Here is a 115,024-nt window from a genome sequence, read left to right as displayed (position 1 = left end):
GCAGGTGAGAGGTCAGTCGAGCGGACGGTTGATCGCCGAACCTTGTGTTCCGCTCAATCCCGATTCCGCTCCCTGATGCCTCGCGTTCAGACGCCTCGAGAAGGACGCTCATCCGTGCGGCGGTTGCTGCTGATCCTCTTCGTCGTGCGCGTCCAACGTGTCCGGTGGCGAGGCGGCCTGCGCCTCCCTGGCATTGTCAGGTTCTGGGCGACGAACGTTGCGAATGGCCGGATGTCACCCTTGCTGCTTGCTGCTTGCTGCTTGCTGCTTGCTGCGTCGAGCGCCGTCATGTGGCGTCTCGGTCCTCGAGGCGCAGCAGGGTCCAAGGAAACCCACCCGAGGCCAGCATCGCGTTCATGATGAATCGCCCGAGACGTCCATTGCCGTCTACGTACGGGTGAATGAAGACGAACGCGAAGTGGCCGAGGACCGCGCGCACTGCGGCCGATCTCTCATCGCGCAAGAGCTCGAAGAGCACGGGCATCATCTCGCGGACGGCTTCACGCGGACGGCTTCACGCGGCGGCGGGATGTGCTGGGCGTTCCAGAAATCATACGGATGATTATGCGAGTTATCATCCGATTGAATCTCGCTTGCCGTGCTGGCGCTGTTCGCATAGGCTTCGCTCATCAAAAAGAAAATTGGAGAAGGATCCCCCATGAGTTCGATCGGGTTCGTGTTCGTGTTCGTGCTCGGCGCTGGGCGCGAGTATCAACCGCTGACCTTTGCCGAGGCGATCCCGAGGATCGCCCAACTCTTTAAGTTCGAGGGATGACCATGGAAATCGACCACAGTGTCGAAGCGACGAAGGCACGCATGCAAGTGCGCCGAGACGCACTCCTGTCCGCGTTGCCAGATGATTTCAAAGCCCGTGAAGACGGCTTGCCTGCGCGCATTCGCGGCGAGAACGCAAGCCTGCAAACGAAGCTCGGACGGATCTACGCTTTGGTCGACGAATACTCGGCGCTGCGGGCGCCGTACGTGGCCTGCCGCGAAGGATGTGCTGACTGCTGTCGCATGAACGTCCAGATCAGCAGCATTGAGGCGGCGCGCATCGAACGGGCGACCGGTCGAAAAGCTCGAGCTCTGACCCGTAGCTTGCGCTATGACGATGGCAAGTTCGCAGGTGTCGCATGCCCGTTCCTCAAAGAGGACGCCTGCTCAATTTATGAGCAACGACCTTTCGTCTGTCGTAACCATGCCTCCCTCGACGTGGATGCACACTGGTGCGATCCGCAGCGCATGGCAACAGTCAAGCTGCCCCTCGTCGAACTCGGCGGCGTCAAGCAGGCGATGCTGGAGGTGATGGTGCAGAGCAAACAGCCGGTACTTGCCGATATCCGAGACTTTTTCCCCATAACGTGAAAGCCTCCCGCGCCCGCAAACTGCACCGCGACCACTTCGCCTTCATGCGCGCGGTGGTGCAGGGAGTGGACCTGCGCGCGAGCTGGGAGCGCTACCTGCGCCTCGAAGGCGAAAGCGTCGACCTGCGGCGCGTGCGCGGCACGATCGCCTGGATCCGCGCCGAGTTCGCCGCCGCCGCGCGACGCGAGGCCAGGCTCGGCACCGCGCGCCTGGTCCTCATTGACGCGCAGCAGCTGGGGGAGGGCGCGGCCGTGCCGACGCTGGCCGAGTTCGCAGCCGAGCGAGGCCTGGAGGAATTCTCCGAATCCGAGCAGACCGAAGCGTACGAGCAGGAGTTTGGCGCCGCCGCGCGCTTGGGCTCGCGTCGTGCACGGCTCATTGCGCGCCAGCTCGAGGCGTTGCGCTGGCTCGAGAGCGTGGCGGCCGACGAGCCGCGCGCCGGCGACGGCGTGCATTCCTGGCTCATGCCGTCGCTGGCCGACCGGATCGAGGCCGCGGGCATGCCCACCCTGTTCACCCTGATCGAGCGCGTCAACGGCATCGGCGCGCGCTGGTGGACCGGCGTGCAGGGCGTAGGCGCCCTCAAGGCCGAGCGCATCGTCGAGTGGCTGCGGCTGCACGAGGGCTCGATCGGGCTGTGCATCGGCGCGCAGGCGCTCAAGGCCCGCACGCAACTCGCGCCGGCGGAGCTCGCGCGCGTGGTGCCGCTCGCGACGGCGCTGGTTCCTCTGGAAAAATTCGTCGTACCGAGCGAGCTCAGCGGCAGGGAAGGGCGGTTCCGGGCCGCGCGCGAGCAATGCCTGCTGGAAGCCGACAACGACTATGGCGCGATCGCCGCTTGGCTGAACTCGAAAGGACGTCTCGGGGGTGCCGATGACGTCAGGGCGGGAGCGAAGGGAGGTGAACCGGAAAGCGCCACCCAGCGCTCCTACCGCAAGGAGGCCGAGCGCCTGCTGTTGTGGGCGATCTTGGAGCGCGGCAAGGCGTTGTCCTCGCTCACCGTCGAGGATGCGATGGCTTTCGCGAGCTTCCTGCAGGCGCCGCCGGAGGCGTGGTGCGGCCCGCGGCATCGCCAGCGCTGGTCGCCCCTATGGCGGCCGCTGGAAGGACCGCTCTCTGCCGTGGCCCTGCGCCAGTCGTTGACCATCGTGCGCAGCCTCTACGCCTTTCTCGTTGCGCAGCACTACGTCACGGGCAACCCGTTCGCCGCGGTTTCATCCCCGCGCTCGCCGGCGCGGCCGCTTGGTTCCAATCGCTCGCTGTCGGTCGAGCAGTGGGAGCAGTTCGAAGCGTTCGTGCGCAGCGATGCTAGTTCAGAGCGCGCCAGCCGCGAGCGCACCGCGCGGGCGGTGCGCTGGCTCTATGCGACGGGCCTGCGCACGGCCGAGATCTGCGCTGCGCGCTGCGCGCACCTCGAGCAGTTCGTATATACGGACGCGGAAGGCAGCGAAGGCCGGGGGTGGCTCCTCAATGTGATCGGCAAGGGCGACAAATACCGGCAGGTACCGATTCCGGATCACCTGGTCGCGGAGCTCGGGAAGGCGCTAGTTGGCTGCGGGAATGCGCGCGAGCCAGACGCGCCGGAGAACGCAGAGGTCGCCATCCTGGCGAGTTTCGAAGAGCCGGGGGCAGCCGCGCTTCAGCCTTGGACGGCCTCCGGGCTCTACAAGGCCATGAAGGCGGCGTTCGCGCGATGCGCCGAGCAACTGCCGAGCCAAGATGGCGCGGCGGCCGAGCGCCTGCGGCGTGCAAGCACGCATTGGCTGCGGCATACGCATGGCACGCATGCGCTCAATGGGCGGCCGGGGCATGCGCCCGTGCCGATCCAGGTCATCCAGAACAACCTGGGGCATGCCTCGATCGGCACGACCTCGGGGTATCTGACAACCGAGAAGCAGGAGCGGCTGCGGGCGATGCAGGGGTTTTGGGCGGGCGCCGACGGGTGAGCGAACTACCGTGTCCGTCGACAAGAGAGTATGCGCTCACACGGCAAGGAAAGCCGACGTCGACAGTTATGAATGGGATGTTTTTGGCTTCTGACGGATTCCGTGCGCGGGGATCGCGCCTGCGGGGGCCCTCGGCGTGTAGCCAACGCGAAAGGGGAGGGCGGCGCGCGCCGAATGCGATCACGGCGGCCGGCAGGCCCAGGGTCCGTGCAACTCTTCGCCGGGCCTTCCGGAAGGCATCCGCCATTGATTGCCGCCCCATGTCCGGCTGAGGCGGGAAAGTTGGCGCGCGCAAGGATCGGCGTCGCTAGCGGAAACCGCTCATACGAGTACCTCAGCGTCGCCGGAGACTCGGCGGCATGTGCATCTGAACGAGCGCTATACCTTTCGTGACTGCCGGGCCTGCCATCGATCTGGACCCGCCATCCAGGCTGGAGTGGCAGCAATCAACTTCGGCGCCGAGCGTCGGATATCTTGGTCGTCTGGTCTGTCCCACGGTTTCGAAGGCGCACGAACTGCGCGCCCCGCAGGGGCTTGCGTGCCGCTTCCCCTTACACTCTGATTCGCTCATGGGAATCAAATCCAAAAACCTCCCCCGCCCCGTGATCGGCGCGACCGCGACGGCCATAGAGGGTCGCTTCCCCGAGGTCAATGTCCTGCCTCGCATCCAACTCATCCTCGCTGACTCGCTCCAATGGATGACCGAGCGCGATGAGAATTCCGTGCATGCGATCGTGACGGACCCACCATATGGTCTGAAAGAGTACGAGCCGACAGACCACTTGAAACTGCGGTCCGGCAAGGGCGGCGTATGGAGAATTCCCCCGTCGTTTGATGGGGCGCGGCGCGCGCCGTTACCTCGCTTCACGGTGCTCACGCCGGCCGAGAGGGAAGCGCTCACAACCTTCTTCAAGGCCTTCGCACATCAAGCGCGTCGCATTCTCGTGCCTGGGGGCCATCTCATCATTGCCTCCAACCCACTGGTCTCGAGCACGACGTTCGCAGCCCTCGAGTCGTCGGGACTCGAAAAACGCGGAGAACTGATTCGTCTTGTCGCAACACTGCGAGGCGGCGATCGACCAAAGGGGGCGGAGGACGAGTTTCCCGACGTGAGTGTCATGCCCCGGTCAGGATGGGAACCGTGGGGCCTGTTCCGCAAGCCAATCTCGGAAAGCACGGTCGCGGCGAACCTGCGCAAGTGGGGCACTGGCGGGTTCATGCGCACCGCTGGTGACGAGCCCTTCTGGGACGTTTTCGAGTGTGCGCCGGCCAGGCCGCACGAGCGTGAACTCGCGCCCCACCCGTCGATCAAGCCGCAAAAGCTGATGCGACACATCGTGCGCGCAGCGCTTCCGATGGGGAACGGGGTCATTTACGACCCGTTCTCCGGCAGCGGTTCTACCCTCGCTGCCGCCGCCAGCGTCGGATATTCGGCCATCGGAACCGAACGTGATCCGACCTACTTCGCGATGGCGTCGAGAGCGATTCCCCAGTTGGCAAACCTCGTCGTGCGATGAGCGCAGATGAGATATTTCAGGAGATGGTCGCTGCGGTAACGCAGACGAATCCCCGGAAGCGACGCCAGTTCCTGCCTGGGCTTCTCGTCGCATTCATCGACCTCATCAATCAGGTTCGTGCGCAAGGCCGTCTTTACAATAGCCTGGACGCTTTTCTCCAAGACTTCCCTCGTCAAGAGCGAACGCATGACGGCGGAAAGGCGAACACGCTGATCGTTGCCACGGGACCCGATACGACCCTCAGTATTCGCCCAGCCTACTCGCGCTTCGAGAAGTGGGCCCGCGGAGAGCACAGCAGGTTCGATTACCCTAGTATGGCGCCTCACGCTACTCAGGCCTGGGGCGACTATGAGCATTGGCTCGCCGGGTTGGTCGGCATGCCAAACAAGCAGCTGAGCTTGTTGGAGCAACGCGTTCGGGCGTTCACCCTGGATCACTTCGCGTCCCACGAGGTCGATGCCAGCACACTGAAGCGTGAGCCTCCGCGGTTTCGCCTCTTCCTGGAGAAGTACGACTTCACGAAGGGCGGGGATCGCTCAGGAGCCGCCTATCAGGGTACGGTCTTCGCGTGGGTGCGCGCCGACTCGCCTCACCTGCAGGTCCAGGTACATAAGGTTCGGACTGGAAGCAAGCGTATCGGCAAGGTAGGCGACGTCGACGCGCGCGATGGTGAGATTCTCGTCCTTGCTGCCGAGGTGAAGCAGTTCAAGGTGAAAACAGAAGACGTTTCCGATTTCACCGAGTTTGCCAATCTCGTGACTCGCCATCGAGCGCTCGGACTAGTGGTCGCCTTGTCGTTCGAAGACGAGGCCAGAAAGGCGCTCGTTGATCTGGGTCTTGAGCCAGTGACCAAGCAGGATCTGATAGATCGCGTCCGCTTGTGGGATGCATTGAAACAGCGGAATGCGGTTCAGGCGCTTCTTTTCTACGTCACCCAGGTCGAACAAAACAAGCCTCTGATCGATTCAGTTCAGGGTTTCTTTGCCGAGCTGGAGAAGTCGTTGGACGAGTCCGGCGACGCTGCTGCCGACCACCAAGGTGGACCATTGAGCGGCTAGCACAAATCGCCGACATGGCCAGCACCGCCTTTCATCATGGCCCTCTGGTTGTTCCTCCAGCGGTGGTTCGCAGATCCGCTCATGCTGGAACCAGTTGGTGAGAACCGACTCCTTGGACCGATGACACAACAAGAGAATCACCTCGACAGCACTCAAGCCCTCGTTTCTGGAGACGCCATAAAGGCGAAGTTCCAAGTTCATGTCTCGACCGAGATTCTCCTGTTTGGCGAGGGCGCTGGTTCCGGCGTTCAAGCGATTCCCCAGCTTTTCCAAGGCCTGTCTTGACGACGTGCAGACCGCCTTGGTCGGCGCGTGAATTCACGGAGTTCTAGATGACCTCGATGTTTCCGTGAAGCTCTTGCCGATGGGAAAGCTTGGGCCGTCTGGCCACGCGTACCGACTTTTGGTCACGATGCGCACCATGGCAGACTCGGAGGTTTCCTTCGGGACGCCGTCGTGACGGCCATATATTCCATTTGTCCGATTGCCCCTATATCTTCGAATCTCAAGCGGAAATGACCAAGTCCATCGAGGCAGTTCTTGCCGAAGCCGAAGAGTTGATTTCTCGGCACAGATACAACGACGCGTTCGACAACCTGGTCAGCCTGTTCCAGCAGTGCAGCCAGGTTGACATCCAGCGGCTGCACGATCCCATCAAGGAAATCATCGGCAGATTCATGCCGAAGAAGCGCCGCTTGCTTAGCGAGGAACTTGACGGCCGCTTGCGGCGCAGTGGCAAGGTCGCCGGCACGGACACGGAGTCTGACACGTCCAGTCACCCCGCACACCCAATCCGTCTGCAGCATTTCGTCGCTTCCTTGGACAGCAGATTCGCTGAACTAAGTGAGTGGCACATCTTTCAATGGTCGACGTATTACCGCGACGAGCTGAAAGTGATCGCCGCCGGCACGGTGGAATTACTGCTTAGCAATAACGATCCCGAAGCCGCCTTTGATGCGGTCGGCTGGGCAATTCAAACGCATTCGAGTGAGATCTTCAGCAAGGGTTTCGACCGGGTCATGTCCCAAGGTCGAGCCACGCAGGAAGCGGCCGTGGCGAAGGCCCTGGGCGGCCTGCGCTCCTTCCTTGCTTTGCCGGTCGAGATCTACGCCGAAGATTCGTCGCGCATCACCGAACCAAAGGGCTGCCGTGCGTTGCGAAGGGTGACTTCCCGGATGCTTCGGGGCATTCTCGCCGGCTTCCTCGCCTCGCGGCTCGGTGAACTCGACGCGCAGGAGCTGCTGGCACGTACTGCCAAGTCCTGGGTCCACGTGTTGCCATTGCTGGAAGAGGCCGACCTCCGTCTGTTGTCCCAAAGCATCGACCTGGGGGCCATCGCATCTATCCTGGGACGCCCGCTCGAACTGCTCGTGCAGGAGCTGGATCACGCCTCCGCCAAAAGCAGTGTCGATGCGGTGGTGGTGACCGCATCCCAGGTCAATATCGATGACGTCTCGATCGACCTGATGCTGAGGCCACCGGCGGACTCCAGCGACACCAGGCCCTTGGAAATTGCCGTCCTGGCCGGCAGCGGTTTGTTGCGGCACCAGATCGAGCGCAGGGCCAAGCTGGGATACATCGCCTGCATGACGCCCAAGCCGGTGCAGGAGTACTGGAAGGGCACGTTTCCAACGAAGGACGTCCGCGACATTGTCGTGCCGATGCCCTCTGAGGGCGGCAGTTCCGTCGGCTTCCTGCTTTCCCGTCTGCGGCTGCGGTTCTACGAGAACACGGTGGTGGTCCAACCAAGCGTTCCGCTCAAGACCAACATTGCGGAACGGTTCCCGTTGGAGAACCCCGGCCAGATGTCGTTCTTCCGTGTGGAGCGGCCGAGCGTCCGGGCGCTGCAAACGACCTTGTCCACCCGCATAGGGGTACTGCTGTGGTGCAGTGTTCGCCGTAGCGGCAAGACTACGGGCGTGAGCGAGCTCGCCAGTGGTATCGAGCATCGGAACGCGGTGTTCCAGCGTTGTGAGATGACCGGCGGCGATAAGGCCAGCCGCATGCTCTACGAGGAGGTCTGCGACGCGCTCGATCGCGCTGCACCGCTGCCCCGCGACTTCCTGCGCAGCATCGTCTCACGCGCCGCGCCAATGGGCGTGGAGGAGAACCGCGGCTCTATCCTCATCGTGGACGAATATGACCGCCTGTTTGGCAGACTGAAGGTGATGGGGCGCCGCAGCGAGGATGCCCGGACCCTGGTGGTACAGCCACTGCTCGATCAACTGGTTGAGTTCGCGACGGAAAACCTACTGATCCTGCTAGGCCAGCAGCCCAACGCGCATTTCATTTTCATGGACCAGAACCAATTGAGCGCCTATGTCCAGCAGGAGCCCTATCCGCTCTTCAGCCACGAGACGGGGTCACCCGAGAGCGAGTTTCTTGAGCTGGTGCGCCGTACTTTCCAGGGGACGTTGACCTTCGATACGTCGTTCGTGGATGCTGTTTTTGAGGAGACCGGCGGCCACCCGTTCCTCGCGGTCAACCTGCTCCGCGACATCGTTGACTGGTTGATCAAGCGCAAGACGATCCCGAGTTCCACCCGACTGACGCGGGCTGTGTACCGCGAGTACGCGGCTGAGGGACTGATGGTCGCTGCGATCGGCAGGAGCACGCACTACAAGTTCTTCCGTGGGGCGGCGAGCGAGGCACTTTCCGAGGCCAGCATCGAGCAATCGCCATGGCTGCATGTGGCCTACAAACTGCTGCGGCACCTGGCCGTGAACAGCGATGCCACCGGCGCCATGAGTTTCGAGAGTGCAGAAGCCTACGTCGATTCCACGCTGGCGAATTCAGCGCTCGGCACTTATACCGGCAACTCTTTTCTGGCCAGTGCGGCGGAGAGCAACTTCGTCGAACTGGTAGATGACCAAGTCCGGGCGAGAATCCCGCTGCTCGCGCGCATTTCTGCGGCTGTCGGTGTCGCCCACTAGTCCCTGTTTGATCATGCTCAGCCCCGACACCATTGCCGATTCACTCCTGCGGTTTCACAGGCAGCAGACCCAAAAGATCGAAGTCTTTTGGATTGAGGCGACGAGTTCGCGCCAACAGCTGGTCGCTGACTTGGCCACGCGCCTTGCCGGGCATCCGATCATGGTCGCGGCAGTCGCCCCGAATCGCTTTCATGACGCCAACGGTGTATCGGACGACTTGAGCCAGACCATCCAGGAAAACCAGACATGGTGCACTCCCCGGGCTAGGGAACTGGTCGCCGAGCATCTAAGGTTCAGCCTGGTGCTCGTTTCAAAGCGACCGTTGGAAATTCCGCAGTTGTCTTCGCCGGTACCGCTACCGGACTGGTTTCCACAATGGCCGGGCGAGATTCTGGTTGCGAACGTGCAGAGTGTGTTTGCCGCGATCACCTTGTCGTTGGGTTCTCCGGACATTCCGCAAGCTGCCATCAACAGTGCCCTATTCGAACTGGAGCAGGCCCTATGTCACCGCCTGCAGGCCGTCGCGAGCTTAACGCCTACCGCAGCCGATGCCCTCATGGCCCTAGTCGGGACCGGGGCGGCGCCTACCAATGTCACGGACCTTATTGCCAGTTCCAGCAGGGGGCTACAGGCACGCAGTGGCTCCGAGTTTCGTCCTGGCGGCGGCATGGACAGTGGGTTCATCGTTTCGCATTTCGCGCGCGTGTGGCGCGACTGCCAGCCGACGAACCGTCACTCACTGGCCAGCCACGCCTCCGCGGCGATGGGCCTGGGCCCTGCCAGTGGTGTCGATGCACAGTACGGCCTGACATCGCTGTTGTCCCGGGGTAAAGAGAAGTTCACGGCGACGCCAGCGCACATCACGTTTTCCCGGAACCTGATGGTGACGGTGTCGGATGTGGTGCAGTTCGTCAACGGAATCCATCATGCAGACGAATTCCCCCAGTTTCCCGCTGTGCTGACCATTACCTTCGCCAAGAATCTAGTCGCTTCTTGCCGAGCTGCGGCGTCAGCGCTTGGGCGGCTTCGATGACGCCGTAGATCGCGGCGTCGCTCAGATCAGCGGCCGTCCGGAATATTGGGGATGCGGAATACTTAACTTTCGCCCAGATACTGCTGAATCCGTCACTTCGAGGAGTCACGCGCATGAGCAACGCCAGCACAGCTCAGGTGATGGTCACTGGAGGCCCCTCGATCTCCGTACCATGGTTCGCCGGCATAAACGCGCAATTGGGAGTTCCTGCTCAACGGCGTTCCCTCGCGATCGGGCATCGATGGCGTCACGTTGAACCCTGGCGACGCCATTGGCTTTTCGTTCGCGTCACGCTAGTGGCCGAGATCCAGGACTTCCACCGCTTCGACAATCCCCAGGGCAGATCGCTCCTCTTCAGTTATCTCTTGAACAGATCACCCGCGGCTGGAGCCTGTTCGCCTTTCCGGGCGAGAGGGCCTCGAGGCCGCGCTTGCTCAAACATGGCGGCGGCCGTCAGTTCATTGAGCCGAGGTGGACGAACGCCATGGCCTGCTTCGCGAACGGGTGCAGCTCCCCATCTGTCACGCTCGAGCGCGGAATCTTGCCCTGGGTGTCATGGTGGAACAGGCTGGCGAACTCGTTGAAGGACCGCAGGTTTTTGACTTGCGGCTTGAGCTGCTCGAGCGGGCTTCCGGCGGGTGCGCCCTCGATAAGTCCAATGATGACCCCCATCGTCACGCCTTCCCGGATGAGCGTAATAGTCCGACGTAGGCCGTTCTTGTTTAACTTGGCGAGGCCAGACAGCATGTGACCTGAAGAAATGGCGCACCAATAGGTGTCCATCAACAGGAGTGCATGTACATCATGAAGAGTGAGGCGGAGCCGAGACGGCGGCATCACGATCGAGCGTTCAAGGCCAAGCTCGTCGAGCAGAGCATGCAACCCGGGGCGTCGGCATCGGCCGTTGCGCGGGAGCATGGCATCAATGCCAACTTGTTGTTCACCTGGCGGCGCGAGCACGCGCGCGCAGGGACCGTGGCCAGGTCTGCGGAATCCGCGGTGTTGTTGCCTGTGCGGCTTGCTGGCCCCGCTGAGGAGATGCTCGCAGAGCAAGGCGCGCAGGAGTCGTCCGGGTTGGCGCCGGCGACGAATCGCTCGTCGCGTCCAGGCGTCATCGAACTGGAGCTCGCCGGAGCCCACCTTCGCCTGCGCGGTACTGTCGACGAAGCCAGTCTGTGCAGCGTCTTGCGCGCGCTGCGCCAATCGGCATGATCGGCCCACGCGCGGGCACCCGGATCTGGCTGGCCGCGGGGGTCACCGACATGCGCTGCGGCATGGACTCGCTCGCCGTCAAAGTGCAGACCGTGCTCACTGAAGATCCTTACGGTGGTCACGTCTTCGTCTTCCGCGGCCGCCGCGGGGATCTGGTCAAGCTGCTGTGGAGCGATGGAGACGGCATGTACCTGCTGGCCCGGCGGCTGGAGCGCGGCCGCTTCGTCTGGCCGCAGGCCGAATCCGGTTCGATCGCGCTGAGCGCGGCACAGCTGTCGATGCTGCTGGAGGGCATCGATTGGCGCCGCCCCGAACGGACCTGGCGGCCACGCGCCGCGGCATAGCCGACACATCGACGTTGACAGGGCAACTCCCGTTGGTGGTGCCGGGTGTGCCTGGCACAGTCATGCTGTGACTCCCGAAGAACTGCTCGCCAGCAACGCCGCCCTCAGCGGCGAGGTGCTGCGTTCGCAGGAGGCGTTGAAGATCGCGCTGCTCACCATCGACAAGCTGAAGGTTGAGCTGGCCTATCTGCGGCGCATGAAGTACGGCCGCTCCAGCGAGCAGCTCGAGCACGCTCAACTCGAACTGGTGGGTGGGCAGGCATCGCCGCCCGTGCCGTTCGAAACTGCTCCGGCGATCGACACCGAGAACGCCGCGGACGGTGCGCAAGGTACGGCCAACATCAGCTCGCTGCAGGACGCTCGCGACAAGCGCAAGGCCCGCCAGCAAGCCGCCGCGCGTGGACTGCCCGATCATCTGCCGCGGCGCACCGTGATGCACATGCCCAGCGAAGCCGGCGGTTGCAAGTGCGAAACCTGCGGCAGTGGGCTGCGCGAGATTGGCCAGGACGTCTCGGAGGTTCTCGATTACGAACCCGGCACCTTCCACGTGGTGCGGCATGTTCGCCCCAAGCTGGCCTGTGGCGGCTGCCGTACGATCTCGCAGGCGCCAGCCGCGAGCCGCCCCATTGCACGCGGCCTGGCCGGCAGCGGCCTGCTCGCCCACATGCTGACGAGCAAGTTCGCCGACCACACACCCCTGTATCGGCTGTGCCAGATCTATGCCCGCGAGGGTGTGGAGCTGTCGCGCTCCACGCTGACGGATTGGGTTGGCCAGGCCGCACGTTTGATGACGCCTCTGGCCGACGCGGTGGGCCGGTATGTTCTACGCGCCGGGAAGATTCACGGCGACGACACGCCCATCCGGGTGCTCGGCGGCAAGGGCAGCCAGGCGCGCACCGGGCGGCTGTGGGTCTACGTGCGCGATGATCGACCTAGTGGCGAGCCGGCCGCTCCTGCGGTTTGGTTCCAGTACTCGGCTAACCGCAAGGGCGAACATCCCGTGCGCCATCTGGAGAGCTTCCGGGGCATCCTGCAAGCGGACGCCTTCGCCGGCTATCACCCACTCTACGAGAACGGCCAGGTCATCGAGGCTGCATGCTGGAGCCACGCGCGCCGTAAGGTGTGGGACATCCACGAACGCCAGCACAAGCTGGCCGGCACCTTGGCGCACCAGGCGCTGCTGCGCATCGGCAAGCTCTTCAAGGTGGAGGCCGAGATCAATGGCAAGCCCCCTGAGGAGCGCCTGCGGGTGCGGCAGGCGCGTACGCGCCCGATGCTCGACGATCTGAAGCTCTGGCTGAACACCGCCTTGGCGCAGCTCTCGGCGAAAGCGCCCATGGCGCTGGCCATCGGCTACACGCTTGGCAACTGGACGGCACTCACGCGCTTCCTGGATGACGGGCGGATCGAGGCACATAACAATGCCGCCGAGCGTGCGTTGCGAGGCGTCGCGATCGGAAGAAAAAATTATTTGCATCTGGGATCGGACACTGGCGGTCACAGCGCAGCGGTGATTTACACCTTGATCGGCACGGCAAAGCTCAGCGGGATCGACCCTCAGGCGTATCTGCGTCACGTGCTCGATCGCATCGCCGACCACCCAGTCAACCGTATCGACGAGTTGCTGCCCTGGATCGTGGCGCCGCAGCTCCAGCAGGCGCGCCCCGCCCGGCACGAGGACCTCGCTCAAGCCGCCTGAGTCCGGCGCGCCGGGCAAAATGACGCCCATGCTGAGCATCTCGCGGATCGAAGACTTGCCCATGGCCACCAGCGCCGAGCTGTACCACCTCAGCTGGGTGATCGAGCAACTGCTGGCCGACCCGCGGCGCATCGTCCAGGCGCGCAGCCAATTGCATCTCGGCCAGCAGGTCCACTACCTGGACTGGGGTGATGGCAAGTGGCGCAAGGTCAGGGTCGTGTCCATGAAGAACGATCGAGTGACGGTACTCGACGAGGCCAGCGCCAAGCAGTTCAGCTTGCCGTACGCGGCCATCATGACCACGGATCCGACCGCGACGCCGAAGGGAGAGCAAGGCGCGGCTCCAACCCAATCAAAGCCCAGCCCACCGCCAGAGGTCTCGCGGCGCGAAAACGTCCATGTCGGCCAGCGCGTGAGCTTCGTCGACCAGAACCTGCAGCGACACGTTGGACAGGTCACGCGCATCAACCAGCGCACGGCCACCGTCCATGCCGACGGGCGCGCTTGGCGGGTCGCCTTCGCGCTGCTCCAGCCCGTCATCAACGTCCCCGTCTGACGCTCAGCAGACCCGGTCCGTCGGCAGCGACAACGGCACTGATCGGACTATTACGGATGAGCCCCGGGAAGCGCCGATGCAAATTTCCCTCGACAAGGACCCGCAGCGCCTGAGCCACATGCAGGAGGTCGTCGGGTGCGGCGCCCGACAGGTAGTTCCACGTCGTCCTGTAGCGCTTGTAGTAGTCCGACTCGCACATCATCGAAAAGTCGGCTGGCGCCAGCTCAGAGAACTCACCCACGCGGCGAATCTGCAGTGAAAGGACCTCGGGCACCTTCTCCTCAGCCATGACCTTCTCAAGCTCGTAGAGGAAAAATGCGTCGTGCGCCAGGACGATGACCTGCGCGCACTTCTTGGCCACTTCACAGAGCGCCGCGATGGTCTGCGAGCGGCGGTTGCTGTCGAGCGAAGCGAAGACGTCATCCATCACCACGATGCTGCCGGCGCAGCTCTTCTCGTGCAGGGCCTTCGCGAGGAAGAACGCCAGCGCCAAGCTGCGCTTGTCGCCGTCAGAGAGGACTGTGCTGAAGGACGGAGCATTCGCCGCAGCCTTTCCTGCGGCCACGTGCTTCTCGCGAACCAGCACGCCGTACTCCGTGCGAGGCGTAGGGCCGCCCACGTAGCTGTAGTTCAGCTTGCTGACCTTGAAGGGCGTGCGCAAGTGAGTTAGCCACTTGTTGATGTCGCCCTCGTACTCCGTCAGCATCGACGACATCAGCTTGTCCAGTTCTTCCCGCGCGGTCGCCTTGGCCTTCTCCTGATTGTTCCGCTGATCATCGGCTTGCTTTCGTTCGTCGACGATGGCGACCACATCGGCGCCGTGACGGGCCTTCTGCGCCCGCACTCGAGCCAAGCTCGCTTCCAGCTGAGTCTTGTTCTCGGCCTGCAGGCCCTTCTTGAAATCAGCAATCTTCGTGTTTGCAGCCTCGACCGCGGCGTTGTACTCGCCGAGCACCTGAAGGATGGTGTCGCGGGCGTTGATGGCCTGCTTGAGGATGCCCGTGTCCAAGGGCTCCAGCGGCTGCTTGGCCTTGGCGTCGGCCGCCGTCTCGAGGCAATCGCGGATTCTCTGAGCGAAGACCTTCAATTCGGCGGTGTCGGGCGCAGGGCAGTCGAGCTGCAGCTGCTCGACCCATGCCTGCGCACGGTCGCCGTTCGCCTGGAACTCGCTGGCCCAGGAGTCGATGGTGCTGTCGCTGAGCGAACGACGGGCCAGGCCCGGGAGCGCCTGGATGCGGCTGTTGTGCTCGTTGTACGCCGCGTTGAAGAACGTGCCGTAGGCCTCGATGATGTCCAGGCCCTTCGTCGGTTGGCCGCAGAAAGGGCAGTTGTCGTTCTTGAGGAAACGCTGACCATCGCCAATCCACCGCTCTGAATCCGAGCCGCCGTGGCTCTGCACGTGTGCCTTGACCAACGCACCTGCGTTTTCATGCATCTGTTTGAACGAGCTCTTGAGGACGGCTTCGAAATCGTTGAACTCGACCTTGGGCAAGGTCAGCAGCTTCAACGCAGCGCGCTGACTAAGCGTCGTCGCCGAGTTCGCGTTTGCGATTCGCGTCTCGTAGTCGGCAATCTTCTCTTCGGCCTGCGGTTCTTCGGGCAGCGCCAGGAAGGCCGTCACCGACATCGCGCCCCGGTAGCCCTGGAGCTTGCCCTCCGCCACGCTGCGAGCTTTTGTCGCCGCCGTCATGGCCTCGTGAGCGTCATCAACCTCCTTCTTCTTCGCCACGGCAGCGGTGCCCAAGGCGAAGTCGAGGAGGGACTGGTGATGGTCGGCCTGGACTTCGCCGCCGGCGTACACGTTGCGTTCAATGAACGCCTGGTCGAAGACCATCAAGCTCGGCATCGCGGCGTCCCAAACGCCACCGTCGAACGTGACGTTGGTCCCGCCCGTGGGCAGCTTGAAGCGGAACTGGGCACGTGCCGCACCTGTACCACCAATCGTCGCCCGCGCAGCCATGGCCTGGGCGTCAGCAGCAGCGCAAGCACGCATCACCGCCGACAGTGTCGACTTGCCCCGCCCATTGTCGGCGTAGATGAGCGTCGCCTGCTTGAGTTCGACCGCGTTGGCGAGCGGGTTCGCGAACAGACCCACGCCGTCCAGCTTTAGGATTTTTTCCAGCACGATGTTTCCTCCTGCCATACGTAGAAAGGATTCTCCCAAAGCCGGGGACCGTGCTGGACGACAGCAGCCACGACGGCAATGAGGCGGGCGATGAGATGCGCGATGCCCAGCTCGAGGCTGCCGGGGATCGGGTGCTGCGATATCGCGGCGTCCCCGACATTGACCGAGTGCAAGCGGACTTTGCACCGCCTCCGGCGCCCGACCACCAGGGGAGGATCGATCCCACGTGGTGAATGCAATTGGCGGGCGATCGAGACCGCCGCTGGCCCCGGTGTGGTCGTTCGCGAGGACTTTCCTGCTACACCTCACGACAGTCTTGTCGACTGAAGACTGCGGTCTGCTCGACACATGCTCCTGTTTTCTGTGGATAACATTGTGGGTTGAGCGAGGACGGCACCGATCGGAGCCATAGCCGGCGCGGCTTGGCACTACGGTGCTCAAATTTCGAGCTTTCGGAGGCCATGGGAGGCAAGATCCCCACGCACCCGGTCAAGCCGGATAGCCGAGCTTCTTCATCGCACCGCTGAGCGTCTGCTTCCTTTTCCAGTACGCCGCCCACGGATTGATGGTCTGAAACGACAGGTGCTCTCGCGCGGTCGCGATCGTCCAATGCGCGCCGCTCTTGAGCTCCGCAAGGTCCTCCCACGTCACCGGCATCGACACGCCCAGGCCCGGCCGCGCACGCGCAGAGAAAGCCGCTGCCGTTGTCGCGCCGTACCCGTTGCGCAGGTAGTCGACAAAGAGCTTGCCTTTGCGATTCGCGGGCCCGCTCTTCGTCACGAAGCGCGACGGGATCGCGCGCGCGAGGTGCTGCACCACGGCTTGCGAGAAGCCCTTGACCGTGTCGTAGTCGAGCCGCGGCGCGATCGGCACGACGACATGCAGGCCCTTGCCGCCGCTCGTCTTCAGCCAGGCCTCGAGTCCGAGCTCGTTCAGCAGCACGCGCACCAGCACCGCGGCATCCTGCACGTGCTGCCACGATGTACCTTCGCCGGGATCAAGATCGAAAATGATGCGATCGGGGTTGTCGATCGCCCTCGCTGTCGAATTCCACGTGTGGAACTCGATCACGTTCATCTGCGCAGCGCTGGCCAGGGCGTGCGCAGTCGGGACCTCCAGCATGCCGGCATGTCCTGGCCACAGCGCCGGGTCCATTTCTCGGATGCCGGGAATGCTGATCTTCTCATCGTGCTTCTGGAAAAAGAGCTCCCCGGCAATGCCCGAAGGCCCACGTACAAGCGCGCAAGGGCGCCCTTGCAGATGCGGAAGCATCCAGTCTGCGACCGATTCGTAGTAGCGCACGAGATCCAGCTTCGTGAGCCCGGTACTCGGATCGATGACGCGATCACCGTGGCTCACCTTGATGCCGCCGACGGCGGCCTTCGCGGTCCGTATCGGCCCGGCGCCGATCTGCTTCGCTATTTCGCGCACGATCGCGGCCGCGGGCTTGTCCGCTCGCAGCGCGACGTATGAGGGATGCCGGATCTGGCCATCCGGCGTCCATTCCGAGAAGGCCACCTCGGCAACCAACATAGGCTGGACCCATCGCTCACTGCCTGGCGAGCGCTTCGACCACCTGCCGGGCTTGGCCGCACCTGCGGCAAAGGGCGGTCTGTCGATCTCGATTTTCGAAAGCCGCTGCTTGAGCGCCGCGGCCTCTTTGGCGCCCCATCCAGTCCCGACGCTGCCGACCGACACGAGCGCGCCGGCAGCGTCGTGCACGCCGAGCAGCAGGCTTCCGACTTGAGCGGGGCCGCCGGTCCGGTCCGTGTATCCAGCGATGACGAATTCCTGCCGTAGCTGGCATTTGAGCTTGAGCCAGGTCTCCGTGCGCCGTGATGCATAGGGCGCGTCGGCGCGCTTTGCCATCACGCCTTCGAGACCCATCCTGCATGCCGAGCTCAGGATCGATGCCGGATCTGCCTCGAACGCTTGGGACAAGCGCAGGCGGTCGGTGCCACGCTCCGCGAGCAGTTTGCCGAGCAGTTGGCGGCGATCGCGCAGGGGCACGTCCCGCAGGTCATAGCCCTCGAAGTAGGGCGCATCGAAGAGGAAATAGATGATGCGCTCTGCGCCGGTTCCTCGATCGAAGGCATTCTGCAGCGCGTTGAATTTCGGCACGCCACGTTCGTCGAGCACGACGATCTCACCATCCAGCCACGCCGACTCGACGCCGAGCTGTTCCGCCTCACGCTTCAGGTCCGGCATCTTGGCCGTCCAATCGTGTCCTCCACGGGTCAGGAGCTTCGCCTTGCCGTTCTCGATGCGGGTCATCAGGCGATAGCCGTCGAACTTGATTTCGTAGATCCATTGGCCCGCAGTCGGCACCCCGGTGGCCAGCGTCGCGAGCTGCGGGTCCAGCTTGAGGGGGGAGGGCGCTTTCACGGCGCCGGCGCCGACCATGTCGCCGGCGGACTGCCGTGCCCCGCTCTTGCGCCGCCCCGCCGACGATGCGCCGCCGGCGGCCGCTGCAGGCGCCAACGGCTTCGCGATGACGCTGTCAGGCAGAGCACTGATGACGTCGTACTCCGCCCTCGGCCTGGCGAACGAGTCGCGCTTCTTGAACAAGATCCAAGGCTCTTGCCGCTCGCCGCCTTTGGCGATCTTCACGAGCTCCCACAGGCCTGCGAGCTTCTGGCCGTGCAGATGAAAAAGAAGCTTGCCCTTTTGCATGCCCTCGTGAGGATCGCCGACAGGCTCCCAGGTGCCGTTGTCCCAGACGATGACGCTGCCCGCACCGTACTGCTTCGGCGGAATCGTCCCCTCGAATGACCCATAGGACAGCGGATGGTCCTCGACATGGATTGCCATGCGCTTTTCGGTCGGATCGAAGCTCGGTCCTTTCGGCACGGCCCATGAGAGCAGCACGCCATCGAGTTCCAGGCGGAAGTCGTAGTGCAGGCGTGTTGCGGCGTGCTTCTGAATCACGAAAGACAGCGCCCTCGAACGCACGGTGGCACGGCGGCCGCGCGGCTCTGTTGTCAATCCGAAGTCGCGCTTCGACCAGTATTTCTCCAGGGGGTCGGCTTGCTTCGCCGGCATGACGGCAGCGCCTGTAGATCCGCGCTATCGCCGCGCCTTGGCCAACTGCGCGGGGTCTGCGCCTCGCCACGGTGCGCGCTTCGCTGACTTGCGCGGCCCAAACTGGAGGAGCGACATTGGGGATGCCGCTTCGCCTGGTCGTGCCGGCTCTTCCGAGATCTTCTGCATGCCCTCGGAAAATTCGAGACACCCGCGTTCGAACTCGGCGATCGCGCAAAGGTACTCCTGGCGTGCGGCTTTGTGCTTCATGGGTCGCCCAGTGTGCGCGCTTTTGACAGCGCGCGCATCAGGTGCCGCCATCCGGCGAAGACAAGCCGGATCACCATGGCGGCCGCCTATGGCTTCTTCCTGCGCGTGCCGGAGCTCTTCGCCGCCGCAGATGCGCTTGGCGCGAACCTTCGCTGCCGGCGCTGCAGCACCAGGCCGCCTGAGCGAATACAGCACCCGTAGGCAGCGGAACTCGCGGCCCTGCACCTTCCTGCGCTCGCGCACAAGCTGGCCCGTGAACCCGGTCTGTGGCCGGAAGCGCGGGATTGTGAGGCGACACGACAAACTGCCCCCCCGCCGAACCTTGTCTTCTACTGTGACTCAGGTTCGAAATGCGCACCTCGACTGCCCGAATACCGATCGGAGGTCACGGTCTGAGACGAGCCGATGATCGGACCCATCGGAACGGGGGGCCAGACTGCCGCGGCGTCTCAGACCACTTCGACCGGCCTGGGCACCACGTGCTCATAGCGTTTCATCTTCACAGCCTCGATGCCGAGCCACCTGGCGACCTGCTCGGGAGGGCTGCCACGGCGCAATTGCCTGATCGCGAAGGTGTGGCGCAACCGGAAAGAGCCGCCTTCCTGCGAATCGACGCCGGCTTCCTCGAGAACGCGCCGGGCGCATTCGTATTGCGATGGCTTCTGCCACTGCTTGCCCGTTCGCGTAGAAGGAAACAGGAAGGCCCCGGCAATGGCCAGTTCGGAACGCACAACAAGCCAATGCCGAAGCAGCTCAGCAGCCCATGGGGCCACCGGCGCTTCCCGCGCCGGCGAATTGCCGTCCCCCGGCACGTGGAGCTTCCAGGGCCGCTCGCGCACCCGCCCGCCTTGCGAGACAGGCGAGTCCAGGGTCAGGGCGCGCACGTCCCCGGGGGTGAGGCCGACACCCAGTTGCAAGGCCACCGAGACCCGATTGCGCACCTCTTGCCAGGTGAGTGCCGCCCGGGCATCGCGGCGCGAGCCGGGCCGAGGCCGGGCTTCGGAGAGGAATGCGATGAGCTGCCTGGCTTCCGCCGTCGAGAGGTACTCGGGCAGAGGATCGGCCTGCGCCGAATCCGCATACCGCACCATCGGGTTGGAGGCGATCCAATCGGCGGCCGACGGATTGGGCGCGGCATCGATCTGTGCTGCGTGGTGGCGCAGAACCCGATCAATGAGACGCATCAGCCGCAGGGCATAACGCGGCGTGAGCGATAGATCGGAGGTCTTGCGCCCGAAGCGAGCGGCCTGGAAGGCATGCAAATCAGCCAGACCAAGGGATGACAAGGTCACGACCGGCGACTGAGCCAGGCACCAGGCCGAGAAAGCGGCCCACATGTCCTGATAGACCGAGATCGAGCCATCGCGCCGCAGCAATCCCGAGTCGCGCTGATCACGCAGCCAATGCTCGAAGGCCTGCGCAAAGGCGAGTACGTGTCCGGTGGGTGGCAGTTCCTCGAACAGCGAGAGAGATGGATTCATAAGCATGGGCGAGGAGGATAAAACAAGCTAACGGAGAACACGAGTAGAAAGGCAGCATTTCTCCGGCGGAGACAGGGTGGCGTTGCGTGCGGGGTTGTTGGTGCCGATTTGGCATTGGCTTCCAGTTAGTTTGTTTTTTCGTTGATTGGCCTGTCTCAAACTGGGGCACCGGCTTTGGCACTCTGCGCGGAAGCCGCTCGCCTGAGCGCAGAGGGTGTGCGCGACCGCGACTCCGTGGTTCCTAGGCGGCCACATGCGTTGTGCGGTCTGACGTCCGGAGACTCACGCGTTCGGCTTCCGGCCCAGCAACTGCTGTCACTGGTGTTCCAGGGTGGAGCTACGGCCCCTCGCGTCAACTCAGCCGGTTCATCCAATGCTCAAACGCAGGGACTCGTGACGGATGTCGAACGTGTGATTGCCATGCCACTTTGCTGCGTTCTCTCTGATCTTCTTTGGGTTGGGTATCCAGGAATGCCAGTCGATGCTCGTGCCGCAATTGAATGCGATGAGTCGGTGTTTGGCGATGACGGTTACTGGAATCCGTTAGAGTTGCACTCTCCAATTCGATGAGGTAAACGATCGTGACTCAGACCTACGAGCAGATTCAAAAGCAGATCGAAGCGCTGCAGCGCCAGGCAGACAGCATCCGCGAACAGGAAGTCGCGGGCGTTATTTCTCGCATCAAGGTCGCTATTGCGCACTACGGCCTCACGGCCGAGCAACTCGGATATGGTTCAAAGGCTAAGTCCATACGCGCGACGCCCAAGTCCTTTAAGTCAAAAGATTTGAAAGTTGGCTATTCCGATGGCCTGGGCAACTCCTGGAGCGGCCGTGGTCCGCGTCCGCGCTGGTTGCGTGATGCCCTGGCGTCAGGAAAGACGCTCGAAGAACTGGCGGCCGGGGGTTTGCCGAATTCGACCTCGAAGGTGCAACCATCGCGCGTGAAGTCCGCGACGAAAAAGCGCAAGTCCAAGGTCAGCTACAGGGATGATGCGGGTCACTTCTGGTCTGGATTCGGTCCACGACCCAAGTGGCTCACCGAGGCACTCGCGAAGGGACGCACATTGGAGGAACTCGCGGCCTGATCGTTCGCGCGCGTTTTCGGCATCCGAGCCAAGCGTCGCTTCGCTGTGGGGTCTTGAGCCCTGCATGCATGCCTTGAACGCTTGGCATACCGCGCACCGCATATCGGCTCGATCTTCGGGCACGCCTCAGGATTCGATCCCTGGTGCTCACGAGGCAGCCGAGGTTCATCGACATCGAAACGGCATCGCCGCCGGACGGGCGGTGAGCGGCCGGTCGCATGCGCCACAGAATTCATTGGGTGTCTCGGCCCATTCAAGGACGAAGCTTGTCATGTCAGCACGCGCGTTGGGGAGAGCGCTCGCATCCGAACTTCATAGAGCAGCACTCAAGAGGAGAGGCTTCAAGAAGTTCAGGAACACCTTTAGCCGAGAGCACGACGAGTATGTTGAAATGCTGCGGCTTCAGGGAAGCGGCTGGAACTCCGGCGCTGCCCCATGGATGTTCTACGTGAACATCAGCGTGCGCTTCAAGAATCTGCCCGGCTCTTTGGCCTCGCAAGGTTCCAAATACGACGCGGACGGCCGGATCGAGAGAATTGTCCAGGAGGCTCCGGCCCGTTTCGAACTCACCGGGCAGAATTTCAACGAAGTGGTGGCGCTGCTGGCCAGCCTCAGCGAAAAGGCCAGCGCACTCTTGCCGGAACTGCTGGTCCCTGTTCGGGAGCGTGCAAGTCGTGGGCTGTATTCGTCGATTCCTGTGCCAGGGACAGGAATCGTCGGCGAGGCATGAACTGCGCCATCGATGCGCCAGATAAGCGCCATTTGTTCGGAGATCGAAGTTGGCAGTCGCTCGCTTCGATGTGCTTCCGGAAGCAGGTGGACATCTGGCCGGCGACGAGCGATCGCCACAGCCGCACCGTCGCCCCCGCGTGATCTACGCTGGTCAGGGCGCATGCCGCCCAGGTGAGCCCATATCTCTCGTGCCAGTGGCAAGCCCCCCATCCCACACAGCTGGCCTTAGCCATCGAAGACTGCTGACACAGCCATCTCCCCACCCAGCCAATTCCTTCACGCTTCGGAACGCTCGTTGCGCCGCGACATCACTGAGCGCACACCCCGGCAGTAGGATCGGCCAACGCTTTCAACGAACACCTGAAAGGGGAACCATGGACAGTGCGGACATGAGTACATTGCCACATAGCCTGGAGGCCATTCCTGCACGGGAGAGAGTTCCGTCCGACACACGGACATTCTCGGAAATCGTGGCCGACTTCTTCCGCAAGAACGGTCAGGCGAGCGAGGCCGAGGCTCCGGCGAGGGCCGGCTCCTCGCACGTGGATGCGGTCCGCGAGGCTCCAACTGGGAAGCCCGACGTGACCAATGCTGTGCTCCTGAAGCACTGGAACGCCATCAAGGCCGACGGCATCAGCGCATCACGGTTCATCGCTTTCCTGCAGCCGCTGGCAAACCTTGACGGGATCGCGGTGTCGTACACGTATTTCGACGACGATGGCCATGAGCACACCTACAACCGTCGGCGAGATGACCTGTCGAGTGAGAACCCGCTTTCCAAGGACATCCGGGCCGGGCGGCTGTCGAAGGAAAAGGCGCTCACCTTTGCCCTCAATGAGGAGGGCAGGGTCTGGATCGAGACCAACTTTCACGAACTCAAGTAGCCCCCTCGTCGAGCCGTCTTGAAGGTGACGCGTACGCGGCGCAGACTGGGCTAATGTCTCACCCGAACATCGAGCTGTTCGAGCTGCTTTCTCTCACGCTGGACCTCCAGGGCAGCAACGAGGGCCTGGACGATGCGATTGCCGAGCTGGCGGGGTGGATGGATCTGGCGCGCGACCACCTCACTGATGATGACTGGGCGGTTCTTGGCTGGATTGGAGCTGTGCTCTACCGGGAGCGCCTGCGGCGCAGGCCGGCTTGAGGGCGGAAGAAAAGCTATGGGCGGGCATCCCTGCCGTTCGACAGGTAGCCCACCTTGGGGTGACGGTACTTCAGTTCGTGGGTCAGGGCATCGTTGCGGGCGTTTTGGGCGTCGTCACCCGCGACATTGACCGCTGATGGAATGACCGTCCTTTATGGGGAGGAACAGATCTCCAGGACGATCACGCGGGCCAAGGTAGAAGTTGGCGCCGCGCGACGGTTCATGTGTAGCGTTTCTCCATCGCATCCCATTCCGGCTTGCCGACCAGTCGCTGTCGTTCAGCGAAGGGCGTGACGAGCCCGCTCGATTCCTGCACTTCCTTCTCGTCGCGCAGCACCGTCAGTGCCTTCTGCATGCCGGCCACCGCACCCTGCAGCGCGGCATTGGCATAGAGCACGATGCCGTAGCCGAGCTCGCCGAGTTGCTCGGCATTGAAGATCGGTGTACGACCACCGATGACCATGTTCATCAACTGAGGCTTTCCCAGGCGCCGGGGCAATGCACGAACTTCCTCAGCCGTGGTCACGGCCTCGACGAAGAGGATGTCAGCGCCGGCCTCGGCGAACTTCTGAGCGCGTTCGATGGCCGCTTCGAAGCCGTGAATGGCTGCCGCATCGGTGCGGGCCATGATCATGAGGTCCGCATCCTGGCGCGCATCGACGGCCGCCTTGATCTTGCTTACGGCTTCCTCTGTCGAGATCACCTCCTTGCCCGAGAAATGGCCGCAACGCTTGGGCGCAACCTGGTCCTCGAACTGGATGCAGTCCGCTCCGGCACGCTCCAGCACGCGCACGGTGTGGTGCACGTTGAGCGCATTGCCGAAGCCGGTGTCGGCGTCGACGATCAGCGGCAGCCGCACCGCATCACGGATGCGCGCGGTGTGATCCGCGATTTCCGCCAGCCCCATGAAGCCTTGGTCGGGCATGCCGAACCACATGTTGGTGACGCCGGCGCCGGTGACGTAGATTGCCTCGAAGCCGAGGTCCTCGATCACCTTGGCCGAGAGCGCGTTGAAGGCACCCGGCACCAGCACGCCACGGCGCGCTTCGGCGAGGGATTTGAGTTGCTTGCGGGTAGACATGGACATACGTGAACTTCCAATCAGAAACTGTCGCCGGGCACGCGCACCCAGCCTTCCATCAACACACGGGCGCTTCGGCTCATGACGGCCTTGGTCACTTGCCACTGCCCATCGGCCCGCATGGCTTCGGCGCCCACGCGCAGCGTGCCCGAGGGATGGCCGAAGCGCACGGCGTTGCGCTCGCCGCCGCCCGCAGCGAGATTGACGAGCGTGCCGGGAATCGCCGCCGCGGTGCCGATCGCCACGGCCGCCGTGCCCATCATCGCGTGGTGCAGCTTGCCCATGGAGAGGGCGCGCACCAGCAGATCGACGTCCGCCGCCCGTACGGCCTTGCCGCTGGAGGCCACGTAATCCGCAGGCGGCGCGACGAAGGCGACCTTCGGCGTGTGCTGGCGCTTCGCCGCCTCGCCGATCTCCTTGATCAGGCCCATCTTCACGGCGCCCCACGCACGGATGGCCTCGAAGCGCGCCAGCGCCTGAGCATCGCTGTTGATCGCATCCTGCAGCTCGGTGCCCGTGTAGCCGATGTCGCTCGCATTCACGAAGACGGTCGGGATGCCGGCATTGATCAGCGTGGCCTTGAACGTTCCCACGCCCGGCACTTCCAGCTCGTCGACCAACCGGCCGGTCGGGAACATGGTTGTGCCGCCTTCGCCTTCACCCTCGTCCGCCGGATCGAGGAATTCGAGCTGCACCTCGGCGGCCGGGAAGGTCACGCCATCGAGCTCGAAGTCGCCCGTCTCCTGCACCTGCCCGCCGGTGATCGGCACATGGGCGACGATGGTCTTGCCGATGTTGGCCTGCCAGATGCGAACGGTGCAGATGCCGTCCTGCGGAATGCGCTCGGCCGGCAGCAGGCCGTTGCCGATCGCAAAAGGTCCGACCGCCGCCGACAGGTTGCCGCAGTTGCCCGACCAGTCGACGAAGGCGCTGTCGATGGACACCTGGCCGAACAGGTAGTCCACCTCATGGTCCGGGCGACTGGAGGCCGACAGGATGACGGCCTTGGAAGTCGACGAGGTGGCGCCGCCCATGCCGTCGATCTGCTTGCCATAGGGATCGGGGCTGCCGACCACGCGCTGCAGCAAACGGTCGCGGGCGGGGCCCGGTTGCTGAGCCGAGTCGGGCAGGTCCTGCAGGCGGAAGAACACGCCCTTGCTGGTGCCGCCGCGCATGTAGGTGGCGGGAATTCTGATCTGGGGTGCTGCGTTCATGGGGCCGATTGTGGTCACGCGACGCACTCCTGTCCGGCCAGGAAGTCCTGCGCAAAGCGCTGCAGCACGCCGCCGGCCTCGTAGATCGAGACTTCCTCGGCCGTGTCGAGACGGCAGGTCACGGGCACATGCAGCGTCTCGCCGCTCTTGCGATGGATGACAAGGGCCAGACTCGCGCGCGGCGTGCGCTTGCCGATGACGTCGTAGGTCTCTGTGCCGTCGAGCCGGAGCGTCAGGCGGTTCGTGCCCGGCTTGAATTCCAGCGGCAGCACACCCATGCCGATGAGGTTGGTGCGGTGGATGCGCTCGAAGCCCTCGGCCACCACCGTTTCCACGCCGGCCAGGCGCACACCCTTGGCTGCCCAGTCGCGGCTCGATCCCTGGCCGTAGTCCGCGCCCGCGATCACGATGAGCGGCTGCCGGCGAACGAGATAGGTCTCGATCGCTTCCCACATGCGAACGACCTTGCCTTCCGGCTCGATACGGGCCAGCGAGCCCGCCTTCACGCTGCCGTCGGCGTTGCGCACCATCTCGTTCTTCAGCGTCGGGTTTGCGAAGGTCGCGCGCATCGCGGTCAGGTGGTCGCCGCGGTGGGTCGCGTACGAGTTGAAGTCCTCTTCGGGCAGGCCCATCCGGTGAAGGTATTCGCCGGCGGCGGAATTCATCAGGATGGCGTTGGACGGTGAGAGGTGGTCGGTCGTGATGTTGTCCGGCAGAAGCGCCAGCGGCCGCATGCCCTTGAGCGTGCGCGGATTGGCCGCGAGCGCGCCCACGCCATCAGTGTCCCAGTAGGGCGGGCGGCGGATGTAGGTGGATTGCGGCCGCCAGTCGTATTGCGGGCTTGCCCGCTCACCGTCATCCGCCCGGATCGCGAACATCGGCTCGTAGACCTGGCGGAAGTGATCGGGCCTGACGCTCGCAGCGACGATCGCGTCGATCTCCTCGTCGCTCGGCCAGATGTCCTTGAGGCGCACTTCCTTGCCTTGCGCATCGATGCCCAGCACATCCTGCTCGATGTCGAGCCGGATGGTGCCGGCAATCGCATAGGCCACCACCAACGGTGGCGAGGCCAGAAAGGCCTGCTTGGCATAGGGATGGATGCGCCCGTCGAAGTTGCGATTGCCCGACAGCACTGCCGTGGCGTAGAGGTCGCGATCGATGATCTCCTGCTGGATCTTCGGATCAAGCGCACCGCTCATGCCATTGCAGGTGGTGCACGCGAAAGCGACGATGCCGAAGCCGAGCTGCTCCAGCTCGCCGAGCAGATCCGCTTCCTTCAGATAAAGCTCCACCGCCTTCGAACCGGGCGCGAGCGACGTCTTGACCCAGGGCTTGCGCTTGAGGCCTCGCGCATTCGCATTGCGCGCCAACAGCGCTGCGGCGATCACGTTGCGCGGATTGCTCGTGTTGGTGCAACTCGTGATGGCCGCGATGATCACGGCCCCGTCGGGCATCAGGCCCTGCGCCTCTTGAGCACGGGCCTTGTCGAGGTCGACCGCGATGCCGCGCTCCTGCAGCGCGGAGGTCGGCAGCCGTCGGTGCGGATTCGAGGGCCCGGCCATGTTTCGCACGACGGCGGACAGGTCGAACTTCAGCACGCGCTCGTACTGCGCGCTCTCGAGCTCGCTGGCCCAGAAGCCGGCCGTCTTCGCGTAGTGCTCGACGAGCTTCACCTGCTCGTCGTCACGGCCGGTGAGCTTCAGGTAGTCGATCGTTTGCTGGTCGATGTAGAAGAGAGCAGCAGTCGCACCGTACTCCGGGCACATGTTGGAGATGGTGGCGCGGTCCCCGATGGTCAGGCCGCGCGCGCCCTCGCCGAAGAACTCCAGGTAGGCGCCGACAACCTTTTCATTGCGCAGGAACTCGGTGAGCGCGAGCACGATGTCGGTGGCGGTGATACCCGGCTGGCGCTGTCCGGTCAGCTCCACGCCCACGATGTCGGGCAGGCGCATCCACGACGCGCGGCCCAGCATGACGTTCTCCGCCTCCAGTCCACCTACACCCACGGCGATCACGCCCAGCGCATCGACATGCGGCGTGTGGCTGTCGGTGCCCACGCAGGTGTCGGGGAAGGCCACGCCGTCCTGTACGTAGACCACCGGCGACATCTTCTCCAGGTTGATCTGATGCATGATCCCGTTGCCTGCGGGGATCACGTCGACGTTGGCGAAGGCCCGCTTCGTCCATTCGATGAAGTGGAAGCGGTCTTCGTTTCGACGGTCCTCGATCGCGCGGTTCTTGGCGAAGGCGTCGGGGTCGAAGCCGCCGCACTCCACGGCCAGCGAGTGGTCCACGATGAGCTGCACCGGCACAACCGGATTCACCTGCGCCGGATCGCCGCCCTCGGCCGCGATCGCATCGCGCAAGCCCGCCAGGTCGACCAGCGCGGTCTGGCCCAGGATGTCGTGGCAGACCACGCGGACCGGAAACCACGGAAAGTCGCGGTCGCGCCGGCGTTCGATGATCTGCTGAAGGCACGCGTCGAGGATCGCCGGGTCGCAGCGGCGCACCAGGTTCTCGGCATGCACGCGCGCGGTGTAGGGCAGGGTAGCCCAGGCGCCGGGTCGAATGGCGTCTACCGCGGCCTTCGCGTCGAAGAACTCCAGCGTCGTGCCTGGTAACCGCTTTCTGTATTTCGTATTCATGGTTTCTTACCCGCGCTCGCCGATCGGCACGTACTTCAGGTCCTCGGGCCCGACATAGTTCGCGCTCGGGCGGATGATCTTGTTGTCCACGCGCTGCTCGATCACGTGCGCGGCCCAGCCGCTGGTGCGCGCAATCACGAACAGCGGCGTGAACATCGCCGTCGGCACGCCCATCATGTGGTAGCTCACCGCACTGAACCAGTCGAGGTTGGGGAACATCTTCTTGACCTCCCACATCACCGATTCCAGCCGCTCGGCGATGTCGAACATCTTGCGCGAGCCCGCCTCGTCGGACAGCCGCTTCGCGACCTCCTTGATCACCACGTTGCGCGGGTCGCTCACTGTGTAGACCGGATGGCCGAAGCCGATCACGACCTCCTTGGCCTCCACGCGGCTCCGGATGTCGGCCTCGGCCTCATCCGGGGTGTCGTAGCGTTTCTGGGTCTCGAAGGCCACCTCGTTCGCGCCGCCATGCTTTGGGCCGCGCAGCGCGCCGATCGCGCCGGCGATGGCCGAGTACATGTCGCTGCCGGTCCCCGCGATCACGCGTGCCGTGAAAGTGGAAGCGTTGAACTCATGCTCCGCGTACAGGTTCAGCGAGGTGTGCATCGCCCGCACCCAGGTGTCCGAAGGCTTCTCGCCATGCAGCAGATGAAGGAAGTGACCGCCGATGGAGTCGTCGTCCGTCTCCACGTCAATGCGCTTGCCCTGTGTGCTCCAGTGATACCAGTAGAGCAGCATCGAACCCAGCGAAGCCATCAGGCGGTCGGCGATGTCTCTTGCGCCAGGCAGGTTGTGGTCATCCTTCTCGGGCAGGATGCAGCCCAGCGCCGAGACGCCGGTGCGCATCACGTCCATCGGGTGCGCGCCGGCGGGCAGGCGCTCCAGCGCTTCCTTCACGCTCGCGGGCAGGCCGCGCATGGCGCGCAGCTTCGTCTTGTAGGCCCTGAGTTCGGCGCTCGTGGGCAGCTTGCCGTGCACCAGCAGGTGCGCGATCTCCTCGAATTCGCATACCTCGGCGATATCCAGGATGTCGTAGCCGCGGTAGTGCAGGTCGTTGCCCGTGCGGCCGACGGTGCATAGCGCGGTGTTGCCGGCGGTGACGCCTGAAAGGGCGACCGATTTTTTCGGCTTGAAGGATGCAGCGGAGGCTTGTGTCGTCATCGCGGGTTTCACTTTCATCAAATCCCAAGTTGTGTTTGCAATCTTCGCAATGGACAATCGCGTTGCCTAGGGCTGAAGTGGCGAAGAGTTGCGAAGCCCAAGGTGCCAATTTGCAATATTTGCGAAGATATAGCCACGATGCACAAGACCTACATGGGCGTGCGACTGAAGACCTTGCGCGAGCAGCGCGGGATCACGCAGGCCGCATTGGCGCAGGCCCTCAAGCTGTCGCCGAGCTACCTGAATCAGATCGAGAACAATCAGCGACCGCTCACGGTGCCGGTGCTGCTGCGGCTGCAATCGGCCATGGGTGTCGACCTGCAGTTCTTTTCCGAGGACGAAGAGGCACGGCTCATTTCGGAACTGCGCGAAGTGGTCGCCGAGGCCGGCGGGCAGGAGCCGGTTCCAATGTCGGAGGTACAGGCGCTGGTCGGACAGCTGCCCGCCATGGCACAAGTGCTGGTGCGCCTGCACCGGCGTTGCAGAACGGCCGAGGAACGCCTGACGCTACTGGCGGATGGCCTGGACGGCGATCGCAATCCCCAGCTCTCGATGGCACCCCTGCAGCCATACGAACAAGTGCGCGACTTCTTCTATGAACGGCACAACCACATGGCCGTGCTCGACGAACGAGCCGAGGAGCTCTTCGAGAGGCTGCATCGTGACGATGCCAGGGGGAAGGCACTGGACGATGTCGTCGCTGTGGGGGGCGATATGGTGCCCCTGCTCGAAAGACATCTGCTCGTGGTGCACGGAGTTGCAACGATCAACGCACGGCGTATCGGCAACGACGCCGATGTCGTGCGTGCATTCAGCCCGTCCAACCGTACCTTGAGCCTCTCGGCCGACATTGAGCCCGGGCAGCGTGCATTTCAGCTCGCGACCCAGATTGCGCGGCTCGATGCGGCGGATCTCATTGAATCGTTTGCCAATCACGAGAGCTTTGGGAGTGACGAGGCACGTGCGTTGGCGCGCATTGGTTTTGCCAGCTACTTCGCCGGTGCATTGCTCCTGCCTTATCGACGGTTCTTGGCAGAGGCCGAGGCCTTGCGCTATGACATCGAACTGCTCAGCCAGCAATTCAGGGTCAGCTTCGAGACCGTTTGCCACCGGCTCTCCACCATGCAACGACCCGACGCCAAAGGCATCCCGTTCTTCTTCGTGCGTGTCGATCGCGCCGGCAACATCTCCAAGCGCCAGTCGGCCACTGACTTCCATTTTTCGCGAACGGGCGGTACCTGTCCGCTCTGGAATGTGTACGAGGCCTTCGCACAGCCGGGCAAGATTCTGACGCAGCTGGCGCGCATGCCGGATGGGCGCACTTACCTCTGGATTGCGCGCTGCATTTCGCGCCAGCGCGGAGGATTCGGCGCTTCTGGCCGCACGTTCGCGGTTGCATTGGGATGCGATGTGCGGCATGCCCACCGCCTCGTCTACGCCACGGGACTCGATCTGAACGATGCCAATGCCGCGACACCCATCGGCGCGGGCTGCAAGATCTGCGATCGGGAAAACTGCGCTCAGCGCGCATTCCCGGCTGTGGGCCGGGAACTGCACGTCAATGAAAATCTCCGCCAATTCGCTCCATATGCTAGTGCCCCGCTTCCGACGTAAGTAGACCGTCGAGGCGACTTCGTTCCAGGCCAGGCCTTCTTGGGGTCGGGCGCTTGGGCGCTTGTCCCCAATGGGGGGAGCGGCTGTTCACCGAGCACGGCCACATGCGTCTGATGGCACTGAAGTTCGTCAGCCCCTATCGGCTGTCAGGGAAACCAGGGCCCAAACATTCGCTTCGTGTCGGTCAAGAGCCGGCAGCGGCAATCCCAGCGGAGCGAGCCTCGGGTGCGACAGGGGGTCGGCGACAGCTGCGATCCGCGCTTTGCCGGGGCCTCGTCGCGAACGCACCTGCGGGCGTCTGGGCCTTCGAGCAGACGAGCGCCCCGCGATTGGATGCGCGTGAGCCGGCCTTTGGTCCTGCAATAATCGCGCGACCAGAACTTGCATGAATGAATTCAGATTCGCAGACTCTTTTGCTGCTATTCGGCTCTGCCTTCAGCGTGTTCGTCTGGCGTATCGCTCCGGCCGTTCTTCTCTTGACGGCGGGTGATGACTCCTTCAACTTCAAACGTTCCAGACTCAATGACGAAGTCCTACGCGCAACTCAAAGCCACCATCGCCAAACTCGAAAAAGAAGCTGCCGCGCTCCGCGCAGCTGAAACGACCAAGGTCGTTGCGCAAATCAGGGAATCGATTGCCACATTTGGCCTGACGGTCGAACAGATCTTTGGCCGTGGCGCCAAGGCGTTGAAGGCAGTCGCCGGCAAGGCCCTCGACGGCGCCAAGGCAGTGCGCAAGGGCGCAGGTGTTCCCAAGTACCGGCACCCGAAGACAGGCAAGACCTGGACGGGCTTCGGCAAGGCGCCGGGTTGGATTGCCTCGGCTCGCAACCGTGACAAGTTCCTCATTGACCAATCGGGTGTCGTTGCAGCACCTGCGGCCAAAGAGGCCGTGGCGCCTGTCGTGCCGGCGGCGAAGAAGGCGGCCCGGAAGGCCCGCGCAGTTGCTACGCCGGTGAAGACGTCGATTCGTGCCAAGAAGGTTGCTGCCAAGGTTGCCGAAGTCGCAGCTCCCGAAGCAAAGGTTGAAAAGCCGGTCGCGAAGAAGGCCGCAGCAAAGAAGAGTGCTCCTTCGAAGAAGGCCGCACCGGCCAAGAAGGCAAGCGCTGCCCCCAAGGCCTCAAAGGCTCCCAGGGCTGCTGCGAAGGCTCCCAACAAGACTGCCGCCAAGACCCGCAGCCCGCGCACGACCGCGAAGGCTGCGGCGCCTGTTGTGACAGCCGCCACACCTGAGGCTGCTGAGACGGCTGCAGCGGCCTGATGACTCGGTCGGGCTGATTCGGCCGAAGAGATCACCCAAAGACGGGCAGCTCTGCGGCCCGTTTCGCTCGGCGCAGGTCCCCGGAGCGTGGGCCTTGGGCCCACGCGTCGCGCGTGACAGGAATCAGGCCGTCGGCCGGACGTTCTGATTGAGGCGGAAGAAATTGGTCGGGTCGTATTTGTTCTTCAGTTCGACGAGCCGCGCATAGTTCTCGCCATAAGCGGCGCGCACCCGGTCCTCGCCTTCATCGCCGAGATTGTTGGCGTAGACGCCGCCCGTCGAATAGGGGCTGACAGCGCTCCACAGGTCGCGGGCCCAATGGATGTTGGCCTGGTCGTCCGCGGGGCTGTCCCAGATCGCCAGCGGGAAGCAGTCGTAGAGCGCGTCGCGGTTCTCATAGGGGGACTCGGAGGAAGGGATGCGGGCGATCGCACCGCCAACCTGCTGGAAGACCAGCAGCGCGGACGGTGAAGGGGCCTTGGCATAGATCTCCAAAAGCGCGTCGATTGCACCGTCGCTGATCTCGCGGAGGAACTGGGCTTTCCAGTAATAGCGGCGGCCGCGCGGAAAGAGACTGTCGCCGGCGGACTGAATCTGCAGGTAGGGGCGGGCAGCGATGCCGCTGTCGATGGGCGAGCCGAACTTCAAGAGCGGATCGAGGGCGTCCTTGCCGGCTTCGGGACGGCCGATGTAGCAGGCGGAAATGCTGAAGGCTCGTTCGCCCGTTGGAAGGGTGACGAGGCCTGCGTCGACGCTGAGTTCATCGGCGGCCCGGCGGCAGAACTCATGATAGAACTTGATCGCACCACGGGCATGGTCGTAGCGGTGAAGGACGGAGCCGACCAGCAGATCAGGGCCTACGCTGTGAAGCCGATATTCAAATGCCGTGACGATGCCGAAATTGCCGCCTCCACCGCGCAAGCCCCAGAACAGGTCGGGATGTTCGGAATCCGCTGTCGCTGCCAGGTTATGGCTTCTACGTCGTCTCGATGCCTCACAGTTCGCAGGCCGCGACGATTGAGCTGTTCTCGACTTGGATGAGATCCGTGATTTGAGCGGAAATCGCTCCGCTGAAGCGGGACGAGCGACCTGAAAAGAGTCTTCCCTTCAGATACCTGCATCGGCCCGCCAAGCCTGAACGGTGCCCCGTGCATGCCCGTGATTCTGATCCTCATGGGTTGCCAACTATCGTTCGTGTGCCAGGTGCTCTTGGCAAATCTCGTCCACGATCGTCCTGAACTTTGCGATGACCTCGTCGCGCCGTGCATCGCGACGCCATGCCATCTCAACCGAGAAGCGAGGCAACGCCAATGGGCACTCCGCGTAGCGGAGGCCACAGCGCCTTGCCAAGGCGAGCGCCGCGTGCCGAGGCAGGGTGCAGACGCAATCCGACCCCGCAAGAAGGTGCGGCAGCGCGGCAAAGTGGGTGGTCGAAGCCCTGATCTTGCGCGTGAGCCCTTGGGCCTTCAAAGCATCGTCAACCACGCCGACGAAACCGCCGGAGGACACCAGGATGTGCTCACGGCTCAAGTACTCGTCGAGCTCGAGTCGTGCAAGACCGCCTCGACTCCCATCCAGAACACAGGCGTAGTCGCCGGTTCCAAGGCCTTGCCTGCTCAGTAGCCGCGAAGCACCGCCGCCTGCGGTGACGGCCAAGTCGAGCTCCCGGTCTACGAGTTGATCGCTCACGATCAGGCTGTGGGTCTGGCGCAGCACCAAACGCAGCGAAGGAAGCCGGCGCCGCGCCCCTTCGATCAAGGTGGCCCCGATCGCAATCTCGAAGTCATCGGAAAGGCCGACGACGAGCATGCGCATCGCTTGTGTCGAGTCATCTGCGCTCGCCAGCGCCAAGCTCTGTCGGCACTTGTCCAAGGCCTGAGCGATGACCGGGCGCAGCTCGTGGGCCAGAAGCGTGGGACGCAACCCCCGCCCCGTCCGCTCGAACAGGCGGTTGCCGTAGAGCCTCCTCATGCGGCCGAGTGCAGCGCTGACAGCCGACTGAGTCAGTCCGAGACGAACTGCAGCACGACCGGCACCACCTTCCTCGAAGAGCGCCTCGAAAACCTTCAGCAGATTGAGGTCCATCCGCTCGAAATCAATTTCATTCATCTCAAAAAGAGAGAAACAATATTGATTCATGATGCCGCGAATGCCACCATCGACGCAACCAAATCAAACGTCGGAGTACCCCCGTGCCCCAAACCATCGTCGCCGCGCTTCAGATCGGCGCCTCTCCCGAGGGAAAGGCCGCAACCCTGCGCAGCATCCTTGCCTTCGGCCCACGGATCAAGGAGACAGGCGCTCGCCTGGTCGTATTGCCAGAGGCACTCCTGGGCGGCTACCCGAAGGGGGAGACCTTTGGCACGTATCTTGGGTATCGGACGCCCGAAGGACGGCAGGCGTACGAGCGCTACTTCGAGAATGCGATCGATGTGCCCGGACCGGAAACCGCCGAACTGGCCACGCTGTCCCGAGAAACCGGGGCACATCTGGTCATCGGGGTGATTGAGCGTGGGGGGAGCACGCTCTATTGCACCGCCTTGTTCTTCTCCCCGGATGAAGGGCTGGTTGCAAAACACCGAAAGCTGATGCCAACCGGCACCGAGCGGCTGATCTGGGGTCAGGGGGACGGCTCGACGCTGCCTGTTGTCGATTCCCCGGCGGGCAAGCTCGGCACTGCCATCTGCTGGGAGAACCATTTGCCTCTTCTGCGTGCAGCCATGTACGCGAAAGGTGTCCAGGTCTGGTGTGCGCCCACGGTCGATGAGCGCGATGTATGGCTGGCATCCATGCGCCACATCGCGCATGAGGGTCGAATGTTCCTCATCAGCGCTTGCCAGGTCCAGCCGTCACCCAAAGCCTTGGGCATAGAGGTTCCTCAATGGGATTCGGAGCGCCCGCTCATCCAGGGCAACAGCGTCATCGTTGGCCCGCTGGGCGATGTGATTGCCGGACCTCTGCGGAACGAGACGGGTCTCCTGGTTGCCAGGATCGACCTGGATGAGCTGGTGCGGGCGCGCTACGACTTCGATGTCGTCGGCCACTACTCGCGCTCCGACGTCTTCTCGCTGTCGGTTGACGAGCGTGCGAAGAAGCCGGTGAACTTCTTGCGCGAGACACTTTGATGAAGCCATTGCTCGTCCTGCAGATGGGACATCCGCCCGAGGGCGTTCGACAAAGGGTCGCAGAACAGCCGGATTGGATAAAGAAGGCACTCGCGACCACCGGCGCAGCGGTGCGCGTGGTTCGCCCGTTCGATGGTGAGCCTCTGCCCGGCGCGCACGCGTGCGCTGGAGCCATCGTGACCGGTTCGTGGTCCAACGTCACCGACCATGAGGACTGGAGCGAGCGAACGGCCCAGTGGCTCCGTGCAGCTCGCGCCGACGGCTTGCCACTCTTTGGCATCTGCTACGGCCATCAACTGATGTCCTACGCGTTTGGTGGTGTCGTCGACTATCACCCCAAGGGCAGGGAAATCGGGCAATACGAACTCTCGCTCGTGGAGGGCCATGAAGAGGACGTTCTTCTCAAGGACCTGCCCCCGCACTTCAGGGTCAACTTGACCCACGAACAGACCGTCCTGGAGCCGCCCAAGGGAGCACGGGTTCTGGGCAGGACAAGCCATGACCCACATCAAATCCTGCACTATGGTGGCGATGTTTGGTCGGTACAGTTCCATCCAGAATTCACACCGGACATCCTGGTCGCCTGCATAGAGTTGCGCGCGGAGAAGCTGAGGGCAGAGGGGTGGGACGTGGCCTCGCTGCTTTCAAATATCCATCCGACGGAATTGGCGGCCTCACTGTTGCAACGGTTTGCCCAGCGTGTTCGACAAGCCGAGCGTGAGGCGTCGTCTGTCGAATCATTCCTTGGATGAACAAGAAAATCTTGGTGTTGGGCATGGTTGGCATTGGTGCCGAAAACGGGGCGTGGCCGCATCATTCAAACGACGACCATGCGATCCAGACCAGAGAGGCGCACCGGAAGACCCGTGCTGACTTTACGCCCCGTTGGAGCGTTCCGGCGGCGCTGCGTGAATCGAGGTGGTACCGCTGGGAGGGGCGCGTCACGTTGCGCGAAGGTGCCGGCTGCCGCAGTCTCAGGCCTTGACGCGGACGATTTCCACGGGCCCGATACCTGAATAGACCGTCTGGCCCGTCGTCAGCGCGACGACCGTCCAGCGATCACCCGGGGTGATCTTGTAGTCGCTTGGCTCGAATGCAAGCTCGATGTCCTCATAAACGCCTTGCCCGAGCCATGAAGGCGTTCGAAGCACAGCGGCGGAGCGTTCGGTGGCGAATAGGTCGAGGGTCTCGCTCATGGGCACCTCGGCGCGCAGACGAGGTGGTTCTTGCCGAGAAAGCGCTTCGAGGTCATGGTTGTGCGCAGTACGAATTTGCCGCACTTGAAGCACGACATCATGGATTCGGCGCGAGGGGTGGTGATGATGGAGCCTGGCGACTTCTTGACATAGCGCAGGCCATCCTGGGAGAGCTGGGTGTCGGACATAGGGGGCTATATTTTACCCGGGGGTGCTTGCGCGGCGGCCGCGGAAGGGCGGGCCGCCATGCTACCCACCGTCGCGCTTGCGCTTCGACCCGAGGGCGGCCAGCCGGGCCAGAGCGAGCCTGGCAGGGGACGTCCTCACGATGGGCTTGTCTCGGTAGATCGCCCGCTGCTCTTCAAGCGCCGCCCGCAAGGCCGCAAGGTTCGCCTCGCTGTACGACCACACGCCTGAGACGACATGTGCTCCCAGCGTCAGGGGCTTGACCACGATGTTTACGGCGCCGATGCGCTCCATTGCCTCGGCGCGGGATGCCGCCTGCTCCGCGGGCCGGCCGACCGCGTCGATCGGGCGCGCGAACGCGAAGCTGATGGCCTGGATCTGCGGGAAGTGTTCGGTGACGTACGCGCAGAACTCGTAGAGGAGGAGACGGCCCGCGTGGCGACGCTCATCCAAGAAGACCTGGGTTGGCGCGAACGCCTCGAGGTGGATTTCCGTGCCGTCCTTCAAGACCGAGACCGGATCCAGCGTTCCGAGAAGAGTCTTCCCTTCAAATACCTGCATCGGCCCGCCAAGCCTGAACGGCGCGCCGTGCATCCCCGTGAGTCTGATCCTCGTGGGTGTCATGAAAATCGCGCGAGCGACCCTTGCAATCTGCGTAGGGCACTCGCCAGTTCTCCCTGCTTCCTGATGATGGGGTCACTCTATCGCGCCAAAAGACCACTCCAGCGGGGAGCCTCCGAATTCGACGATGTACCCACGTCAGAATTCACGAAAGTCCGAACGTTGCGAGGGCGTCTGCGCTGCTCCGCGATAGACCGAGCGACCGGCAGGTCGAGCGCCGCCCCATGCTGCTGAGGACCAAACAGTGGGGCGTCCGTGTCATTTCGACGTTCGTCAGCCCGAAGGGCTCCAGCACTTCGCGGTAGAAGCGGCTTTCGAGCAGTTGCTGCGTTTCGACGGCCAGGGAGTTGACGTCGCCGACGTTGGAGACGATGTCCGCAGCCGCCATCGGGCTTTTCGTCGAAACGGGTGCCCGCTGGGCGGAGATTCCTTCGAGCCCGATCATGTCAAGCTCCTTTCATGTGATGGCCGCCCGGCGAGCCTTCGTCATCGCTTCGGATGACGGGGCGGGCGGGGAAAATGATTCAGACGGCCAGGCGCACTTCGATCGGGCAGCGCAGCATCAGCACGGTGCCCGCAGCGCCGGATTGGATCTCCAACGCGCCGCGAAGCCGCGACGCGCGCACCTTCATGTTGCGCAGGCCCATGCCGGCGAGGGCGCCAGCGGATGCGGTCGATTCGCTCGCAAAGCCACGGCCATTGTCGCGGATCGACAAGACCAGTTCGCCCTGGCGGGCTTCGATGCCGATGCCCACCTGCGTGGCGCGGCTGTGCTTGATGACGTTCGCGAGCCCCTCCTGCACCACGCGCAGGAAGTCGAGGCCGCGCTTGCCGCCCAGCCGGCAGCCGTGCAGGCCTTCGAGCGTCCATCGGCATTCGATGTCCGCCGCCTCCAGCAGCCGCGTACAGCGGTGGCGAAGCGGCGCCAGGCGCTCCGCGAGGTCGTCGTCGTCGTCGAAGGTGGAGCTTTCGATGATCAGGCGCAGGTCGTCGTTGACCTCGCGCAGCGCCCAGAGCGCCACGCCGTCCTGCGCGTCCTCGCTGTTGCCGAGGGTGTTGATGTGGCTGCTCAGGGTCATGCCCAGGCCGTCGTGCAGGTCGCGCACCAGGTTCAGGCGCTCGGCCAGGCGCGTCTGTTCCAGTTCGGCCTCGTGCTGGCGGCGCAGGACTTCGGCGAGCTCGCGGGTGGCCCGCGCGACGCGCTGCTGCAGTTCGACGTTGAAGTTCTCGACCAGCCGCATGCCCTTGACCATGCGCCATGTCAGCGTGAACGCGATGCCCAGCATCGTCGCGCTGGCCGACAGCGTGGCGTAGTAGATGCCGCCAGGCAGCCATTCGAAGAACACCAGCGTGTCGTGCACCCCGGCGGCCACCGGGATCAGGAGGCAGAGCGAGAGGACCGCCGCTTCCGTGCGCCGCGACCGGATCGCGTTGCGCACGATCAGCGCAATGGCGGCGAAGTAGGTGGCCAGCGTCAGCAGCACTGTGGCATTGCGCAAGGGGCCCTGCACCGACGACGGCGAGAGCACCAGCGTCGCGAGCGCGGCGGCCGTGAAGGCAAGCGCCGCGCGATGCGCCGCCTTGTGCGTGATCTCGCCGTAGGTCAGCGCGAACATCAGGAAGGCTCCGACGCTCGCGAACATCGCCAGGTGATTGAAGCGCTGGAAAGCCTCGGTGCTGCCGAAGGGCCACGGGCTGACCGCGACGTTGTTGTACGAGTAGAGCGCCCACAGCAGCGTGAACAGGCTGAACCAGCCATAGGGCACTTCCCGGCGGCGGAAGAGCCAGAACATGCCATAGAGCACACCCATGCCCAGCGTGAGCCCGATCCCGAGGATCTGCATCGTGCGGCGCGTGAGGTCGGCCTCGCGGTACAGCGCGCGCACCGCGTGCGGCTCGCCGAGCGTCACGGCGCCGAGTGACGGCTGGTAGGTCGCGAGGCCCGAGACGCGCACCAGCAGCTCGTTCGTGCCGGGGCGCAGCAGCGGCGCGTCGAGTGTCCAGTAGCGCGGCAGGTTCCACGAGCGCGAGAGCGGCTCGACCAGCTCGCTGTCGCCGCCGATCAGGCTGCCGTTCAGGTACACCGCGCCGGCCATGTTGATGTATTCGATCATCAGGCCGGTGGATCGCGGCAGAACCACGTCGGCGGGTTCGTCCCATCGCAGGCGGTACCAGACAACGCCGTCGAAGCCGGGCCAGCGGGCGGTCCAGCTGTCGGGCAGCGTCACCGGCGTCCAGCCTTCAGGGGGCGGCGATGCGGCGTCCCACGCGGAGCGCGCGGCTTCGACCTGCAGCCGCGGCGCCTGCGCAGCGGCAGTCGACGGGACGAGGAAGAAAGCGAGGAGGGCGAGCCAGGCGAACCAGGAGAACAGCGCGCCCACCCGCAAGTTCAGGGCAAGAGGCCCTGCGTCCGGGCGCTGTAGACGGCACCGGCACGCGACCGCACGGCGAGCTTGCGGTAGATGTTCTTGGCGTGGCATTCGACGGTGTTGATCGAGAGGGTCAGGCTTCGGGCGATCTCGCGATTGCTGTGGCCCTGCGCGACCAGTCGCAGCACATCCATCTCGCGCTCGCTCAGTTCAGCGGTTGCCGCCGGAACCGGCGCTTGGGCGATGGTAACAAGAGCGGGTGACGCGGGCTGCGGCGCGGCCACGAGCTTGAGGATGCGCCGGGCGATCACAGGGTCGATCGGCGCGCCACCGCGCTGCATGCTGCAAAGGGACAGTTCGAGCTCGGTGTCGCTGCCGTTCTTCAGCAGGTAGCCCACCGCGCCGCTGCGGATCGCCTGCAGCACGGTGGCGTCGTCGCCGAGGCTGGAGACGACCACCACATCGACTTCGGGCGCGTGCGCCTGCATCCACGGCAGGAGTTCGAGCCCGCTGCCGTCGGGCAGGCCGACGTCGAGCAGGGCGAGGTCGTACTTCGCGCTGGCGAGCCGTTCGCGCGCCTCGGCCAGCGATCCGGCCATGGCGCAGCGCGCGCGAGGCGCGGCCGCAGCGGCCACGCGCGCGAGGCGCGCGCGGACGGCGTGGTCGTCGTCGACGATCAGGATGTCTTCCACGGTCAGTTCCGGCTTGTCATGGGTGAATCCTTCATTGTCGTCGCAGCCCCGCCGGCCCTGTCCGCGTCCGCCGGCTACTTCGAGCCGGCCGTGCCCTGCTTGATCACGACACCGCCCGCGCCGCCGTCGATCGTGGTGGCCTGCGAGCTGCTGCTCTTCTGGTTGTCCACGTAGACGTCCACGATGCCGCTGCCCTTCTGCTGCTGGTTGGGCGACACCGGCGCCTTGGCCGCGGTCGTTGCCGGCGCCGGTGCGGGCGAAGGCGCCGTCGTGGGCGTAGGCGGCGGCGGGGTCGACGGCGGCTTGCTCGCGCCGGTCTTGCCGCCGGTCGTGCTCGCTGGCTTCGGCGCCGGTGCGGGACTCGAAGTGCCTGTCTTCTTCTTTTCCGGCGTCAGGCTCGAACCCGAAGCCGACGCCGAGAAGTCCACGGTCTGCGAACTCGAGGTGCTCTTCGCCTCCTTCTGCACGAAGCTGCCGCTGGCATCGGCGGTCACGCCATTGGCCGCCTTCACCTGCGTGCCTTCGAGCGTGGTGTTGCCGCCCGAGGAGAGCTTGATCGAGCCGCCGCTCGTGATGCCGCCGCCGGTCGCGGTGTCGCTGTTCGACTTGGACGTGCCGACACCGAGCGATGCCGAGCCGCTGCGTTCGTCCATGGTCTCTCCGCCGGTCTTCTTTCCGTCCGAGCCGCGTGTGCCGCCCACGTTCTCCTTCTTGCCGCCGGATGCCGAGCCGGACACATCGACGCTCACCGAGCTGCTGCTTTGCACGTTGTGCGCGGCATTGAAGTTGAGCGCGCCACCGGCGCTCACCGAGACATCGCCCTGCTGGCTGGAGATCTGCGTGCCGGTAAAGCTCGCATCGCCGCCGCTCTTGATCGTCAGCGGGCCGCTGCCGCTCGTGATGCTGCCGGCCACGTCCTCGCTCTGGCTGCTCTTCGAACCCGAATAGCCCACGCCCGCGCTGCCCGAGCCGCCGGACTTGCCGGCCGTCACGCCGACGTCGACGCCCACCTCCTGGCTGCCCGACGACGCCGTGTTCTTCGCGGCCGCGAAGTCGACCTTGCCGCCGGCGTCGATGCTCGCTGCGCCGCCGGCCGAGAGGTTCGTGCCTTCGAGGCGCGTGTCGCCCGTGGTCTTCACCGACAGGTTGCCGCCGGCCTGGATGCCGCCGACCACCGCGGCGCTCGAACTGCTGCTGCCGTTGCTGCCGTCGTAGTTGACGCCGGCGCTGGCTTCCTTCTTGACGAGGTCGACGCTCACCGAACCGCCCGCGCTGGTGCTCTTCGAGCTGGAACTGCTGGTGTTCTGCGCAGCCTTGTAGTCGAGCGACGAGGCTTCGAGCGACACGTCCTTGCCCGCGGAGATCTGCGTGCCTTCGAGCGTGGTCGTGCCGCTCGACTTGCTGTTCACGCTGCCGCCCATCTTGATCGTGGAGACCACGGCGGTGCTGCTGCTGGACTGGTCGGACGAGTTGTCGTACTGGTAGCTCGCGCGGATGCCGCCGCCGACGCTCTTGTCCTTCTGGGTTGGCTTGCTGGCGCCGGGGCCCACCGACGCATCCGCCGAAGCGCTGGCGCCGACTTCGCCATAGCCGCCGAGCTTGGCGGTGTTCGTCGTGCTGCTGGACGAGCTGTAGGTGGTGTCGGCCGCAGCCGTGCTGGTGATCGTCTTGGCGGACTGGTTGAGGTTGCCCGCACCCTCGATCTGCGTGCCCTGGTCGCTGATGCTGTTGGTCGCCGTGCGGTTGATGTTGCCGCCCGAGGAAAGACTGGACGTGACGGCGTGGGTCGAGCCGTCGACGCTGCTGGTCTTCGTGTTCGAGCCGTACAGGCCCGCCTCGACCGACGCCGACGCAGAGCCTTGCGCGCCGGCCTGGGCACCGAGCGCCGCGTTCGCGCTGGCGCTGCCGCTGGCGCTGGCCTGGCCGGTGACGTAGATCCCCGCCGTCGTGGTGTTGCTGGTGGTGCTTACCTGATGCACGTCGTTCACGGCCTTGAAGCTCATGTCGGTGGCGTTGAGGTTCATGTCGCCGCCCGACTTCATGCTCGATCCCTCGAGAGCGAGCGTGCCGGTGGCGTTCACGTTGAGGTTGCCGCCGGCATTGATGGCCGAGCCCTGGTGCGTGGTGTCAAGCGTGTCGGCGGTCGTCTTGGTGTGCTGCGCGAAGTCGAGGTGGTTCTCGCTCGTCGCCGATACATCGGCGCTGGCCTGCGCGCCCGCGCTCGGCGTGCCCTTGCCGCCGGCCGCCTGCGCGCTCGCGCCCGCATCGCCTGCAATCTTGTTGTCCGTGCTCGCCATGAGGCCGACGCTCGTCGTCGTAGTCGTGGTACTCGAGGTCGACTTGTCCTCGGCCGCGAGCAGGTTGACGTTCTGCGCGTTGACGGTGGCCGTGCCGCCCGCATTGATGCTCGAACCCTGCAGGTTCACGTCCTTCGACGCGTTCACCGTGAGGTCGCCGCCAAAGTCGAGACTGGAGCCGACGTGCTTGAGGTCGGTGGTGTTCGTGGTGGTGGTGGTGGTCGAGCTGAAGGCCAGGCCCGCGGCGCCGGTTCCGCTTGCGCCGGCCGAGGCCTCGGCCGAGGCGGAAGCCCTTCCGCGGGCCGAGGACGCATCGGCCGACGCATCGGCGCTCGCCGATCCCTTGCCCGACGCGCTGACCTGCATCACGCCGGTGGATTTCGTCGTCGTGTTCGTCTCGTCGTAGTTGCGACCGGCCAGCACGTTGAGGTTGGTGGCGTTGATGTCGCCCTTGCCCTTCACGTTGAGATCCGAGCCCTGCACCGTCATGTCCCTGCCGGCGGTGAAGCTGGCGTCGCCGCCGACCTGCAGGCTGCTGCCGACGTTGCGCACCGAGAGGCTGTCGGTCGTCGTCGTGGTGGAGCCGTAGAGCGAATTGTTCATGCCGAAGCCGCTCGCCTTGCTCTCGGTGTGCGTCGTCGTGCTGTTCTCGCGCGCGATGATGTTGAGATCGCCGCCTGCCTTCAAGTCCGCGTTGCCGCCGACTTTGGCGTCGGTGCCGGCCAGCGTGATGTTCTTGCCGGCGTCCACGCTCATGTTGCCGCCGACGGTCAGGCCCGACGTGAGCTGTTCGACCGTCGTGGTCGTGGTCGAGGTTCCGCCGCTGCCGTGGTCGGCCTTGTATTCACCGACGGTGGTGTTGGTGGTCTTCTTCTCGATCGTGTCGAAGGTGACGTTGCCGCCGGCCTTGAGGCTTGCGTCGGTGCCGGCGGCCATCGTGGCGCCGATGTTCGTGATGTCCTTGGCGGCATCCAGCGTCAGCGTGCCGGTGGATTCGATGCCTGCGTTCTTGCCGACGACCGTGTTGTAGAACTGGTCGTTCCCGCTGCCGCTGCTGGCCGTCTTGTTGACGATGCTGCCTTCGGTCGACGTGAGGCTCAGGTCGCCGCCCTTGATCGTGCCCGAGAGATTCGTGATGTCGCCGGTGGAGGCGATCACCAGCGACTTGCCGCCGACGATCGTGCCGCCAGTGTTGGTCAGCGAGGTCAGGTTGAGGTTCGCGTCCTGTGCCGAGATCACCGCGCCGGTGGCGATGGTGTTCTTGGTGCTTTGCGCGAGGTAGACCACCGGCGCCAGCACCACCTTGCCATCGACCTCCGTCTGCACCATCCAGACGATGTCGTGCTTGAGCGCCGCCTGCTGCTCGGGCGTGAGCGCCTTGCCGAATTGCAGACCCAGTGCCTGGCTGTCCTGAGCAGCGTTTTCCATCAGGCCCTGCATCTGCGTGCCGGCGCTCTGGTAGCTGGCCAGCAGCGTGTTGCCGGTCTGCGCGATCAGCTGCTGCTTGACGAGATAGGCCTCGTAGCTCGCATCGCCGAGGCGTTGGCCGATCTGGTCGGGGTTGTAGCCCAGGAGCTTGGCCAGATAGTCGGAGCCCACCGTGGCCGAGCCCGCCATGTACAGCGGGTTCGACTCCACCAGGTAGAGTGCACCCGGCGTCTTGACGGTCACGAAATACCCGTTCGGGTTCGTCGGCAGCGTGACATTGATGCCGCCGAAGGAAAGCCCGGCCACGCCGTCGGCGGCGTTGGCGGCCAGGAAGCTGCGCCCGGCCGCCAGCGTCGCGCTGCCGGCGCCAGCGAAGGCGCTGCCGCCCACGGCCGAGACGCCGCCAGACGTCGACGCGAGGTCCTGCGGCGTGAGCCCATTGCCGCTACCGGTCTTCGCGACATTGACCGCTTGCGCATCGCCGGCGCGGGCGACCTGGATCGTGCTGTCGTCCGCGGCCACCCCGGTCGAGCCGTTGTTGTAGAGCGCGAAGCCGCCGGCCGTCAGTGAGCGCGCGTAGACGCCGGCGCCGATCGATGAGATGACGTCGGCGCCGGTCTGCGACTGGCCCCGTGCGATCGCATCCGATTGCGAAAGGACGGTGCTGTTGCCGGTATAGCAGTCGTCGCCGCTGGCGCAGTGGCCTTGGTACCAGCCGGTGTCGTTGTAGGTAGCGGAAGCGCCGACCAGCGCCTGCCAGTGGATGTAGTAGAAGTACTGGCTCTGGTAGTACTGCCGGTTCAGTGCGAGGTCGTCGTTGATGAAGCGCGCGCCGGTGGCCGTGCCGACGAGGTTGACCGTGTCGGCCGAGACCACGCCGCCGATGTTGTCGAACTGGTAGAAGTTCGCGTTGAGCGTGCGGCCGGCCGACAAAAGAGGCTTCACGCCGGGCGCCACGCCGCTCGCGTACTGCTGGTACATCGTCCAGCTGTCGGTGTAGTCCCAGCGCTCGCGGTAGCCATTGCCGCCGTCCCATTTCTGGTGGTCGTCCTGGGTGGTGGTGCGCGGACCGGTCACCCAGGTGCGGTCGTCGCCGCCGTAGACCACGTTCTGGATATAGGTTGCATTGACCGTCAGGTCGGTGCCGGCGTTGACGGCGCTCTGGTTGACGAGGGTCTTGGCATTGAGCGTGATCGCGCCATCGGAGTCGATCGAACCCACGTATGCGGTGCGAGTGCCCGTGTTGGTCAGAGTGCCCTGCAACGCGTTCGCGACGAGCGCGGTGCCGCCATAGAGCGCACCGGCGTTGGTGAAGTCGCCTTTGGACGCGGTCGCCGTCAGCGTGCCCAGCGCGGCGATGCCGCCGGTCGCGCCGTTGGTGATCTGCGGCGCGGTGAGATTCAGGTCGCCACCCGAGAAGAGCAGGCCGTTGTTGGTCAATGCGTTATCCACGTTCACGGTGGCGCTGCCGCCACCTTGCGCAGCCAGCACGCGCGCGGTGCTCGCGGTGTCGCCCGCAAGCTGCAACGATGACGCGTGCAGGGTCATGTCGCCGCTCGAGGCGAGCACCGCGTCCTTCTGGAGATCGATGGTCCCCACGTCGATGTCCACCGTGTTGCCGCTGGCGGATCGGCCCTGCGCGACGGCGAGCGTCGAGCCGGCGCCGCCCTTGACGCTCAACGCGCCCGCGCTTTGCAGTGCGCCGCCGATGTTGGCGGTGTAGTCGTTGCTGCCTTGCGCCCGGATCGCCAGGTCGCCCGCGGCGAGGACGTCGCCGGTGCCGCTCAGGCCGCCGGTGCCAAGCGCCAAGGTGAGCCCGCCCTGCGATTGCAGTGTGCCGTCATTGGCGATGGTGGAGGCCGACACCGTGCCCGCGCCTGCCGTTGCGGCGCCGGACGCCACGCCCATCGTCAACACGCCGGTGCTTTCGTTGGTGAGCGTGCCGTTCGCGGTCACCGTGCTGTCGGCAGCGCTGCCGCCTTGAATGATGCCGGCGTTGTCGATGCTGGCTGCGTGGATGTCGAGGCGGTCGCCCAACAGCTTGCCGCCGTTCTTGTTGAGCAGATCGGTGGACGCGGCGGCGATGGCGCCGTCCGCGATCAATTGGCCGCTGTTATCCAATGTCTCGGTCGCACCGCCGCTCGCGTCGGCGAGGTCGAGCACGCCGGCGGCGTGGATCTTCCCGCTGTTGGCGATGGCGCCGGAGGCGCGGACTATCGTGTCCCCGGCCGATGCGCTGATGGTTCCGTCGTTGGTGAGACCCTGTGCGGCTTTCAGCGCGACGCCGGCACCGCTGAGTGTGGCAGCGGTGCCGTTGCCCAGTGTTGTGCCGCTGATGAGGGAAAGCGTCCCTCCGGCCTGCAGCACCGCTGCGTCGCTGTTGTTCAGCGCGCCGCTGGTGATCGCCGAAAGGTCGCCCGCGGCCACCAGTACGTGACGGTTGTCGAGCGTGGCTGCGCTCAGTGCCACTGCACCAGCCGACTGCATCGTGCCGGCATTGCTCAGTGCACCGGTCACGTCGACGTGGTCCACGCCGCCGGCCTGCTGCGATAGCAGCCAGGTGCCTGCGTTATCCAGCGTGCCCGCGGCGACGGTGGTCCCGGTGGCGGCCTGGATCCAGCCGGCTGCGCTGTTGGCGAGTGAGCTAGCTTGCAAGTTCACCGCGCCGGCCGCGAGTAGGTCCCCGCTGTTGCTCAGCTGTTGCGACGCATTGCCACCGTGGCCGGTCACGATGATGTCCTGTGCGGCGCGCACGCTGCCGCTGTTGTCGAGCGTGCCATCCACACGCAGGGTTGCGGTGCCGGTCACGGCGATCACCTTGCCGCTGTTGTCCAGGCTTGCCGCATCGATGGTGTTGGCGCTGCCGGCCTGCATCCATCCGCTGTTGCCGATCGTCGCGGCTCGCGTGGACATCGTCTGCCCGGCCAGCAAGATGCCGGTGTTGTCGAGCGACTGGCTCGCGCCCCCCGTCGCGTCGGCGATGTCGAGGTTCTGGCCCGCGTTGATCGTGCCGCTGTTGGCGATCTGCGATCCGGCGCGCAGCGTGACGCTGCCCTGGTCCGCGCTCACCACGCCGGAGTTGGTCAAGCCTGTCTGGGCGTCGATGCTGATCTGGCCACCGGTGCTTTGCACGGCCTGGCCGTCGCCGCCGCCAATGGACACCGCGCCGGTGCTGGCGAGGTTCATGTCGCCGGTCGAGCGCACGGCTGCTGCGCCGAGCACGAGATCGCCCGCCGTCGCGTTGGCGGAGAGGGTGCCGCCCGCCTGCAGCTGCGTGCCCTGGCCGGCTTCGATGCGTGTGCCGCTGGCCTTCAGGTCCGCACCCGCGATGAGGGTGCTGGCGTTGATGCCGAGCGCGCCCTGGTCCGCGGTGACGGTGATGCTGCGTCCGGCGGCGGCCGTCGCGCCGGTCAGCGCGACCGCGGCCGCGTCGTTGCTCGTGCTCGCGATCATCACGTCGCGCTGCGCCGAGATCTTGTTGCTCAGCTCCACGCGACCCGCGGCCGTCAGCGTGAAGTCGTCGGCGCTGGCCGCCGCGTCGCCCAGCATGCGCACGCCCACGCCGGCCTCGGTCGCGGTCAGCTTGATGCGGTTGGCATACATGCCGCCGAGCGCCGAACTGTCGATGGCATAGGCGGGCGCTGTGCCCTGCGCGGCCACGCTGCCGGTGATGGCACGCGTGCCGTAGTCCCACTGGTTCGTGCCGGTCGTGACGCCCAGGTCCTGCGCGTTGATCGCGCCTTCGATGCGCACCGAGCGCGTCACGAGGTCCAGCACCTGCTGCGCGGTGGCATTCAGGCCGGTGCCGGTGACGAGGATGTCGCCCTGGCTCACGTTGAAGCCGCCGAGGCTGCCGTCCGCGCGCATGAAGGGCAGGCCGGTGCTGAGCGTCACGCGGTCGGTGTTGATGAAACCGCAGCCCGAACAGGTGATGCCGTAGGGGTTGGCGAGCACCACGTCCGCCTTGCGGCCCAGCACCTCGGTGAAGCCCGCCAGCGTGCTGCGGTTGTTCGACACCACCTCGTTGAGGATCACGCTCGCGGTGCTGGCGGTGTTCTGGTTGGCCATGATCTGGCCGGCGAGCTGCGAGCTGTACGAGATCTGCTGCGTGGTCGTGTTGTTGAGCACCAGCCCGCTCGTGTTCACGTTGAACTGCTGGTAGCGGTTGTGCGACAGGCCCGCCGAATTCGGATTGGCGATGTTCACCACCGTGACGCCGTTGCCGGAGACGTAGGCGTTGGTCTGCTGGCCCGGTGCAACGACCACCGAGGGGGTGGCCTGCGCATGGGCGATGCCGGTGCCGAGCACTGCGGCGAGGGCGGCCGCAATGGAGACGGCGACGGGGCGCGCGGACTGGCTGCTCTTGCCGCGACCGCGCACGGTTTCCGCGACGGCGACCCAGGCGCGAACGGCGTTGTTCCAGACGATGCGATAGACGTGGTTCATGGCGATTCCTTGGGTCGGCTCACAGGGCGTACGAGAGGCGGACGCTGTAGATCGTCCCTTCGCGTGTCATCGATGAAGGCAGGTGCGCGGCGCGTGAGGCGAAGAGGTCCACGCTCAGGCCGCGCAGCAGAACGGCGACACCGAGCGTGACGCCGGACATGGAGCCCGAAGGCACGCCGGCCGGGCGGTTGTCGACGCTGCCGAAGTCGTAGCCCGCGTAGACGCGGCCCGACACCGGCTCGCCGCCGATGGCGGTGTGCCAGGGCAGCGAGACGTCGTTTCGCCAGAACCAGCCGTTGTCGCCGCTCAGCGTGTTGACCATCGAGCCGCGCACCGAGCTCGCGCCGCCGATCAGGATCTGCTGCGAGCCGTAGAGCGTGTCGTTCGCGTACTGGCCGCTGAACTGGCTGGACCACAGCAGCGGCTGGCTGCCGGCCTCGAACCGGCGGTTGAAGCCCAGGTCGAGCGTGAACTTGCCGAACTGCGCGTGCGGCTTGTCGCCGGGCAGGTAGGCCGGATCCTCGAGCGCGCCGAGGATGCGCAGGCCGCGCACATAGGCGAGCCGGCCGTTGACGATGCCGCCCGCCGCTTGCGTGAAGCCCGTGCCACCGAGATCGAGGGTGGTCAGCTTGCGGCTGCTCACGTCGAGGAACTCGCCGCCGAGGAAATTGCGGGTGTCCTGTGCGGTCAGGCGCGTGCCCAGAGAGAAGCGGCTGGCCTGGTCGCGAAAGATGACGCGATCCGCACCAAGGCTTTGCGTCGAGGTGGTGCCTGACGAGGTCAGCTTGTTGCCGCTCGGCAGGGCCAGCGTGTTGACGTAGTTGCTCTCGCTGACGTCGAGGCTGAAGGTGTTGTAGCCATAGGGCACGACGGCGCGCAGCGCGGTGTTGTCGGAGTTGTGCTCGCTGTCGTGCGGCACCGACTGGCGGCGCGTGATCGCGATGAGCTCGTTCAGGCCCAGCAGGCTGTCGAAGCTCAGCGTCGCCGATGCGTTGTCGCGGCCGGTGGCGGGCGTGCCGAGGTTGTCGTAGGTCGCGAACAGGCTCACCGGCAGCGTCGACTGGTTGTGCACCACCACCACGCTCTGGCCCGGCTGGGTGCCCGGCTGCACGTCAAGCGTGGCCGAGTTCGATGTCAGGCTGTTGATCTGGTCGATGCCCTGCTCGAGGTCACGCAGGTTGAGCCGGTCGCCCGGCCGCGCCGGGAACGCGCCGGGAATCGACACCTTGGCATTGCGGCCCGACTGCTGCAGGTCGAAGCGCTCGATGGTGCCTTCGATCACCGTGATCTCGAGCACGCCGGTGCGCAGGTCCTGCGCCGGCAGGTAGGCGCGGGTGGTGATGTAGCCGCGGTCGATGTAGCTCTTGGTCAGCGTCGCGAGGATCGCTTCGAGGTCCTTCGCGGCGAGGCAGCGGCCGGCGTTGTCCTGCACGACCTCCCGGCGCACGTAGTCCGGCAGCAGGTCGGCGCCGTGGATGCGGATCTCGCGGATGTCGCGGCAGGGCACGCCGAGATCCGGCACGGTGACCTGCGGCTGCATCGAGCGCAGGTCGGCGCCGCCGCGCGGGGCCTGCTGCTGGAGCGCGCGCTCCTGTTCTTCGCGCAGGCGCTCCTGCTGCTGGCGTTGGATGATCTGGTTCTGGCGGTCGAGGGCGCCTGGATCGACCTGGGCCTCGGCCGAGAGGCCGAGCAGCAGGGTCGGCAGCGCCAGCACGGGGGCCAGATGTAACCGGGCAGACGGACGGCGGCCGTCCGCAGACGGCGGGGGAAAGGCAAAAGGCATGTTCGCGGGCTCAGGAAACGAATCTGTCCCGCATGTGGAATGCTGCCCGTCGGGGCGAGGGATCAGGTCGGGTTAGGCGCGCGGACTTTTACATATTTTTGCAATTGTGAAAATCACGGATTCCGGTGACTCGGGCGAAAAAGTTCGCAGCCTGAAGGGAGGGAGGTCGGCAACCACCGCCAGAATCGTCTGCAGTCGATCGGCTTCGCGCATCGTCATCGTGATCGTTGCTACAGGTCTCGCCATGATCTGGCGCGTCAGCAGCCGGAAACCACCGGGGCTGAGCGCCGATGGTGTCGTGGAACGAGCCTATGCCGGCGGAGCTATATGGCCCTTCTTTTCAACGGCACAACAGAACCCGCCTCTGCCAGTGTGGCCTCAGCCGCCGGCGCCGCCACGGCCATCGGTACAGGCGTTGCGAACGTATAGGCTTGATTGATCTTGAGGTCGCGTTTGAAAGCCGCGACTTCCTGGCTCGCGCATTTCAGGCTGATGTTGCCCGTCGGGTTGCCCAACTTCAGCCCGCTCATCCGACCATCCTTCAATTCGAGTTGCACCGACTCGAAGCTCGCCTTCAGCGACACGCCGAGTTTCACGTCGCAGTTCTACGAGGCCTACACGGGCGTGGACAAGAAAGTCTCGGCGCTGCTGAGACAAATTCCTTGGACGCACCATCTCATCATCCTCGGCCAGACGAAGCGGCCGGAGGAGCGTGAGTTCTACCTGCAGCTTGTGGCCCGTGAGAAGTGGTCCAGCCGGCAACTCGAGCGCCAGCTCAAGCTCGCGCTGTTCGAGCGTGCCGTGGCTCAGCCCCCGAAAGTCTCAGCAGCGCTGAGACAGGCACACCCCGAGGCGATCAGTGCCCTCAGGGACACCTACGTGCTCGAGTTCCTGGGCCTCCCGGCAGGCCACTCGGAGGCAGACCTGCATGCCGGTCTGCTGAACAGGCTGCGCGAGTTCCTCATCGAGTTGGGGCGCGATTTCTGCTTCGTGGGGTCTGAGTTTCCCGTCCAGGTCGGCGGCCGGGACTTCGCGCTCGATCTGCTGTTCTTCCATCGCGGGCTGAACTGCCTAGTGGCCATTGAGCTGGAGGTCGGCCGCTTCGAGCCGGAGTATCTGGGCAAGCTCACTTTCTACGTCGAGGCGTTGGACCGAGATGTCAGAAAGTCGCATGAGAACCCACCGATCGGGGTCCTCCTGTGCGCCAGCAAGGACGACGAGGTGGTGGAGTACGCGCTCAGCCGAACGGCAAGTCCCACCCTCATCGCCGAGTATCAAACCCAACTGCCTGACAAGGCGCTGCTGCAGGCCAAACTCCATGAGTTCTGGCTGGCGGGGGGAAGTGAAGACAACACTTGATACCCTGCGCCAGCGTCACGCTTCTGGCCGCTCGATCGCTTGGAACACCAGTGAAACAGCGAAAAAGCAGACGATCGGCTTTCGTTGGAGAGCGCGCGAAGGTCCATCATTCATATTCGCCCAAACGCGACATTCCCAATCAGCCGCCACAACGCCGCCGCCTCCAAGCGCCGCTATGTCAAAACGGCCCGACGCTGCCGGAAAGTCCGCACGGCCATGCCCTTCCTCGCGCCCGCGTTCTCACGCCTGCCGCCCCTCACCTATCTGCTCGCCGACCAGACGGAATCGCGCAAGGCCATCGTCCGGCACCTGGGCGTGAGCCTGCGCACCCTGCGGCGCTACCAGGCCAGTGGCAATGCACCCCGCGCCGTCTACCTGGCCCTCTTGATCGAGAGCCGCTGGGGCATGGCCGCCCTGCACGCGCAGGCCTTCAACGAAGCCCAGCACGCCCGCGCCTGGGTGGCCTCCCTCGAGCGAGAATGCGAGCGGCTGCGCGGCGTGATCCGGGCGCTCGAAGATGCGCAGGGACAGCCGGCAGCGAACTCGGCGGTGTTCCACGCAACTTGAGCGGGCGGACATCGGGCGGCCGCCGGGCGAGGGAAGGCGGGCCTCACGAGCGAAAACCAGCGAAAGAGAGTGGCGTTCGTGCCGGTACCGCATGTCTCGCCGTCTCTAGGTGGGGGTGTGACAAGGTCCGCATTGGAGCGGCTTGCGGTCTTTATCAATGCCCTTGGTGCTCGATCACTTTGTGCCCATTGCAGTCTTGTGATGATCTCTGGGGGACGTCGCGGTGCGGCCCAGAAGCAGCCGGCAGGTCTCACCTCAGAATTCGTGGATGCCTCGGTCTCTCCGCTTGCTCATGGCACTTTTATTGCACTCAAGGATGAGGCGCAGAGGTGTCGATGAAATCCGAGGGGATTTAGACCTTAGCAGGGCACATCAATCACCTTGAGCGCCGTTAGTTGCTGGGGTCAGGCGAACGGCGATGATGTAACCAATGCCTGTTGTCCATTCTGCGACCGCGTGGCAAGCCATGAACTCGCGATCGTCGCACACGAAGGCCGTGCCGCGCGAAGCGACACCAGCCTCCCCCGACTCAAGCACATATGACATTGAGCAGCAGATTGGAAGCGCAACGATGGCCCCCTGACGGTCCGCGCAGACCTCCACTGCCCGTCCGACAAAGATCTCTGCCTCAGCAACATCCTTCTCGCAGATGACATTGAGCACGGTCGCGGGTCTACCGCGCAAGTGGCCCTGCCACTCGATGTCGCCCGCGTAGCCGGAAACCACATGCGGCAAGAGTTCGACAGACCTGTCTCCGCAGCGCAGTTGTATGCCGTCGCCTTCGATCACGATTGACTGACGCCGAGTATTCCGAAATACAGAAAACGGGGCGTCCGCGCCAACTGCGGCCACGCTCACCCTCCAGCCCTGTCCGGATGCGATTTGCCGCGTTGTTCCTGCCTGATTTTTCCAGGGTTGGCTCGGGATGCTGTGAATTGGAAATGGTCCCTTCATCGAACGAATGGTGGCGTCCTCCGGACGCCTGCGAGTGCAGCATCACCGCTGATTGAGATCTGCATCAGCGCGCCCGCGATCCGCTTCAGGACGGCCGGCCGCCCGGCCACTAGCATCACATATTCTGATGCTGATACGAAGCGGCGCTGATGCTAACGGCGCTGCGTCCCCCAGCCATGACGATGATGCCCGGAGACTATCAATGACCTATTCACAACCTTCTCTCGCTCGCCCCCATGGCGGCACCTGGCTCGCCGGTGTCCAGTGTGGCGGCTCCCTGGTCGCTGCAAATTTGCGAGGCAACTGCGCCCCGGCAAGCGGCGCAGCTTTGGTGAACATCACAAGGGGTTCACATGCTCAAGGGTGAATCGCTGCGGCTAGAGCGCCTATCCAAGCTGTATGGCAGCGCGCGGGCTGTCGACGAAGTTTCGGTTCAGATCGAGGCCGGTGAGTTCGTGTCCTTTCTCGGGCCCAGCGGCTCTGGCAAGACGAGCACGTTGATGATGGTGGCCGGTTTTGAAACGCCGACTGCTGGCAAGATTTTCGTGGGCGATCGGCCCATTACGGGGCTGCCGGTCCACAAGCGCAATATCGGCGTGGTTTTTCAGAACTACGCGCTGTTTCCCCATCTTTCAGTCTTCGAGAACGTGGCGTTCGCGCTCAAGATGCGCGGCATGTCCGGTTCCGAGCTTCGAGCCGGCGTGAAGGAAGCGCTCAGCCTCGTGCAGCTCGGCGGTTACGAAGGGCGCATGCCTCATGAACTATCCGGCGGACAGCAGCAGCGGGTTGCCTTGGCCCGCGCGCTCGTCTTCCGTCCGGGGGTCGTTCTCATGGATGAGCCTCTCGGCGCACTCGACAAGCAGCTGCGAGAGCACATGCAGGTCGAACTGAAGCGGCTCCAAAAGTCGCTCGGCACGACGATGGTCTTTGTCACGCACGATCAAAGCGAAGCGCTCACGATGTCCGATCGGATCGTGGTGATGAACAATGGGAAGGTAGAACAGGTTGGAAGCCCGGAAGAAATCTACGAGGCTCCTCGGACCCGGTTTGTCGCCAGCTTCATTGGTGAGTCCAATTTTCTCGATGCCCGCCTGATCGGCGAAGCGGACAACGCTCCACTGCTCGACGTCGGCGGACTGCAGGTGTGTGCAACGTGGCAAGGCGTCGAGGACCGGGCAGCGTCCATGACCCTGATGATTCGTCCCGAAAAGGTCATTCCCCTCGTGCACGGAGCAAGAGCGGACAACGAGTTTGATGCTGTAGTCGAGGACGCGGTCTATTGGGGAAATGTCGTCAAGTACCGCGTTTGTTTGCGTGCGGCGAGCCCGGTGCACGTCACTGTGGCCGTGCAACGCCATGCACTCGCACCGACGATGCAAATCGGTGAGACGGTGCGAGTTGGCTGGAATGCCCGAGATGGGCGGCTACTTTGCGACGATTCGCAATCCGCAAGCGCCAGTCAAGTCGAGAGCCCGCAAGCCGAATCCGCTTCATTGCACAGGAGCGTTGCAGCGAATCGTATCCCCACGTTGAACTCCTAAGGAGAGAGGTCCATGACGCACGAAACAACCAACTCTGGCTTGCCGACACGCCGCAAGGCCCTGGTGCAATTCGGCGCTGTAGCCGGCACCGCTGCGCTCTCGCTTGGAGCGCCGGGCATCTTGCGTGCCCAAACATCAACGCTGGTGGTCGTCTCGGGTGGCGGCTCTTATGAAGAGGCCTTCCGTAAAGCGATCGTCGAACCGTTCCAGCGCGACACGGGGATCAAGATCACTTATGTCTCCCCTGCCACGGACGCGAAGCTGAAGGCGCAAGTGGACAGTGGCGACGTCCAGTGGGACTTGGTAGAGCTCCCCAGCGCCGCGTTCCGGCCTGATGCGCCCAAGTACCTCGAAGAAATCGACTATGGCGGGTTCGACAAGGAAACGATGGACAACCTGCTGCCGGAAGCCAAGCACAAATATGGCGTCGGTTCATACGTGTTCAGCACGGTGATGGGGTTCTCGACAGCGGAGTACCCGGCAAACAAGCCTCGCCCGCACACCTGGGCCGAGTTCTGGGACGTTCGCAGGTTTCCGGGACCGCGGTCACTGAGGGCCGGCTCAATCGGAGACCCGACATCGATCGCGTTCGCACTACTCGCCGCCGGTGTGCCGAAAGACAAGATTTACCCGATCGACTTCGACAAGGCCTTCGCATCACTCGACAAGATCAAAGCCGAGATCACGAAGTTCTGGACCGTGGGCGCCGAGCCGGGCCAGCTTCTGTCGGATCGACAGGTTGCGATGTGTTCGGCGTTCAATGGCCGATTGGAAGCGCTCAAGGCGCAAGGCGCACCCGTCGACTACCACTGGGACGAAGGCGAGCTCTCGCCGAACTACTGGGTCGTCCCCAAAGGCACCAAGAGGCGAGCTTTGGCCATGCGCTTTGCAGCGTACATGGCGACCGCACAGGCGCAAGCTCGGCTGCACAACATCATTTTCTACGGTCCGATGAACCGCGCTGCCTTCAAGTACATCGAACCGAAAGTGGCAGCTCTACTGCCAACCTCACCTGCAAATCTGGAAAAGCAATTCTTCCGTGATCCGGCTTTCTGGGAGGCGAAAAATGCTTCCGGCAAGACCAATACCGAAGTGCTTGTCGAACGCTGGACCAAGTGGGCGGTCTCCTAACATGCTTGCTCCATCCCTCTCGATGAAGACGGCCGCCGCGCGGCCGCCGCGAAACCGCGAAACATCGCTTTTGCTCACGCCGGCTGCAGTGCTGCTGGGGATCTTCTTTTTTGTTCCGCTCGTCGGCCTTCTTGCCCTCAGCTTCTTTGATCCCGAACCGACCCTGGTGCATTACCGGGAGTTCCTCTTCGACCGGACGAACTGGATCATTTTGGCGCGCACTTTCACGCTCGCGACCAGCGTAACAGCCGTTTGCCTTCTCTTCGGCTATCCGCTCGCACACTGGATTGTCAGCGCACGCAGTTGGGTCGCGAAGGCCTTGTTGTTTGCCGTTGTGTTGCCGTTCTTCACGAGTTATCTCGTTCGAACCTACGCATGGATGGTGCTTCTCGGCCGCTTTGGCCTAATCAATCAGTTCTTGATGCGGATCGGAATCACCGAGCGGCCAGTCGACTTGATCTACAACCAGTTCAGCGTCGTGGTGGCGATGGTGTACATCCTCATGCCCTTCACGGTGCTGATTCTCATGAGCGTGATGAAGGGCATTCCATCCACCTTGTCTCGCGCTGGCGCTTCGTTGGGCGCCTCAGCATTGCAGAACTTCTGGCGGGTGTACTTTCCGTTAAGCGCTCCGGGTGTCACTGCTGCTGGACTGCTGGTCTTTGTCTTCGCCCTCGGCTTCTACATCACCCCGGCGCTGCTCGGGGGTCCGAAGTCAATTACGCTCCCGATGCTGATCGAGACGCAGGTGAATGGCACGCTCAACTGGCCTCTTGCGGCCGCGGTGGCGACGGTGCTCCTGGCGATCACGCTCGTGTTCTACACGGTGTCCAACCGTTTTGTCGGCATTGAAAAACTCCTTGGCTCACAACACACCACTGGTGTCTTGGCAAGCACGTCTGTTCGCAACCCGACAAGCACCTACGTTCGTTTGGTCGATCTAGTGACTTCGGCTGCGCGCGCCGTTGGGCGTGCGGTCCCGGTTCCAGCAGTCATTACTGACAGCTTGCCTTCTGGCGGAGCGATCTTGCGAGGAATCAGTCTGATCGTCGCCTTGTTCCTGGTCAGTCCAATTCTGATCATCGTGCCCATCTCGTTCAGCTCGTCGCGGTTTCTGGACTTCCCGCCCCCGGGCCTCTCGTTGCAGTGGTACCGCGACTATCTCAGCAGCGATGCTTGGGTCTCGGCGACGTGGCAGAGCCTGGGGGTCGCCATCGCTGCGGCGCTCGTGAGCCTGGCCGTTGGATCGGCGGCTGCAATGGCGCTCGTGCGTGCTAGCCCTCGAATGCGTCGGATCGGATACCAACTTCTCCTTGCACCGATGATCGTGCCGGTCATCATCAGCGCGGTGGCTCTCTATTTCCTCTTTGCGAAGCTGCACCTTGTGAATACATCCATTGGGTTGGTGATGGCCCACAGCGTTGGGGCCGTTCCACTGGTCGTTCTCATCGTCGCAGCGAGCCTTCAGTCCCAGAACATTCGCCTTGAACATGCAGCCGCAAGTCTAGGTGCCTCGCGCATCGTGACCATTAGACGGATCGTCCTGCCCCTCATCCGTCCGGCGTTGATCGTGGCAGGCTTCTTCGCCTTCCTGCATTCGTTCGACGAGGTCGTCCTGTCGCTATTTGTTAGCGGACCGGACACGATGACGCTCCCCGTCAAGATGTGGTCAGGGATCCGCGAAGAGATCACTCCGACGATTGCTGCTGTGTCAAGTCTGATGATCGCGTTTACGGTTCTCGTTCATGTTGGCATCGAAGCGATTCGAAAAACGGGTGGTCGACCTTCCAATTAGATCGGAGTCGCGCTGGTAACCAGACCCTACTGATGCCTCAAATTTCAACAATGTCAAACGAAGTTTCCGCGCGATTGGCTTCTCGCCTCGTGACCTTGGATGCCGCGGACGTCCCTGCAAGCACCCTCCACGCCGCTCGCCGGTGCCTGATCGATGCGGTGGGCTGTGCTGCGGCCGGCCAAGCCCATCCTGCCACATCGATGGCGCTGCGTTGGGCCGAACTCACATTCCCGGCGGGGTCGAGCGGGGTATGGTTCAGTGAGCGCTGCTTGTCGCCCGTCGGCGCTGCATATGTGAATGCGACTGCAACCTCTATCCTCGATCTCGACGATGGGCATCGCGTGGCGGCGGGGCATCCCGGCGCGGCAATCATTCCGGCCGTGCTTGCCGAGGCACAGCAAAGGAACTCATCGCTCCAGGAGATGCTGCTTGCGATTGTCGCGGGATATGAAGTCGGCGTTGCTTGCGCCAGCATGCGCAGTGCCGCTGCTCAGGCTACTGTCGCGACAGGCCGGTGGTCAGCAATTGGTGTGGCCGCCGCTGTCGCGAAGCTAAGAGGGTTCGATGCAACGCGGACCCAACATGCGCTGACCATCGCTGAATCGCATGCGCCCAACCTGCTGGCCGCGGATCATTCCGGATTTCGAGGCGGCGACCTGAAAGAGGGAATTCCGTGGTCGGTGATCGCTGGATTCAGCGCTGCTGGATTGGCGGAGGTGGGCATGCGTGGCTACGACAGTTCGTTCTCAAACCCAGGCATGTACCGGGACTGGGGGGATGCTAGCTCCAATCCAGGTCGCTTCTTCATCGACACGACATATTTCAAGCGGTACGCGTGTTGCCGTTGGATGCATAGCGCCGTGGATGCGGCAATCGATCTGATTCGCGAGCTTCCGCACGATGCGGTCGTCCGCGGCATCTCGATCGAGACGTTCACACGGGCGGCAACTCTGCCGAACCAGCCTTGTCCTGTGGACCTTATCTCTGCGCAGTTTAGTGTTCCGTTTGCGGTCGCTGTTGGAGTCATGCTCGGAGCCGACGCATTGCTTCAATTAGACCTGGATGCCCTGATCGCGGACCCGCGCATCGTCGAACTTGCCGAGAAGGTGCATGTGAAGGTGGACGATCAGCTCGACGCCATGTACCCACTCAAGGTACCGGCGCGCGTCCATCTTGATTCGACGCGCGGTGTTGTCAGCAAATTGGTCATCTCTCCTGTTGGCGATTTTGACAATCCATTGCCCGATCAATCGTTGCTGGAGAAAGCGACCCGACTGTCAGAGCGGAACGAAGTGCGGCTACCCGCCCATTTCCTAGAAGCATTGCTGGCAGGAAACTGCCCCAGTCAGGAGCTGTTTGAAGCGTTGAACAGCGTTGTAGAGAGCAGGTAAGACGATGAGCAAAGTCCCTTGTTTCGAAATTCGCCGCGGGGATGCACCCCTGATCATCTCCGTACCGCACCTTGGAACGGAGATCCCGGAGGATCTACGTCGACTCTACACGCCGGCCGCTCTGGAGTTGGTCGATACGGACTGGCACCTGGACAGGCTCTACGGATTTGCCGACGAACTGAATGCAACGGTGTTGAATGCGACGATTTCGCGCTACGTCGTCGACCTGAACAGGCCAGCGAGCGGTGAATCCTTGTACCCCGGGTTGATCACGACTTCACTTTGTCCCACTGAAACCTTTCGGGGTGAGGCGATCTATGTCGATGACAAGGTTCCAAGCGGAGACGAGATCGAGCGTCGGGTGGATGCGTATTGGCGCCCGTACCACGACGCCCTGCGGACAGAGATTTCGCGACTTCGCGGTCGGCACCAAAAGGTCCTGTTGTGGGAAGCTCATTCCATCGCAAGCCTACTGCCCAGACTTTTTTCCGGCCGCCTCCCCGACTTCAATTTTGGGACCGCCGATGGACATAGCTGTGATGAAGGGGTGATGTCTGGCGCTATTGCGGCTATCAAGAAGACGGGGTATTCGTGGGTGCTGAACGGCCGGTTCAAGGGTGGCTTCATCACGCGCCGGTATGGGCAGCCCGATGCAGGCGTCCATGCGATTCAACTCGAACTCGCGCAGTCCACTTACATGGAGGAAAGCGCGCCGTTCCGATGGCGGGGCGAACTAGCCGATCGCGTCTCGCCCACGGTTCGATCCGTCATCGAGGGAGCGCTGGACCAGGTCATCAAGTGATCCCGCTAACGGGTCCACATATACTGGGCCCCAATTTTCGGCCACCTGAATGAACTTTCCCAACGAGAAGTCGCGCCCTGACTGGGACCTGCTGTCCAGTTGGGTCGTCGTGATCGAAGCAGGCAGCGTGTCAGAAGCAGCCCACGTCCTTCACATTTCCCAGGCTGCGGTTTCACAGCGCCTCAAGCAGCTCGAAACTGTTTTCGCGACGCCCTTGCTCGATCGTTCGACTCGGCCGGCGCAGCCGACGGCCGCCGGGCAGCGCCTCTATGAACACGCGAAGGACCTACTCACGCGCGCAGACCAGATGACCGAGAGTGTTCGGAACGTCAGTCGTGCCAAGCGCCTTGTTGTCAGATTCGGTTGTGTCGATTCTTTTGCCGCGACGGTCGGCCCGCTTCTCATCAAGGCGCTTTCAGGTACTTCGCACCAAATCCGTATGTGGTCCGGGATCACCCCGGCCCTCGAAGCCCAGATCGAAAGGCGACAACTGGACCTCGCGGTAACTACCGGAGTTTCACCCATACCGGGAATCTCTCGCACGCCGCTGTTCTCGGAGAACTTCTACGTGGTACTGCCGGCGACCTTCGAGGTCAACAGGCTGGGATCGATGCTCGAATTGAATCGGCATCTCCCGTTTATTCGATACAGCTCGAGATCGCTAATCGGCCAGCAGATCGACGAATACCTCATGAGCAACGGCGACGGTCTCGAGCGTACGTGCGAGTTCGATACGACCGACCCGCTTCTCAGCTTGGTCGCAAGCGGCATGGGCTTTGCGTTGAGCACTCCAATTTGCATTTGGCAGTCAAGACAGTTCGCGTCCGGAATTCGCATATTGCCTCTGTCCCAGTTCTCCCGCCAAGGGCGACCCTATCCAAACATGAGTCGCACGTTTTATTTGGCCTATCGGCAAGGCGAACTGGGCAGGCTTCCCAACGAGATCCGAGACGTAGTCAGGATCGCTGTGCGCAAGGAAATCTCGGTGGAGATCGCAACAAGTTTGAACCTTGAGCAGAACGCGCTTCTGCTTCCGCCGTCAGACGCCTGAGACCAGTGACCGGCTTGCGCCGGTCAGCGTTCCGTCACGGTTGGCTATGTGTTCACCGCTGGACAATCGGCAGGTCGATGTAGCAACCGTTTCCGCCACCACGATTGAAATTCAGCAGGGGCGGTGTGCCGTCGGCGGGCACCATTTCGAATCTGGTCTTGTTGCTCCCGGCAAGAACGACCCTGACGCAGTATCCCTTCGGAAGAAGTGCGGAGATGGGCTGCAAGGCGAACTCCAAGATGGCAGATTGGCCCGGAACGAGCGGTTCGGCGTCGCGCTTCAAACAGCTGTGCTGCGGGCCAAGCGCGGCGAAGGGTGAAGAGTGGTCTACCTTGCGGTGCAAGGCGCGCAACAGACCTTCGGTGAGATAACAGGAAGATCCGTCCGGGGCTACGCCTTCGAGGTAGACGAAGAAGTTTCCGTCCTCGCGAGTGGAGCTCACGTTCAAGTGGACGACGGGGTGTCCGGTGATCTCGGTGTCCTCCGTCAACGGATCACTTGTGTACGCGACCCGGGCGGCATCGAACTGTCGCCGATCTCCAAAATTCACCCTGGTACCGCTGGTGCTGGTCCATCGATCGTTGGCTACGTCTGCCAGTTCGGGGTCAACCTGGAACGAGTCCGAGCCCCTCGTGGCCTCAGGATTTGAGTTCAGGCGGAAGGCGCTGCCCATGTAGAGGCGGTTGAACTTGGCCTTGGGCGGCCACGAACTGGTTGATTTCCAAACGCCCTCTCCGAGCGTGTAGTAGTGGAGGACCTTCCCCTGCTGGCCGGCAGCCTGGCCGGTGAGGCACACGTCCGCGAAGTGGAGTACCTGAGCCTTCTGCCCCGGCGTTGCCGGAAGGAAATCCGTCTTGGTGGGGTTCAGGGGATCATAGGGCTTGTTGTAGCCATGGGGCCACGGGCCGATGATCACGTTCTGCGGATTCGTCATCTGCACGAAGCGGCGGGCTGAGCCTTCCGGCGTGGCGGCGTCCCACCAGCCGCTCCAGTATTGCGTTGGGGTGTTTGAGCGATTGACCTGCTCGACGTAGTTCTGAATGTATCCAACGTCGATGGTGTCTCCGCCCCAGGTTGTGGGCTGATCGTCGATGTACGTGATCTGCTTCAACCCATCCCAGAGAGGCGCCGCAGTGTGCTCAGCCACGGCAGCCGCGAGGAGGGCCTCGGCCGCCGGTCCGGTTCCGACGGGACGGACACCGGAGCCGCCGATGTTGTGGTCTTGCTGGTAGATACCGTCGCTCCAGGCCGGCCACGTGACGGTATTGGGAACCCCGTTCGGGAAGATGGTTAGATAGCCGCTGTAGTCGTCGGACTCCGGCATGATGCCCTTGAGCGCCGGATTGCCAAAGATTGCCATGAACTCCGCCATGTTGCCGGGGGAGGAATGGCCGTAGCCGACCACGCTGCCGTTGGACCAGCCCTGCGCGGCAATCCAGGTCAGCACTTCATCGAAGTCCTTGGTTTGGTCCCTCGTGCGCTCATGGACCCCCACACCGAATGAAGCACCGGTGCCGCGGACGTCTCCAACCACCACGGCATAGCCATACGGCACGAACGCGGTTGCAACTGAGTTTGACGTCGATCCCTTTGTGCCGCGCCAGTAGCGCGTCATCATCAGAATGGTTCCGCGCTTGGTGTTGGACGCGTCACCCAATGGGCGGACAATGTCCAGGGCGATCCTCACGCCATCGCGCATCGGCACATACACCGATTCCAGCGGGCCGACCTGGTACGTCCCTGCGGCAGGTTGAGCGTTAATATCAAAGTCGAAGATGGAGCCAACCTTGGGCTTTGCTGCTTCAGCGCGGGCGTCTGGAGCAGCTGCAGCTGCTGCCGATGCGGGCGCTGCCGATGCGGGCGCTGCCGCCGCGTCGCTCCCGCCGCCGCAAGCGGCGATTCCCGCTGACGCAAGCGTGCCAAACCCCGCGTACATACCGGTCCTGAGTACTTGCCGGCGAGAAATGCTTGCGCGCGTCTCCACTGGGGCGGAGTCTCTCTCATCGCCCGCAGGCTCACTGATGATCGCTGTCTTCTTGGTCATCTCACTCATGTTCGCAGTCTCCTTGTTCATTGAAAATCCAATGCGACCCAAGATTTCCGACCTTGCGGGGCTGATGCCATTTCAGATCCGGTCGTTGACTTGGGTGCGTTTGCCCTCCACACCCTCGCATGGAGTACGCGATTCTTTTGTGCATCTTTGGTGACTCGCGAAACCCAAAAGAAGAACTTATCTTTTGGATCGCCCCAGAAATACGCTCTTATGTTTTGGATTACGTCGAGGGCCTGCAGCGGCTCGCTGCGCGTGGCCTCGAGGGCCAGCGTCCTGTGCAGATTTGTTCAGGCGCGTGGTGACCCTTGCAGCTGGAGGCGGCAACGGCCCAGCATGCTTGCTGCGTTTGATCTGAGAGACGATGAGGGACGAACTTCGGAGCCATGAAGACGCCGCGCGCAATGGCCCTGCGCGATGAATGGCGCGCCGATTGGTGCGCGCCGGAGATGGCTTTCTGGCTTTCTACCCGATCAAACCTCGCGACAACGAGGCGATCAGGTACTTCGGGTCATGACACTTCGTTGTCGATCCCGATTGCTGAGGAGATCTCTGGGCGGGAGATCCCATGAAGCTTTAACGACTCACTTGCAGGCATTCACGAAGTTGTCAAACAGCTGCCGGCAGGCGGGCTCTGCCTCGTACATCCATTCGGGGTGCCACTGCACACCGACAAGGAAGGGGCTGTCAGGGGCCTCGATCGCCTCGATGACACCATCGTCGGCACGAGCAGAAACGACGAATCCCGGGGCGACTCGGTTCACGGCCTGGTGGTGATAGCTATTTACCCGGAAGGACTTGGTGGGCATGCCACAGAGCTGCCAGAGGCGGGTGTTGGGCTCCACTTGAACTTCATGTACCGATTGGTCCAATGGCGTGCCGTCGCGATGGTCGATTGCTGTCGTGACCTCATCGACCGTATGCGGATAGATCGTTCCACCACCGAGGACGTTGAGGATCTGCATCCCTCGACAGATGCCGAGAATCGGCATGGATCGGTCGAGTGCTGACCGGGCGAGCGCGAATTCGAACTTGTCGCGCTCGGGAATCATCCTTTGAACCGCCGGGTGCGGGTCAGCGCCATAGAGCTCGGTCGGAAAATCGCCGCCACCGGTTAACACGAGTCCAGAAATGAAGTCGAGCATTGGGCTCACGTCATGCGCATTGACGTACGGCAAGATGACGGGAAGTGCACCGGCCTCTTCGATCGCGCGGACATAGTGGGCGAAACAGAAGTAGCCGTCCTTTTCAAGGTCGAAGTTGCTGACGACACCAATTATGGGTTTCATATTCGTGCTCGTTGTCATTGACTTGAAAAGAGCTTGCGCTCCATGCTGGTCAGGCGCTCGGCACCATTGTCCGTCACCAGAATTGTCTCGCTGAAGCCCATTCCTGCAGCCATCATGAGCATGTGAAAGACCATCCCGGATTGGAGAATCCAATCCACGCCTGGCACAAACTCACGGATGAATTCACCGGCAGAGGGTCGATAGTTGAGGCCGAGCGAATAGCCGACGCGGTTCGTATAGCTGTCCTTCAGGCCGCTTGCAAGGATCGGTTCACGGCACGCCCGATCGATCACCGAGGCCGGCGTTCCAGGTCGCATCAGAGCGATCGCCTCGCTCTGGGTTCGCAAGATTGTTTCTGCCACGCGCAGTTGCTCGGAGCTTGCGGGACCCACAGTGGCGGTGCGCATGATGCGTGTCCAGTACTTGTGGTAGATCCCACTGACCTCGAAGTAAACGTTGTCCCCGGGCTCGAGACGCCGGTCCGAGTAGTCGCCATGGATCAGGTTTGTTCGAGCCCCCGACGTGATGATTCCACTCAGAGGCATCTCGGATCCGGCTTTCACCATCGCACTGAACACGGCGGCGCCGAGGTCACGTTCGATAACGCCCGGTGCGATGGCGTCTATTCCCGCTTGCACGCCCGCCTCGACGCAGCGCGCGGCTCCGCGCAAGTATTCGATCTCACGCGGTGACTTGACCAGTCGAAGGTGGTCTACGATTCTGGGCTCAGCGACCACGTTCGCATGTGGAAGTACGGCTTGGAGCATCTTCCAGCGCTCCACCGTCATGAACCATGAGTGTTCATCGACTCCGATGCGACCGCCCCCCAATCCGAGACCTTCGATCGCGCGACGTGCTGCGTCGAGCCACACTGGAAGTGGATCGGGCGCATCTGCGTAGGTCGTGTAGCTCTTGATCCAGGATGAGTCCTTGGCTGCCGGGACTTCCACATCGCGCACGATCAGCACCGGGTCGCCACGGCTCGGAACGGCCAAGGCGTGGTACGAGAAATACCCCGTCGTATAGAACCCGCTCAGATAAAGGATGTTTTCCGGCTGGTGCAGCAGCAGCAGCGGGAGTCCTTGCTTCTCCATCTCCTGTTGGGTTCGCTGCAGGCGATTTCGATACTCTTCTGCGGGGAAGTCCATGCCGTCATTCGCAGGGTTGTTCACGATCTCTTGGCTCCTTGGTTTTGACATTGCCGTGCGCCGATTCTTTCCCTGGCCGCCGGTGCCCAACACAACTTAAGCACCGCTTATCTTTTGGATCAGCAACCACCGCTCAGGCGGCCGCGCCGCGCTCATTCTGCGCTCGATCACGAGCCGCTTTTGCACAGCATCGGTTCTGCTTATGTTCTGCGCATCGCTTGCAAACGGATCAAGACTCCTCGCATCGAACAGGAGACTCCCTTGGAAAAATTTGACGTGATTGTTATTGGTGCTGGCGTCATCGGTGCGTCGGTGGCCTTTCATCTTTCGAAGCTCGGCGCGAAGAACGTCCTGCTTCTCGAGCGCGAGACGATTGGCTCGGGCACGACGTCGCAGTCGTCTGGCATCCTTCGCACGCACTATTCGGTGCGCGAGAACGTGGAGCTGGCCCGCCGCTCCTGGGACGTCTTCACGAACTTCGAGGAATACGTCGGCGATGCCGAAGCATCCTGCGGGCTCGTCAAGTGCGGCTACCTGATCAGCGCGTCCGAAGGCGAGAAGCTGGAGCCGCTGCGTGCATCCCTTAAGCAGCAAGAGGAGCAGGGCGTTCGCGTCGAGTATCTCGATCGGGGGCAAGCCTCGCAGTTGCTACCTATCGCATCGTTCAATGATGCAGCGCTGATCGGGTACGAACCCGACGCAGGGTTTGCCGATGCGTACATGGTTGCCGCCGCCTTCGCGAAGGGCGCACGCCGCGGAGGTGTAAAGGTCCGAGAAGGCGTCACCGTCAACAAGCTGGTCCTCGAGGGCTCGCGCGTCGTAGGTGTGTCGACCTCGGCGGGAGATTTCGCCTGCGACACATTGGTTAGTACCCAGAACATTTGGACCGCGGACCTGGCGAAATGGGTGGGGCAAACGATGCCCGTCGTACCTGAGCGGCATGCCGTGCTCGCTCTCGATTGCGCCGACGCTCCTTACACGTTCGCGATGCCGGTTTTCAAGGATCTTTCGTCGCCAGGGATGTTGTATTGCCGCAGCTACGGCGGAAAGCAGATGCTCGTCAGCGAAGGCGTGGTTGGCGACAAGGTGAACCTTTCTGAGACCGAACAGGGCGATGTGCCACTGGACTACGTCGCGGAGATCGGCGCCCAGGTTGCTGAACGGTTCCCCGCCTACGACGCGGCCGGACTTGCATCGTCGTGGACTGGTGTGTACGACGTTACGCCGGACTGGAATCCGGTGCTCGGTCGAGTCCCAGGTGTCGAAGGCCTGGTGGTGGGATTCGGCTTCTCGGGGCACGGCTTCAAGCTGTCGCCCATGGTCGGCCGTGTGTTGGCGCAGACAGCGCTAGGCATGGCAACTGATGTCCCGCTTGCGCCGTATGCAATCGACCGCTTCGCCAAAGGCGAGCTGTTGCTGGGCAAGTATGGCTCTGGGGCAGTGTCCTGAACCAATTCATCTCTAGTGAGAAAGTGCATTAAGCAAATGAAGATCATTGTCGCTGTCAAACGGGTCGTCGATTACAACGTGAAGGTTCGCGTGAAGGGTGACGGTACCGGAATAGACATTGCCAACGTCAAGATGAGCATGAACCCGTTCGATGAGATCGCGGTTGAAGAGGCGGTGCGGTTAAAGGAAAAGGGCGTAGTTGCTGAGGTGGTCGCCATCTCCTGTGGCGTCGCGCAGTGCCAGGAGACGTTGCGAACCGCCATGGCTATCGGTGCCGATCGCGGCATCCTGGTGGAGACCTCGGAGGAGCTGCAGCCTCTGGCTGTGGCCAAACTGCTCAAGGCGCTGGTCGAGAGAGAGCGCCCCCAGGTGGTCATCCTCGGCAAACAGGCCATCGATGACGATGCCAACCAGACCGGCCAGATGCTGGCGGCCTTGGCTGACCTACCGCAAGCCACCTTCGCCTCCGAGCTTGAGCTCGCCGGCGACAAGATCATCGTCACTCGCGAAGTCGACGGCGGTTCGGAAACCGTCTCTCTGAGCCTTCCTGCGGTGATCACTACCGATCTACGCCTGAACGAACCACGCTACGCCACGCTGCCCAGCATCATGAAGGCCAAGAAGAAGCAGTTGGACATCGTCACCCCGGCCGACTTGGGCGTGGATGTTGCGCCGCGCCTGAAAACGTTGAAAGTCGCTGAGCCGCCCAAGCGCGTTGCAGGCATCAAGGTGCCCGATGTGGCCGCGCTGGTTGAGAAGCTCAGGAGCGAAGCCAAGGTCATCTGAGGACCATTTGGAATTCAAAGGATAGGACAAGCAACATGACCGTACTCGTCATCGCAGAACACGACAACCAAACCCTGAAATCAGCGACGCTGAACGCAATCACTGCAGCTCGAGAGGTCAGCCTGTTCACTGACGGCCAGGTGCATGTGCTGGTCGCGGGCATGGGCGCCGTCTCCGTAGCCCACGCTGCGGAAGGTGTTGAAGGAGTCACCAAGGTCATCCATGCCGATGGCCAGAGCCTCTCAGAAGGGCTGGCAGAGAACCTGGCAGCTCAGGTCCTCGCGCTCGCAAGCGACTACAGCCACATCCTGTTTCCCGCTACGGCCAGCGGAAAGAACGCCGCCCCCCGCGTAGCGGCACTGCTGGACACAGCGCAGATCAGCGAGGTCACCAGAGTGGTGAGCGCCGACACCTTCGAGCGGCCGATCTATGCCGGCAATGCCATCGCGACGGTTCAGTCGAAAGATGCAAAGAAGGTGATCACCGTGCGCACCACGTGCTTTGATGCTGCTCGAACCACAGGCGGTAGCGCCTCGGTCCAATCCGCGCTGGCAGTGGCCGACAACGGCAGAAGCGTCTTCGTGAGCCGCGCAGTAAGCAAAAATGACCGTCCAGAGCTCACGGCCGCCAAGATTGTCGTCTCTGGTGGTCGCGCTCTGGGAAGCGCGGAGAAGTTCCAGGAAGTGATCACGCCGCTGGCGGACAAGCTTGGTGCCGCTGTCGGCGCGAGCCGCGCCGCGGTGGACGCTGGGTATGCACCCAACGACCTGCAGGTGGGTCAGACCGGCAAGATCGTGGCGCCGCAGCTCTATATCGCAGCGGGCATTTCCGGCGCGATCCAGCACCTGGCCGGCATGAAGGACTCCAAGGTGATCGTGGCGATCAATAAGGACGAGGAAGCCCCTATCTTCTCTGTGGCCGACTACGGTCTCGTGGCCGACCTCTTCACGGCTGTGCCGGAACTTTCGACGATGCTCTAGCTTAGCTATGGGGGGCGGCATGGGCTTGCTCAGACGTTGCTTGCAGGAACTGCGCGAACTCGAGGCGGAGCGGGGCCGTCCTAAGTTGCTGGGCGGCGTGCCGAGAGATAGGGCTGAAGGTTGGGCGGTGCCTCGACCCTCCGCATGGGGACGAGTACCACTCGAGCGTGGATCCGATTCAGAAGGCCACGCAGCGAGCCACATGAGGGAAGTGCTCTCGCCGTTCCAAGTGCAGACCGCCGAGACGCTCAGGTTGCATACCGCCACTGAGGATCCGTAAGAGGTGCGCCAAGTCCGCCCATCAGCATCTAATCGAGGTTCCGCTTGCAGGGAGGACTGCATGCCGGCCGTTCGTGGCGTCGGATTGATGCTTTTGCTGGCGGCCTTGGCGCCGGTCGAAGCCGCCGCCGCACTCGGCGGCCCTGCGTCGTCGGTGGCAGTGGACCAGGCGCACATGAAGGCCACGCTCCAAGAGGAGGCTGGCTCGGTCTACACCCTCTACGAGATGACCACTCCGAGCGGGACCATCGTCCGGGAGTTCGTCTCTTCCGCAACCGGACAGGTCTTCGCGGTGACATGGCAGGGTCCCTTCATGCCTGACCTGAAGCAGGTGTTGGGCGAGCACTTCGCAACCCTCGTGGACGCAACCGGCAAGGGGCGCATCGGTCGCAGCAACGCCTCGGTCAACCGGCCGGAAGTGGCCATCCATTCCGGCGGACACATGCGTGCCTTTGCAGGCAAGGCGTACCTGCCCGGCCAACTGCCGGAAGGAGTCGGCGTTGAAGACATTCGCTAGGCGACTCGGCATGCGCAGTCTGCACCTTGCGTTCGCGGCAGGCCTCTGCGCCCTGGCCCTGACAGGATGCGGAGGCGGAGGAGGCGGCGGCGGAGGAGGAGGTGGTGGTGCGAGCTTGCCGACCACCGCCACCAGCGCATCGGGGAGTGGCTCGTCCGCAGCGTCCAGCCCGTCGACAGCGGGCACCACCGGATCCAACGTCGCGGCCATCACTCTTGATGCAGGGCCCGTCGGTGCCACAGGCATCGTCAACACCCCCTACGTCAGCGTCAAGGTGTGCGTGCCGGGCACCTCATCCTGCCAGACCATCGATCACGTCATTCTCGACACCGGATCGAGCGGCCTGCGGCTGCTCGCCTCGGCGGTGAGCAACCTGGCGAGCCTGCCGCAGCAAACCGACGCCTCGAACAATCCGGTCGCCGAATGCGCGCAGTTCGTCAGCAGCTATTCCTGGGGTTCGGTCAGGTTGGCCGACGTCACCTTGGCCGGCGAGACGGCCGCGTCCGTGCCGCTGCAGATCATCGCGGACCCTGCTTTCCCCATCGTGCCTGCGACCTGCTCGAACGCCGGCGCAGCGAACGACTCGGTGGCGAGCCTGGGCAGCAATGGGCTGCTGGGCGTGGGCTCGTTCCTCCAGGACTGCGGCGGCGCTTGCGCCAGCACGGCCATCCCCGGCACCTACTACACCTGCCCCGGCGGTCGCGGGTGCACCCCCACGGCCCTCGCGCTGGCCAAGCAGGTGGCCCATCCGGTAGCGATGCTGCCGTCGGACAACAACGGGGTGCTGATCCAGCTCCCCGCGATCGACCCCGGCGGCGCGACGAACGTCGCCGGCATGCTCGTGCTGGGCATCGGCACGCGTGCCAACAATGCACTGGGCGCTGCGCAGGTCTACGGCGTCGACAGCGGCGGGGACTTCACGACGGTGTTCAACGGGAACACCTATGCCAACAGCTTCATCGACAGCGGCTCGAATTTCCTCTTCTTCAATTCCAGTGCGCTGCCGACATGCACCAGCGCTGGCTGGACCGGGTTCTATTGCCCGGCATCGACGCAGACGTTCACTGCTGTGAACCAGGGGACGAACGGCACGAACGGCTCGGTCGGCTTCTCGGTCGGTAACGCGCGCAGCCTCTTCACGAACAACAACGCGGCCACCGCATTCAACGACGTCGCCGGGACAAGCCCGGGAGGCGACGGATTCGACTGGGGCCTGCCTTTCTTCTTCGGGCGCAATGTCTTCACCGCAATCGAGGGCGCCTCGACGCCTGCAGACCGTGGGCCGTACGTCGCCTACTGATCTTCGCGGACATCCACTGACCGATGACGGTAAGCGATTGAAATGACCGCTGTCCGTCGGGTGCAATGTCAGGAAAGGGCGCTCGGCGGCTCCGACGATTGCTGAAGACCGTTGTGCAGCGCGAGCCGTAGTTCCGCGGTGCCTCGCGGGCTGTCGGCTTGGGGGCCCGCTTCCGAACTTCCCCGAAGCGACTGCGCATTGCGGCTCGGTGCCCGTTGCCGAAATTCAACTTTGCGTCCCGTGGTTCGGCAGGCGCGCCCAGAACCGGTCGTAAGGCCTCGAGGCAGAATCAGCCCAGAAGCCGATCTTGAGACGACCTCCAATGCGTCTAAGAAGCGGGAACAATGGGAATCCTGATTGACATGTTCCGCGCACGACGGGCGGGGTCGAGGGCCGGGGACGCCTCGCCAGCCTTCGGAACTTCTTGCCTTCTATGATTCGGGCCGAGCGACTGCATACAAGCTGACGGCTTGGCCTTGGCGCTGCGAGTTCTGGCCGGTCGAACAAGTGGCGGAGTACAACGGCTCGTTGGATGGCGAGCGTCATGAACGTCAGGTGGTAAATTGCCGCGCCTGAGCGCGTGGAGGTCACCAGATCTCTTGCAGCGAAATCAACATCGAAGCAGCTGATGAGCACCTTGTCCCCGGACCAGCCCGACCACACTGCGCACCACGCGGCCTCGCTGGCGCCCTTGTTTACACCGCACGGCCGTCTCACCTTGATCCAGGCGGACGATGCTCCGTTGCTGGAAGCCGCCGCCGCTGCTCGTCTTCAGGAGGCGTTTGCGCGCGGCTCGGGCCTTGGACTGCTGCAACTCGGTGCGGGCGAAGTAGCGACTGCGCTGCCTGCCGTCCTGTCGTACTGGCGCGATTTCGCAACTCGCTACGTAACCGCGCTGTGCACGCTACCCGACGCCGACGAAAGCGGTGCCAAGGTTCACGTGGCGCCCCCCGCTTACGATGTGCTGGCGTCGCTGGCCGATGCCGCCCCGCCCATGGCGGGCGCCGAATATGTCACGGGGACCACGCTGGCCTCGCTCTGGCAAGAGCTCGACACGGCGCTCGCCACCGAGTTGCTCCAATCGGGCAGCACCGTTCAGGAGTTTCTGCGGCGTCACGATCCGGCCTGGAACCTCGTCGGCCGCGTGCACTTCAACCTGGCCGAAAACCGCAAGGACGAGGAAGCCCCGTTCGCGTTCGTCGCCACCTACACGACCCGGCTGTCGAAGCAAGCCAAGGCCCAGCACCTTCCCTTGGGGCGAGCACTGCAAGAGTACGCCGACGCGTCGAACCAGGAACTGCTGTCGTTGCTGCTGCCAGTCCAGCGCGCGGCGCAGCAATGCGCCTGGCTCAAGGCGATGGTCGACAGCGGCGAGATCTTCCATCCCCTGCGCTGGACGCCGCAGGACGCCTTTGCGCTGCTGCGCGACGCGCAGGCGCTGGAGGCTGCGGGCATCGTCCTGCGCATGCCGGCCCGCTGGCGCACAGGGCGGCCGGCCCGCGCACAAGTGACGGCAACCCTCGGGACAGCGTCACCCTCGAAACTGGGAGCAGACGCGCTGCTGGACTTCCGCATGGACGTCACGCTCGAAGGCGAGACGCTTAGCGCGGGCGAGATCACGGAGTTGCTCGCCCAGTCTGACGGGCTCGCGCTGGTTCGCGGCCAGTGGGTCGAGGTTGACCATAAGAAGCTCGCAGCGACTCTCGAACACTTTGAGAAAGTCGAGCAAGCCGCCTCGTCGCAGGGGCTGAGCTTTGGCGACGCCATGCGGATGCTCGCGCGCGCCGACGCGGAAGGCTCGCTCGCCGCCCCCGAAGTCGGCGTGGACTGGTCGCAGGTGATGGCCGGCCCCTGGCTCGCGGAAACGTTGCAGGGGCTGCGCAGCCCGCAGGCGCTGGAAGCGCTCGACCCGGGCCCGGCGTTGCGAGCAACGCTGCGGCCCTATCAGCAAGTGGGCGTGCGGTGGCTGCATCTTCTGGCCCGGCTTGGCTTGGGCGCCTGCCTGGCCGACGACATGGGCTTGGGCAAGACGATCCAGGTGCTGTCGCTGCTGTTGGTCCTCAAGAGCCGCCAGGCCGACGCCTGGACGCCGGCGAAGCCGAGCCTCCTGGTGGCCCCGGCCTCGCTGCTCGCGAACTGGGCGAGCGAGATCGCGCGCTTCGCCCCGAGCCTGAAGATGCTGCTTGCGCATCCGTCCGCACATCCGTCCACGCTATCGGCCAACGAATTGACCGCGGTCGATGCGGCACGGCTGGCGCAGATGGATCTCGTGATCACGAGCTACGGCACGTTGCTGCGCCTGCCCTGGCTGAAGGACACGGCGTGGCGCCTGGTCGTGGTCGACGAGGCGCAGGCAATCAAGAATCCGAATGCCAAACAGACCCGCGCCGTCAAGCAACTCGGCGCCGAGGCACGCATTGCCTTGACCGGCACGCCGGTCGAGAACCGGCTTGGGGACCTATGGTCGATCTTCGACTTCATCAACCCCGGGCTGCTCGGCTCTTCCAAGCAGTTCACGGCCTTGGTCAAGCAACTGGTGGAACGCGAACACAACCCCTACGGTCCGCTGCGGGAACTGGTGCGCCCCTACATTCTGCGGCGCATGAAGACCGACAAATCGGTGATCGCCGACCTGCCCGACAAGACGGAGGTCAAGGCGTACTGCCCATTGAGCCGCAAGCAAGCGGCGCTCTACGAGGCGGCGGTGCAGGAACTCGCAACACACCTCGAACAGACCGACGGCATTCGACGCCGGGGCGTCGTGCTCGCGGCCCTGATGCGTTTCAAGCAGATCTGCAACCACCCATCGCAATGGCTGGGAGACAACGCCTGGGCCGAAGACGACAGCGGCAAGTGGGCGCGGCTGCGTGAGCTCGCCGAGGTGATCGCGGCCAAGCAAGAGAAGGTGCTGGTGTTCACGCAGTTTCGAGAGATGACGGCGCCGATTGCAACGTTTCTCGCCTCGGTCTTCGGGCGCTCCGGCCTGGTCCTGCACGGCGAAACCGAAGTGAAGAAGCGCCACGAACTGGTGCATCGCTTCCAGGACGACGAGGCGATCCCCTTCTTTGTGCTCTCGCTCAAAGCCGGCGGCGCCGGGCTCAACCTGACCGCCGCCTCGCATGTCATTCACTTCGACCGCTGGTGGAACCCGGCGGTGGAGAATCAGGCCACCGATCGGGCGTTTCGGATCGGGCAGAAGAAAAACGTGCTGGTTCACAAGTTTGTCTGCCGAGGCACCGTCGAGGAGAAGATCGACGACCTCATCGAGTCCAAGCGCCAGCTGTCGTCCAACCTGCTCGAAGGCGCCGCCGACCTCATGCTGACCGAGATGAAGGACGATGAGTTGCTCAAGCTTGTCGCGCTTGACATTCGTGCCGCCATGGAGGAGACCTGAGTCATGTCCTACGAGTACGGCTGGAAGCCTTACGTGAGCGTCGCCGAGCGGCGCAGGAAGGCCGAGCGTGAATTGGCCAAGCTGCGCAAGAAGGGATACAACGCCGCACCGGTGGTGCTTCAAGGGCGCAAGCTCGCCACCACGTTCTGGGGCAAGGCGTGGGGCGACAACCTCGAGTCGTACAGCGACTTCGCCAACCGGCTCCCCCGCGGGCGCACCTACGTGCGCAACGGCTCAGTGGTTGACCTGCAGGTCGACGGCGGTGAGGTCAGGGCCATGGTGATGGGGTCCGAACTCTACGAGGTGACGGTGAACGTGTCGCCGCTGCCGAAGGCGCGCTGGAATTCGATCTGCAAGGACTGCTCGGGATCGATCGATTCGCTGGTCGATCTCTTGCAGGGGCGCCTGGCCAAGGCGGTGATGGAGCGCGTGTGCCAGCAAAAGACGGGGCTTTTCCCGGCTCCAGCGGAGATCAAGCTGTCGTGCAGTTGCCCGGACTGGGCCTCGATGTGCAAGCACGTGGCCGCCGTGCTTTATGGCATCGGCGCCCGGCTCGATGCGCAGCCCGCTCTGGTGTTCAAGCTTCGTGCCGTCGACGAGGGGGAACTGATCGCCAGCGCCGCGAAAGGACGCACACTCGGGACGACAGTGCCCGTGTCGGCGAAGGTTCTTGAGGGCGATGACCTCTCGGCGCTCTTCGGTCTGGAGATGGTGAGCACAGCGAAGCCTGAGCCGAAAACAAAGGCGAGCGCAAAGAATCCGAAGTCAGCGCCTGCCAAGAGGAAGAAGCCAGCGGACAAACCACTTGCTGCGCGTACGCCGGCAAAGAAGTCCCGTACCAAGCCGCTCACCCTGACTGACCCAGTCAAGACACGATCCTCGAAAGCACGGCCGACGTAGTGCGACTGCCTGACGCGACGACGCTACTCGCCCAGCACGAACCTCGATAATCTGTTGCATGAGTTCTTCCGCGCCGAGGCGCACGCGTCGATCGGAGAAAGCACCTGACGTTTTGAAGGACGCGCCCGGCGTCTCCCGCGAGTTACTCGAGCAAGCGCGCACCCGCCTGGAATTTCTCTACGGTGAGGTGGCAAGAACGTGGCCCGGCTTCATCGCGCGTCGCGGCCAGCACCAGATGATGCAGGAGGCCCTATTGACCTTCCTGAGTGCCGGCTCACCCGAGGACGAAGGCCGCGCGGGAAATCACCTGGCCCTGCTCGAAGCGGGTACCGGAACCGGCAAGACCGTCGCTTACTGCCTGGCCGCCATCGTGGCCTCGGAATTGCTGGACAAGACCGTCATCGTCTCCACCGCTACCGTCGCACTGCAGGAGCAACTGTTCCACAAGGACCTGCCGCGGCTGGCCAAGATCATTCCGGACCTGCATTTTGATCTGCTCAAGGGCCGGGGTCGCTACGTCTGCGAAAGCCGCCTCGAAGGCGCGGTCAACGATGTCGCCCAGGACGGTGTGCTCGGCGATGAATTGCAGGGTGCGTTCACTGGCGACAGCTGGCAGGCCCGCAACGTTCCGCGCGACGCCACCCAGGCCATGCGCTGGTACAAGAAGGTCGCCAGGACGCTTCGCAGCGGCAAATGGGACGGTGACATGGATAGCCTGGAGCAGCAACCCGACCCCCAGGACTGGCGGATGGTCCAGGCCAGCGCCAGCGCTTGCAACGGGGGCCAATGCGAGCACTTCAGGAGCTGCGCGTTCTTCAAGGCGCGTCGCCGCGCCGCTACTGCCACAATCCAGGTCGCCAACCACGCACTGATCCTCGCCACGCTGCAAACGGACAGCGCGCTGATCGAGCCTGGCAAGACGCTGTTCGTGTTCGACGAGGCGCACCACCTGCCCGGCATCGCCGCCGAGCAGTTCGCCTACCGTGCCCGGCTCGGCACCAGCGTCAGCTTGCTCGCCAGCTTGCGCGCGCTGGCCAACCGCAACAGCCGGGGCTTGCCCGCCTCCACCCGCCCCGATCTGACGGCCTTTGGGCAAACCATTACCGAGTGCACCGACAAGATCGGCATCCTTGAAACCTACTGGGTCCAGAACCAACTGGTGAGCGCCGACAAGCCGGTTCACCGCTTTGTTCAGGGCCGCCTCCCCGAGGAGCTGATTCCGGAATGCGAACAGCTGAGCGCCCTCTTCGGCTCGATCGCCAAAGTGGTTGCGAGCATCGCCACAGCTTTGAAGGAGCCTGACGAGTCACAGTCCCCCGCCGAGCGCGACGAGCAGACGCGGGTTGGCGTTGAATTGGGGGTGTATCTGTCGCGGCTGGAAACCCTGCAGCGACTGTTCAGCGCGTGGGCCGCGCACGACACGGTTCCCTGGGCCAAGTGGATGGAGTTTGCGCCGCCACCCCCAGCCATGCCGGCCGCGGTGCATGCCGACGCCTGGCTGTGTGCCGGCCCGATGACGGCGGCTCAACTCCTGTCGCGCGGCCTGTGGAAGAACGTCAGCGCGGCCGTGTGCACCTCGGCCACGCTGACCGCCTGCGGTCGCTTCGATTTCTTCGACCGCTTGAGCGGAATGAACCGCTTCCCTGAACGGCGCGCCATGATCGTCGCGTCCCCGTTCGACTACGCCAGGCAGGGCGAGTTGCGCATCGCGCCGATGAGCAACTCCCCGAAGAGCCCCGAGTTTTCGGAGGAGCTGTGCCGCACGCTGCCGGTGCTGCTGCGCGAGCATAGCCATGGTCAGCTGGTGCTCTTCACCTCCAGGCGCCAGATGGAGGCCTGCCACGCCGCACTGCCGAGAGACTTGACTGAGCAGGTTCAGATGCAAGGCGAACGCTCACGCACCGAGTTGTTGGCCGAGCACGGCCGTCGCGTTGCCCGCGGCAAGCGCAGCATCATCTTCGGGTTGCAATCCTTCGGCGAAGGCATCGACTTGCCGGGGGCACTGTGTGAGCACGTGGTGATCGACAAGCTCCCCTTCACCCCGCCCAACTCGCCGGTGGAGGAAGCGTTGGCCGAATGGTTGAGCGGCCAGGGTCGTGACCCGTTCCTCGAGATCGCCGTGCCGCGCGCGGCGATGAAGCTGGCGCAATGGGCTGGCCGCGGCGTGCGTACCGTGAGCGACCATGCCGTGATCACCGTGTGCGATACGCGTCTGGTGACGATGCGCTACGGGCGCGATATCCTGGCCGGACTGCCGCCGTTCCCTGTGGTGCGCTCGAACGAGGTATCGTCAACCAAGACAGACTCTGGCTCAGGCACTGGCGCTTCACTGGCCTGAGTGGCGATGGCGGCGATCCCATCCGATTCGCGTTGGACTTGGTGAGCGAGAAGTACCGCTGGATGTGAATTCGGACAAGCTCGCAGGCAGGCGGCGCCGAAATTGCGGCACGGCTGCACGCGGTCCCTTGACTGTCGGCCGACCATAGCCCGCTCCACGCGCCGGGCCGCTCACGGGCCAAGCAGTTCATTGCATCGGCAATCGCGCACTGCGCCTTCCTGGGACAAGTGATACGGTCGAAAGCCCTACACTGCGCGACACTGGGGTCGGCTGCCGACAGCAGAAATCAAGTCTCGGCTGGAGACTTCACGCGTCGGGTTGCCGGGCCCCTCGCGCGCAACAGCGCCCTCAAGGGAGGGTTTGCCGCGAAATAGATCCACCGGACACCTTCTTCGTTGCCGGCTTGAAGTCCCGCTTCAATCCAGGCGATGTCACCGTATGCCGCGGTGGCGCCGGCATTCAGCAGTGCCTTGGCCTCGGAGGGAGTGAGGTTACCCACCCATTGGTTCATCTGGTAGGGCCGCACCTTGCGTACTGCGGCATCGAGGCGTTCATCGGGACATGTCATCCGCACATTTTGGGCCTCCGAGTCTGCGTCGTGGAGGGGGTCGAACCCGCGAACCTGGACCGACGGCTGGCGAGTTGCGCCCGATTTCTGTGGATAAGGTTGTGGGTTCGCAGAGGAAGGCGGCACGCGAAGCACCAGCCCACGCGGCTTGCCGCTGAGATGCTCATGGAACAGGCAGCCGTCGCCTTTGCCTTGGGCGGGTCGGGCTGCGAGCCAGTGTTCACCTGGGCGTCGTCTCACCAGCGTGCGCCTGGAGCTACTCGACCAGGCGCTTCGACGCGCCCACCTACCGTGCGCGCTCGCACTTCCGCTGTTGGCCCGGATTGAGCACCGGGACTGCAGCGCGAGCGGTAGTCCGCGGTGCCTCGCGGGCCGTCAGCTTCGCGGCCCGCTTCCGACCTTCTCCGAAGTGCCTGCGCATTGCGGTTCCGTGCCCATTGCGGAAGATCGATGCAACTTGCGGGTTGACTGCAGCGCGCCACATTGTCAGTCATTCGGAGGCGGCCTCCAGTTTGCCCCGAAGCGGACGGTCGGTTGCCGCAGAATGCGGCCATCCGAAAAAAGGAAATCAATGTCGGCCTGAGGTCGCGGGGGAGGGCGCATAGGCCCAGTCGATGGCTTCGCGCAGCGCCGCCTTCCCAATCGCCGCTTCGATCGTTGCGGCCATTGCCGCCTCCGTGGCGTCGAAAGCCTTGCGAGCCCAGTCGGCAGTTCGGCGTGGACCCGGAATGATGATTCGCCGGCCGTACAGCCAGATGCGCGCGGTTCGCACCAGGTCGCCGGGATGTGCGGCCTCGAGGGCAGCGACCGCGAGAACCTGTTCGATCTTCTGCCGCTGAATTTCATCCAAGTCGCTCAGGCCAAGATACGTGCGGGCCCAGGCCTGGTGCTCGTACAACGTCTGGCGACGTTCATAGAGCGACCGGAGGCTGGCGATGCTCACGCTGGGCGACCCCAACGCCTCGCGCACTGATCGCAACAGGACCTTGGGGACCGCGGCAAATCGGTCCATCGGGCGGCCGCTCGCTCGCAAGAGGCTGGCGAATTCGTCCTTGCCAGAGCATGGATGGCGGCAGGCTGAAGCCGGTGTTACCCGACCCATCAGCATCGACGCAATCCCATCAGCTGCCCCTTTCCCGTTGTCGTCAATGTGCCGTCCCTTTGCACCATCAAAGGACGTTCCGCTGCCGTTGGCGCCGATGTACGCCTTGCACGCCTTCGAACGCGACGCACCGGCACGGGTGCGGCTGTTCATCGATTTCCTCGCGGCGCAATTGGTGTCCTTCGCGCGACGCGTGCGAAAATGTCAGACTGACTCCGTGAGTCAGGCGGTGGTCGCGTTGCCCTGCGCCGCCGAACTAGAAAGCATCGGCTCGAGACGGAGTGCTCAGGATGGCTCTTTCGCTTCAAGACGCATGGCCCCGCGTGACGGTACTCCGTCGCGATGGCGAGTTCGTCCTGTCCCGGCGCGCCGCCGAGCGAGATGCGGACACAGTTCTGGTGCTCGAAGCCGCTTCGGATCAACCGGCGCCCAGAAGCGTCAAACGGCTGAAGGACGAATTCGCATTAAGCGAAAGTCTCGACCCGAGGTGGGCGGCCAAGCCGATCACTTTGACGCAGGAGCGCGGACGCAGCCTGCTCGTGTTGAGCGATCCTGGCGGCGAACCCCTGAGTGGGCTTCTCCGACGCCCCTGGAACACGGGCGACTTTTTGCGCGCCGCCATCGGCATGGCGGTCACACTCGGCCGCGTTCATGCCCAGGGTCTGATCCACAAGGATGTGAAGCCTGATCACTTCCTCATTGACCTTGCGACTGGCGAGGGCTGGCTCACTGGGTTCGGCATCGCCTCGCGCTTGACACGCGAGCGCCAAGCACCGGACCTGCCGGAAACGATCGCGGGATCCCTTGCGTACATGGCGCCCGAGCAGACGGGACGCATGAACAGATCGGTCGACGCTCGCAGCGACCTTTATTCGCTCGGTGCGACGTTCTACGAGCTGCTCACGGGCGAACGGCCGTTCACTACCAATGACCCGATGGAGCTTATCCATTGCCATGTCGCACGCCAGCCGGTGCCGCCCGTCGAGCGTTCTCCTGGAACGCCTGCCATGATCTCTGCAATCGTCGTCAAGCTCCTCTCGAAGACGCCCGAAGAGCGATACCAGACTGCCGCTGGCGTGGCTGCTGACCTGCACCGCTGTCTTTCGCATTGGAAGTCCGGACGCATTGACGAAGACTTCGCGCTGGGTCTGCAGGACCTGTCCGACCGGCTCCTCATCCCAGAAAAGCTTTACGGGCGCGAACGCGAGGTCAAGACGTTGCTCACCGCCTTCGACCGAGTGGTCCGGGGTGGTCCGGCTGAACTGGTACTGGTGTCCGGCTACTCGGGCATCGGAAAGTCGTCAGTGGTGAGCGAATTGCAGAAGGTGCTGGTCCCATCGCGTGGCCTCTACGCGTCCGGGAAGTTCGATCAATACAAGCGCAATATCCCCTACTCAACGCTCGCCAAGGCCCTTCAGACCCTCGTTCGGGACCTCCTCGGCAAGAGCGATGTCGATCTCGCCCCTTGGCGCGATGCGTTGCGCGAGGCACTGGGGCCGAACGGCCGCCTCGTGACCGAGTTGGTCCCCGATCTGACGCCGATCATCGGAGAGCAGCCACCGGCGCCGGACCTTTCGCCCCAGGACGCGCGAGGGCGTTTCCAGCTCGTGTTCCGGCGGTTCATCGGAGTCTTCGCCCAGCCGGAGCATCCGCTGGCGCTCTTTCTCGACGATTTGCAATGGCTCGACGCGGCAACGCTCGATCTGGTGGAGGATCTGCTGACGCAGCCGGATGTGAAGCACTTGCTGTTGATCGGCGCGTACCGTGACAATGAAGTGGACCCGACTCATCCGTTGGTACGCAAGCTGAATGCCCTGCGCCAGGCAGGAGCATTGGTGCAGGACATTGTCCTCGCTCCATTGACTCGGGAGGACATGGAGCAGTTAGTTGCAGAGTCTCTTCACTCCGCTCCAGAGCGTGCCGGCCCGCTTGCAAAATTGGTCCATGGCAAGACCACCGGCAATCCATTCTTTGCGATCCAGTTCATTTCCTCCCTCTTCGAAGAAGGCTTGATTTCCTTCGAACATATCGAAGGGCGTTGGGCTTGGGATCTCGATCGCATTGACGCGAAGGGATATTCCGACAACGTGGTGGACCTTATTGTCGGAAAGTTGGCCGGCCTAGTCCCCGAAACCCAGGACGCATTGAAGCAACTGGCCTGCCTCGGCAACACCGCGGACTTCGGGATGCTGAATATGGTGTACCCGGACTCCATGGAGCAAATGCATGCCCAACTGGAGGCAGCGGCAGGCGCGGGTTTCATCATGCGCTCGAAAGACTCGTATCACTTCCTTCACGATCGGGTCCAGGAAGCGGCCTATTCCCTCATCCCTGAGGAATTGCGCGCTGAGACGCACCTTCGGATCGGCATGGTGATGGCATCGCACACGCAGCCGGACAAGATCGAGGAGGGGATCTTTGAGATCGTCAACCAGTTCAATCGAGGTCTTCACCTGATCTCGTCGATGGCCGAGCGTGAACGCATCGCGGCATTGAATCTCACCGCGGGCAGGCGCGCAAAGGCATCGACGGCGTATGCCTCGGCGCTCAAGTACCTCCGCGCGGGACGCGGCCTGCTGACGGACGAGACTTGGAATCACAACCATGCCCTTGTCTTTTCCATCGAATGTCTCCTGGCCGAGTGCGAATTGCTGACTGCGGAGCTGGCGGCTGCGGAGAATCGACTTTCCATGTTGGCCGGGCGCGCGAAGAGCGCCCACGAAGTCGCTCTCGTGACGCGCCTTCGCCTGACGCTCCATACAGGCCGTGCCGACCGCGCAGTAGAGGTCTTTCTCGAATACATGAAAGGTCGCGGCACGGACTGGTCGGCGCACCCTACCGAAGCGGAGGTATTGCGGGAGTACGAGCGGATCTGGTCGTTGCTGGGAGACTGTCAGATCGAGGACCTCGTCGACTTGCCGCTGATGACCGATCCGAACATGCTCGATGTTCTGGATGTTCTCACGGAGGTCTCGGCACCTGCGTTGTTTACCGATGTCCGACTTCTCGGCCTGGTGCTCTGTCGGATGGTCAACCTCAGTCTGAAGCACGGCAACAGCGACGCGTCCTGCTACGCCTACGTTTGGTTGGGAATGCTCGCCGGACCTCACTTCGGGAACTATCAGGTCGGGTTCCGGCTTGGCAAGCTCGGCTATGACTTGGTGGAGGAACGCGGGCTGCATCGCCATCTGGCCCGTACCTATCTGTCCTTTGGAACTCTCATAGTGCCATGGACCAGGCACATCAAAACGGCACAGGGGCTGTTTCATCGCACATTTGACATCGCGAACCGGATCGGTGATCTCATCCATGCTGGGTACAGCTGCAACGATCTGTACACCAGTCTTCTCGCCGCGGGAGATCCTTTGGCCGAAGTGCAACGCGAAGCTGAGAAAGGTCTCGAATTCGCGACGAATACACAGTTTGGCCTCGTCATAGACATCATCACCGTGCAGCTCGCGCTCATCCGAACGCTCCGTGGCTCGACGGGGAAATTCGGCGTGTTCAACGATGAGCGTTTCGACGAGTTTCGGTTTGAGCGTCACTTGGCAACTGACCCTGCCTTGGTTCTGCCGGAATGCTGGTATTGGATCCGAAAGATACAGGCGCGATTCCTCGCGGGCGACTATCCGTCCGCGATCGAGGCGTCAGTCAATGCGAAGCGCTTGATCTGGACATCACCCTCGTTTTTTGAAGCGGCGGAATTCCACTACTACAGCGCACTCTCGCGGGCGGCAACCCTCGATTCCGCGACAGGCGACGCGCGCCAGCGACACCTCGAAGCCCTGAGCGTGCATCAGAAGCAGCAGGAGGTGTGGGTGGCCAATTGCCCGGAGAACTTCGAGAACCGCGTGGCGCTGGTCGGCGCCGAAATTGCGCGCATCGAAGGCCGGGAGTTCGATGCCGCGCGGCTTTACGAAAAGGCGATCAGGTCAGCGCGCGAGAACGATTTCGTCAACAACGAAGGCCTTGCCTACGAACTCGCCGCGCGCTTCTATCTTGCCCGGGGCTTCGAGGACATTGGAATTCTGTACCTGCAAAAGGCCCGGAATTGTTACCGGAGATGGGGCGCTGACGGGAAGGTCCGGCAGCTCGAGGAGGCGCATCCGGGCCTTCGTGAGGAGGAACGAGCGATCCTTCCAACGAACACGATCGGAGCTTCGGTCGAAGGGCTCGATCTCGCGACCGTGATCAAGGTGTCGCAGGCCCTGTCTAGCGAGATCGCGCTGGAGAAGATGATCGACACGCTCATGCGCATCGCGATCGAGCATGCCGGCGCCGGACGCGGACTGCTGATACTCGCCCGGCACGGTGAGCACTCGATCGTCGCGGAGGTGAAGGCCGTCGGCGGCTCGGTCGACGTGCAGATGCGCAACCAAGAGGTCGCAGCGGGCAGCCTGCCGCAATCCGTCTATCACTACGTGATGCGCACGCACGAGAGTGTCATCCTCGACGACGCAGCGGCGGAAGGTCCGTTTGCCTCGGACTCGTACATCCGTCAGCAACGGGCGCGGTCTGTTCTGTGTCTGCCGCTGCTCAAGCAGACGGCGCTGATCGGCGTGTTGTACCTTGAAAACCCGCTTGCCGCGCGCGCATTCACGCCGGCTCGGTTCGACATCCTGAACTTGCTAGCGTCACAGGCGGCGATCGCGCTCGAGAGCGCCCGTCTCTACGCCGACCTGCAGAAGGCACATCGGCTCGAGGCCATGGGGACGCTGGCCGGGGGCATCGCTCACGACTTCAATAACATCCTCGGGGCGATCCTCGGATACGGCGAGATGGCTCTGCGCCAAGCGACCGTGGGAACGCGACTGCGGAGGGACCTGGAGGCCATCCTGGCTGCGGGCGAACGCGGGCGCGCGTTGGTCGAACGCGTTCTCGCTTTCAGTAGAAGCGGAGGAGCCGAGCGTGTCGCTGTACACGTGGAGAAGGTGGTGCACGAGGCGCTGAACTTGCTTTCGGGCCAGCTCACTGCGGCCGTCCGCCTCGAGGTGAATCTCTCTTCTGGGAAGGCGGCATTGCTCGGCGATGCCACGCAGGTCCATCAGGTCGTGATGAACTTGGGCACCAACGCGGCACAGGCGATGCCGAGCGGCGGCGTGCTTTCCGTCACCTTGGGGTTGGAGCGCTTCGAGAAGACACGCGCGGTCACGATCGGGTGCGTGGACACAGGCGACTACATCGTGCTCCGCGTGGCCGACACGGGCTCCGGCATTCCTGCGCCTGTCATCGAGCGGATGTTCGAGCCGTTCTTTACCACCAAGGAGGCTGGCGCCGGCACTGGCCTCGGCCTGTCGCTCGTGCATGGCATCGTCACCCAACTTGGCGGAGCGATCGATGTCGTGAGCACTATCGGCAAGGGGAGCACCTTCGCTATCTACCTGCCGCGCTCGGGTGACGCCACGGATTCCGAAAACGGCGCCGAACTCAACCTGCCTGGCGGACAGGGGCAATGCGTGATGGTCGTCGATGACGAGGAAGCGCTCGTAGCCCTTGCTGCGCGCACCTTGGAGGAGCTTGGCTACGTAGCGGTCGGCTTCAGCTCCAGCACTGCGGCCCTCGCAGCGTTCCGTGCTGACCCTCAGCGCTTTGACGCCGTGATCACGGATGAGCGCATGCCGCAGATGTCCGGTGGGGCGCTGATCGGGGAGGTGCGGGGTATCCGTAACGCGATCCCCATCGTGTTGATGAGTGGCTACATCGGTGCCGGCTTGTCGGACCGAGCCCGTGTCGCGGGCGCTGACGAGGTGCTGAAGAAGCCGCTGCGCGCGCACGATCTCGCGACAAGTCTCGCAAGAGTGCTTGGGCATTGAAGAGAGTCGAGCTGATCCCACCCGGGTAAGGGGCCGTCGGGATCGTGTCGGTTGACGCGGAACCAAGATGGAAAGACACAATGCCGTGCTTCGGCGCGCACCTAATGCATGAATGACGCGCACAGCGAAGGAAGACTGCGGCGACTGCGATGACCAGTCCGAGACCACGGGCCGGAAGGTGCCGTACTTAGATTCTCCATTGCGCGTTCTCCACCTCGAGGATGACCCCAGGGACGCAGAGATGATCCAGAGCGCGCTGGAGGCCGGAGGACTGGTATTCGACGTCCATCGCGTCGAGACGCAACGCGACTTCTGCGCAGCATTGACCAAGGGCGGGCTCGACCTCATCCTGGCCGATTTTCCGCTCCACCCTTTCGATGGCATGACGGCATTGGAAATCGCCCGGGAGCACTGTCCCGATGTGCCGTTCATTTTCGTCGCCAGCGTACTGGTCGAGGAGGTCGCGATCGAGGCGGTCAAGAACGGCGCCACGGACTACGTGCTCAAGCTATGCCGGTCCAGGATCGTGAACTCGGTGCGCCGGGCGTTGCGCGAAGGTCAGCAGCGTCTCGAGCGCAAGGAAGCCGACGAGCGATTGCGGCGCAGCGAGGCGTTCCTGGCTGACGGACAGCGAATCAGTCACACCGGCAGTTGGGGATGGGTTCTTGCCAGCGGCCGTGCCCTGTGGTCGGACGAGCAGTACCGGTTGCTCGGCTTCGAGCCCGGCAGCGTAGAGCCAACCGTCGAGCGCTTCCTGAACTCGGTCCACCCGCACGACTTCGCGCAGGTGCGCCGCGTGCTCGATGACGCCCTTCGAACCAGAGAACCGTTCGCGTTGGAATACCGCATTGTTCTACCGGACGGATCACCGCGACATATGTTCAGCATGGGGCGTCCCGTCGTGGAAATAGGGGGCGAAGCTGAGGAATACATCGGTACCTCCGCCGACATCACCGGGCGTGTTCAGGCGGAAGCCGCGCTGCGTGCACGCCAGGAGTTGCTCGACCTCGCGCAGCAGGCGGCGCGCGCCGTAGCCTTCGAGTTCCACTCCGCAGGGGCGGGTGAAGCGCAGGCCCGGTGGACTCCCGACCTCGCCTCGATGCACGGGCGGGCGCTGGACAGCGAGTACGCGCCCTTCGATGCATGGAGGCAGAGCGTACATCCCGCCGACTGGCCGGCAATGGAGGAGGCGATCGAGTGCGCCACGCGGTCCGGCGAACTGGCCGTCGAGTATCGCGTCGTCCATCCGGACGACAGTGTGCGCTGGCTGCAGGCGAAGGGGCGCATGCTGTTCGACAATGACAAACGACCGCTGCGCATCGTCGGCTTCATGCTGGACGTGACGGAGAAGCACGATGCCGATGAGGAATTGCGGCGAACGGAGGCCCGGCTTCTCCAGGCGCAGCGCTTGGAAGCGCTGGGAACGCTCGCAGGCGGCATTGCGCACTACTTCAACAACATTCTCGGTGGCATTCTGGGCTACGGCGAACGCATGCTCCGCGACCTACCACGCGAAGGCCGCCTGCACCAGGACTTGGAATACATCCTCGTCGCCGGTGAGCGCGGACGAGCGCTGGTGGATCGCATCCTTGCTTTCAGCCGAACCCGTGTGGGCGAGCGCATTGCCGTGAATGTCGAAAGCGTGGTGCGAGAGGCGCTTGACTTGCTTGCGGCGAAATTGCCTGGAGGCATTTCCATCAAGACCACGTTGCGGACCGGCAGCACGGCGATGCAAGCAGACCCGACGCAGATTCACCAGGTGGTCACGAATCTCGCCGTCAATGCGATCCAGGCCATGCCGCTCGGCGGAACGTTGTGCGTATCGCTCCGGTTGCGCCGCATGGATGGCGAGCGCGCCATGACCGTCGGCGCGATCGCTGCCGGCGACTATATCGTGCTGGAGGTTCGGGACAGTGGCATTGGCATCGGTGGGGAAACTCTAGACTTCATCTTCGACCCATTCTTCACCACTAAGGAGGTCGGTGTCGGTACCGGTCTGGGCCTTTCGCTGGTGCATGGGATCGTGACGGATGTGGGTGGCGCCATCGACGTCGCCAGCTCACCCGGTAGGGGCAGCACCTTCACCGTATACCTGCCGCTCACGGCGCGGCCTTGATCCGCCTGTGCGCAGCCCCATCGTGTCAATTGACACAGAGCGGAGACAGAATGGACACATTCCTGTACTTCGGCGCGAATCCAATTTTTGAATGACGCGTAGAGCGAAGGAGTGCAGCATCGACTGGAGCGACCTACCCAAGGGCGCGGGACAGAGCGTGCTTGTGGTCGACGATGAGGTGGCGCTCGCTCGACTGGTGCAGGAGAACCTCGGTGACCTGGGCTATCAGGCGGAGGCATTCGGTTCCAGCGCAACAGCATTGCAGGCGTTCCGCCAAGAGCCCGGACGTTACGACGCTGTTGTCACGGACGATCGCATGCCCGGCTTGTCGGGAACGGAGTTGATACGCGAAATTCGCAGCATCCGTGCTGACCTGCCTGCCCTCATCGTCAGTGGCCATGTAAGTGCCGACCTGTTGACGGGGGCTCGTCGTGTGGGCGCCGCCGAGGTGCTGAGGAAGCCGGTTGCGCTTTCCGAACTGGCTTGGGCAGTCGCCCGGTTGATGAGCCATGGCGACTGATATGGCCCGTCTTGTCAAGACGGCGCAGGGGGGGTTCCTCGCGAAGTGTTCGCGATAGCGAGGGACCGACAGTGAAGTTTGAAGGGCGTCACACCGCACCTTGGAGACGACGCGTGCAGCTTCAGCGACGATGAATCACACTGATATCCGCGGTTTGGGTACCGCACTACATGCCTGCGTCGCGGGGCTGCCTCGCTCTAGTAACGGGGATCATCCTGGTGGATGCCCACATAGTCGCCCGGTCGAGGGTTCCCCTATCGTGTGCATTCGTCGGGTTTGCGGGTGCGGTGTGAACACACTCAGTTCAGTGGTGCTTCTGCGTGACAGGGGTTACGCCTGCGGAGGGACCTGGCGGCCCAGATCCCAGACGAAGCCAGCGAGCTCGCGGGCGATGGCCACGCAGACCTTGTTCGGGTGCATGCCTCGCAGGCTCAGGCGCCGATAGCGCTGGCACAGGCGCAGTTGCGCACGCCAGGCAATCGCGCGCACCGCTGCGGGTTGATCTTGTTGTCGCACCTGCAGGACACGGCTGATGCGGGCCGGGAAACGATAGTTCCAGGCGGCCTCCACGAGCACACGGCGTGCATGCCCGTTGCCGGTCTTGGTAATCTCGCCCTGGCGTCGTGTCGTCCCACTGGAGCGCTCGCTGGGCACCAGACCCAGGTAGCCCATGAGATCGCGCGGATGGGCAAAGCGACGCATGTCGCCCAACTCGGCCACCACCGTGGTGGCCGCCACCAAGTCCAGACCGCGCAGGGTCATCAGCGCGCGCACCACCGCCAGCATGCGCCAGTTCTCGATCTGCTGTGCCAGGGCCTCGGTCAGGCGCCGCACGCGCGCATCGGCCTCGCTGACTGCCAGCCGGTATTCGGTATAGGCAATATCCTGGGCCGGATGCGCGAAGCCGAGTGTGGCCAGATAGCGTTCGTGGGCCGCCGTCCACGACGTCTTGCCCGTGTAGCGGCGCCCGTGGCGCAGCAGCATCGCCTTGAGTTGCTGGCGCGCCTTCAGCCGCGCCCTCACGGCATCCACCCGGGCACGACACAGATCCCGGATGGCCTCATCGCGTTCGTCGGGCACGCTCACCGTCGTCAAGTCGCCCGAACGCGCCAGCGCGGCCAGCTTCAGTGCGTCGCGCCGATCGGTCTTGATGCGCTCTCCCGGCTTGCGCGCAATCAGCGAAGGCGCCACCACCTCGCAGCGCCAGCCCTTGGCGCGCAGCTCGCGCGCCAGCACGTAGCCACAGGGCCCGGCCTCGTACACGATCAACAGCGTCGAGGGCTCGCCCAGCTTGCCCAGCGCCTTGCTCAGCTCGCTCAGGCGAGCACCGACCGTGCCGACAAACCGTGGTGCCTCGCGCCCGACGTGTGCTACCGCGATGGCCGTGGACTGAGCATGGGCATCCAGACCCACAAAAACGGTGCTAACTTCTTCCATGTCTGCCTCCTGTGCAAAGCTGCAGACCACACCCTCGGGTGTTCTGCATGTGGCTCGGCGCACCTCGGTGCGCAACCCACGGTACTCCTGCAGGAGGCAGACCCTTCCCGTCTACCCAATTCCGTCAGCCCGGCCTCCGAGGACGGGCCATCATGTCTAGCGCGTGTGGCCGTTGAAGGACAAGGTGGACGTGTCAGGAACGGGAATGGTTCAGGCTTTCAGGTTCGTACTCCGAAGTCCGTCAGACACTGAAGATCGGATGCCCGGATCCTGGTGGTCATGAAGTCGATGAAGACGCGCATGCGCGAAGGCATGTGCTGACGGCTCAGGTAGCAGATGTAATGGCCGCGGTCATCGGGTGCGTGCCGCGCCAGGCAAGGAACGAGTGCGCCGGACCGGAGCGAATCGCAGATCAGGTAGCCCGCCATCTGGGCAATGCCGTGGCCGTCGAGTACGGCCTGCAACACCAGATTGGGATCGTTGTAAGTGAGCTTTGCCTGGGGCAGGAATTTGCGGACCTGCCCGTCCACCTTGAACTCCCACTCGCAGATGCGACCCGACGAGTAGCGCAGGTTGATGCATTGGTGATTGGCCAGCTCTTCCATCGTATCGGGCAGCCCGTGGGCGTCCCGGTATTCGCGCGAGGCGCAGACCAGCATCTGCATGGGAATGATCTGCTTCGCGATGATCTGAGCGTCTTCCATGCGTCCGTTGCGAAACGCGATGTCGACCCGCTCCGAGATGAAATCGGTCGGCTTGTCGTCGAGAACCAGATCGATCGATACGTCGGCGTATGCGGCGCGAAACTCGCCGAGCAGCGGCGCGACCACCTTGCGGCCGAAGCCGACTGCCGAACTGATGCGAAGATGCCCGCGGGGTGGTCCATCCCGAAGGTCTCGCATCTCCTCGACGGCCTGAACGATTCGATCGACCCCGGTGTGGCAGTTTGCGTAGAAGAGGTCACCTTCGCGGGTCAGGGTCGTACTCCGCGTGGTCCGAAGGAAAAGTCGGACGTTCAGCTGGTCTTCGAGCTTCTGGACGCTGCGGCTCACCGCCGAGCGGCCGATGCCCAGGCGGTCGGCGGCCCGGGAGAAGCTGCCTTCCGTGACCACTGCGATGAAGGCAACAACGCCCGCATAGCTCGCGGCGAAGCTGGAGGCCAGGGGATCGACGCGCGGTGTGAGCGGCGTTGGGACAGGGGACAGGACATTCGCGAATGTCATATCCGATTCTCCCCGGGGCTCACGACGGCTCGCTCGCTCAAGAGGTCGCGATCGTCACGGACACTTGTGATGACTTCCATGTTCTGCTCCAGCAGCACGATGAGAGTTCAGTGTCTGCACTGCACGTCGCCGCATGATGTCTGGATTGCGATCGCGTTTCTCGGTTGACATGCGGCCGCATTGCGACGAATGGATGCCGTCGGCGGTTCGTTAGCTTTGTGTCCGTTGACATACAACATGGCGTCATCGGCGCATTCCAATGCCGTCACTCGAATACGAAGCTCTCGACTTCACACTAGAGTCGAAACACCCTGGACAGGCTCATGGCGAGGTCACGCGCCGAAAGCGGCTTCTGCAGGACTTCGTCGACTTCGTTCGCCGAGGCGGCGTCCGGCGCCACGACCGGCGTGTCGGACAGACCGATTTCACGCGCTCTTCCCGCCGTTGGTCCCAGATATCCGATCATCAGCACGACGGGCATGGAGCTGCGCATCCCACGCACTTCGCGGATCAGCGCCGAGCCTGACATTTCCGGCATGCGCTCATCGTCAGCACCCCGATCAGGACGCAGCCGGGTGCCAATACGTAGCGCAGCACGACGTTTTGCCTCACTCGCTCTTCGAACGACGCGGCCATCGCCGACAAGCGCGCCTTGAGGGTAAACGGCTTGGGAAGCACCGTACTGGCTCCGATGCCGAGCGCTGCCTCTAACGCAAGATCTCGACCTTCGGAATGAAGGTGTAGCCCGCGCCGCGATCGGTGCGGATCAAGGGAGGCTGGCCCTCCGTCTCCAGTTTCCGGCGCAGACGACCGATCTGCACGTCGATCGATCGGTCATAGACTTCGTCGTCATGCAAGCGGGAGAGCTCGAGTAGCTGGGCGCGCGTTAGCACTCGTTGCGGCGCTCCCAGAAAGGCTGTGAGCAGGTTGTACTCGCCGTTGGACAGGCTGATGACTTTCCCTTGCGGCGAAGAGAGCCTGCGCAAGCCCATATTGAGTTCCCACCCGGCGAAGCGGTAGGCGCGGATGCCGGCCTCGCGCTTGGCCGCCACCGATTGCATCTTCGAGCGACGCAGGAGCGCGCGAACGCGGGCCAGTAGCTCGCGCGGCGAGAAGGGCTTCGTCAGGTAGTCGTCGGCGCCGAGTTCGAGCGCCATCACGCGGTCGGCTTCATCGCGCCTTCCGGTGATCACGATGATGGCCAAGTCGGACTGCTCGCGCAGCCGGCGTGCAATCTGGATGCCGTCTTCGTCGGGCAGGCGGACGTCGAGGACCAGCAAGTCGATCACGCTACCTGTCAGGACTTCCGTCATTTCCGCGCTGGAGGCGACCGCACTGACCTTGTAGTCATAGTCGCCGAGGAAGTCGACCAGCATCTGGCGTATCGACGGATCGTCGTCGACCACGAGAACATGTGGCGCCACGCCGAGCGTGGGCAGGTCCATATTTCTCTCCTCGTCATTCGCTATTGCCTCGAGTTGGAGCGCGCGGGCTCGCGCTGTCCGGCCCCGGGCCGGCGCTGGCCTAGTGTCGTGAGTTAGAAGTTCATTGAACTAATCTGATGGCGTCGAATCGATCGTGTACCGTGTACACACGACGAGGCGACCATGCGAGGAAGACCCAAGGCAGAACTGGTGCTGAGCGAAGCCGAACGCGAGCAACTCACGGCGCTGACGCTGCGGCGTAAGACCGCACAGGCGCTGGCGTTGCGCGCTCGCATTGTTCTGGCCTGCGCCGAAGGAGTGGACAACAAGGTGGTTGCAGGCCGCCAGCGCGTGACGCAGCAGACGGTTTCGAAGTGGCGTGCCCGATTCGTCGAGCATCGGCTGGACGGGCTGCTGGACGCCCCTCGGCCTGGCGCACCGCGAACGATCGACGACGCGCGCGTCGACGCCGTGATCGCCAAGACGCTGGAGAGCACCCCCGTCGCGGCGACGCATTGGAGCACCCGCACCATGGCGCGCGAAACCGGGATGTCCCAAACGGCCGTGTCTCGCATCTGGCGTGCCTTCGGACTTCAACCTCATCGCCAGGAGACCTTCAAGCTCTCCAACGATCCACTGTTCGTCGAGAAGGTGCGCGACATCGTCGGGCTTTACCTTGATCCGCCGCTCAAGGCGATGGTGCTGTGCGTGGACGAGAAGAGCCAAATTCAGGCACTCGATCGCACGCAACCCTTGCTGCCGCTGGCGCCAGGCATCCCCGAGCGGCGTACCCACGACTACGAGCGCCATGGCACCACCACGCTGTTTGCGGCGTTGGACATTGCCACCGGCTCGGTCATCGGGGACTTGCATCGCCGCCATCGAAGCACCGAATTCCTGCAGTTCCTGCGCACCATCGAGGCCAACGTGCCGCAAGTGCTGGACATCCACCTCGTGATGGACAACTACGGAACACACAAGACTCCTGCAATCAGGAACTGGCTTGCCCGGCATCCGCGCTTTCACGTGCACTTCACGCCGACCTCTGCGTCTTGGCTGAACCAGGTCGAACGCTGGTTTGCCACCCTGACGCAAAAGTACATCCGCCGCGGCACTCATCGCTCCACACGACAACTCGAACAGGCGATCAGGCACTACATCAAGCACAACAATGACGACCCCAAGCCGTTCGTCTGGTCCAAGACCGCCGACAACATCCTCGCAAGTGTCGAGAGATTTTGTTTGCGAACTTCTAACTCACGACACTAGCAATCGTCAGTTTAATGGCAGGCACCCAGCCTGTCACGAATCGCCGGCGCCCTCGTCTTCCGGGACTGCCTGGAGGAGCAAGGCCCGCCTTAACAAACCTTGACAGGCATTATTGAGCCGGCATCAACGATCTTGAATCAGGCGGCATAGCGAACCGGCTCGTGTTCGAAGTAGCTCTTGATGCGCTCAGGTTTGCGCTGCACGCTACGCAGGTGCTTGGCCGTGGCCTTGACCAACTGCAACTTCGTGCGCGCCGGTGCGAGCTTGGTGACGGCCTGCTTCAGATCGGCGTTGGCCATCTCGTTGGGGTTGAGCTCCGGGCTGTAGCTGGGAAGATAGAACACCTCGATCTCGTGCTTGTGCTCGGCCAGCCAGGCCTTCACGGGCTTGCTGTGGTGCACCCGCAGGTTGTCCAGGATCAGATAGACCTTGCGAGCCGCGTCCTTGATGAGCCGGCGCAGGAAGTCGATCAGGATGTCGGAGTTGAGCGCGCCGTCGAAGGCCTTCCAGCGCATCTGCCCCTTGTTGGTGACCGTGGAGATGACCGACAGGCCATGGCGCTTGCTGTTCACCCGCACGACCGGCGTCTCGCCCTTGGGCGCGTAGCTGCGCCCGCGCACGTCGTCGCTGCGAAGCCCCGTCTCGTCGCCCCAATGGATCTCGGCGCCCTCGACCTTGGCGCACGCGGCGATCACCGGGTATTCCTCCTCGAGCCACTTCTTCACCGCCGCAGGCGACTGTTCGTAGGCCTTCTTCATTGGCTTCTGAGGCGTGAAGCCCCAGCGCGCCAGGTACAGCCCCATCGTGCGCACCGGCAGCCGAACGCCAAAGCGCTGCTCGATGAGTTCGCCCACCGCCGCGCGCGTCCACAGTGCGTACGACATCTTCAGTTGATCGGGCGTCTTGTCGGAGATCAGCTTGCGCACCGCCGCCTCCTGGGCCGCGTCCAGGCGTCGCCCTTCGCCGAGCTTGCGGCCACCGGGGGCATCCCGCAGCGCCTTGGCACCGGCGGCCTCGTGGCGCTTGCAGATGTCGAACACGCCCGTGCGGCTGAGGCCCGTTTGCGCGGCGATCTCGTCATACGTGCGACCCGCCTTGCGCAGTCGAATCACTTGCACGCGCCTTTCGTGTCGCGCTTCGCGCGACAACGATCTCATGTCGGTTGCTTCCATCATCCATACATGATGGCGCATCCCGAAACTTCAAGATCATTACTGCCGGATCAATAGCTGGCGCCCGGGCCTTTGGAGCAGTACGCAGGGTCCCGAGATCCGATGCTCGGGTCCGGGTGGACAGCGGCCCTATCGTCAAGCCAGCGCCGGCTCCTCCGGAAGCGCAAGCTCCAGGATCGCACGTACGACCGTCTTGCGTTCCACGATCCTTCTCTCGATCTGATGCAGCGTTCGGGCGAGCCCGGTTTGATCGTGGTCGCCGGCGATCACGACACGCGCGACCAAAAGAATACGATCGGGGCCGACGTATAGGCCGCATACAGCGACGGATGGGTGTCGCGCAGTGCCTTGCGTCGCTCGACTACGTCATGGTGCCGGCCCTGCCGCTCTAGGCCGAGCAGCTCCAGCAGAAGTCTCATCGCCTGCTCGGGCTCTGAGTGAAGGGCGCGCTGCGCCTGGCCCAACTGGCGCGACAACGCAGGTCTTTCCGTGAGGACCCAGGCGGGAAACCAGGCCAAGTCTCGCAGATCGCCGTGACCCTCGAAAGTCGAATCGAAGTGCCTGCGCAGTCTTTTCCAGCAAGGGGTCGGCGAGCCGCCTGGTCAACTGGTCGAACCGCTCGCATGACAGCCAGGCGAGTTCGGCAAGCAGGCCCCAGGCATCATCGAGATCGTGCATGCGGTAGCGCGCCTCCGCCATCCATGCCAGCGGGGCCGGGATTCGGCGCCATGATTCGATACGCGCCACGGCCTCGTTGGCTGCAGCCCAGTCGCCGGCGCGCAGCCACAGCGCAGCCGCGTGGTCATCACTGCGGTCTGGGCGAAATGGAAGCGGCGTGGCCCGCTGCGCCAACTCGCGCCACGACGAGACGAGCCACGTTGAACCCGCGCGCGCCCCGAATATGCGCAGTGCTGCCGGTTCGATCACATCGCACAAAGCAAGACGCGCACGGCGCACGGACTCGTGATCCTCAAACGGTGCAGCCGCGCGCTGGTCGAGTGCCTCGACGAGCACGGAAAGCGGCGTCAGGGATTCATGGTCCGGGAATTCTTCGGCGAATGTGGCCCAGGCCGCTCTGGCGCCGACGGGGTCGCGACGCTCAAGAGCGACCGCGACGTCGTTGCACAGCACCGTGTCGCGGCTGTCATCGAAGATGTCAAGTTGCTGCGAGTTCATGGTCTCGTCCGAAGATGGCTGTCAATCCGCGTGACTGCAATTCCGCTCGTGCCGGCAGCAACGCGTGCGATCAACCTGCTGCCCAGCCTTGACTGTAAGTGAAGCGGTTCGCGGATCACCGCCGTGAAGACTCGCGTATTTCATTTGTCGGACACGAGGAAGAACTGCTTGAAGAGGCGTTCGGATTCGCGCAAGCCATCCTCGGTGAGTGCCACGGATTTCGCCTTGTTGACCGGATCGCCGATAAGCCCCCGTGCATGCAAGCGGTTGAGAACTTCCCAGTCGAAACTCTTCCAAGCGCGGTTGTAGTCGTGCAAAGTCAAATGGAGCAACGCCAGGACGGCGTCGTCAATTGCGGCGGTGTTGATGTTCATGGCGTTCTTCCCTTCGGTATGCGCCGCCCTTGCGGGACGGCCGAACAATGCCTGCGGTCAGACATCCGGGATGACCTGGCCGGCATCTCGTAGTGCCTTGGCCCAGCGGCGGATCCTGGCTCGCAGCGCACGTAGCTCCGCTCTTTCGAGCGGCATCGAAGGCGCCAAGTCCAAGGCTTGTGCCAGCGTGATGTAGCGGTGCTCGAGCAGCGCGGCGCAAAACTCGCGGTCTTTCTCGCGGTTCGCTGTGGCCTTCGACAGGAAAAGATCGATCACGTCGAGGCAGTAGCCGATGCGCTGATTGGTGTTGCGCCCTTGAACCTTGTGAACGCGGCTTTGCCAGTCCTTGGGCAGGGTCGCAGTTTCAGGGCCCACGCCCTGCGCATAGTAGCCATAGGTGTCGTGGAATTGTGAGCCTTCGCCGATCGCGCCGTCGATCTTCTCGGCCAGCTCTGGCGCGTCCTTCGGATAGATGTCGGCCTCCATCGAGACGGTGAAGACCGCCTCCGGATTCGGCACGGACCCAAGGATCGCCTGGCTGCCAACGATGACGAACTCGTACTGGTCCGTGATGTCGCCGCTCGCGCGGATGATGTGCTCGAGCTCCTCGCGGGTCATTGGTCCTCCGGCAGAAGATCCTGCGACGGTTCGACGCCGAGCACGACACCCTTTCTGAGGTCGCTCACCTGGGCGAGGATATTCGCACGCACATCCGCCGGCAATACAGTGGCGAGCGGTGACGTCTGGCGCAGTTGTTGGGCGTGTCTGCTGCGGCCGAGCGCCTTCCTCCAAGTACCGGTCTCCAAGATCTGTTGCCATTCTCGCCACAGGCCTGCTGAACGGGGATCCCCGGTTTGCAGCCAACGCGTCACCGTGTCCTTTGCTGTCGCCAGCAGACGGGGGTTTGCTTTGACCCGGCGAATAGCCTCCTCGTGCAACACCATGCTCTGAAGGTCCTGAAGGCGGTGCCTGCCTTCTTCTGCCGATACGCGAATTTCCACCACCGGCGCCGTCCGGCGTGAGAGTGCCGCGGCGGATCCGGCCGGGGCTGGCGAGAGGGTGTCCGAGGCCAGAAGAGCGAGCTCGCCACTGACACCCAGGATCGACATGACGCGCAGGTAGGTCCCAATGGAGGTCGCTGGATCACCGGATTCGACGGCTCTCAGGGTGTTTCGGGTGATTCCGACGCGCGCGGCCATGTCGACCGTGCCCATTCCCTGCGTCTGGCGCAGACGCTTGAGCCGGTCGCCCAACTGCAGCAGCAATTGGCGGTCCAAAACGGATGTGATTTCGCTGCTCATCTGGTCACTATATTAACCACTTTATGGAAAACGTGGTCAATTTGTTGCTCAAATGAGCAGTCTTGCCGAAGACGTCAGGGGGAACGCGCAAAAATAGCCAGTTGGCCCCTTCGCTTCGCCGCTCGACACCTTGAACTCCTGCTCATGGAGATCGACGAGGTACGCGAGCACGAGCGACAAGGCGGCCTTGCGCGAGCAATCAATGAATTCGCGACCTACGTCCACAGAGATCCTTGTCCGCAACCGCGATGGTGAACGGTTGCCCAGATGAACTGCCGTCGACGAAAGTGCGCATTGTTGGTGCACACGCGCGAAGCTCATCGCGTCGGCGGATGCTGCAGGCGTTGCCAGCCGATCACGGCCCAGTCGCTTCGCGACTGGTCAGTGTCGCCACCATAGATGACGCTGCCGCCTTCCAGCGCATTGGGAAAGGCGGCCGCGAAACTGCGAAGGCCGCGAAAGTAATCGGTGTTGACTGTCGCGCCAGCCTTGATCTCCACCGCGCGAAGCTTCCGGCCCCGAGGGAATCGGCAGATCGACTTCGTTGCCGGTCGCATCGCGGAAGTACATCTCCGCCGACTCGCCCTGGTTGAATCGGGTCTTGAGCGCTTCCATGATCACCAGGTTCTCGAATAAGCTGCCGAACAGCGGGTCGCGCGCCACCTAGTCCGAACTTTGAGCTGCGAATGAGCGCAACCCCTTGATCCTGCTGAGTTTGTTCAGCGAGGCTGGGTGGGCTTACTGGGTACAGGCGGGATTGACGGCGAGCAGCTTGAAGGCCTTGTCCTGCAGCGGCGTGGGCCGCGTGGTGATGACGATCTTGGCGTTCGGATTCAGGCTCGTGTGGGTGATGTTGTAGGCGAGCGTGGCCAGGTCCTGCAGCAGCGTGCGCAGGCTGTGCAGCGGCAATCCGTCGCTGGCGTGCTTCGATGTGTCCTTGTCGCGGGCGTGCTCGGAGCGCACCGCCTTGGCGACCGGAGAAGCCCGCTGGCCTTGGGCCTGCTCGAGGAACTCATCGTCGAACAGCATGGGCTTCAAACGCTCGCGCAGGTGCCATTCGACGTAGTAGGCGAGCATGCACAGGAAGACATGCGCGCGAACACGCTCGGTGTTGTAGTGGAAGACCGGCCGCACATGCAGATCCACCGTCTTCATCGAGCGGAACGCGCGCTCCACCTGGGCCAGGCTCTTGTAGGCGGCCACCGCCGAGGTGGCATCAAGCTGCTGGGCGCTCAAGCTGGTGCGGATCACGTACAGCCCGTCCAGCGCGGTCTCGCTGGCAATCGAATCGACCTTGCGCCGAAACGCGAACGTCGTCTCGGTGATCGTGAGCTCGAAGTGCTTGGCCACGTTGAAGCGGTCGATGAGGCGCCCCACGCGCAACGCGATGGCCTGCTCGCCGCGCAGCGGCTGGCGCGCACGCTGCGTGGCCGCGGCGATCTTGCCCAGATCGGCCTCGGTGGCCGCCAGCAACTCGCCGCGCTTGCGTGAGCGCTCGGCCGCCAGAAGTGGGTTGCGGCACACCACGAGCCGCTCGCCGGGAAAGTGCTCGCTGCTGACTTCGATGAGATTGCGCTCATCGAACAGCGACGGCTGGAAGGGCCCGAGCTCGGCGGCCAGCTGCGCGATCTGCGGCGCGCGCAGACTGCTGATCCAGTCCATGCCCTGCGGCTTGAGCACCTGCTCGATGCGTGCCGAGGTCAGCATCCCGCGATCGCCCACCCAGGTGATGCGTTCGATGCCAAAGCGCTGCTTGAGCTTGGCGACCTGCTCGGCCACCGTGGCCGGGTCGCCCGTGTTGCCGGCGAACACTTCGACGGCGATCGGGCAACCATCGGCGGCGCAGACCAGCCCGAACACGATCTGTGGATCGTCGCGCTTGCCGTCGCGCGAGTGGCCGCGCGCGGCCAGCTCGCAGCAACGCCCCGTCAGCCAGGTCGAGGTGAGGTCGTACAGCACCAACGTGCTGCCGGCCAGATGCTTGCGCGCCAGTCGTCGCTCGATCGCCGGCTGCGCGCCGTGCAGCCAGTCCAGCGCACGGTACAGATCATCGGCGCTGCACTGGCCCACGCCCAGCACGCGGCCCAGCGAGTGGGTGGCGGTGTCGTCGTGCAACATGCGATGCGTCGCGAGCTTGGAGCCGGGCGTGAGCACGCGCGCCACGAGCATGGCCAGCAACAGTGCGCGCAGGTCCTCGGGCGCGCTGGCAAACCAGGCCGGCGCGTCGCATTGGCGCGCGGCCGCCAGCACGGCGGCCACATGGCCGTGGGGCAGGCTGCGCTCGATGCTGAAGACCTCCTGCGCGTCGGGCACGGCCACGCCCCCGCGCAGCAACACCTTCAAGCCCTCTATGACCTCCGCACTCAGGCTCGACAGATTGGCCAGCGTGCGCTTGCGCACCTTGCCGTCTTCGCGATAGGACTCGCGCAACAGGATCGCGGGGGGTGAGTCGCGGTTGGGGACGGCCTCGATGTACATGGCTTCATGTATGGATCACGAATCGAGGAAATTCAAGTACAAAAATATCAATTTACATGGCTACATATTTGCACACAAAAATAGCCGAAACCCGCGCCACGCTTGGGCTCCGGCTACTTCATGTGCTCAAAGTTCGGCCTAGTCGGCGCTGCGCAAGCCGAGCAACCAGCAGGCCAGACCCACGTCGCAAAAGTACAGCTTGGGACTCTTCACGAGCCGCTTCGATGTGTTGGTGAAGCGGCTGGCTCATCGGATTCCACCGCGTCGAAGTCCAGACTGTCGGTGACGGGCGCAGCCGGTACGCGATAGCCCATGGCTTGGTAGCCGCGCTGGCGCTTGCCCCACATCCGCAGCAGTGCCGGATGTCCCGTGTCGACGAAATCGATGATCCGCACGCGGGTCTTGTTGGCGTGCTCGCGGTGCAACCGACCCGCGTACTGCTGCAGCGTGCCCTTCCACGAAATCGGCATGGCCAGAACCAGCGTGTCCAGCGGTGGGTGATCAAAACCTTCGCCCACCAGCTTGCCGGTCGCCAGCAGCACACGCGGTGCATCCGGGGGCAGGGCGTCCAGTTCGCCGATCAAGGCCGCGCGCTGCTTCCTTGACAAATGACCGTGCAAGGTGAACAGCGTGGGTGCCCGGCCAGCCAGTGCAGCGGTGATGGCGCTGAGGTGTTCGGTGCGCTCGGTCAGCACCAGAACCTTGTGGCCTTGGGCGTAGGCGGTTGCCACTTCATCAGCGACGGCGATGGTGCGCCTTGCATCGCCTGCCAATGCACGGAACACGTCCTGGATGCCGGCGTCCCCGGTCAAATGGATGGGTGCAGTCAGGTAGCGAGGAACTACCTCCAAGGTTTGTGGTGCACCCGCGGGTCGCGCGGCCACATGGCGTGTCGGACCACACTGCATGAAGATGATTGGTTGCCTGCCGTCACGCCGGATGGGCGTGGCCGTCAGCCCCAGAACGAATCTCGCCTTTGCGCGCTTCAGGATCGCCTCGAATGAGAAGGCGGAGACGTGATGGCATTCATCCACGATGACCTGGCCGTAGTGCTCCACCTGCTCGCTGGTCTCGCCTTGTCGGTGCAGTGACTGCATGACGGCAATGTCGATTCGACCCGTTGGCTTGGACCGGCCGCCGCCGATGGTGCCGATATTGCCAGCCAGCCCTTGTTCTGCGCCCAGCAACGCCTGCAACCGTTCCTGCCATTGCTTGAGGAGTTCCGCGCGGTGTACGAGCACCAGCGTATTCACGCCACGCCGGGCGATCACTGCAGCCGCCACGACCGTCTTGCCGAACGCAGTGGGCGCGCACAGGACGCCCGTGTCGTGGGCCAACATCGCGGCAACAGCGGCCTCCTGGTCGGGGCGCAGGGTGCCGGCAAAGTGCACCGCCAGTGCTTGTCCGCCGAAGCGTTCGTCACGAAGTTCGCAGCGAATACCGTTGTCGCGCAGCAGTTGCCGGGCGGCATCGAGGCACCCGCGAGGCAAGGCGATGTGGCGCGGATAGTTCTCGGCGCAGCCGATCACACGCGGCTTGTCCCATACAGGCAGGCGCATCGCCTGCGCCTTGTAGAACTCCGGATTCTGGAACGCCGCGATGCGGATCAGTCGGTTCGCCAGGGCCTGCGGCAGATGCGCCTTGTCGAAATACAGAAGATTGGCCAGCGTCACGGTGAGTGATGCGGGCATGCTGCCGGGCAGGCGCTGCGTGACCGGGTTCGTGCGCTTCCAAGGCTCGCGCTGATCTTCCTCGTCAATGAACGTGACATCCAGGGGATGCGATCCGCCCGTAGCGCGCAGGATGACCGGCTCGATGTCGTGCGGTGGCATGGGCTGCAGCGAAGCGAGGAAGGCCCATTGGTCCGCATAGGGCTGCAGCGCGTCGTCGACGAACACGCTGCCGCCGCTCTCGCGAGGCAGCTTCTGCAGCGGCAGGGCGATCAGGTTGCCGAACCCACCTTTGGGCATCGTGTCCTGGCTGGGGAAAAGACGGTCGTAGGACGTGAGCTTGAGTTGCCGCGTACGGGCGCAGGTATAGCTGATGAGGGCCGAGCCCAGCCGGCGCGCATCCCGTGCCGAGACCTTGGCCGAGAAGAACACCCAGGCATGCGCGCCACTTCCGGACCGCGAGATCTCCAAAGCGGCGGGCACACCCAGCGTCCGGCATGACTGGATGAAGGCCCGGGCGTCCGCCTTCCAGTCGGCTTCGTCGAAGTCGACCGCGAGGAAATGGCAACAGTCATCGGCCAGCAGCGGATAGACGCCGACCGTATGGCGGCCGGCAAGGTGGTCATACAGCGCCCGGTCGGTCAACGGGACCAACAGCCGATGGCTGCAATCCGCGCACTTGATGCGGGGCTTCTCGCAGACGCCAGCACGCCACTCGTTGGCGCAAGCCGGCGAGTAGCCGCTCTTGCCGGCCTTGCTTTCCCAACGAACCGGATAGACATCGCTGCGCCCACGGAACAAGCGGCCAAAAAGCGCCACCTTCTCGCCGGTGCTCAACGGCGATGGCGAAACCGTGCACACATCCGTCGGCTCGGACTCACGCCATGCAATGCCACGGGCCTCCAACAACCCGGCCAGACGCGTGTTTTCAGCTCGTAGCCGCGTCAGTTCATTGACGAGATCGTTGTTGACATCGCCCGCCATGATGGGTCACCCAGACCAGAGCCCGGCCTCGGTCAGTCGACGCAGCAAGGCACCCCGCGTGGCGTGGCGCACCAGGAGACGCCGCATCGCGCGATCGAATTCCTTGTGGCTGGACGTCAGCGCATAGCCCTCGGCAAGATCCGTCAACGCGTGAACCGCTTGTGCGTACCCCGACGCCGAGCCGCGCCCCGCCAACGCATCGACGGTGGCCCAGCGCTGGTCCACATCAGCCATCAGGAGCCGCAGACTCGCTTCGCGCTGCCGACGGCTTTCGGCCTCCTTGACGGCGCGTTCTTGCGCCTCGCGCGCCCGGCGCACACCCGAGGCCGACCGCGCGAGTTCGCGCAGTTGCGCCAGGCTGCGCCGGGGTGCGGACGCGGACGTCGTTGGCCGTTGTTCCTTCAGCCATGTGGCATGGCGAGTTCGGATCCGACGCTCCGCCTCGCGGCCTTGGCCCAGTGCAACCAGCCTCAGCACGGCAGCCATCTCCTCACGCGACCATCCGGTCAGCCAAGCCTCGATGGCGGCGGCGTGCGTCGAATCCTCAGCGGCAGCGCGCGGGCTTCCTGCCGCCGCGGCAGCGAGCAGGTCGGGATCGACTTCGATGAACTCGGCCAGGGCCTGCTGGGAAAGCGTCAGGTCTGACAACCCGGCGGGCGGCTCCGGCTCCAGCATATCGTCGTTGAGCTGGCCGGCCGAGGCCAGCCACCCCAGGTAGAGGGGCCGCAGATCACCGCGCAACAGTTCATCCCGCAGCGGCGCCAGTCGACCCATCCAGCCGCTGCCATCTTCCATGTCGAAGCGTTCGTAGTTCTCGCTTTCATCGAGCGACCAGTCGATGATCCAGTGTTCATCGCTGGCATCGATGGTCAATGCGGCCCCCGCGGCGAAGGACCTCAGATCCGCCTCGCGATACGTTGCCAGCGGCAGACGCAGCGACAGCCGGCAACTGCACCAGTTCGCCGTGTAGACGAAGGCATCGAAATAGCGCCGCATCCACTCGGCGGGATCGGCCTTGAGTCCGCCCCACTCGTAATGGTTGACGAAGCCGGAGGCGCTGATCTGGCCGCGCGTGGACACCTTGCGCAACTGTGTCATCTCAGCCGCTGTGAGCGGGCGGTCGATGGCCGCGAATTCGTAGTACTGGTATTCGCTCATCTCGCACCCTTGCGCTCGCGTACCGGCTTGGGTTGACGCACGGCGCGGAACGCCGAGTCGTCACCGAGGTGAATGTATAGGTGCCCATGCAACTCGTCACCAACGATCCCGGCGTGCCCGCGGCCCATCTGCTCGGTGCCTTCGTCGAAGCCGTGCCATGTGAAATCGACGCGTCGTCCCTGCAGCTTGGAGTGCTCGCAGTCTGTCTGGGCCTGCACCATGCCAAACTGGAAGCTGCCGGACCGACCGGCTCCGAAGGTGATGTAGCCGGGGCCGTCCATGTCCACGTAGTCCTGGTCCCAGTTGCTCATCCAGACGATCCGCCAGGTACCAGCCAATGGGTTCCGCGTCGTGCTCATGAAGATCGCAATTTGCTGCCCGACCTTTACTGTAAGTGAAGCGGTTCACGGACCAGCACCATGAAAACTCACGTACTGACTGCCCATGTCGCCGCGCTGCCGCGCAAACGAGTGGCAACGTGTGACTAGATCAGACGCATTTCCTTCGCCTGGCTCCTGAGCTCGTCCCTGAACGCCGGGTGGGCAATGCCGATGAGCTCCTGTGCGCGCTGCTTCGCTGATTTTCCGCGCAGCTGAGCCACGCCGAACTCCGTCACCACATAGTTGACGTCGTTCTTGCTGGTCGTGACATGTGTGCCAGGCGAAAGCATGGGCGCGATACGCGAGAGCGTGCCGTCCTTCGCGGTGGCAGGCAACGTGATGAAGGACTTGCCGCCGCGCGAGCGGTTGGCGGCGCGCACGAAGTCGGCCTGGCCGCCCGTCCCCGAGTAGGGTGCACTGCCAAGGCTTTCCGAACCGCATTGGCCCAGCAAGTCGACCTGCAGCGTCGCGTTGATCGACACCAGCTTGTCGTTCTGGCCGGCCAGCATCGGGTCGTTGGTGAAGTCGACCGGGTGCATTTCCAGCGCCGGGTTGCGGTGCATGAAGCGATACAGCTTCCGCGAGCCCAGCGCAAATGTGGCGATGATCTTGCCCGGCAGGTAGTTCTTGCTGCGGCTGGTGACGGCGCCGCATTCCACCAGCGACAGGATGCCGTCACCGATCATCTCGGTGTGGATGCCGAGGTCGCGCTTGTTGGTGAGCTGCATCACCACCGCATCGGGAATGCCGCCGTAGCCGATCTGGAGCGTGGAGCCGTCCTCGATCAGATCTGCCACGTGCTTGCCGATGGCTTCCTGCACGGGGCCGATGGTAGGAAGGCCGACTTCGAGCACCGGCTCTTCGCTTTCGATCAGCGCCGTGACCTGAGAGATGTGTACGCGGCAGTTGCCGAAGGCATACGGCACGTTCGGATTGACTTCCAGCACCACGGCGCGGGCCTTGGCCACGGCGGCCATGGTGTAGTCGGTGCCGATGCTCAGCGAGAAGTACCCCTCGTCATCCATCGGCGAGGCGAGGCTGAACACCACCTCGGCGCCGATCTGGCCGCGCTCGATCTGGGCTGGTATCTCGCTGAAATAGTTTGGAATGAAATCGATCCAGCCGGCCTGGCCTCCCGCGCGCGTGGCGCCGCCATAGAAGAGCGCCACGTGGCGCACATGCTCGACGGTTTCCGGGTCGATGTAGTCGTACTTGCGAACGGCCAGAATCTGGGAAACCTTGACATCCCGGAAGCTGCGGCGCTGTTCGGACAGCGCCGTGAGGAGGGTCGGAGGCTCGCCGGCGCCGGTGGGGACGATGATGGTGTCACCGTTGCGCACATGGCGCACCGCGTCTGCGACGCTGGATCGCTTCTGACGATAGAGTTCGATTGCTGCCATCGCTTGTCTTCCTCGTTGTGAATGGGTTCCGCATCACGGCTGGAAGGATAGGCGCAATCCGAAGGCGTGCGTGCTCGGTTCGTTACTGAGGGGCGCTCGCATGGGTTTGTGAGGGGCTCGGTTTCGCCATGATGTGCTTCAGATCCTCGTGAATCGGCCTGTTGTGGCTTGCCAGATACACGATGAACGCCCGACGGATGCCATCGGGGATGCCGCCGTGGGCTTACAGCTGCATCACGTCAAAGAGGTCACGTGGTTTCCACCGAAGGTGTGCGGTTGTCCCCGGGGCTGCTTGAACAGCCGCCTTCATCGGCACTCGCTTCCTCGCCACCATCTCCTCAGGAATCGCGCCGAGCACCGTATCCATGGCTTCGCTGGCGCGCTCGAGCACTACGCGGCCATCGGCCTCCACCACGTGCAGCGACTTTGATGCGAAGTCTAGCCAGCGCACGTCGAGCCGGCCTTGGAGTGCGTGCCGCTTTCGCCGCACGCGTTCGCGCAATTCGCCGCGTTGGGTAGTCGTTAGTCCGTATTCGCCTTGGACGCGGTAGCCGTTCCCGCGAGGGATGAAGGGCAGGATGCTCAGACGTCGAACGCCGTGGGCGAGGCAGTAGTCCGCCATCCAGTCCAGCACCCATTCGGCACCGGCTATCACCGTCGTCTGTACAGTGGCCGAGACGCCACCTGACATCAGGCTGTGCAGGTGCTGGGTGGCCAGGTCGAATGCCGGGCGTCCGACGATGGTGTCGTGATGCATGCGGTCGCCGTGCAGGCTCAGCTTGACCTCGGTGCCGTTGGCGCGCAGGGCACTCAGCAGTGCGTCGGGCAGCACAATGCCGTTAGTCGTCAGCCGAGTCGCGCAGCCGCGGGCCTGCGCGTGGGATAGCAAGGCCGGCAAGCCTGGGTGGATAGTCGGCTCACCACCGCAGAAGTGGATGGTGCGCACGCCATGCTTGGCGAGCCAGTCCACACGTTGCTTGAGGATGTCGGCAGAAGGGTGAACTCCGTCGGGCGGCGCCAGGCAGAACCTGCAACGCGCATTGCAGTAGCGCGTCACGCGCAAACACACCGTCGATGGCAAGCGCGGTTCCATGGGGACCTCTCTTTCCGGCTCGCCGGGTCTGCATCAGCGTCGCCGGCTCTCCGCGAGCATGTTGCAAAAGAGTGCGCCTTGCTCGATGGCGTCGTCAAGCGCCACGTGGCTGTGCGGCAAGTCGTCAAACCATCTCTTCGGCATCGCGCTCTTGGTGCTTCGGCGGAAGTCTCGACGTAGCATAACCATGGCCATGGTCTTCAGGTCGAGCGCCGAGAAGCTGAAAGGGCTGCGTCCGACGAAGCGCATGAGGTACCAATAGACGAACATGAAGTCGAAGGAAGCGGGGTAGCCGACGAACACTGGTAGCCCGGGCAGGTCATCGAGCCACGCGGTGAAATCGACCATCGCAACCTGCGGCTGGCGCTGGTCGGTACGCGATGCTTGCCAAGCTTCGGGATGCTGTGCCCACCAAGCCATCGTGTCTGGGTGGCCTGTGGCCTCGGGAAGCGGCACCAGGTTGGCCGAGAAGGTGGTCACCAGGGTCTTGTCCGCGAGGTAGGCGGCAGACGCGAAGCTCAGCATCGAGTGGGGGCCGGGGATTGGGCCGTCGACTTCGACATCGGTGCTGACGTAGATCTCGGTTCGAGTCTTCTCGTTCATGCGTCCGCAGTATCCGCGAATGTGAGGCTGTTGCGTAGCCAGCGTGCTACGGTGGCCGGCCCGCGCTTGCACAGCGCCGTGTTCCAGTCCTTGCAGCGCGGTGGCGGCAGCAATCGGCGTACCTGCGGTAGTCGCCGCGCATATGCGGCCACCTCGTGCTCGCCGGGCCGGTTAGCATCAAAGCCCAGCCACACCAAGCGACCGGCGCAGACCTGCGGCAACCAAGGTGCCCACCTTCCGATGGTTGCCACACCACTGTATCCGCAGACGGCGAGCGACAGTGCGTCGAAAATGCCTTCGACGAAGATCAGGGGTTCGCCGCGCCAGCCGTCACCCACGCATGAGACGCCGCCGCCTGGGCCGATCGTGAGCATCTTGTCCTCGTTGCGCAGGTTGCTGAGGTAGCGGCCGTGCACCGACACCAGCATGCCCGCCTGGTCGTACATGCCCACCACCACCGCAGCGCGCCCATCCCAGTCCGGATCAAAGCGCAGGCCTGCGGCGTCGGCGACCGTCAGCGGAATGCCGCGTCGCTCCACGTAGGTCTGGCCTGGCGTGCCTTCGAGAGCTCCAGCTCGTGCCAGGCGCTCGGCTGGTAGTTCGCCGGACCGGGGCATGCACGAGGGATCGCTGCCATGAGGACACATGAACGAGCCTGCGGTCGCGACCTATTCCGCCACCCGGAGGATTCCCTCCCCGGGGGGCGCGTACTCCGGGAAGAAGCGATGGCGGCGCATGAGTAACGGGTCGTCCCAATGGCGGGTGAAATCGGACCGATAGTTGAAGAGAATCCGCGTGGATCGACCTCCGGGTCGCTGCATCAGTAGTCGGCGATGCTCTCGGTGCCGTCACAGCAGACGATCAGATTGCGTGCCGAATTCGAGCCAATCACGTCACCCCTCCCGGCTGGGCCATCGTGGGCCTGACTCTACACCGCGTCAGGGGCACTGTGTTCAGCCGCGATCCTCCTGCCGGAGGAAAAAATCTGCATTCGGCACAGGCCTGCGCGAAGCATGGTGGCCGGTAGCGGTCGGTCGAGCGTGAAGCCAGAAGCGTCGAGGCGCTCCCTGGTGGTCTTGATCGTCATTCTTCGAGACTCCCTGGCGCCGTTTTCCTGAGGCATGCAAGCCAGCCGACCGGGGGAGGGCGATTTGCCGTTCTCAAGCGCAACGCCAGGGCGTGGACTCCCAACCAGGTGCAGTTGTTTTGACGCCGGTCGGCTCGCTCAAGGCGCCAGCTTGCGTGCAGCAGTCTTGCGTCTGGCGACCGCAAGCGCCTCTAGCTTGTCCAGTTGCTGCGCGTGAGACGCAGCCGTCGTGCGCAGCTGTCCGCGGTCAACGGCATCGAGCACTTCAATTTGGTGCTCCTTGAGAAGGCGTTTTCCAGGCTGGCTGTTCGCGAGTTGGTAGATCCGCTGCAGTTTCGTGCCCAACCGTTCGCCCTCTTGCGGATTGCGCGCGAGTTTCAGCAGCACGGCTTTTGCCACCTCGATCGCCCACAGCGCCTGCGTCAACACATGCGGCCCCTTGTCCTCGAATAGGCCTACGGCGTTCTGTACGCGCGATTCGAGAACATCGATTGGGTCCATAACCCGAATGAACCGCCCGGGGCGCCACTCCACCTTGACGCTGTCCTGAATCACCTGGTTCGTGAAATCGGTCGACTTCCTGAGACCGCTTACGGTGAAGAGCCTATGAAGAACGTCGATGTTGCGCACCTTGCCGTCGTCGACGGGCACGCGAATTTGACCAACCAGCGAGGTCATGGCTCTCTTGGGCGGCGTCAGGACGCTTGCGCGCATAGCCGCGGCCAGGTCATGGGCCCGAGCAATGTTGCCCAAAACATCGCCGTCATTGGAGATCGCGACACCGTCAGGGTTGATGCCGTAGCGATCCATCCAGAATGCCAGCGCCTGGCCTCCCACGAGGACCATGTCGACGCCCATGTTCGAGAGCAGCAGATCAACCGTCGCCGCATCGAGCGGAGCTTCATCGAAGGGCAGAGTTGGGCTTGTTGCCATCAGTACGGTGAGTCGACGAGCTTCGCGCTCTTGCCGCGGCCACCAGAGAACCAGCTCATGCTTGCGGCCGAATGGCGCCCGCCTTTAACACTCGCCAGATCCTGGCGCTGCTGCTGGCGCTTGAGAGCCCAAAGCTCCTTCTCGGAGCTTGCTTGCACGCGCCCCTGAGTGTCGCCTGAGCCCAGCATCCGCGCCACGTCTGCGACGGTCAGTCCCGCGGCTTCACATGCAGCCCCAACGCGCGCCCAGTACTCGATCTGCTGCGCAGCCGATCGGGACATGAGGGCTCCTTCCTGCTGCGCTTGCTTGAACAGCGAGGCTCCTACCCGAATGGAGTTTGAGGACATAGGATGTGGCAATTTACCACAACGGCGCCTCCAATACTCTGTCGGGGTTTTATGGGACCTGCTCCTTGCTCTACGGCTGACTGCTCGGTGCGTATTTCGGTTCATCGTGACCGCCGATTTCGGCATCGTGACCGCGCATTTCGGTCATCGTGACCGAACCTGCATTTCGGCTCATCGTGACCGACCGTTTCGGGATCGTGACCGGCCATTTCGGCGATCGTGACCGCCGTGACGGCGCCCCATAACAAGGGCGCTGGTCCCACCGGCAGTGCTGCGTAGAGAACGCAACCCCGGGCCTCCTACCCTCGACGGTTTTTGCCCTCGAGCCGCGGATGCCCAAGCAACAACTCTCTCTACGCATGATCAAAGATGTTCTCCGCCTGAAGTGGCACGCGCAGCTCTCGCACGAGCAAGTCGCCGCCACGTTGAAGATCTCCAAGGGCGTCGTGGCCAAGTACGTCGGACTGGCCACCGCCGCCGGCCTCGACTGGGACACCGTCCAGCACTGGGGCGAACAGCACCTCTCGACGGCACTGCAACCCCGCTCGCAAGCCGCTTCGCCCGTCGTCGTTCCCGACTGGGGCCGCATCCACCGCGAACTCGACCGCAAGGGCGTCACGCTGATGCTGCTGTGGCAGGAATACGTGGAGGCGAATCCGCAGGGCCGCACCTGGCGCTACACGCAGTTCTGCGAGCACTACAAGGCCTTCGCCGCCACGCTCAAGCGCTCGATGCGCCAGCACCGGCGCGCTGGGGAGAAGATGTTCATCGACTACGCCGGCTCCACGGTGGCGCTGAGCGACGGCGCCCGCGCCCAGGTCTTCGTCTCGGCCATGGCCGCCTCCAGCTGCGTGTTCGCCTGCGCGACGCCCACGCAACGCCTGGACGACTGGATCGAGGGCATGGTGCGGGCACTGCATTTTTACGGCGGCGTGCCGGCGAAATCAGCAGCTACTGATTTCGCCGGTAATCGTGAGGACCGTTTAATGCGAAGGAACTGATGTGGTCCCTGGATCCGAACACGCCCAAGACGGACAGTTCCTTCGCATTGGTGGCTGCACGCAGTCAGAGCGATTCCAGCCAGGCGAGCAGGCTGGCATCGCGTCGCCAAGGCGCAGACTTCTTGGTCGGTGGTGGCTGCAGCCGCTCCAGTGCTTCGCGCTTGGTGTCCAGGTTGGCTTGGGCGTAGTGATAGGTGGTCTCAAGGCTCGCATGGCCCAACCAGCTGCGGATTACGGCGACATCGACTCCAGCGGCGAGTAGATGAACCGCGGCAGCGTGCCGAAACGCGTGCGGCGAAACCTTCTTCAATGCCAGCGTTGGCATCACTTGGGTGGCGGCACGGACGTACTGCGCGAGCTTGAACCGCACGCCTGATGCGCCCAGAGGTGCCCCGTAGCGGTTGACGAACAGTAGTTCATCACCGGTGCGTGGCTGGCGCTCGAGCAGTGCTGAGAGCAAGTCGACCGTCTCCGGCCACAGCGGACAAATGCGTTCCTTGCGGCCCTTGCCGAACAGGCGAACGCAACGTGGTGTATCGAAGCGAACATCGGCGACACGGACATCGAGTGCCTCCTGAATACGTGCACCAGTGTTGTAGAGGAACCATAGCAACGCGTGGTCGCGTTGACCCTCCAGTCGGCCACGGTCGGGCTGCGCCAGGATCGCCTCGATCTCGTGCAGCTCGAGGTCCCGGTGGGCTGGCCTGGGTGCCTTCTTGGTGGGGATTCGCAGCACCTCGGCGCACTGCGCGACGGCCGCAGGCTCGCGCTCGGCGACAAAGGCGAAGAAGCTGTGTAGCGCCGCGAGCCGGCAGTTGCGCGTGCCGATCGACACCTTCCGATCGCACTCGCTGTACTGCAAGAATGCAGCCACTTCGCCGGCGCTCAGCGCCGGCAGAGTGAGGTCGGTGACGCGGCAGTGTCGGTGCGCGGCGACGAAGCGCAGGAACAGTCGCCACGCGTCGCGGTACGAGCGTATCGTGTGCACGGAGGCGTTGCGCTGTTGGACCAGCCGCTCATAGAAGAAGGCGTGCAGCAATGCAGGGAACGGATCGACCGGCTTCATCGCGCTGCTCCCGTCGTGGCGTGCAGCTTGCGCAGTGCCAGTTGCCGGAACCGCTCGCTGGCCAGTTGCAGAAGCTCTTGAGTCACCGTCAGGTACACCAGCGTCGAATGGATGTCCTTGTGGCCGAGATAGGTCGCCAGGTACGGCAGCCGCGCCTGCGGATAAATGCCCTGTCGATACCACGCCAGCATGCGATAGACGACGAATACGTGACGAAGATCGTGGATGCGGGGTCCGCACCTGCCCCGATCCGGCTTGAGCCCGGCTCGCCGAAGAACCCGGACAAGTAGCTTCTCGATCATCACTCGCGAGTAGCGGCCCGCGGCCTGCTGATGCCAGAACAGGCCGCTGCTGCCGTCCTGCGGTGCGCCGGCCCGGCGCCGGGCGTCGAGATACTCGCGCAAGACGGCCATCACGCTGCCGCTGAGCGGCAGCACTCGGGACTTGAAGAACTTCGTCTCGCGCACTTCGAGTAGACCGGCGTCCAAGTCGACGTCGCGCAGATCGAGGCGCGCGAGTTCGCCCAGCCGCAGCCCGGCGCAGCCAGCGAGCACGAGCATGGTGTGAAGCGCGTGCGGGCGCAGGGGTGCGCACGGGGACGGAAAGCTTCCCGCGGTGTCGAGCAATAGGCGTAGCTCCTGCGGGGAGTAGATGTAGGGGCGGCGCTGTTGCTGCTTGGCGCAACGCTTGAGCCGCCGATCCGGCGGAGGCAGATCGATGGTCGGATCGAGTCGTCGCCAGGCGCGCGCGACTGTGCGCGCCGTCTGTTCGCACTCCCAGGCGTCGTTCAGCGTCCGGCTCTGTGCCGCCCACTGCTGCAGCAGCACCTTCGGCGGTTGGCCGGCGAGCTCCGGGCGGCCTTGCAGGAAGCGATCGAAACGCAGCAGGCGCGCCGACTGCGTCTCATAGCGGTAGCCGATGGCGCGCATCAGCTCGACGTGCCGGCGCAGCATGTCGCCCAGAAAGCTGGCGAACCGTGGCGGCGGGCGCAGGGCTTCGAGCGTGCCGTGTGGATCGGCCGCAAACAGCGCACGCACGACCGGGGTGCTCCATCGTTGAGCGTAGCGCTCGCGCAGCTGGGCAAGGGGGTTGATCGGGATCGCCGCTTCGGACTGCAGGAAGTCGAGGAAGCGATCGACGATGCGCGCCCTATGCAGCACCAGATATGACTGCCAGTGCGCCGTACGATCGCGCAGCCAGGCCTGCAGCGTCGCGATGCCGACGCTCGGGTCGTCACGCTCGCGCACGAAGCGCTGAAACCCGCGTAGCACGCACCGGTAGACCGCTACTGTGTCGCGGCTGCGCAGCTTCAGGTGCTTCAGATGCCGCTCGATCGCAGAGTCGTCGTCAGGCCAGGTGTTCATCGCGCGCCCTCCCCAATGAGTTCATCGATCTCCAGAGCCACATCGCGCAACTCGTCCACAGCGAGCTTCAGATACGGCGCTGTCGATGCTGCGGATCGATGTCCCAGCACATCGCCAATGACCTTCGGTGGGACTCCACTGCGCAGCAGGCTGACCGCGCGCGCGTGCCGGAAGGCATGAGGACCCCGCTTGCCGTCGGTTTGCACGCCGGCGGCGTTGAGCCGTCGTTGGAGCTGCGCGTACAGACTGGATCCGCTGGCAAAGCGCCGATAGGGTGCACGTGCGCGAATGAAGATCTCGCGAGCACCTGTTGCGGGCCGACCGTGGCGCAGATAGGCGAGCAGCGCGGATCCGACCGCCGGCAGCAGCGGCAGCACCGATTGCGCGCCGGTCTTGGAATGCCGCACGAACAGTTGATCGCCTCGCCAGTCGATGTCTTCCAGCCGCAGCCGAACGATCTCCCCGGCACGCAGCCCATAATTAGCGAGCAGCAATACGATGGCGTGGTCGCGCAGCCCTGTCGGCGAGCGGTCGGCGCGGCAGATCCGCACGACGTCGTTGATCTGCTGCACCGATAGCGCCGAAGGGATCGACTCCAGCGCGTAGAGTGTCGGCGCCAACACGCGGCTGGCCAGCTCGTCGGGCGTTCTACCACTGGCGTGCAGGAAGCGCAGAAAGCTGCGCAACCGCTGGGCCAGCGACTTGCGTGAGACGCGCCGCAACGAAGGCGCCCGCGCCTGCTGGTACGCGTCGATGTCAGCGGTGCTCAGCGAACGCAGCTCGTCGGCCAACGACTGTTGGCCGTGACGCCAGCACATGAACCGCCGCGCCTCGGCGACCAGGTCGTCAATGGTCTCGGCGGCCATCCCCCTGTCCTGCTCGAGCCACTGAGCGAACTCATCACAAAGCGAGTGGGCAAATGCCTCGAATTCATTGCCTGGCGAGGGCTCAGGCGGCCATCGGCCCATGACCATCCGCATCAGTTGGTGGATGCCTGCGCTGTGCGAGCCGCGCCAGCTTCCCATAGACCGCGGCGCGTGTCCGTGGCGTCGCTGGAATCGTCGTTGCTCGCAGCGCAGGTACTGCTCCTCGTGCAGCGGCTGCAGATCTGCGACAGCGAGCTTGCGCCGCTCGAGGTAGCGAAGGAAGTTCGCAGCGACGGCGCATTGGCGTCGGATCGCGCCTGAGCTGTAACCGGTGTCAACGAGTTGGTGCTTAAGTTGCCTCAGCAGCGCAGCATGCTGTGGCGAAACGCGGTCAAACATGGCGTGTCTCCTTGATCGGGATGCATCCCGATCAAGGGCATAGACGAAACCGCCAAATGACGAGCAGGTGACCTTCTGATGGAAGGGGTGTTCAGAGTGGTGCCGCAGTGGGGGTGACTCTGCTTCGCATTAAACGGTCCTCACGATTACCGGCGAAATCAGCAGCTACTGATTTCGCCGGCACGCCGCCGTAAAAATGCAGTGCCCGCACCATGCCCTCGATCCAGTCGTCCAGGCGTTGCGTGGGCGTTGCGCAGGCGAACACGCAGCTGGAGGCGGCCATCGCCGAGACGAAGACCTGGGCGCGGGCGCCGTCGCTCAGCGCCACCGTGGAGCCGGCGTAGTCGATGAACATCTTCTCCCCGGCGCGCCGGTGCTGGCGCATCGAGCGCTTGAGCGTGGCGGCGAAGGCCTTGTAGTGCTCGCAGAACTGCGTGTAGCGCCAGGTGCGGCCCTGCGGATTCGCCTCCACGTATTCCTGCCACAGCAGCATCAGCGTGACGCCCTTGCGGTCGAGTTCGCGGTGGATGCGGCCCCAGTCGGGAACGACGACGGGCGAAGCGGCTTGCGAGCGGGGTTGCAGTGCCGTCGAGAGGTGCTGTTCGCCCCAGTGCTGGACGGTGTCCCAGTCGAGGCCGGCGGCGGTGGCCAGTCCGACGTACTTGGCCACGACGCCCTTGGAGATCTTCAACGTGGCGGCGACTTGCTCGTGCGAGAGCTGCGCGTGCCACTTCAGGCGGAGAACATCTTTGATCATGCGTAGAGAGAGTTGTTGCTTGGGCATCCGCGGCTCGAGGGCAAAAACCGTCGAGGGTAGGAGGCCCGGGGTTGCGTTCTCTACGCAGCACTGCCGGTGGGACCAGCGCCCTTGTTATGGGGCGCCGTCACGGCGGTCACGATCGCCGAAATGGCCGGTCACGATCCCGAAACGGTCGGTCACGATGAGCCGAAATGCAGGTTCGGTCACGATGACCGAAATGCGCGGTCACGATGCCGAAATCGGCGGTCACGATGAACCGAAATACGCAGGAAACAGC

At 63.8% G+C, this 115,024-nt stretch carries 92 protein-coding genes and 2 pseudogenes; 40 read left to right on the top strand and 54 right to left on the bottom strand.

Going from position 1 to position 115,024, the window contains the following annotated elements; genetic code table 11:
* Positions 1-286 precede the first annotated feature (286 nt).
* A complete protein-coding gene (locus VAR608DRAFT_RS37740) occupies positions 287-484 on the bottom strand; it encodes a Fic family protein (RefSeq protein ID WP_231973637.1) in 198 nt (65 codons plus the stop codon).
* 293 nt (positions 485-777) lie between these two features.
* Between VAR608DRAFT_RS37740 and VAR608DRAFT_RS01465 the strand changes: the two genes are divergently transcribed.
* The 7 genes from VAR608DRAFT_RS01465 (at position 778) to VAR608DRAFT_RS01435 (ending at position 9,852) form a co-directional block, all read left to right on the top strand.
* Positions 778-1,365: a YkgJ family cysteine cluster protein gene (locus VAR608DRAFT_RS01465; protein WP_157730545.1), complete on the top strand. Its 588-nt coding sequence runs from the start codon at positions 778-780 to the stop codon at positions 1,363-1,365.
* Positions 1,362-3,311: a phage integrase family protein gene (locus tag VAR608DRAFT_RS01460; RefSeq protein WP_088952452.1), complete on the top strand. Its 1,950-nt coding sequence runs from the start codon at positions 1,362-1,364 to the stop codon at positions 3,309-3,311. Before VAR608DRAFT_RS01465 ends, VAR608DRAFT_RS01460 begins: the two co-directional genes overlap by 4 nt.
* 569 nt (positions 3,312-3,880) lie before the next feature.
* Positions 3,881-4,828: a DNA-methyltransferase gene (locus tag VAR608DRAFT_RS01455; RefSeq protein WP_088952451.1), complete on the top strand. Its 948-nt coding sequence runs from the start codon at positions 3,881-3,883 to the stop codon at positions 4,826-4,828.
* A gap of 23 nt (positions 4,829-4,851) precedes the next feature.
* Complete coding sequence (locus VAR608DRAFT_RS01450) at positions 4,852-5,886, top strand: hypothetical protein (RefSeq protein WP_157730544.1); 1,035 nt, start codon at positions 4,852-4,854, stop codon at positions 5,884-5,886.
* 81 nt (positions 5,887-5,967) lie between these two features.
* On the top strand, positions 5,968-6,171 hold the full coding sequence (locus VAR608DRAFT_RS01445) for a hypothetical protein (protein WP_157730543.1): 204 nt from the start codon (positions 5,968-5,970) through the stop codon (positions 6,169-6,171).
* Between the two features lie 230 nt (positions 6,172-6,401).
* On the top strand, positions 6,402-8,819 hold the full coding sequence (locus VAR608DRAFT_RS01440; protein WP_088952448.1) for a hypothetical protein: 2,418 nt from the start codon (positions 6,402-6,404) through the stop codon (positions 8,817-8,819).
* A gap of 13 nt (positions 8,820-8,832) precedes the next feature.
* On the top strand, positions 8,833-9,852 hold the full coding sequence (locus VAR608DRAFT_RS01435; RefSeq protein WP_088952447.1) for a hypothetical protein: 1,020 nt from the start codon (positions 8,833-8,835) through the stop codon (positions 9,850-9,852).
* A gap of 453 nt (positions 9,853-10,305) precedes the next feature.
* Here the strand turns inward: VAR608DRAFT_RS01435 and VAR608DRAFT_RS01430 are convergent, their stop codons facing one another.
* Entirely contained in the window at positions 10,306-10,635 is a 330-nt protein-coding gene (locus VAR608DRAFT_RS01430; RefSeq protein ID WP_157730542.1) for a hypothetical protein, read from the bottom strand.
* A 12-nt stretch (positions 10,636-10,647) separates the two neighbouring features.
* On the opposite strand from VAR608DRAFT_RS01430, the gene tnpA reads away from it, so the two are divergent.
* The 4 genes from tnpA (at position 10,648) to VAR608DRAFT_RS01410 (ending at position 13,663) form a co-directional block, all read left to right on the top strand.
* Positions 10,648-11,064 (top strand): IS66-like element accessory protein TnpA, encoded by a 417-nt coding sequence (gene tnpA / locus VAR608DRAFT_RS01425; protein ID WP_088952445.1) that lies wholly within the window; start codon positions 10,648-10,650, stop codon positions 11,062-11,064.
* Positions 11,061-11,408 (top strand): IS66 family insertion sequence element accessory protein TnpB, encoded by a 348-nt coding sequence (gene tnpB / locus VAR608DRAFT_RS01420; protein WP_088952444.1) that lies wholly within the window; start codon positions 11,061-11,063, stop codon positions 11,406-11,408. Before tnpA ends, tnpB begins: the two co-directional genes overlap by 4 nt.
* 67 nt (positions 11,409-11,475) lie before the next feature.
* Entirely contained in the window at positions 11,476-13,107 is a 1,632-nt protein-coding gene (gene tnpC, locus VAR608DRAFT_RS01415; protein ID WP_088952443.1) for an IS66 family transposase, read from the top strand.
* Positions 13,108-13,168: 61 nt separating this feature from the next.
* Positions 13,169-13,663: a hypothetical protein gene (locus VAR608DRAFT_RS01410; RefSeq protein ID WP_231972906.1), complete on the top strand. Its 495-nt coding sequence runs from the start codon at positions 13,169-13,171 to the stop codon at positions 13,661-13,663.
* Here the strand turns inward: VAR608DRAFT_RS01410 and VAR608DRAFT_RS01405 are convergent.
* From VAR608DRAFT_RS01405 to VAR608DRAFT_RS01390, 3 genes are all read right to left on the bottom strand, one after another.
* A complete protein-coding gene (locus VAR608DRAFT_RS01405; protein ID WP_157730541.1) occupies positions 13,647-15,788 on the bottom strand; it encodes an AAA family ATPase in 2,142 nt (713 codons plus the stop codon). The genes VAR608DRAFT_RS01410 and VAR608DRAFT_RS01405 overlap by 17 nt on opposite strands.
* Positions 15,789-16,277: 489 nt before the next feature.
* Positions 16,278-18,830, bottom strand: a complete 2,553-nt coding sequence (gene ligD / locus VAR608DRAFT_RS01395) for a DNA ligase D (protein WP_088952440.1) — start codon at positions 18,828-18,830, stop codon at positions 16,278-16,280.
* 698 nt (positions 18,831-19,528) lie between these two features.
* A complete protein-coding gene (locus tag VAR608DRAFT_RS01390; RefSeq protein WP_231973116.1) occupies positions 19,529-20,455 on the bottom strand; it encodes a tyrosine-type recombinase/integrase in 927 nt (308 codons plus the stop codon).
* A gap of 686 nt (positions 20,456-21,141) precedes the next feature.
* Here VAR608DRAFT_RS01390 and VAR608DRAFT_RS37735 point away from each other — a divergent pair.
* The 4 genes from VAR608DRAFT_RS37735 (at position 21,142) to VAR608DRAFT_RS01370 (ending at position 23,521) form a co-directional block, all read left to right on the top strand.
* Complete coding sequence (locus VAR608DRAFT_RS37735; RefSeq protein ID WP_088952438.1) at positions 21,142-21,645, top strand: H-NS family nucleoid-associated regulatory protein; 504 nt, start codon at positions 21,142-21,144, stop codon at positions 21,643-21,645.
* A gap of 64 nt (positions 21,646-21,709) precedes the next feature.
* Positions 21,710-22,375, top strand: a complete 666-nt coding sequence (locus VAR608DRAFT_RS01380; RefSeq protein WP_157730540.1) for a DUF4304 domain-containing protein — start codon at positions 21,710-21,712, stop codon at positions 22,373-22,375.
* Positions 22,376-22,847: 472 nt separating this feature from the next.
* Entirely contained in the window at positions 22,848-23,261 is a 414-nt protein-coding gene (locus VAR608DRAFT_RS01375; protein WP_088952436.1) for a hypothetical protein, read from the top strand.
* Positions 23,262-23,314: 53 nt separating this feature from the next.
* Positions 23,315-23,521, top strand: a complete 207-nt coding sequence (locus VAR608DRAFT_RS01370; RefSeq protein WP_088952435.1) for a hypothetical protein — start codon at positions 23,315-23,317, stop codon at positions 23,519-23,521.
* 220 nt (positions 23,522-23,741) lie between these two features.
* On the opposite strand, the gene VAR608DRAFT_RS01365 is transcribed toward VAR608DRAFT_RS01370, so the two are convergent.
* From VAR608DRAFT_RS01365 to prpC, 4 genes are read right to left on the bottom strand one after another with little or no spacing between them, the layout of a single operon-like run.
* A complete protein-coding gene (locus VAR608DRAFT_RS01365) occupies positions 23,742-24,602 on the bottom strand; it encodes an isocitrate lyase/PEP mutase family protein (RefSeq protein ID WP_088958540.1) in 861 nt (286 codons plus the stop codon).
* A 20-nt stretch (positions 24,603-24,622) separates the two neighbouring features.
* Complete coding sequence (gene prpF / locus VAR608DRAFT_RS01360) at positions 24,623-25,816, bottom strand: 2-methylaconitate cis-trans isomerase PrpF (protein WP_088952434.1); 1,194 nt, start codon at positions 25,814-25,816, stop codon at positions 24,623-24,625.
* Positions 25,817-25,830: 14 nt separating this feature from the next.
* The gene (acnD, locus tag VAR608DRAFT_RS01355) at positions 25,831-28,461 is read right to left on the bottom strand and encodes a Fe/S-dependent 2-methylisocitrate dehydratase AcnD (RefSeq protein ID WP_088952433.1); all 2,631 of its coding nucleotides are present in this window, start codon (positions 28,459-28,461) and stop codon (positions 25,831-25,833) included.
* 6 nt (positions 28,462-28,467) lie between these two features.
* On the bottom strand, positions 28,468-29,625 hold the full coding sequence (gene prpC / locus VAR608DRAFT_RS01350; protein WP_088952432.1) for a bifunctional 2-methylcitrate synthase/citrate synthase: 1,158 nt from the start codon (positions 29,623-29,625) through the stop codon (positions 28,468-28,470).
* Positions 29,626-29,763: 138 nt separating this feature from the next.
* Here prpC and VAR608DRAFT_RS01345 point away from each other — a divergent pair, with 138 nt between their 5' ends.
* Together VAR608DRAFT_RS01345 and VAR608DRAFT_RS38210 are read left to right on the top strand one after the other, a co-directional pair.
* Complete coding sequence (locus VAR608DRAFT_RS01345) at positions 29,764-31,239, top strand: short-chain fatty acyl-CoA regulator family protein (RefSeq protein WP_088952431.1); 1,476 nt, start codon at positions 29,764-29,766, stop codon at positions 31,237-31,239.
* Positions 31,240-31,761: 522 nt separating this feature from the next.
* Complete coding sequence (locus VAR608DRAFT_RS38210) at positions 31,762-32,499, top strand: H-NS histone family protein (protein ID WP_172843790.1); 738 nt, start codon at positions 31,762-31,764, stop codon at positions 32,497-32,499.
* Positions 32,500-32,622: 123 nt separating this feature from the next.
* Here VAR608DRAFT_RS38210 and VAR608DRAFT_RS01335 read toward each other — a convergent pair whose 3' ends face one another.
* Both VAR608DRAFT_RS01335 and VAR608DRAFT_RS01330 read right to left on the bottom strand, forming a co-directional pair.
* Positions 32,623-33,420, bottom strand: coding sequence for a BBE domain-containing protein (locus VAR608DRAFT_RS01335; RefSeq protein WP_231973114.1), 798 nt, complete (start codon positions 33,418-33,420; stop codon positions 32,623-32,625).
* Positions 33,421-33,684: 264 nt separating this feature from the next.
* A complete protein-coding gene (locus VAR608DRAFT_RS01330) occupies positions 33,685-34,638 on the bottom strand; it encodes a LysR substrate-binding domain-containing protein (protein ID WP_331713017.1) in 954 nt (317 codons plus the stop codon).
* A 53-nt stretch (positions 34,639-34,691) separates the two neighbouring features.
* On the opposite strand from VAR608DRAFT_RS01330, the gene VAR608DRAFT_RS01325 reads away from it, so the two are divergent.
* A complete protein-coding gene (locus VAR608DRAFT_RS01325) occupies positions 34,692-35,624 on the top strand; it encodes a carbon-nitrogen hydrolase family protein (protein ID WP_088952427.1) in 933 nt (310 codons plus the stop codon).
* The gene (locus VAR608DRAFT_RS01320; RefSeq protein WP_088952426.1) at positions 35,624-36,376 is read left to right on the top strand and encodes a glutamine amidotransferase; all 753 of its coding nucleotides are present in this window, start codon (positions 35,624-35,626) and stop codon (positions 36,374-36,376) included. Before VAR608DRAFT_RS01325 ends, VAR608DRAFT_RS01320 begins: the two co-directional genes overlap by 1 nt.
* Positions 36,377-36,598: 222 nt before the next feature.
* On the opposite strand, the gene VAR608DRAFT_RS01315 is transcribed toward VAR608DRAFT_RS01320, so the two are convergent.
* The 9 genes from VAR608DRAFT_RS01315 to VAR608DRAFT_RS37380 all read right to left on the bottom strand — a co-directional run bounded on the left by VAR608DRAFT_RS01315 (position 36,599) and on the right by VAR608DRAFT_RS37380 (position 51,238).
* Positions 36,599-36,820 (bottom strand): hypothetical protein, encoded by a 222-nt coding sequence (locus VAR608DRAFT_RS01315; RefSeq protein ID WP_088952425.1) that lies wholly within the window; start codon positions 36,818-36,820, stop codon positions 36,599-36,601.
* A complete protein-coding gene (locus VAR608DRAFT_RS01310; RefSeq protein WP_088952424.1) occupies positions 36,817-37,008 on the bottom strand; it encodes a hypothetical protein in 192 nt (63 codons plus the stop codon). Before VAR608DRAFT_RS01310 ends, VAR608DRAFT_RS01315 begins: the two co-directional genes overlap by 4 nt.
* Positions 37,009-37,069: 61 nt before the next feature.
* A complete protein-coding gene (locus VAR608DRAFT_RS01305) occupies positions 37,070-37,600 on the bottom strand; it encodes a hypothetical protein (protein WP_088952423.1) in 531 nt (176 codons plus the stop codon).
* Between the two features lie 172 nt (positions 37,601-37,772).
* Positions 37,773-38,072 (bottom strand): hypothetical protein, encoded by a 300-nt coding sequence (locus VAR608DRAFT_RS37535; protein WP_088952422.1) that lies wholly within the window; start codon positions 38,070-38,072, stop codon positions 37,773-37,775.
* A gap of 79 nt (positions 38,073-38,151) precedes the next feature.
* A complete protein-coding gene (locus tag VAR608DRAFT_RS01295; RefSeq protein ID WP_172843789.1) occupies positions 38,152-40,008 on the bottom strand; it encodes a sensor histidine kinase in 1,857 nt (618 codons plus the stop codon).
* 8 nt (positions 40,009-40,016) lie between these two features.
* Positions 40,017-40,688: a response regulator gene (locus tag VAR608DRAFT_RS01290; RefSeq protein WP_231973112.1), complete on the bottom strand. Its 672-nt coding sequence runs from the start codon at positions 40,686-40,688 to the stop codon at positions 40,017-40,019.
* Between the two features lie 74 nt (positions 40,689-40,762).
* Complete coding sequence (locus VAR608DRAFT_RS01285; protein WP_088952419.1) at positions 40,763-48,859, bottom strand: hemagglutinin repeat-containing protein; 8,097 nt, start codon at positions 48,857-48,859, stop codon at positions 40,763-40,765.
* 19 nt (positions 48,860-48,878) lie between these two features.
* The gene (locus tag VAR608DRAFT_RS01280) at positions 48,879-50,642 is read right to left on the bottom strand and encodes a ShlB/FhaC/HecB family hemolysin secretion/activation protein (RefSeq protein ID WP_088952418.1); all 1,764 of its coding nucleotides are present in this window, start codon (positions 50,640-50,642) and stop codon (positions 48,879-48,881) included.
* Between the two features lie 323 nt (positions 50,643-50,965).
* A complete protein-coding gene (locus VAR608DRAFT_RS37380; RefSeq protein WP_172843777.1) occupies positions 50,966-51,238 on the bottom strand; it encodes a hypothetical protein in 273 nt (90 codons plus the stop codon).
* Between VAR608DRAFT_RS37380 and VAR608DRAFT_RS01275 the strand changes: the two genes are divergently transcribed.
* Positions 51,135-52,001, top strand: coding sequence for a PDDEXK nuclease domain-containing protein (locus tag VAR608DRAFT_RS01275; protein ID WP_088958539.1), 867 nt, complete (start codon positions 51,135-51,137; stop codon positions 51,999-52,001). The genes VAR608DRAFT_RS37380 and VAR608DRAFT_RS01275 overlap by 104 nt on opposite strands.
* 216 nt (positions 52,002-52,217) lie before the next feature.
* On the top strand, positions 52,218-52,568 hold the full coding sequence (locus VAR608DRAFT_RS01270; protein ID WP_088952417.1) for a hypothetical protein: 351 nt from the start codon (positions 52,218-52,220) through the stop codon (positions 52,566-52,568).
* Between the two features lie 372 nt (positions 52,569-52,940).
* Here VAR608DRAFT_RS01270 and VAR608DRAFT_RS01265 read toward each other — a convergent pair whose 3' ends face one another.
* Complete coding sequence (locus tag VAR608DRAFT_RS01265; RefSeq protein ID WP_088952416.1) at positions 52,941-53,522, bottom strand: HutD family protein; 582 nt, start codon at positions 53,520-53,522, stop codon at positions 52,941-52,943.
* 353 nt (positions 53,523-53,875) lie between these two features.
* Here VAR608DRAFT_RS01265 and VAR608DRAFT_RS01260 point away from each other — a divergent pair, with 353 nt between their 5' ends.
* Genes VAR608DRAFT_RS01260 through VAR608DRAFT_RS01235 form a run of 6 tightly spaced genes read left to right on the top strand, consistent with a single transcriptional unit; the run spans position 53,876 to position 61,233 of the window.
* Positions 53,876-55,063, top strand: coding sequence for an ABC transporter ATP-binding protein (locus tag VAR608DRAFT_RS01260; RefSeq protein ID WP_088952415.1), 1,188 nt, complete (start codon positions 53,876-53,878; stop codon positions 55,061-55,063).
* Positions 55,064-55,075: 12 nt separating this feature from the next.
* Positions 55,076-56,194: an ABC transporter substrate-binding protein gene (locus VAR608DRAFT_RS01255; protein ID WP_088952414.1), complete on the top strand. Its 1,119-nt coding sequence runs from the start codon at positions 55,076-55,078 to the stop codon at positions 56,192-56,194.
* A 22-nt stretch (positions 56,195-56,216) separates the two neighbouring features.
* Entirely contained in the window at positions 56,217-57,989 is a 1,773-nt protein-coding gene (locus VAR608DRAFT_RS01250) for an ABC transporter permease subunit (protein WP_172843788.1), read from the top strand.
* Positions 57,990-58,039: 50 nt separating this feature from the next.
* Entirely contained in the window at positions 58,040-59,380 is a 1,341-nt protein-coding gene (locus VAR608DRAFT_RS01245) for an MmgE/PrpD family protein (RefSeq protein ID WP_157730539.1), read from the top strand.
* Between the two features lie 4 nt (positions 59,381-59,384).
* Positions 59,385-60,182 (top strand): N-formylglutamate deformylase, encoded by a 798-nt coding sequence (gene hutG / locus VAR608DRAFT_RS01240; RefSeq protein WP_088952411.1) that lies wholly within the window; start codon positions 59,385-59,387, stop codon positions 60,180-60,182.
* A gap of 49 nt (positions 60,183-60,231) precedes the next feature.
* Positions 60,232-61,233 carry a LysR family transcriptional regulator gene (locus VAR608DRAFT_RS01235; protein WP_088952410.1) on the top strand — a complete coding sequence of 334 codons (1,002 nt, stop codon included), beginning with the start codon at positions 60,232-60,234 and terminating at the stop codon, positions 61,231-61,233.
* A gap of 52 nt (positions 61,234-61,285) precedes the next feature.
* Here VAR608DRAFT_RS01235 and VAR608DRAFT_RS01230 read toward each other — a convergent pair whose 3' ends face one another.
* From VAR608DRAFT_RS01230 to VAR608DRAFT_RS01220, 3 genes are all read right to left on the bottom strand, one after another.
* Entirely contained in the window at positions 61,286-63,286 is a 2,001-nt protein-coding gene (locus tag VAR608DRAFT_RS01230) for a CocE/NonD family hydrolase (RefSeq protein WP_197700448.1), read from the bottom strand.
* A gap of 581 nt (positions 63,287-63,867) precedes the next feature.
* Entirely contained in the window at positions 63,868-64,572 is a 705-nt protein-coding gene (locus VAR608DRAFT_RS01225) for a gamma-glutamyl-gamma-aminobutyrate hydrolase family protein (protein ID WP_157730538.1), read from the bottom strand.
* 14 nt (positions 64,573-64,586) lie between these two features.
* Positions 64,587-65,744, bottom strand: coding sequence for a M24 family metallopeptidase (locus VAR608DRAFT_RS01220; protein ID WP_197700447.1), 1,158 nt, complete (start codon positions 65,742-65,744; stop codon positions 64,587-64,589).
* A gap of 237 nt (positions 65,745-65,981) precedes the next feature.
* Here VAR608DRAFT_RS01220 and VAR608DRAFT_RS01215 point away from each other — a divergent pair, with 237 nt between their 5' ends.
* The 8 genes from VAR608DRAFT_RS01215 to dinG all read left to right on the top strand — a co-directional run bounded on the left by VAR608DRAFT_RS01215 (position 65,982) and on the right by dinG (position 77,663).
* The gene (locus VAR608DRAFT_RS01215) at positions 65,982-67,169 is read left to right on the top strand and encodes an NAD(P)/FAD-dependent oxidoreductase (protein WP_088952407.1); all 1,188 of its coding nucleotides are present in this window, start codon (positions 65,982-65,984) and stop codon (positions 67,167-67,169) included.
* Between the two features lie 36 nt (positions 67,170-67,205).
* The gene (locus VAR608DRAFT_RS01210) at positions 67,206-67,955 is read left to right on the top strand and encodes an electron transfer flavoprotein subunit beta/FixA family protein (RefSeq protein WP_088952406.1); all 750 of its coding nucleotides are present in this window, start codon (positions 67,206-67,208) and stop codon (positions 67,953-67,955) included.
* A gap of 35 nt (positions 67,956-67,990) precedes the next feature.
* Positions 67,991-68,935 carry an electron transfer flavoprotein subunit alpha/FixB family protein gene (locus tag VAR608DRAFT_RS01205; RefSeq protein WP_088952405.1) on the top strand — a complete coding sequence of 315 codons (945 nt, stop codon included), beginning with the start codon at positions 67,991-67,993 and terminating at the stop codon, positions 68,933-68,935.
* Positions 68,936-69,275: 340 nt separating this feature from the next.
* Positions 69,276-69,731, top strand: coding sequence for a DUF2844 domain-containing protein (locus tag VAR608DRAFT_RS01200; protein ID WP_088952404.1), 456 nt, complete (start codon positions 69,276-69,278; stop codon positions 69,729-69,731).
* 115 nt (positions 69,732-69,846) lie between these two features.
* Positions 69,847-71,031 (top strand): DUF3443 domain-containing protein, encoded by a 1,185-nt coding sequence (locus tag VAR608DRAFT_RS01195; RefSeq protein WP_231973109.1) that lies wholly within the window; start codon positions 69,847-69,849, stop codon positions 71,029-71,031.
* A 628-nt stretch (positions 71,032-71,659) separates the two neighbouring features.
* Positions 71,660-74,425: a DEAD/DEAH box helicase gene (locus VAR608DRAFT_RS01190; protein ID WP_088952402.1), complete on the top strand. Its 2,766-nt coding sequence runs from the start codon at positions 71,660-71,662 to the stop codon at positions 74,423-74,425.
* 3 nt (positions 74,426-74,428) lie between these two features.
* Positions 74,429-75,325, top strand: coding sequence for an SWIM zinc finger family protein (locus VAR608DRAFT_RS01185; RefSeq protein WP_088952401.1), 897 nt, complete (start codon positions 74,429-74,431; stop codon positions 75,323-75,325).
* Positions 75,326-75,383: 58 nt separating this feature from the next.
* Positions 75,384-77,663 carry an ATP-dependent DNA helicase DinG gene (dinG, locus tag VAR608DRAFT_RS01180; RefSeq protein WP_088952400.1) on the top strand — a complete coding sequence of 760 codons (2,280 nt, stop codon included), beginning with the start codon at positions 75,384-75,386 and terminating at the stop codon, positions 77,661-77,663.
* A 286-nt stretch (positions 77,664-77,949) separates the two neighbouring features.
* Here dinG and VAR608DRAFT_RS36615 read toward each other — a convergent pair whose 3' ends face one another.
* Together VAR608DRAFT_RS36615 and VAR608DRAFT_RS01175 are read right to left on the bottom strand one after the other, a co-directional pair.
* Positions 77,950-78,231, bottom strand: a complete 282-nt coding sequence (locus tag VAR608DRAFT_RS36615) for a hypothetical protein (RefSeq protein WP_157730537.1) — start codon at positions 78,229-78,231, stop codon at positions 77,950-77,952.
* Positions 78,232-78,799: 568 nt separating this feature from the next.
* Positions 78,800-79,486 carry a DUF4158 domain-containing protein gene (locus tag VAR608DRAFT_RS01175; RefSeq protein ID WP_088952399.1) on the bottom strand — a complete coding sequence of 229 codons (687 nt, stop codon included), beginning with the start codon at positions 79,484-79,486 and terminating at the stop codon, positions 78,800-78,802.
* 137 nt (positions 79,487-79,623) lie between these two features.
* Between VAR608DRAFT_RS01175 and VAR608DRAFT_RS01170 the strand changes: the two genes are divergently transcribed.
* From VAR608DRAFT_RS01170 to VAR608DRAFT_RS01160, 3 genes are all read left to right on the top strand, one after another.
* Positions 79,624-85,146 (top strand): AAA family ATPase, encoded by a 5,523-nt coding sequence (locus VAR608DRAFT_RS01170; RefSeq protein WP_088952398.1) that lies wholly within the window; start codon positions 79,624-79,626, stop codon positions 85,144-85,146.
* 112 nt (positions 85,147-85,258) lie between these two features.
* Positions 85,259-87,262 carry a PAS domain-containing protein gene (locus tag VAR608DRAFT_RS01165; protein WP_088952397.1) on the top strand — a complete coding sequence of 668 codons (2,004 nt, stop codon included), beginning with the start codon at positions 85,259-85,261 and terminating at the stop codon, positions 87,260-87,262.
* Between the two features lie 91 nt (positions 87,263-87,353).
* Positions 87,354-87,782 carry a response regulator gene (locus VAR608DRAFT_RS01160; protein ID WP_088952396.1) on the top strand — a complete coding sequence of 143 codons (429 nt, stop codon included), beginning with the start codon at positions 87,354-87,356 and terminating at the stop codon, positions 87,780-87,782.
* Positions 87,783-88,112: 330 nt separating this feature from the next.
* Here VAR608DRAFT_RS01160 and VAR608DRAFT_RS01155 read toward each other — a convergent pair whose 3' ends face one another.
* The 4 genes from VAR608DRAFT_RS01155 to VAR608DRAFT_RS01140 form a co-directional block, all read right to left on the bottom strand.
* Positions 88,113-89,219 carry an IS110 family transposase gene (locus tag VAR608DRAFT_RS01155; RefSeq protein ID WP_088952395.1) on the bottom strand — a complete coding sequence of 369 codons (1,107 nt, stop codon included), beginning with the start codon at positions 89,217-89,219 and terminating at the stop codon, positions 88,113-88,115.
* 218 nt (positions 89,220-89,437) lie between these two features.
* Positions 89,438-90,442 carry a LysR family transcriptional regulator gene (locus VAR608DRAFT_RS01150; protein WP_088952394.1) on the bottom strand — a complete coding sequence of 335 codons (1,005 nt, stop codon included), beginning with the start codon at positions 90,440-90,442 and terminating at the stop codon, positions 89,438-89,440.
* A gap of 295 nt (positions 90,443-90,737) precedes the next feature.
* Positions 90,738-90,980, bottom strand: a complete 243-nt coding sequence (locus VAR608DRAFT_RS01145) for a hypothetical protein (protein ID WP_088952393.1) — start codon at positions 90,978-90,980, stop codon at positions 90,738-90,740.
* A 169-nt stretch (positions 90,981-91,149) separates the two neighbouring features.
* Positions 91,150-91,887, bottom strand: a complete 738-nt coding sequence (locus VAR608DRAFT_RS01140; RefSeq protein WP_088952392.1) for a response regulator — start codon at positions 91,885-91,887, stop codon at positions 91,150-91,152.
* 162 nt (positions 91,888-92,049) lie between these two features.
* Between VAR608DRAFT_RS01140 and VAR608DRAFT_RS01135 the strand changes: the two genes are divergently transcribed.
* Positions 92,050-93,135, top strand: a complete 1,086-nt coding sequence (locus VAR608DRAFT_RS01135; RefSeq protein ID WP_088952391.1) for an IS630 family transposase — start codon at positions 92,050-92,052, stop codon at positions 93,133-93,135.
* A 137-nt stretch (positions 93,136-93,272) separates the two neighbouring features.
* Here VAR608DRAFT_RS01135 and VAR608DRAFT_RS01130 read toward each other — a convergent pair whose 3' ends face one another.
* The 20 genes and pseudogenes from VAR608DRAFT_RS01130 to VAR608DRAFT_RS01050 all read right to left on the bottom strand — a co-directional run bounded on the left by VAR608DRAFT_RS01130 (position 93,273) and on the right by VAR608DRAFT_RS01050 (position 109,291).
* Positions 93,273-94,307: an IS630 family transposase gene (locus tag VAR608DRAFT_RS01130; protein WP_088958537.1), complete on the bottom strand. Its 1,035-nt coding sequence runs from the start codon at positions 94,305-94,307 to the stop codon at positions 93,273-93,275.
* Between the two features lie 135 nt (positions 94,308-94,442).
* Entirely contained in the window at positions 94,443-94,577 is a 135-nt protein-coding gene (locus tag VAR608DRAFT_RS38205; protein WP_269458521.1) for a hypothetical protein, read from the bottom strand.
* 96 nt (positions 94,578-94,673) lie between these two features.
* Positions 94,674-95,483 carry a hypothetical protein gene (locus VAR608DRAFT_RS01125; protein WP_231973108.1) on the bottom strand — a complete coding sequence of 270 codons (810 nt, stop codon included), beginning with the start codon at positions 95,481-95,483 and terminating at the stop codon, positions 94,674-94,676.
* Positions 95,484-95,623: 140 nt separating this feature from the next.
* A complete protein-coding gene (locus tag VAR608DRAFT_RS01120; protein WP_088952390.1) occupies positions 95,624-95,857 on the bottom strand; it encodes a DUF6429 family protein in 234 nt (77 codons plus the stop codon).
* Positions 95,858-95,914: 57 nt separating this feature from the next.
* Positions 95,915-96,475, bottom strand: a complete 561-nt coding sequence (locus tag VAR608DRAFT_RS01115) for a DUF6036 family nucleotidyltransferase (RefSeq protein ID WP_088952389.1) — start codon at positions 96,473-96,475, stop codon at positions 95,915-95,917.
* On the bottom strand, positions 96,472-97,158 hold the full coding sequence (locus VAR608DRAFT_RS01110; RefSeq protein WP_088952388.1) for a helix-turn-helix transcriptional regulator: 687 nt from the start codon (positions 97,156-97,158) through the stop codon (positions 96,472-96,474). The genes VAR608DRAFT_RS01115 and VAR608DRAFT_RS01110 overlap by 4 nt, the downstream gene beginning before the upstream one ends.
* A 317-nt stretch (positions 97,159-97,475) precedes the next feature.
* Positions 97,476-97,658: a hypothetical protein gene (locus VAR608DRAFT_RS01105; protein WP_088952387.1), complete on the bottom strand. Its 183-nt coding sequence runs from the start codon at positions 97,656-97,658 to the stop codon at positions 97,476-97,478.
* 238 nt (positions 97,659-97,896) lie between these two features.
* Positions 97,897-99,636: an IS1634 family transposase gene (locus tag VAR608DRAFT_RS01100; RefSeq protein WP_088952283.1), complete on the bottom strand. Its 1,740-nt coding sequence runs from the start codon at positions 99,634-99,636 to the stop codon at positions 97,897-97,899.
* A 138-nt stretch (positions 99,637-99,774) separates the two neighbouring features.
* The gene (locus VAR608DRAFT_RS01095; protein WP_231973636.1) at positions 99,775-99,849 is read right to left on the bottom strand and encodes a DUF4143 domain-containing protein; all 75 of its coding nucleotides are present in this window, start codon (positions 99,847-99,849) and stop codon (positions 99,775-99,777) included.
* Positions 99,846-102,290 carry a TOTE conflict system archaeo-eukaryotic primase domain-containing protein gene (locus tag VAR608DRAFT_RS01090; RefSeq protein ID WP_088952386.1) on the bottom strand — a complete coding sequence of 815 codons (2,445 nt, stop codon included), beginning with the start codon at positions 102,288-102,290 and terminating at the stop codon, positions 99,846-99,848. The genes VAR608DRAFT_RS01095 and VAR608DRAFT_RS01090 overlap by 4 nt, the downstream gene beginning before the upstream one ends.
* Positions 102,291-102,296: 6 nt before the next feature.
* Positions 102,297-103,448 (bottom strand): hypothetical protein, encoded by a 1,152-nt coding sequence (locus tag VAR608DRAFT_RS01085; RefSeq protein WP_088952385.1) that lies wholly within the window; start codon positions 103,446-103,448, stop codon positions 102,297-102,299.
* The gene (locus VAR608DRAFT_RS01080) at positions 103,445-103,759 is read right to left on the bottom strand and encodes a hypothetical protein (RefSeq protein ID WP_197700446.1); all 315 of its coding nucleotides are present in this window, start codon (positions 103,757-103,759) and stop codon (positions 103,445-103,447) included. Before VAR608DRAFT_RS01080 ends, VAR608DRAFT_RS01085 begins: the two co-directional genes overlap by 4 nt.
* 173 nt (positions 103,760-103,932) lie before the next feature.
* A complete protein-coding gene (locus VAR608DRAFT_RS01075) occupies positions 103,933-105,228 on the bottom strand; it encodes an acetyl-CoA hydrolase/transferase family protein (RefSeq protein ID WP_088952383.1) in 1,296 nt (431 codons plus the stop codon).
* A gap of 139 nt (positions 105,229-105,367) precedes the next feature.
* Positions 105,368-105,493, bottom strand: a pseudogene (locus VAR608DRAFT_RS36610) (nucleotidyl transferase AbiEii/AbiGii toxin family protein); the annotation flags it as partial.
* A gap of 408 nt (positions 105,494-105,901) precedes the next feature.
* Positions 105,902-106,321, bottom strand: a pseudogene (locus VAR608DRAFT_RS36605) (radical SAM protein); the annotation flags it as partial.
* Positions 106,322-106,354: 33 nt separating this feature from the next.
* A complete protein-coding gene (locus VAR608DRAFT_RS01065) occupies positions 106,355-106,924 on the bottom strand; it encodes a 3'-5' exoribonuclease domain-containing protein (RefSeq protein WP_088952382.1) in 570 nt (189 codons plus the stop codon).
* Positions 106,921-107,463 carry a toprim domain-containing protein gene (locus VAR608DRAFT_RS01060; protein ID WP_157730536.1) on the bottom strand — a complete coding sequence of 181 codons (543 nt, stop codon included), beginning with the start codon at positions 107,461-107,463 and terminating at the stop codon, positions 106,921-106,923. Before VAR608DRAFT_RS01060 ends, VAR608DRAFT_RS01065 begins: the two co-directional genes overlap by 4 nt.
* Positions 107,464-107,852: 389 nt before the next feature.
* Positions 107,853-108,011 (bottom strand): hypothetical protein, encoded by a 159-nt coding sequence (locus VAR608DRAFT_RS36600; RefSeq protein WP_157730535.1) that lies wholly within the window; start codon positions 108,009-108,011, stop codon positions 107,853-107,855.
* Positions 108,012-108,149: 138 nt separating this feature from the next.
* A complete protein-coding gene (locus VAR608DRAFT_RS01055; RefSeq protein WP_088952380.1) occupies positions 108,150-108,944 on the bottom strand; it encodes a hypothetical protein in 795 nt (264 codons plus the stop codon).
* Complete coding sequence (locus VAR608DRAFT_RS01050) at positions 108,944-109,291, bottom strand: TA system antitoxin ParD family protein (protein WP_157730534.1); 348 nt, start codon at positions 109,289-109,291, stop codon at positions 108,944-108,946. The genes VAR608DRAFT_RS01055 and VAR608DRAFT_RS01050 overlap by 1 nt, the downstream gene beginning before the upstream one ends.
* A gap of 359 nt (positions 109,292-109,650) precedes the next feature.
* Here VAR608DRAFT_RS01050 and VAR608DRAFT_RS01045 point away from each other — a divergent pair, with 359 nt between their 5' ends.
* Positions 109,651-110,292 (top strand): hypothetical protein, encoded by a 642-nt coding sequence (locus VAR608DRAFT_RS01045; protein ID WP_231973104.1) that lies wholly within the window; start codon positions 109,651-109,653, stop codon positions 110,290-110,292.
* Between the two features lie 64 nt (positions 110,293-110,356).
* Here the strand turns inward: VAR608DRAFT_RS01045 and VAR608DRAFT_RS01040 are convergent, their stop codons facing one another.
* The 4 genes from VAR608DRAFT_RS01040 to VAR608DRAFT_RS01025 form a co-directional block, all read right to left on the bottom strand.
* Entirely contained in the window at positions 110,357-111,358 is a 1,002-nt protein-coding gene (locus tag VAR608DRAFT_RS01040) for a tyrosine-type recombinase/integrase (RefSeq protein WP_088952378.1), read from the bottom strand.
* Entirely contained in the window at positions 111,355-112,722 is a 1,368-nt protein-coding gene (locus tag VAR608DRAFT_RS01035; RefSeq protein WP_088952377.1) for a tyrosine-type recombinase/integrase, read from the bottom strand. The genes VAR608DRAFT_RS01040 and VAR608DRAFT_RS01035 overlap by 4 nt, the downstream gene beginning before the upstream one ends.
* Positions 112,719-113,987 (bottom strand): site-specific integrase, encoded by a 1,269-nt coding sequence (locus tag VAR608DRAFT_RS01030; RefSeq protein ID WP_088952376.1) that lies wholly within the window; start codon positions 113,985-113,987, stop codon positions 112,719-112,721. Before VAR608DRAFT_RS01030 ends, VAR608DRAFT_RS01035 begins: the two co-directional genes overlap by 4 nt.
* A gap of 91 nt (positions 113,988-114,078) precedes the next feature.
* Positions 114,079-114,744: a hypothetical protein gene (locus VAR608DRAFT_RS01025; RefSeq protein WP_231973102.1), complete on the bottom strand. Its 666-nt coding sequence runs from the start codon at positions 114,742-114,744 to the stop codon at positions 114,079-114,081.
* Positions 114,745-115,024 lie beyond the last annotated feature (280 nt).

The organism is Variovorax sp. HW608 (assembly GCF_900090195.1).
Taxonomy (GTDB): domain Bacteria; phylum Pseudomonadota; class Gammaproteobacteria; order Burkholderiales; family Burkholderiaceae_C; genus Variovorax.
The sequence above is the reverse complement of the archived record's forward strand: the minus strand, read 5'-3'. Positions and strand labels throughout refer to the sequence as shown.

Bases quoted from the DNA above. Each gene is read 5' to 3' on its own strand.
- VAR608DRAFT_RS37740 (WP_231973637.1), bottom strand. From the start codon at position 484: ATGCCCGTGCTCTTCGAGCTCTTGCGCGATGAGAGATCGGCCGCAGTG.
- VAR608DRAFT_RS01465 (WP_157730545.1), top strand. From the start codon at position 778: ATGGAAATCGACCACAGTGTCGAAGCGACGAAGGCACGCATGCAAGTG.
- VAR608DRAFT_RS01455 (WP_088952451.1), top strand. From the start codon at position 3,881: ATGGGAATCAAATCCAAAAACCTCCCCCGCCCCGTGATCGGCGCGACC.
- VAR608DRAFT_RS01450 (WP_157730544.1), top strand. From the start codon at position 4,852: ATGGTCGCTGCGGTAACGCAGACGAATCCCCGGAAGCGACGCCAGTTC.
- VAR608DRAFT_RS01445 (WP_157730543.1), top strand. From the start codon at position 5,968: ATGCTGGAACCAGTTGGTGAGAACCGACTCCTTGGACCGATGACACAA.
- VAR608DRAFT_RS01440 (WP_088952448.1), top strand. From the start codon at position 6,402: ATGACCAAGTCCATCGAGGCAGTTCTTGCCGAAGCCGAAGAGTTGATT.
- VAR608DRAFT_RS01435 (WP_088952447.1), top strand. From the start codon at position 8,833: ATGCTCAGCCCCGACACCATTGCCGATTCACTCCTGCGGTTTCACAGG.
- VAR608DRAFT_RS01430 (WP_157730542.1), bottom strand. From the start codon at position 10,635: ATGGACACCTATTGGTGCGCCATTTCTTCAGGTCACATGCTGTCTGGC.
- tnpA (WP_088952445.1), top strand. From the start codon at position 10,648: ATGTACATCATGAAGAGTGAGGCGGAGCCGAGACGGCGGCATCACGAT.
- tnpB (WP_088952444.1), top strand. From the start codon at position 11,061: ATGATCGGCCCACGCGCGGGCACCCGGATCTGGCTGGCCGCGGGGGTC.
- VAR608DRAFT_RS01410 (WP_231972906.1), top strand. From the start codon at position 13,169: ATGGCCACCAGCGCCGAGCTGTACCACCTCAGCTGGGTGATCGAGCAA.
- ligD (WP_088952440.1), bottom strand. From the start codon at position 18,830: ATGCCGGCGAAGCAAGCCGACCCCCTGGAGAAATACTGGTCGAAGCGC.
- VAR608DRAFT_RS01380 (WP_157730540.1), top strand. From the start codon at position 21,710: ATGCATGCCTTGAACGCTTGGCATACCGCGCACCGCATATCGGCTCGA.
- VAR608DRAFT_RS01370 (WP_088952435.1), top strand. From the start codon at position 23,315: ATGTCTCACCCGAACATCGAGCTGTTCGAGCTGCTTTCTCTCACGCTG.
- VAR608DRAFT_RS01365 (WP_088958540.1), bottom strand. From the start codon at position 24,602: ATGTCTACCCGCAAGCAACTCAAATCCCTCGCCGAAGCGCGCCGTGGC.
- prpF (WP_088952434.1), bottom strand. From the start codon at position 25,816: ATGAACGCAGCACCCCAGATCAGAATTCCCGCCACCTACATGCGCGGC.
- acnD (WP_088952433.1), bottom strand. From the start codon at position 28,461: ATGAATACGAAATACAGAAAGCGGTTACCAGGCACGACGCTGGAGTTC.
- prpC (WP_088952432.1), bottom strand. From the start codon at position 29,625: ATGACGACACAAGCCTCCGCTGCATCCTTCAAGCCGAAAAAATCGGTC.
- VAR608DRAFT_RS01345 (WP_088952431.1), top strand. From the start codon at position 29,764: ATGCACAAGACCTACATGGGCGTGCGACTGAAGACCTTGCGCGAGCAG.
- VAR608DRAFT_RS38210 (WP_172843790.1), top strand. From the start codon at position 31,762: ATGACGAAGTCCTACGCGCAACTCAAAGCCACCATCGCCAAACTCGAA.
- VAR608DRAFT_RS01330 (WP_331713017.1), bottom strand. From the start codon at position 34,638: ATGAATCAATATTGTTTCTCTCTTTTTGAGATGAATGAAATTGATTTC.
- VAR608DRAFT_RS01320 (WP_088952426.1), top strand. From the start codon at position 35,624: ATGAAGCCATTGCTCGTCCTGCAGATGGGACATCCGCCCGAGGGCGTT.
- VAR608DRAFT_RS01315 (WP_088952425.1), bottom strand. From the start codon at position 36,820: ATGAGCGAGACCCTCGACCTATTCGCCACCGAACGCTCCGCCGCTGTG.
- VAR608DRAFT_RS01310 (WP_088952424.1), bottom strand. From the start codon at position 37,008: ATGTCCGACACCCAGCTCTCCCAGGATGGCCTGCGCTATGTCAAGAAG.
- VAR608DRAFT_RS01305 (WP_088952423.1), bottom strand. From the start codon at position 37,600: ATGCACGGCGCGCCGTTCAGGCTTGGCGGGCCGATGCAGGTATTTGAA.
- VAR608DRAFT_RS37535 (WP_088952422.1), bottom strand. From the start codon at position 38,072: ATGATCGGGCTCGAAGGAATCTCCGCCCAGCGGGCACCCGTTTCGACG.
- VAR608DRAFT_RS01285 (WP_088952419.1), bottom strand. From the start codon at position 48,859: ATGAACCACGTCTATCGCATCGTCTGGAACAACGCCGTTCGCGCCTGG.
- VAR608DRAFT_RS01280 (WP_088952418.1), bottom strand. From the start codon at position 50,642: ATGCCTTTTGCCTTTCCCCCGCCGTCTGCGGACGGCCGCCGTCCGTCT.
- VAR608DRAFT_RS01275 (WP_088958539.1), top strand. From the start codon at position 51,135: ATGTTGCCCGTCGGGTTGCCCAACTTCAGCCCGCTCATCCGACCATCC.
- VAR608DRAFT_RS01270 (WP_088952417.1), top strand. From the start codon at position 52,218: ATGCCCTTCCTCGCGCCCGCGTTCTCACGCCTGCCGCCCCTCACCTAT.
- VAR608DRAFT_RS01265 (WP_088952416.1), bottom strand. From the start codon at position 53,522: ATGAAGGGACCATTTCCAATTCACAGCATCCCGAGCCAACCCTGGAAA.
- VAR608DRAFT_RS01260 (WP_088952415.1), top strand. From the start codon at position 53,876: ATGCTCAAGGGTGAATCGCTGCGGCTAGAGCGCCTATCCAAGCTGTAT.
- VAR608DRAFT_RS01255 (WP_088952414.1), top strand. From the start codon at position 55,076: ATGACGCACGAAACAACCAACTCTGGCTTGCCGACACGCCGCAAGGCC.
- VAR608DRAFT_RS01250 (WP_172843788.1), top strand. From the start codon at position 56,217: ATGAAGACGGCCGCCGCGCGGCCGCCGCGAAACCGCGAAACATCGCTT.
- VAR608DRAFT_RS01245 (WP_157730539.1), top strand. From the start codon at position 58,040: ATGTCAAACGAAGTTTCCGCGCGATTGGCTTCTCGCCTCGTGACCTTG.
- hutG (WP_088952411.1), top strand. From the start codon at position 59,385: ATGAGCAAAGTCCCTTGTTTCGAAATTCGCCGCGGGGATGCACCCCTG.
- VAR608DRAFT_RS01235 (WP_088952410.1), top strand. From the start codon at position 60,232: ATGAACTTTCCCAACGAGAAGTCGCGCCCTGACTGGGACCTGCTGTCC.
- VAR608DRAFT_RS01230 (WP_197700448.1), bottom strand. From the start codon at position 63,286: ATGAGTGAGATGACCAAGAAGACAGCGATCATCAGTGAGCCTGCGGGC.
- VAR608DRAFT_RS01225 (WP_157730538.1), bottom strand. From the start codon at position 64,572: ATGAAACCCATAATTGGTGTCGTCAGCAACTTCGACCTTGAAAAGGAC.
- VAR608DRAFT_RS01210 (WP_088952406.1), top strand. From the start codon at position 67,206: ATGAAGATCATTGTCGCTGTCAAACGGGTCGTCGATTACAACGTGAAG.
- VAR608DRAFT_RS01205 (WP_088952405.1), top strand. From the start codon at position 67,991: ATGACCGTACTCGTCATCGCAGAACACGACAACCAAACCCTGAAATCA.
- VAR608DRAFT_RS01200 (WP_088952404.1), top strand. From the start codon at position 69,276: ATGCCGGCCGTTCGTGGCGTCGGATTGATGCTTTTGCTGGCGGCCTTG.
- VAR608DRAFT_RS01190 (WP_088952402.1), top strand. From the start codon at position 71,660: ATGAGCACCTTGTCCCCGGACCAGCCCGACCACACTGCGCACCACGCG.
- VAR608DRAFT_RS01185 (WP_088952401.1), top strand. From the start codon at position 74,429: ATGTCCTACGAGTACGGCTGGAAGCCTTACGTGAGCGTCGCCGAGCGG.
- dinG (WP_088952400.1), top strand. From the start codon at position 75,384: ATGAGTTCTTCCGCGCCGAGGCGCACGCGTCGATCGGAGAAAGCACCT.
- VAR608DRAFT_RS36615 (WP_157730537.1), bottom strand. From the start codon at position 78,231: ATGACATGTCCCGATGAACGCCTCGATGCCGCAGTACGCAAGGTGCGG.
- VAR608DRAFT_RS01175 (WP_088952399.1), bottom strand. From the start codon at position 79,486: ATGAACAGCCGCACCCGTGCCGGTGCGTCGCGTTCGAAGGCGTGCAAG.
- VAR608DRAFT_RS01170 (WP_088952398.1), top strand. From the start codon at position 79,624: ATGGCTCTTTCGCTTCAAGACGCATGGCCCCGCGTGACGGTACTCCGT.
- VAR608DRAFT_RS01165 (WP_088952397.1), top strand. From the start codon at position 85,259: ATGACGCGCACAGCGAAGGAAGACTGCGGCGACTGCGATGACCAGTCC.
- VAR608DRAFT_RS01160 (WP_088952396.1), top strand. From the start codon at position 87,354: ATGACGCGTAGAGCGAAGGAGTGCAGCATCGACTGGAGCGACCTACCC.
- VAR608DRAFT_RS01155 (WP_088952395.1), bottom strand. From the start codon at position 89,219: ATGGAAGAAGTTAGCACCGTTTTTGTGGGTCTGGATGCCCATGCTCAG.
- VAR608DRAFT_RS01150 (WP_088952394.1), bottom strand. From the start codon at position 90,442: ATGACATTCGCGAATGTCCTGTCCCCTGTCCCAACGCCGCTCACACCG.
- VAR608DRAFT_RS01145 (WP_088952393.1), bottom strand. From the start codon at position 90,980: ATGCCGGAAATGTCAGGCTCGGCGCTGATCCGCGAAGTGCGTGGGATG.
- VAR608DRAFT_RS01140 (WP_088952392.1), bottom strand. From the start codon at position 91,887: ATGGACCTGCCCACGCTCGGCGTGGCGCCACATGTTCTCGTGGTCGAC.
- VAR608DRAFT_RS01135 (WP_088952391.1), top strand. From the start codon at position 92,050: ATGCGAGGAAGACCCAAGGCAGAACTGGTGCTGAGCGAAGCCGAACGC.
- VAR608DRAFT_RS01130 (WP_088958537.1), bottom strand. From the start codon at position 94,307: ATGGAAGCAACCGACATGAGATCGTTGTCGCGCGAAGCGCGACACGAA.
- VAR608DRAFT_RS01125 (WP_231973108.1), bottom strand. From the start codon at position 95,483: ATGAACTCGCAGCAACTTGACATCTTCGATGACAGCCGCGACACGGTG.
- VAR608DRAFT_RS01120 (WP_088952390.1), bottom strand. From the start codon at position 95,857: ATGAACATCAACACCGCCGCAATTGACGACGCCGTCCTGGCGTTGCTC.
- VAR608DRAFT_RS01115 (WP_088952389.1), bottom strand. From the start codon at position 96,475: ATGACCCGCGAGGAGCTCGAGCACATCATCCGCGCGAGCGGCGACATC.
- VAR608DRAFT_RS01110 (WP_088952388.1), bottom strand. From the start codon at position 97,158: ATGAGCAGCGAAATCACATCCGTTTTGGACCGCCAATTGCTGCTGCAG.
- VAR608DRAFT_RS01100 (WP_088952283.1), bottom strand. From the start codon at position 99,636: ATGTACATCGAGGCCGTCCCCAACCGCGACTCACCCCCCGCGATCCTG.
- VAR608DRAFT_RS01090 (WP_088952386.1), bottom strand. From the start codon at position 102,290: ATGGCGGGCGATGTCAACAACGATCTCGTCAATGAACTGACGCGGCTA.
- VAR608DRAFT_RS01085 (WP_088952385.1), bottom strand. From the start codon at position 103,448: ATGAGCGAATACCAGTACTACGAATTCGCGGCCATCGACCGCCCGCTC.
- VAR608DRAFT_RS01080 (WP_197700446.1), bottom strand. From the start codon at position 103,759: ATGAGCAACTGGGACCAGGACTACGTGGACATGGACGGCCCCGGCTAC.
- VAR608DRAFT_RS01075 (WP_088952383.1), bottom strand. From the start codon at position 105,228: ATGGCAGCAATCGAACTCTATCGTCAGAAGCGATCCAGCGTCGCAGAC.
- VAR608DRAFT_RS01065 (WP_088952382.1), bottom strand. From the start codon at position 106,924: ATGAACGAGAAGACTCGAACCGAGATCTACGTCAGCACCGATGTCGAA.
- VAR608DRAFT_RS36600 (WP_157730535.1), bottom strand. From the start codon at position 108,011: ATGACGATCAAGACCACCAGGGAGCGCCTCGACGCTTCTGGCTTCACG.
- VAR608DRAFT_RS01055 (WP_088952380.1), bottom strand. From the start codon at position 108,944: ATGGCAACAAGCCCAACTCTGCCCTTCGATGAAGCTCCGCTCGATGCG.
- VAR608DRAFT_RS01050 (WP_157730534.1), bottom strand. From the start codon at position 109,291: ATGTCCTCAAACTCCATTCGGGTAGGAGCCTCGCTGTTCAAGCAAGCG.
- VAR608DRAFT_RS01045 (WP_231973104.1), top strand. From the start codon at position 109,651: ATGATCAAAGATGTTCTCCGCCTGAAGTGGCACGCGCAGCTCTCGCAC.
- VAR608DRAFT_RS01040 (WP_088952378.1), bottom strand. From the start codon at position 111,358: ATGAAGCCGGTCGATCCGTTCCCTGCATTGCTGCACGCCTTCTTCTAT.
- VAR608DRAFT_RS01035 (WP_088952377.1), bottom strand. From the start codon at position 112,722: ATGAACACCTGGCCTGACGACGACTCTGCGATCGAGCGGCATCTGAAG.
- VAR608DRAFT_RS01030 (WP_088952376.1), bottom strand. From the start codon at position 113,987: ATGTTTGACCGCGTTTCGCCACAGCATGCTGCGCTGCTGAGGCAACTT.
- VAR608DRAFT_RS01025 (WP_231973102.1), bottom strand. From the start codon at position 114,744: ATGATCAAAGATGTTCTCCGCCTGAAGTGGCACGCGCAGCTCTCGCAC.